Genomic DNA, 115,343 nt, shown 5'->3' with positions numbered 1-115,343 from the left:
GTCCCCGCGTGACCGTTGCGCGATCGCGCTCCCTATCTGCCCCTCGACAGACTCCCGAGTATCCCGCGCACGATGGCGCGGCCGACCGACGAGCCGACAGAGCGCACCACCGACTTGATCGCGGCTTCCGCCACCGTCTGCCGGTTGGACGGGCGCGGTTGAGGCGGGCGTCTGCCGCCGGGTTGCGGCGGCGGAGCATCATTGCCGAAGCCCGGAATGGTCCAGCGTGAACGGCCGGCGTCGGCCTGCTGTGCCTCGGCATCCGCCGCGTCCTTGGCCTTTTTCTGCAGCATCTCGAAAGCCGATTCGCGATCGACACCCTCATCGTACTGACCGATCACCGGGCTTTCCTGGATCAGCTTCCGCCGCTCGGCTGGGGTTATGGGCCCAAGTCGTGACGATGGCGGACGGATCAGCGTGCGCTGGACCATGGACGGGATGCCCTTGGCTTCCAGCACTGAAACCAGCGCTTCGCCGGTGCCCAGTTGCGTGATCACGGTCGCGCAATCGAAATCCGGATTTGGCCGGAACGTCTCGGCCGCGGTCCTTACCGCCTGCTGCTCGCGCGGCGTGTAGGCGCGCAACGCATGCTGGACCCGGTTGCCGAGCTGGGCCAGAACCTTCTCAGGAATATCCAGAGGGTTCTGCGTGACGAAATAGACGCCGACGCCCTTCGAGCGAATCAGACGCACCACCTGCTCGACGCGGTCGATCAGCACCTTCGGCGCGTCGTCGAAAAGCAGATGTGCCTCGTCGAAGAAGAAGACCAGCTTCGGCTTGTCGGGATCGCCCACTTCGGGCAGCTCCTCGAACAGTTCCGACATCAGCCAAAGCAGGAACGTCGCGTAGAGTCGCGGATTCATCATCAGCTTGTCGGCGGCCAGCACGCTGATGGCGCCGCGGCCGTCGCGGGTGGTGCGCATGATGTCGGCGATGCGCAATGCCGGCTCGCCGAAGAAATTCGCCGCCCCCTGCTGTTCCAGCACCAGCAGCGTGCGCTGGATGGCGCCGACCGAGGGTTTCGTCACATTGCCGTAGCGGGCGCTGATCTCTTCGGCGCGCCCGGCGATATTGGCGAGCAGCGCCTGCAGGTCCTTGAGGTCGAGCAGCAGCAGCCCTTCCTCATCGGCGATGCGGAAGGCGATGTTCATGATGCCTTCCTGGGCTTCGGACAGATTCATCAACCGCGACAAGAGCAGCGGGCCCATCTCGGAGATGGTGGCGCGGATGGGGTGGCCCTGTTCGCCGAACAGATCCCAGAAGATGACGGGGAATTCCTGAAAGTCATAGGGGTCGAGCTTGACCTGCTCGGCGCGCTTGACCAGGAAATCTTGCGCCGTGCCGATCATGGCTATACCGGAGAGATCGCCCTTGATGTCGGCGCAGAACACCGGCACGCCGGCATTGGAGAATCCCTCGGCCAATATTTGCAAGGTGACCGTCTTGCCGGTGCCGGTGGCACCGGTCACCAGGCCGTGACGGTTGCCATAGTGCAAAAGCAGGTTTTCGGGACGCTGATAGCTGTCGTCGGGCTTGCGGCTGGCGCCGATGAAAATGGTGTCGTCAGCCATATGTCCGGTCTCCGCAACTGCTGTGTATAAAACCAGCCCTTCGCCCGAAGGTATAGTGGGGGCCTTGCACAGCGACAATGGCGATCGGCGAAAATGGCCTTTTTTGGAGCTTGCGGATTGTGCCCATGTTTGGCAATCGTTCATGCTTCGTGCTCGAAGGCTGGTGTACGCTCGAGGGATCGAATTCGAGTCTTGGAAGCGCATTGCATTGCGGTATCGCACCGGGACCCGTAGACTGAAGTGCTCCAGGCTGATGCGGCCGCATAGTGACGAGGACAGTGGATGAGCGCCGGAGCCTTGACCAGGGATAACGAAGTTCCGAATGCCGACCGGCAGCGATGGCTGGCCCTGGCTGAAAAGGCGCTCGCCGGCGCATCTTTCGAGGAAAAACTGGTCTCGCACACCGATGACGGCATCCGCGTGGAACCGCTTTATGAGCGCGCGGCGGCGGCCGAGCCGATCGTGCGCGCCAACCCCGGATCGCCGTGGATCGTCAGCCAGCGCATCGACGATCCCGACATTGGTCGCGCCAAAGCCCAGGCGCTGGAGGACGTCGCGCAGGGCGCGACGGGATTGTCGCTCGTCTTCGAAGGTGCCCCGAACGCCTTCGGCTACGGCCTGCCGAGAACGGCGCAGGCGCTGGAGACGGTTCTGGACGGCATCCCGTTAAACCGCGTCCAGATCCGGATCGACGCCCACCCATGGAGCCGCCCCATGGCCGACTGGCTGGTGGCGTTCCTTGGCAAGCGCCGCTCCGATCCGGCAAAGCTCAACCTCTCCTTCGGCATCGATCCGGCGGCGATCCTGGCCGGAACCGGCCGGTTGCGCATGTCGATCGAGGCGCTGCAGGAATCCATGCCGCAATCGCTGGCACATTTCTTTTCAATGGGCGTGCCCGGCGTGCTGCTCGAGGCGGATGGGCGGGTGTTCCACAATGCCGGCGCCACGGAGGCGCAGGAGCTTGGCATCATGCTCGCTTCGGCCGTCTCCTATCTCAGGATGTTCGAGAAAGCGCGGCAACCGCTCGTCTACGCAGCGCCCCATATCGGGTTTGCGCTGAGCGCCGACCAGGATCAGTTCCTGTCGATGGCCAAGGTCAGGGCCTTGCGCAGGCTGTGGGCTCGCGTCCAAGAAGCCTGCTCGATCCCGACTTCGACGGCCAATATTCACGCCGAGACGTCGTTTCGGATGATGACGGCATTGGACCCGGAGACCAACATCCTGCGCACGACGATCGCCTGCTTCGCCGCGGCGGCGGGCGGAGCCGATTCGATCGCTATCCTGCCGCACACCGTCGCGCATGGCCTGCCGGCGCCTTTCGCACGCCGCGTGGCCCGTAACGCGCAGTTGATCATGGCCAATGAAAGCCACATCGATCAGGTCGCCGATCCCGCCTGCGGCTCCGGTGGCGTCGAAGCGCTCACTGCTGGCCTCTGCGAAGCGGCTTGGGCCGAGTTGCAGGCGATCGAGGCCGAGGGCGGCGTGCTGTCCAGCCTTCAGGACGGACGCATACAGGAACGTGTTCGCACCGCCGCCGCCCAGCGTGCTGCCGCCTTCCGATCCCGCGAGCGCGCCATCGTCGGCGCCACGCTCTATCCGCAGAAAACCGAGCGCGCGGTCGAGACGCTGGCCGCGGAGCGGCGATCTGCCTTCACGGAAGGCATCGTCATGTGCGAGCCGCTGTTTCCGGTCCGCATCGATCAAGCGATCGGAGCCGCTTCTTGATTCCGGATTTCAGCCAGGTCGGCTGGGCGCCGCCTCGGCGGGCGCCGGTCGAGATCAAGGGCCAGCGGATGACGCCGGAAGGCCTTGCCGTCAAACATCTGTACAATCAGGGCGATCTCAAGGGGCTGCCGCATCTCGACACCTATCCGGGCATGCCGCCCTTCGTGCGCGGACCCTATCCGACCATGTATGTCCAGCAGCCGTGGACGATCCGGCAATATGCCGGTTTCTCGACGGCGGAAGAGTCAAACGCCTTCTACAGGCGCAATCTTGCCGCCGGCCAGAAAGGTCTGTCGGTCGCCTTCGATCTCGCCACGCACCGCGGCTATGACAGCGATCATCCGCGGGTGGCCGGCGATGTCGGAATGGCGGGCGTGGCCATCGATTCCATCCTCGACATGCGCCAGCTCTTCGACGGCATTCCGCTCGGCGAGATGACGGTGTCGATGACCATGAACGGCGCGGTGCTGCCGATCATGGCGCTCTACATCGTGGCGGCCGAGGAACAAGGGGTTGCGCAGAAGGATCTCGCAGGGACCATTCAGAACGACATTCTGAAGGAGTTCATGGTCCGCAACACCTATATCTATCCGCCGAAGCCCTCGATGCGGATCGTGTCGGACATCTTCTCCTACACATCCAGGCACATGCCGAAATTCAACTCGATCTCGATCTCCGGCTACCATATGCAGGAGGCCGGCGCGACGGCGGACCTGGAGCTCGCCTATACGATTGCTGACGGAATCGAATATGCCCGCGCCGGCGTCGCGGCCGGGCTCGACATCGACCGCTTCGCCCCGCGCCTGTCCTTCTTCTGGGCTGTTGGCATGAACTTCTTCATGGAAGTCGCCAAGCTCAGGGCGGCGCGGCTGCTGTGGTCAAGCCTGATGATGAAGAATTTTTCGCCGAAGGACGAGCGTTCGCTGTCCTTGCGCACCCACTGCCAGACTTCTGGCTGGTCGCTGACGGCGCAGGATCCCTACAACAACATCATCCGCACGATGATCGAGGCGATGGCCGCCACACAGGGCCATACACAATCGCTGCACACCAATTCCTTCGACGAGGCCATGGCGCTGCCGACGGATCATTCGGCCCGTATCGCCCGCAACACGCAGCTGATCCTGCAAAAGGAATCCGGCACCACGCGCATCATCGATCCGTGGGGCGGTTCGGCTTATCTCGAGAGGCTGACGCATGATCTGGCAGCGCGTGCGCTTGCCCATATCGAGGAGGTCGAGGCGCTCGGCGGCATGGCCGCGGCCACCGAGAAGGGCATTCCCAAGCTGCGCATCGAAGAGGCGGCCGCCCGCACCCAGGCGCGCATCGATTCAGGCGAGCAGGTGCTGGTCGGCGTCAACGCGCACCGGCCCGGTGCGGATATCGAAGTCGACGTCTTGAAGATCGACAATGCCGAGGTAAGAGCCCGGCAGCTATCGAAGCTGCAGCGGCTGAAGGGCACGCGCGACGTCGCGGTGCTCGAGAATGCGCTCGCAGCGCTCTCCCGCGCGGCCGAGAGCGGCGAGAACCTGCTCGAATTCGCCATCCACGCCGCGCGCGCCAATGCGACGGTCGGGGAGATTTCGCTGGCGCTGGAAAAGGTCTTTGGCCGCCACGTCGCGTCGGTGCAGACGATTTCCGGCGTCTACCGCCAGGCGCTCGGCGACAATCCGGCCGTCGACCGGCTGCAGGAGAAGATCGGCGCGTTCGAAAAGAAGACCGGCGGCAAGCCGCGCATCCTGGTCGCCAAAATGGGACAGGACGGACATGACCGCGGCCAGAAGGTGATCGCCACAGCCTTTGCCGACCTCGGCTTCGACGTCACCGTCGGCGCCATGTTCCAGACGCCGGAGGAGATCGCGAAGCTCGCCCACGAGCAGGATGTGCACATTGTCGGCGCGTCGTCGCTGGCGGCGGGACATCTGACGCTGATCCCGGAACTCAGGGATGCGCTGAAGAGGCTCGGCCACAGCGACATGCTGATCGTTGCCGGCGGCGTGATCCCTCCGCAGGACTATGATGCCGTGCTGCAAGCGGGTGCGGCGGAAATCTTCCCGCCCGGTACCGTGATCCCGCAAGCAGCGGAGCGGCTGATCGACCGGCTGCTGGCGTCCTGAGTTATCGGCAACGAGTGTGTCCGGGCCTTCCTCCCATTCGTAAGTTATAATGTCTGTTGCAACGGTGCGGCGGTCGAGTTATAATTGACCTTGCAACAGGAGCAATCCAGCATGAACACCACCATTCGCAAGATCGGCAATTCCGAAGGTGTGATCCTGCCCAAGGAGCTACTCGACCGCCTGAATCTCAAAGCCGGTGATCAGCTTCAGGTTCTCGAAACAGACAAGGACATCGTCCTCAAACCGGTCGACGATAGTTTCGAGCGGCAGATGGAAGCTGCTCGCAAGGTCATGGACAAGTACAAGGTCGCGCTTCAGAAGCTCGCCGAATGAACTGGGAGTTCCTGTCGCGCCGCGCGGTGGAGGCGATGCATGCCGAACAATTGCGCCGGCATGGCGGCGCACAAGGTTTGCGGGATGAAAATGCACTTGAATCGGCACTGGCCCGGGCCGAGAACAAGGCTAATTACGGCACTCCGTCGATTGCAGATCTTGCAGCAGCCTATGTCTTCGGCATTGCCAGAAATCATGCCTTTGTCGACGGCAACAAACGCACGGCTATTGTCGCCGCCGGCGCCTTCCTGATCGTCAACGGTCAGGTCCTGACGGCGGACAACGGCACGCTTTATGAATTCGTGATGGCTATCGCCGCCGGCGAGATCGATGAAGCGGGTGCAGTCGCGTTCTTTCGCGACCACATCGTGAAGACCGAGGACTGATGTTGGGGTTCAGCCGCCCGCGCTCAGCTTGACGATTTCCCATTCCTTGCCATTGACGGTGGCGACATCGCCGACCTTCTTGCCAAACAAAGCAATCGCCATTGGCGATACATGGGAAATGCTGCCTTTCGATGGATCAGCCTCGTCCTCGCCGACGATCTTCCAGTGCACCTTCTTGCCGTCGTCGGCTTCGAGCGTGGCGCCCATGCCGAAGCGGATGACGTCGCTCCCGGGCTCGGGCACCGAAAGCTCGGCACTTTCGCGCCGCGCGGTCCAATAGCGCAGGTCGCGAGATACCAGTGCGATGCGCTCGCGGTCTCCCCGCCGCTCGGCTTTGGCCAATATGTCGCGCAGATCGGCCAGATTCTCGTCGATCATTGCCAGGCCACGCTCCGTCACCAAGTTGCGGTGTTGACTGATCGGCCGTTCGCCGACGCCTGCGATGGCGTTTTCGCTGTCTTCCTCGCGGGTAAAGGCTCTGCTCATTCCTTGAACTTATGCCCGCCCTCACGACTTCACAAGTCATTGCCCTCGCCGGGGACGCAGGTGCCTGACTGGCACGAATCCTGCCACTAGATGGGCAAAAGCCAGGACCTGTGCCGATGTTGAACAGACGCAAGCTGCTTGTCCGGACAGCCGGTTTTGCCGTGTTCGGGCTTTCGCTGGGCAAGGCAGCCGCCGCGAGCTTGCCCGGCGTCGAGAAAGCCTCGATGCGCGGATCGATCAACGCCACCGAGCTTGGCGTGCAACCCGGCACCTTTGACGATCAGAGCAAGGCTTTCGCCAAGCTGCTGCGCGAGGCCAGCGATCGCGACATGCCGGTTTTCCTGCAGCCCGGCACCTATGTCGTGTCCAACCTGACGCTGCCCGGCCGGGTGCGCCTTACCGGCGTGCCTGGCGCAACGCGCATCGTCTATGGTGGCGACGGCCACCTGTTCATGGCCGAACAAGCCGATCACATCGAGCTCAGCGGCCTGGTCCTCGACGGCTCAAACCGCTCGATGGGCGACTACGCGCAAGGACTGCTCGATCTGCGCCGCGTGGCGCATCTCATCGTCGATAATTGCCAGATAACCGGCAGCGGCAAGAACGGGCTGGCGCTCGAGCACGCGGCGGGCCGGGTCGAGCGCACGGAAATATCCGGAGCGGCGGACGCCGGCATCTATTCGGTCGAGGCCGCAGGGCTGGCGATCACAGGCAACACCGTCTCCGACTGCGCCAATGGCGGCATCCTCGTGCACCGCTGGCAAGCGGCGGAGGACGGCACCATCGTCACCGGCAACCGGGTCGAACGCATCGCGGCGCGCGGCGGCGGCACTGGCCAGAACGGCAATGGCATCAATGCCTTCCGCGCCGCCAACGTGATCGTCTCCGGCAATATTGTTTCGGACTGCGCATTCTCCGCCATCCGCGCCAACAGCGCCAGCAATCTGCAAGTATCGGGCAACACTTGCATGCGTTCCGGCGAAACGGCGGTCTATTCCGAATTCTCGTTCGAGGGCGCCGTTATCAGCAACAACATCGTCGATGGTGCCGCCAACGGCATCTCGATCGTCAATTTCAACGAAGGCGGACGCATGGGTGTTTGCTCGGGCAACATCGTGCGCAACCTGTCGACATCAGGCCCCTACCCCGCCGACCCGCCGGGATTCGGCGTCGGCATCGGCGTCGAGGCCGACACCACCGTGTCCAACAACGTCATCGAGAATGCGCCGCTCTACGGCATGTCGATCGGCTGGGGACCGTATCTGCGCAACGTCGTGGCCACCGGCAACATCATCCGCAAAGCGGGCACCGGCATCGTCGTCAGCGTGGTCGACGGTGCCGGAACCGCCATCATCTCCGACAATGTCATCGACGGCGCACGCAATGGCGCCATTGTCGGGCAGCGCTGGGCCGATCCGGCCACGGGCGATCTCGCCGCGTCAGCCGATACCGGCTTTCCGCATCTGACCGTCGAGCGCAATCACGTCAGTTGAGAAACGTCTGTCTCAGGCCAGTGCCGCCGTCGGCCTGAGCGCACCGACCGTGGCGCCTATCCGGCTTTCGATGGGTGCATTCGCCATTTCGAGCAGCTTCGCCGCCAAAACCTCGTCCGCACGCAGCAGTCGGGCGATGATTGCGGCCACCATGGATTCGGCGGCCCGGCCGGCACCATCATCGCATTTGAGTGCGATGCCGAGGCCAAGCTCGGGAAGCGCCGCGCAATGGACCCCTTCGGCGCCGCCCTTCGCAAATATTCGGCCAGGCGCCGCCTGCATCAGCGCGAGATCGGCGCGGCCTGTGCCGGCGACGAAGAACGGCTCGGCCATGCAAGCCGACAACAATCGCTTTGCCGCCCTGGCGCGCCCGGGCGCGAAGCCCCTGCCGGTCACCATGCGGGCAAAGCCAAGCGCAAAACTCCTGAGCGGCACCGCGTAGGTCGGGATCGAACAGCCATCGGTTGCGCGTTCGTCGGCGCCGTGGCGAGTTCCTGTCACCGCCTGCAAGGCGTCGCGCACCATTTCCTGCAAGGCGTGATCCGCCCTGACATAGCCGTGGGGCTCGATGCCTGAATGGACGCAGGTGCAAAGAAAGCCGGAATGCTTGCCGGAGCAATTGTTGTGCAAGGCGTTCGGGGAACCGCCGGCGCGGGCGAGTGCGATCGTCGCGTCGTGGCTCGACGGCCAATGCGCGCCGCATTCAAGCGCCGACCCGTCCAGCCCGGCCCTGGCGAGCATCGACCGCGCCAGTTCGACGTGGGCCGGTTCGCCCGAATGAGAGGCGCAGGCCAGCGCCAGTTCGCGGTTGCCGAAGCCGTAGGCATCGGCAGCACCGCTTTCGACCAGAGGCAGCGCCTGGATTGCCTTGACCGCGGAGCGCGGAAACACCGGCCTCGATGTGTCGCCGATCTCGAGAACCGGCCTGCCATCGGCGTCGAAAACCGCGACCGCGCCTCGGTGCGCGCTCTCGACGATGGCGCCACGCAGAACTTCGATCAGAACCGGATTTGTCATGTTGCCCCCGCGGATGCGGGTCGCTTTTACCGAATCCGATCGAGAATGGAAACGTAGTTCGCGACCGCCGCGCCGCCCATGTTGAAGATGCCGCCAAGCTTGGCGTTGGGCACCTGGATGCCGCCGGCCTCACCGACGAGCTGCATGGCGCTCAGCACATGCATCGACACGCCGGTGGCGCCGATCGGATGACCCTTCGCCTTCAGGCCGCCGGACGGGTTGACCGGCAGCCGTCCGTCCTTTGCGGTCGTGCCGTCCAGCGCCAGCCTCGCGCCCTCCCCGGGTTTCGCCAGGCCCATGGCTTCATATTCGATCAATTCGGCGATGGTGAAGCAGTCATGCGTCTCGACGAAGGAGAGATCATCAAGCGTCACGCCGGCATTCCTGAGCGCCCGGCTCCAGGCCTGCTCGCAGCCTTCGAAGGTCAGGATGTCGCGCTTCGAGATCGGCAGGAAATCCTGCACGTGCTCGTTGGCGCGGAAGGTGACGGCGCGGCGCATCTTCAGTGCCGTCGCTGTGTCGGTGAGGACGAGAGCGGCGGCACCGTCGGAGACAAGCGAGCAGTCGGTGCGCTTCAGCGGGCCAGCGACGAAGGGGTTCTTCTCGCTCTCCTGGCGGCAGAATTCGTAGCCGAAATCCTTGCGCATCTGCGCATAGGGATTGTCGACGCCGTTCTTGTGATTCTTGGAGGCGATCATGGCAAGCGCATCCGACTGGTCGCCGTAGCGCTGGAAATAGGCTTGTGCGATCTTGCCGAAGACGCCGGCAAAGCCGGCCGGCGTGTCGCCATCCTCGGGCAAATAGGAGGCTTTCAGCAGGTTCCTGCCGATCTCGGGGCCGGGCGTCGTCGTCATCTGCTCGGCGCCGACCACCAGCACGATGCGGGCGGCATTGGCATCGATGGCGCGGATGCCTTGCCGGACAGCGGCCGAACCGGTGGCGCAGGCGTTCTCGACGCGCGTCGCCGGCTTGAAGCGCAGCCGGTCGTCGGCCTGGAGGACAAGGCTGGCGGTGAAATCCTGTGCGGAAAAGCCGGCGTTGAAATGTCCGAGCACAATCTCGTCGACGTCGTCCGGGCCAATGCCGGCATGGTCGAGCGCCTCGGTTGCCACTTTGACGATCAGGCTCTCCAGCGTTTCGCCTTCAAGCTTGCCGAAGCGCGAATGCGCCCAGCCGACGATGCATGCGGTCATGGCAACCTCCATTTGCCGCGGATCCTAACACGTCATATCGCGGCCTGAGTACTTAATATTGTTCAATAGTGAACCATTTTCCAATCTGCGGGATGAGCCAGAGCCGACAATCGGTTGTTGTTCGGGCTGGATTTTTGTTGATTGACCCGTCAATAAAAAATAATCTTCGCCGAAACAATGGGAACGGCATGCCGAAAGTCGGAATGGAGCCACTGCGCCGTAAAGCGCTCATCGACGCGACGATCTCGGCGATCGGCGAGCGCGGCTCGCTCGACGTAACGATGTCTGAGATCGCCGGGCGCGCCGGCGTGTCGTCGGCGCTGGCCCATCACTATTTCGGTGCCAAGGATGAGCTGCTGTTCGCGACGATGCGGCATATCCTGGCCGAACTGACCACGGACATGCGGCGCGCGCTTCAATCCACCGGTTCCCCACGCGAACGCGTCTCCGTGGTGGTGGCCGTCAATTTCTCCGAGATCCAGTTCCGGGCCGAAACGATCGCCGCTTGGCTCGCCTTCTATGTCGAGGCGCAGAAATCGGCTGCGTTGCGCCGGCTGCTCAGGATTTATGCGCGGCGGCTGCATTCGAACCTGATGAGCGGGCTGGCCGGCATCCTGTCCCGAGCAGAGGCCGACCGCGTCGCCGAAGCGACGGCGGCGATGATCGACGGGCTCTACATCCGGCGCGCGCTCAAGGACGGCGTGCCCGATGCCGCGACCGCGATCGCATTGGTCGAAGACTATCTCGAAACGAAACTCAGCGGACGGCAGACGCAGTGACACGCAAGCACCCTAACTTCCTGATCGTCATGGTCGATCAGCTCAACGGAACTTTCTTTCCGGACGGGCCGGCTGACTTCCTGCACGCGCCGCATCTGAAGGCGTTGGCCGCCCGCTCAGCGCGCTTCCGCAACAATTACACCGGCTCGCCGCTCTGTGCGCCGGGCCGTGCCTCGTTCATGAGCGGCCAGTTGCCGTCGCGCACCGGAGTCTATGACAACGCCGCCGAGTTCGCCTCGTCGATCCCGACCTTCGCTCATCATCTGCGCGCCGCCGGCTACCATACTTGCCTGTCGGGCAAGATGCACTTCGTCGGGCCGGACCAGTTGCACGGCTTCGAGGAACGGCTGACCACGGACATCTACCCCGCCGATTTCGGTTGGACGCCGGATTATCGTAAGCCCGGCGAGCGCATCGACTGGTGGTATCACAATCTGGGTTCGGTGACCGGGGCCGGCATTGCGGAAACCACCAACCAGATGGAATATGACGACGAGGTCGTGTTCCTCGCCACGCAGAAGCTCTACCAGCTTTCGCGGGAGCAGGATGATGAGGAGCGCCGGCCCTGGTGCCTGACCGTTTCGCTGTCACATCCGCACGACCCCTATGTCGCGCGCAAGCAGTACTGGGATCTCTACGAAAATTGCCAGGCGCTCGACCTGGAAACCAATTTCATTGCGTATGACGAACAGGATACGCATTCGCAGCGGCTGTATGTCGCCAGCGATTATCCGTCGTTCCAGATCACCCCTGAGCAGGTGCGCCGTTCGCGGCGTGGCTATTTCGCCAATATTTCCTATGTCGACGACAAGCTCGGCGAGCTCCTGGACGTCCTCAAGCGGACGCGCATGCTTGACGACACCACCATCCTGTTCTGCTCCGACCATGGCGACATGCTCGGCGAGCGCGGCCTGTGGTTCAAGATGAGCTTCTTCGAGGGCTCGGCGCGGGTGCCGCTGATGATTGCCGGCAGGGGCGTTGCGGCCGGGCTGATCGAAGCGCCGGTTTCCAATCTCGACGTGACGCCGACGCTTTGCGACCTCGCCGGCATCGACATCGATGCCGTCTCGCCATGGACCGATGGCCAATCGCTGCTGCCTCTGATCGACGGTGAGCGGCGCAGCGCGCCTGTGCTGATGGAATATGCGGCTGAGGGTTCATACGCGCCTCTGGTGGCTATCCGCGAGGGCCGATACAAGTTCGTCCATTGCGAGCTCGATGCGCCGCAACTGTTCGATCTCCAATCCGATCCGCTGGAGCGGGAAAACCTCGCGGCCGATCCGGCCAACGAACCGCTGGTCGCGGCGTTCATGGACAAGGTGCGGGCGCGCTGGGACATGGCCGCTTTCGACGCTGCGGTGCGCGAAAGCCAGGCGCGCCGCTGGGTCGTCTATCGGGCGCTGCGCAACGGCGCCTACTACCCCTGGGATTTCCAGCCGCTGCAGAAAGCGTCCGAGCGCTACATGCGCAACCACATGAACCTCGACACTCTCGAGGAGAGCAAGCGGTATCCTCGAGGCGAATGATGACTACGCTTGTCCCCTCACTCGACCACCTGAAGCAAGCCTATGCGGTCACCGCCAAGGCGACGCAGATCACGCCGCTGCTGGAATCGGCGGCGCTCGCCAGGGAAACCGGCGCCGCTCGCGTCTTCGTCAAGGCGGAATCGCTGCAATGGGCGGGATCGTTCAAGGTTCGGGGCGCCTATTGGCGGCTGAAGCGGCTGTCGCCCGACGAAACCAAGAAGGGCGTCGTCGCTTATTCTTCCGGCAATTTTGCGCAAGGACTGGCGGCTGCGGGCCAGGCGCTCGGCATTCCCGTCACCATCGTCATGCCGATCGACGCGCCGGCCGCCAAGCGCGACGCCACAGCAGGCTACGGCGCGCGCGTGGTGCTTACCGATCACGGCGAGCGCGCGCGTGAGGAAGTCGCCGCCGCCAAGGCGCGCGAGATCGCCGAGACCGAAGGGCTGACATTGCTGCATCCCTTCGACGATCCGGAAATCGTCGCCGGCCAGGCAGGTGCCGGGCTGGAGGCGCTGGAGCAGCTTTCTGCCAAGGGCGCGAAGGCGGACGTGCTGTTCTGCTCGGTCGGCGGCGGCGGCCTGATCGGCGGCGTTTCGCTCGCTTTCCACTACCTGTCGCCGGCCACAGAAATCATCGGCGTCGAGCCCGAAGGTTTCAACGGCATGGGCGCCTCGCTGGCGCATGGCAGCATCGAGACCATGCCGCTCGCCCCGAATTCGATCTGTGACGGGCTGATGTCGCGGCGGCCCGGCGACGCGCCGTTCGCGGCGGTCAGAACCGCCGGCGTTCGCGGCATCACTGTCGACGACGCCTTGGTGCGGCGGGCAATGAAAATCGCCTTCGAGCGGATGAAGCTGGTGCTTGAGCCGTCCGGAGCTGCCTCGCTGGCGGCACTGCTCGGCGGCAAGGTGGATGTGGCCGGCAAGACCGTCCTTGTGGTGGCTACCGGCGGCAATGTCTCGCTCGCCGATTTCATCACGCATATGAACGATGGGCGCATATGAACAATGCTTGAAGCGGATTTCGTCATCATCGGCTCCGGCTCCGCCGGCTCGGCCATGGCCTATCGCCTGTCAGAGGATGGCAAGCACTCGGTCATCGTTATCGAATTCGGCGGCTCCGATATCGGGCCGCTGATCCAGATGCCATCGGCGCTGTCGATCCCGCTCAATATGAGCCTCTACGACTGGGGTTTTGCCAGCGAGCCCGAGCCGCATCTCGGCGGCCGCGTGCTGGCGACGCCGCGCGGCAAGGTGATCGGAGGCTCGTCCTCGATCAACGGCATGGTCTATGTGCGCGGCCACGCCCGCGACTTCGACCACTGGGCCGAACAGGGAGCCGCCGGCTGGGGTTTTGCAGACGTGCTTCCCTATTTCAAGCGCATGGAAGATGCGGATGGCGGCGAGGACGGCTGGCGGGGCCATGGCGGGCCGCTGCACGTGCGACGCGGCACGCGGAAAAATCCGCTCTATGGCGCCTTCGTCGAAGCGGGCCGCCAGGCCGGCTTCGAACTGACCGACGACTATAACGGCTCCAGGCAAGAGGGGTTCGGCCCGATGGAGCAGACCATTTTCGGCGGCCGCCGCTGGTCGGCGGCATCAGCCTATCTGAGGCCGGCGCTCAGGCGCAAAAACGTAAGCCTGGTCAAGGGCTTTGCGCGACGGGTGATCATCGAGAATCAACGCGCCATCGGGGTCGAAATCGAAGCTCGCAAACAGATTCAAGTCGTTAAGGCGCGACGTGAGGTGATCGTCGCGGCATCGTCGATCAATTCGCCGAAAATCCTGATGCTGTCGGGCATCGGGCCTGCGGAACATCTCAGGGAAAACGGCATCGCGGTGGTGGCCGATAGACCCGGCGTCGGCCGCAACCTGCAGGACCATCTGGAACTTTATATCCAGCAGGAATCGACAAAGCCGATCACGCTGAATTCGGTGCTCAACCCGTTTTCCAAGGCGATGATCGGGGCGCAGTGGCTGTTCTTCAAGACCGGCCTTGGCGCCACCAATCATTTCGAGGCGGCGGCCTTCGTGCGCTCGCGCGCCGGGGTCGACTATCCTGATATCCAGTACCACTTCATCCCGGCGGCGGTGCGCTATGACGGCAAGGCGGCGGCGAAGTCGCATGGTTTTCAGGCGCATGTCGGGCCAATGCGCTCGAAATCGCGCGGCTCGGTGACACTGCGCTCGCCGGACCCGAATTCGAAACCGGTGATCCACTTCAACTACATGTCGCATCCAAACGACTGGAGCGAGTTCCGCCACTGCATCAGGCTGACGCGCGAGATTTTCGGCCAGAAGGCCTTCGACGGCTTCCGCGGCCAGGAAATTTCGCCCGGCAGCCACGTGCAATCGGACGACGACCTCGACATCTTCATCAGGGATCACGCCGAAAGCGCCTATCATCCCTGCGGCACCTGCCGGATGGGCCGCGCCGACGAGGTCACGAGCGTCGTCGATCCGGAATGCCGCGTGATCGGCGTCGAGGGCCTGCGGGTAGCCGATTCCTCTATCTTCCCGCGCGTCACCAACGGCAACCTCAACGCGCCGTCGATCATGACTGGCGAGAAGGCTTCCGACCACATTCTCGGCCGCACGCCGCTGGCGCCTTCCAACCAGGAACCATGGATCAATCCCCGCTGGCAGGCGTCCGACAGATAGAGCATGATCGTGCAACCGCACGATCGGCATGCCGCTAAGACGATTTGGAGAAGCCCATGCGCGCCCAGCCAACGGCATCGCACTATGTCAACGGACGCTACATAGACGACGAGCAAGGCGCGCCACTGCCGGTCATCTATCCGGCAACCGGCGAGACCATCGCCCTGCTGCGCTCGGCGACGCCGAACGTGCTGGAACTCGCCATCGAGGCTGCGCGTGCCGCGCAACCGGCTTGGGCGCGGCTGAAGCCGGTGGAGCGCGGCCGCATCCTGCGCCGCGCCGCCGACATCTTGCGCGCCCGCAACGCCGATCTTGCCCGCCTCGAGACGCTCGACACCGGTAAGGCGATTCAGGAAACGCTGGTGGCGGATGCGCCATCGGCCGCGGATTGCCTGGAATATTTCGGCGGCGCGGTTGCAGCTTACAATGGCGAGGCTGTCGATTTGGGCGGGGCCTTCGCCTACACGCGGCGCGAGGCGCTCGGCGTTTGCGTCGGCATAGGCGCCTGGAACTATCCAATCCAGATCGCCGGCTGGAAATCCGCGCCCGCGCTCGCCATGGGCAACGCCATGGTGTTCAAACCATCGGAAAACACGCCATTGTCGGCATTGGCCCTGGCCGAGATCTACAGCGAGGCAGGCCTGCCCGACGGGCTGTTCAACGTCGTGCAAGGCTATGGCGAAGTCGGCGCCAGCCTAGTCAGCCACGATGTCGTGGCCAAGGTGTCGGTGACCGGCTCGGTGCCGACCGGCCGCAAGGTGCTGTCGCTCGCCGGCTCGAAGATGAAGCACGCGACGATGGAACTCGGCGGCAAGTCGCCGCTGATCGTCTTCGACGACGCCGATCTCGAGAATGCCGTCGGCGGCGCCATGCTCGGCAATTTCTATTCGACGGGGCAGATCTGCTCCAACGGCACACGCGTCTTCGTCCAGAAGGGCATCCATGACCGCTTCGTCGACCGGCTCGTCGAGCGAACCAAGAAGATCCGCATCGGCGACCCACTCGATGCCGAAACCCAGATGGGGCCGCTGGTCAGCAAGGCACAGCAGGAGAAGGTCGTCTCCTACATCGCGGCGGGCAAGCAAGAAGGCGCCACGCTCGCCTGCGGCGGCAACGTGCCTTCGCTGCAAGGTTTTGAAGGCGGCTTCTTCGTCGAGCCGACGGTGTTCACCGGGGTGACCGACAGCATGCGTATCGCGCGCGAGGAAATCTTCGGGCCTGTCATGAGCGTACTGAAATTCGACGGCGAGGACGAGGTGGTCGAGCGCGCCAACGACACCGAGTTCGGTCTCGCGGCCGGCGTGTTCACGCGCGACCTGTCGCGCGCCCACCGCGTCATCGCCGAGCTGCAGGCCGGCACGTGCTGGATCAACGCCTACAACCTGACCCCGGTCGAAATCCCCTTCGGCGGTATCAAGCAATCCGGCATCGGGCGAGAAAATTCACTGGCCGCGCTGGCGCTCTATTCGCAGATGAAGGCGGTTTATGTCGAGACCGGGGATGTGGCCAGCCCGTATTGAGCAAAATGTCGTCGGGACAGCGCCTCTTTCTCAGCCGCCCTTCTCGGCAGTCCCATCCAGATACTGCGTCAGCGCGCACACGAGATGATAAAAAATGCTGGCCGGCACATCTGATGCCCGCGAGCGGCCGCGCTCGTCGACGCGGTCGATCCACAGACCCAGCGGCGCCGGGTCGATGTGCCAGCGGAACAGCCGGCCTACGCGTTCCTCGATCTCCGGCTTGAGATCGGGTCCGCCAGAACCGTCCAACGCAATCGCCGCCTTGACCGCTTCGGCCTGTGGCCAACTACGCGAGACCAGGTCCAGCGGCAGACCCTGCCGGGAGACGGCGCCATAGGCAAGGCCTGTGGCGCGGTTGAGGCCATTGGCGATGGCCGAGGCATAGAGTTTCCTGGCGAAGCCACTCAGTTCGGCCTGGCCGCTAAGAGCGGCGAAATCGACAAGCAGCGCGGCCCATTCGAAATGATGGCCGGGCTCGGTCCAGGTACCCTTCTCGCCCGCCACGGGCCTCCAGCCGGCGTCGAAATATTCACCCAGCGTCCAGCTTTCGGGATCGAAGAAGTGGTTGCGGAACAGGTCGATGATGCGTGCCGCGCGGCGCAGATAAGCGCGCTCGCCTGTCGCCTCGTGCCAGGCGAGGAAGGCTTCCAAAAAATGCATGTGCGGATTGGAGCGCCGCTCGCCCTGCCCGTCCGAGGTTTCGAGAAAGCCGGTCATGCGGCTATCCTCGAGATGGGCATCGAGGAAGGCGAAGGTCTCTTCGCCGAGCCGCAGCGCATCCGGATGGCCCGACATGTGGGCATGCGCCAGCGCCAGAAGCACGCAGGAATGATCGTAGGCGTCCTCGACCGGGTCGGCGACCGAACCGTCGATGTCGAGGGTACGCACCCAGCCGCCCCTTGCCGTTCGGCCGCTTCCGGCCATGAAGTCGATGCCGTGGGCGATGAGCCGGTCGGCCGGGCCGTCCCAGCCGCGTTGCTTGGCGACCGCAAAGGCGTAGACCTGGCGGGCCTGCGTGCGCATGCGCTTGGGCTTCATCAGCGGCGTGGCGTCGAAGCCAAGAGCCTCGTGGAATCCGCCATAGCGTTCGTCGACGCCTGATGTCGACCACAGCGGAAGCGTCTCCTGAAACAGCCAGTGATGGACGCGGCGACGCCAAGCGCCGCTTTCGATGACCCGGTCGTGGGCAGGCGTGAAGCGGGTTTCCAACCGGCCGGATTTTTCGAGCTGCTCGACGATCTTCTTGACGTGCTGGCTATGGCTGACCGGGGCGACGAAGGTAGCGTCCGATGTCGAGACGATGGCGACATCTCTCATGCCGATGGCCGACAGCAGCCGGCCATCGCTGCGAATGTAGGAATTCTCGCAATCGATGGCGACGACGTCGCCGGCGATGACATTGCCTTGGCTATCGGCAGGCCCGACATCGAGCAGCGACTGCCAGGAGCCGAGATCGTTCCAGCGAAAGCTGGCCGGCACCATGGCGATGTCCTTTGCCCGCTCCATGATGGCATAGTCGATCGAGACCGAAGGAATGGCGCCGTAGAGGTCCAGCGGCATGTAGAAGCCGGAAAGGTCCGATGTCGCAGCCTTGTAGGCAGCTTCGGTCGCCTGCCAGATCTTCGGCTCGAAAGCTGCGAAAGCATCACGCATGGCGCCGGCGCGAAACAGGAAGATGCCGGTGTTCCAGTGGAAATTGCCGGCTTCGAGATAGGCCTGGGCGGTGGCAAGGTCCGGCTTTTCGACGAAGCGCGAGACATCGAACACGCCTGCTCTTTCGGCGGCGACTTCGATGTAGCCATAGCCGGTCTCCGGCTGTGTCGGCTTGAGGCCGAACACCACCAGCCGCCCGGCGCTGGCAGCGGCGGTGCCCGCCTCGACGCTCTGCCAGAATTGCCGCGCGGTCGAAATCTCGTGATCGGACGGCACCACCAGCACCAGTTCGTCACCGAATTCGGCGAGCGTGCGCAGGCTTGCCAGCGCCACCGCCGCGGCGGTGTTGCGGCCGGTAGGTTCGAACAGCGGCCCACCGCCGGCAAGGTTTATGCCGGCGAGATCGGCATGGACGCGCTCGGCATGGCGTTCGGAAGCGATCATGAAGATGGGCGTATCGCCGCTGGGCCGTGACGCCAGCCGGCGCAAGGTCTTTGCCAGCATCGAGCCGTCGCCCGAAAGGTCGTGGAACTGCTTGGGATTGTCCTCGCGCGACAGCGGCCAGAGCCGCGAGCCGACGCCGCCGCTCATGACGAAACTGACGATGCGCTGGCTCATGATGCCCTTGTCAAAAGATCTGGTTGTAGGCGCCGACTTCCGGACTACGGCGCAGCACGGCGTCGAACGTCTGCCGGCGCCGCTGTGACGATACCGGGCTCTCCACCACCACGACAAGCTCCGGCAATCCGAACCTGTCGAGCCGTGCTTCGCCAACGATCCTGAGGGTCAAGACTGAAAATCTCCGGGCGGCTGGAAACACAAATCGCGCAAACGTTTGCCGAGGGGTGCCCTACCACGGAAGCCTTTAAGCGGCGTTTATTCGAGGCGCTGAAACAGGCTCGCGAAGAAAGCTGGCGAAATGCGACAGAAGTGCTGCCATTGACGCTTGCAGGAACCAGATGCGGCGGCTATAAGCCCGCGTCTGGTCACGGAGTGTAGCGCAGCCTGGTAGCGCACCTCGTTCGGGACGAGGGGGTCGCAGGTTCAAATCCTGCCACTCCGACCAGAAAAACAAATGTACGGCCCGGAGACATAGGTAACAGAATGTACCTAAGACATGGGTGACAACCTCGTGCCGAACGGGTTGTCGATGGTCTGCAAGGTCCTCTGTTCCAAGTCGATATATCCCAGATCATAGTGCATGAAGGAGACGAGCCAAATGCCGTCGTCTACTTCGCTGATGCCGAGCCTTTGGCCGGCGAGCACGGTGGAGATGTTTATCTTCTTCCTGTGCATGCAGATGCGGCCGCAGGCGGTGACGAGAATGTCCTTGTCATGGAAGGGATATTCCAGCCCGGGGAGGCCTTGATAGGCTCTTGAAGAGCCTCTGTAGAGCTCGGCTGGCACCTTCATGCCGATGGCCTCGTGGGGCCTCTCGTCATTGAATTCGCTCATGAAAGCATCGAACCTGGCCTGCTGCTGGAGGGTGTTCATGCCCGGCGGCCGGGTCGTTTCGGCCTTGAGCGTGCGGTGCATGCGCTCATGGCGAGCGTTCTCGTGCGGGTTGCCAGGCCGGATGCGCTCGATGGCGATGCCGAGCCTCAGCCAGAACACCGACAGCCTGGAGAGATTGTAGAGGCCGTTGGGGCTTGCGAAGGGAAGGCTATTGTCGCTTCTAATCGCTTCCGGCAGGCCACGTTCCTTGAAGAGCCGAACGAAAGCCTCGATGATCGGTGACGGTCAGGGGGTAACAGTAGCGGCCGTTGCCGAGCTTGAACTCGCCCTTGAAATCGGCGCACCAGAGATCGTTGGGCTGCATCGCCTGTGACAGTTGCGTGCCCGCGGCCTTGTTCGCCCGGTTCCTCTTGCGGGCCTGGCTCACAAGGCCGTGGCGGTCGAGCACGGCATGAACCGTGCTCTTGGCCGGAATGCGCACGTCGCCGGCCAGTTTCCTGATCAGCAACTCCCTGATCTTCCTGGCGCCCCAGTGCGGCTTCTCTTGCTTGCTCTCCACGATCATCCGCTGGATCTGGGGCGGCAGTTGGTTGGCATAGCGCACCGGCCGCCGAGAGCGGTCCGTCAGGGCCTCAAGACCCTCATCCTTGTAGCGATTGAAGATCTTATAGCCCGTCTTGCGCGAGATGCCGAACTCCCGGCACACATCACTCATGCCTTCTCCGTCGAGAAGGCGAGCTACAGAACGAAGACGTTCCTCCATCACCGAACACTCTCCACGGCATCAACACCTCCGGCCAAAAGCCAAAAGTGTTACCCATGTGTCCGGTACAAAACGTCACCTATGTCTCGGGTCGCTCAAAAGCGCTACGCGTGTTTGTTGTTCCCGCTGCAGCGGCTCGATGTTTGATCGTCGCCTGCTCCAATTCATCGCTTTACGCAATTCCGGCTCCAATTCATCGCTTTACGCAATTCCGGACGGAAAAACCGCTGCGCAGTTTTCCTGGAATTGGTTTAGCTGACGCGTTCTATGAGTTCGATTGCCGCTTTGGTGACGTCGGCGGCGTCAAGCCGTTGAACGCAATAAACGCCCCCTGCATTGCCCACCTTGCAGAGGCCCGGCGCTATGCACTTGCATGGCATCGGAGGCTGCAGCGTACGGTTAGGAACGCCAAGAGGCCCCCAGATGTCAGGTTGGGTCAGACCGAACAGGCCAACGACGGGCGTTTTCATGGCCGCGGCCAGGTGCATGGGTCCGCTTTCGTTGCCCAGGAAGATCAGGGCCTCGCCCAGCAGGGGCAAAAGGGTGGTCAGGGGTGCCTGGCCAACGAGATTCACGATCGGCGATGTTGCCGCATCCAACACCTTGCCTGCGATACCTGCCTCGTCCGGGCCGCCAACGATGACCGCCCGGAGACCCTTTCGACGGTAAATCTCTCCCAGGACCGATGCGAAACGGTCAGGCTGCCAGCAACGGCCTGGGAAACTGGCGCCGGCATGGACGGCGACAAACGACTTCGTTTCCAATTCGTGTCGGGCAAGCAGCTGCTTTGCCTGACGCGAACCGGATTCGGTTGGCTTGAGGGACGGAATAGGATCGGTCACAGGAATGCCAAGGGCAAACAGCGGCGACAGGTACCGATGCAGATAATGCTCGCCGCCATGGCCGTATGTGGCGGCAAAGATGTTGGCGCTTTGGCGCTCCCAGAATTTCAGGGGCTGCTCCGATGGAACATAGCCTACGCGAAAAGGCGCCTTGACGAAGCGCATCACAAGCCGTGATGTCTTGGAGTCGGACAGATCGATGATAAGATCATAATCCGACTTCCTCAGATCGTGCAGGAGCCTGGTCATTCCGGACATGCGCTCGAAAGGGGAGCCGCGCATTTTGCCGCGATCGAGCGAAACCACGCTGTCGGCGATGCCTTGCTCCAGAACGAATTTCGCCAGCGCCGCCTGGCATAGCATGGTGATCGTCGCGTTCGGAAACTCTGCCCGCAGATGCCTGACCAGAACCGAAGTTAGAACAACATCCCCGATAAACTTCGTCTGATTTATGAGTATTGATTGTACGTTGCCAGCCTTCGGCAGCGCCTTTGCCGGCTCTTTTGAATTCTTGATCCAACTTTTCATGGAATGACTATTCCATTTCAGCCAAAAAGAATCCAAAATTTTCGACAAACGATCGATGTAGGCAATAGCCGCGCAATGACAAGCTCGTTCTGTCCGCTGATATAGGATATCGCCTCAGCCATCAACCAACCAGGAATATTTGTCAACGCAGATGGGGCTCGCAGGCTCTCTTTCAAGGGTTCCGCCGAGGTCGAACTCGTGTCCGTCGTGAATGTGAATGACCCCGGTTCGTTTCGGCGTACGCACGCATGCGGACATATCGGAGGGTGGCCATGGTCGCTTACGCTGGAGTAAGGTCGTGGACATGAAATTGCATTCGACCCCCAGCAGGCCGTTCATCCCCGTGCTCCTCCTCGCCCTTGTCGGAGGCTGCGCGTCGACCAGCGGATCGATCGATCCGGCGAATTACGACAAGATGACATGCGCCGAACTGAACAGCGCCATAGGCGAAGCCGCCAAAGGCATCTCGCAGACAGCCATCACGCGGGGCAAGGTCGCCAGCACCAGTGTTCCGAGATGGCTGCTGGGCGGCTCAAGCGTCAAGGCCGCCGTCGCCAATCGCGAAACGACCAGGATCGATCGGCTGAAGCAGCAGCAAGCGGCCATGGCCGCCGCCAGGGCGCGCAAATGCCCAGGGCTGGCGAATTGAGCTGAGGCGCCGCTGCCGGGCTCGCCTCACGCACTCAAACGAAACCGCGTGACATCGATTGCGGCGCTCATCAGCGTCTGCGTGTAGCCGGCCTGCGGATTGCTGAAAATGTCTTCCGTCGGCCCTTCCTCGACGATCTTGCCCTGCTTCATGACGATGATGTAGTCGGCCATAGCGCGCACCACGGCGAGGTCGTGGCTGATAAAGAGGTAAGACAGCTCATGGTCGGCCTGCAGCTTGCGCAGCAACTCCACGATCTGTTTTTGCACCGAGCGGTCGAGGGCGGAGGTCGGCTCGTCCAGCACCACCAGCTTGGGCTTGAGGATCATGGCGCGAGCGATTGCGATGCGCTGGCGCTGGCCGCCTGAGAATTCGTGCGGATAGCGATTGCGCGAGTTGGGATCGAGGCCAACTTCGCGCAGCGCCTCGACGGCGCGCTGGTCGCGCTGCTTGCCCGAGAGGTTCGGTTCATGCACCAGCAGCCCTTCGGTGATGACCTGGCCGATGGTCATGCGCGGCGACAGCGAACCGAACGGATCCTGGAAGACCAGCTGCAATTGGCGCCGCAGCGGCCGCATCGTCTGGCGGTCGGCGGTCGAGATATCGCGGTCGCCGAAGCGGATCACGCCATCGCTCGGCAACAGCCGCAGCAAAGCGCGGCCAAGCGTCGATTTTCCAGAGCCTGATTCGCCGACGATGCCGATCGTCTGATTGCGCCTCAGCCTGATCGAGATGTGGTCGACGGCGCGCAGCATCAGCGGCTCGCCGGCCAGAAAGCCGCCGCCGATACGGAAGGTAACCTCGACGTTTCTGCCTTCGAGCAGGACCGGCGCATTGGCCGGCGGCGGCGCCTTGGTTCCGGTCGGCTCGGCGGCCAGCAGCATCTTGGTGTAGGCATGCTGAGGACTGGCGAAGATGGCTTGCGCGTCCCCCTCCTCCACCACCTCACCGGAGCGCATGACATAGACCCGGTCGGCAAAGCGCCGGACGATGCCGAGATCGTGTGTGATGAAGACGATCGCCATGCCGAGCTTGCGCTGCAGTTCGGCCAGAAGCATGAGGATCTGCGCCTGGATGGTGACGTCGAGCGCCGTCGTCGGTTCGTCGGCAATCAGGATGTCGGGATCGTTTGCCAAAGCCATGGCGATCATGACGCGCTGGCGCTGGCCACCCGACATTTCGTGCGGATAGGATTTCATGCGCCGTTCGGGATCGGGAATATGCACCAGCCTGAGCAGGTTGAGCGCCTCCTCGCGCGCTTGCGCCGCATTCAAGCCCCGATGCCGGCGAATCGGTTCGATCAGCTGGTTGCCGATCGAATAGAGCGGATCGAGCGAGGTCATCGGCTCCTGGAAGATCATGCTGATCTTGCGGCCGCGGACCTTGTTCAACTCGGATTTGCTTAGCGTCAGAAGATTGCGGCCGCGATAATCGACACTGCCGGTGGCTTCTCCATTGGAGGCCAGCAGGCTCATCGCCGCCATCATCGTCTGGCTCTTGCCGGAGCCGGATTCGCCGACCACGGCGACGGTTTCGCCCGCCTTGACGTGGATGTTGATGCCTTTCACCGCCTCGACCGCGCCGTCGAGGGTGCGGAAGCGCACGCGAAGATCCTTTACGCTGAGAATGGTCTCTGCTGCGTCCATCTTAGCGGTCCTTGGGGTCGAGCGCATCGCGCAGGCCGTCGCCGACGAAGTTCAGGGCGAACAAGGTGGAGACCAGGAAGAAGGCAGGGAACAGAAGCAGCCAGTTTGCAGTGCCGATATTCTTGGCGCCGACCGAGATCAGCACGCCCCAGCTGGTCATCGGCTCCTGGATGCCGAGCCCGAGAAACGACAGAAAGCTCTCCAGGATAATGACCTGCGGCACCAGCAGCGTCATGTAGATCACCACCGGCCCGAGCAGGTTGGGAATGACGTGGCGCAAAAGGATGCCGCGCTGGCCGACGCCCATGGCCTCGGCCGCCTGGACATATTCCTGGCGGCGGATGGACAGCGCCTGGCCGCGCACGATGCGGGCCATGTCGAGCCACAGCACGGCGCCGACCGCCAGGAACATCAGCACGAAGTTGCGGCCGAAGAACACCACCAGCATGATGACGAAGAAGATGAAGGGCAGCGAATAAAGCACGTCGACGATGCGCATCATCACCTCGTCGACCCTGCCTCCGGCAAAACCGGCAGTGGCGCCATAGAGCACGCCGATGGCCACGGCCACGACGCCGGCGAGCAGACCGATGGCCAGCGAAACGCGCCCGGCCATCAGCGTCCGCGACAACAGATCGCGGCCGGTGTTGTCGGTGCCGAAAAGAAAATATTGCTGCTTGACCGAGGCGCTCATCGTCGCTTCGAGGCCGTCAGGCGACTTGCTTTCGATCCTGGTGTCGTCGAAGGCATCGGACCGGTCGAGATAGCGGATGTTGCGGTCGTCGATCGCCTTGCTGGAGGTGACGGTGACGAAGACGCGATTGCCTTCCTGGCGCCAGTCCTTGATGTCGACACGCATGCGCTTGATCGCCTCATCGAGCGCGGTCTCGATCATGTCCGGCTTCGGATAGGCCGACAGGCTCGGCGGCGTACGCACGTAATCACCATAGATGGTGGTGTATTGGTGCGGCACGAACCAGGGCCCGAACACGCTGATCACAGCGATCAGGATCAGGTAGTAGAGGCTGAACATGGCGGCGCGGTTGGCCTTGAGGCGCGCCCAGGCATCGCCCCACAGCGAACGGCCGACGACCGGTGCGGCGATCGCGATATCAGTCATAGCGCACCCTCGGATCGACGACGGCATACATGACGTCGACGATCAGGTTGAAGACGATGGTGAAGATGGCGATGACCACCACCGTCCCCATCACCAGCGTGTAGTCGCGGTTGAGCGCGGCATCGACGAAGTAGCGCCCGACGCCGGGAATGGAGAAGATCGTCTCGACGATGATCGAGCCGGTGAGCAGGGCGGCGGCAGCCGGACCGGTGAAGGAGACGATCGGCAGGACGGCGCCGCGCAGCGCGTGCTTGACCACCACCGACCAGTCGGACAGGCCGAGCGCGCGCGCCGTGCGGATGTGATGCGAGCGCAGCGATTCGATCATCGAGCCGCGCATCAGGCGGGCGACGATGGCGATCTGCGGCAGGGCAAGCGTCAGCACGGGACCGATCTTGTTGATAAGCGCGCCATCGCCCCAGCCGCCGATCGGCAATAGCTTCCAGGTCAATCCGAACACGAGCTGGATAATCGGCGCGATGACGAAGGTCGGGATGGTGCTGCCCGCGGTTGCCAGCGCAATCACCGTGTAGTCGCCAAGTTTGTTCTGGTTGAGCGCCGCAATGGTACCGAGCACGCTGCCGAGCAGCAGCGCCAAGATCAGCGCGGAGGCGCCGAGCTGAATGGAAATAGGCAAGCCCTTCGCGAAAAGCTCGGTGACGGTAAAGTCCGGCATATTGTAGCTCGGGCCGAAATTGCCGCGCAGGAGATTGCCGAGATAGTGGACATATTGCAGCCAGAGCGGGTCGGCGAGCCCGAACTGGGCTTCAAGATTGGCCCTGATCTCGGGGCTCAGGCCCCGCTCCTGGTTGAACGGGCCGCCCGGTGCGACGCGCATCAGGAAGAACGCCAAGGTCACGATGACGAATAGCGTTGGAATGGCGGTCAGAAGCCGCCTGAAAATGTAGCGTAGCATCGGCGGTGCCCTGCTTCGGCCAGGGTGATGGGCATCCAACCGGACGCCCGCAGCGCTCTGGCACCTCTCATCTTCGCACCATGGCCTGCGAAAATCGATTTCGACTTTCGGGCCCCATGCGACGACAGCTCGAACCGCCGTCCTGAACGGGCGGCGGGTCGATCAAGGTTTTCAATCCTTGGAGATGAAGCGGGACGGATGCACGTCCATGACGTTGTCGACGAAGCCATGGAGCTTCGGGGAAACGATATCGTGGTAGCTATAGTAGAGAAGCGGGATCTGGCCGACGTCGTCGACGAGGATACGCTCGGCGGCGGCGAGTTCCTTCATGCGCTCTTCCGGCTTGCCGCCGGCGGCGGCCGCCTTGTCCATGGCCGCCTCATATTGCGGGCTGTCATAGACCGAATAGTTGTTGCCGCTGGCCTTGCGCGAGATGCCCAGGAAGGTTTCGGGATCCTTGTAGTCGGCAATCCAGGCGGCGCGCGCAACGTCATAGTCACCCCTCTGCTCGAGGAAGGAGTAGTGGGTCTTGGTGTCGGTGTTGAGCAGCGTGACGTCGACGCCGAGCGGCTTCAGCTGTTCCTGGATGGCGACCGCAGTATTCTTGTGGTTCTCCGAGGTGTTGTATCGGATCTCCATCTTCAGCGGATGCTCCGGCGTGTAACCGAGTTTCTCGAGTATCTTCTTGGCTGCGTCCTCGCGGTCGATCTGCGACATGTCGGCATATTTGGCCATCGCCGGCGTGTAGCCCTCGATGCCCGGAGGGACCATCGAATAGCCTGGCAGCATTGAGTTCTGCCAGACCTTCTCGGCAATGAAATCGCGGTCGATGGCCATCGAGATGGCATTGCGCAGCTCGACATTGTCCCAGGGCTTCTTGTCGGTCTTGATCGCGTAGTAATAGGTGCCGAGATACGGCCCCACCTTGATCTGATCACCGAACTTGGCCTTGAGGTCGGCGAGCTGCTCGGTCGGTAGATCGTCGTAGCTGTCGAGTTCGCCGGCCTCGAAGCGCTTCATCGCCGAGGAGCGATCCTCTGTCGGGATGTAGTTGACGACGTCGATCTTGACGCTTCCGGCATCCCAGAATTTCGGATTCTTGACCAGTTTCATATGATCGTTGGGAACCCACTCGGCCAGCGTATAGGGGCCGTTGGAAACGAGATTGCCCGGCTTGATCCAGTCGGCGCCGAGCTTGTCCATGGACGCCTTGTTGACCGGATAGGTCGCCTGGTGGGTCAGCATTTCGAGGAAATATGGCGTCGGCGCCTTCAGCGTCACTTCAAGGGTGGTCGCGTCGATGGCCTTGACGCCCATGTCCTCGGGCTTGCCCTTCTTGGTGTTGACTTCCTCGGCGTTCTTGACGGGATAAAGCATCGAGGCATATTCGGCGGCCGTCGCCGGGTCTTCGAGGCGGCGGAAAGCGAAGACGAAGTCTTCGGCCGTCACCGGGCTGCCGTCGGACCACTGGCCGTCCTTCCTGAGCTTGAAGGTGTAAACGGTACCGTCATCCGACACCGTCCAGCTCTCGGCGGCGCCGGGGATGACGTTGGCCTTCTCGTCCTGCATCACCAGACCTTGGAACAGGTCGCGCAAGACGTTGGCTTCATAAACCGTCGAGGTCTTATGCGGATCAACCGACTCGGATTCGGCAGCAGTGCCTCTGTTGTAGACGACCTCGGCAAAGGCCGGCGTGTAGAATGTTCCGGCGGCCAGCGCCATGGTTGTGGCGAATGCCGTCGCCTTCAGCATGTTTTTCAGCATGAAGTTTCTCCCTGTCGGCGCTGCCAACGGCGCGCCTTTGCGTGTTGACGCCCCGGGACCGATGTCTGGCCCCTTTGAGCGCGCCGCCGGTTCCCTCCGTCGGCTGGTGGCAGGAGACTAGACAGGCGGCAAGCTCTTTTCAACCGAGTACTGATTGACCCTAAGTCAATAGCCAGGAATCAAAGAAGCCGCGGCTAAATTAGCGTAGCTTTTCAATCATACACACTTCCAGGTTGCGCCTAGAGTTTTCGCTTTTTGCATGCGAACTTTGGCATGCTCGGCGGCATGGTTCAGAACCTCATTCGCCGGATCCAGGGGCGCCGATTCCAGACAGACACTTCGGCAACTTCGGCGGTTGAGTTCGCTCTGCTATCACCGATATTCATCCTTCTCCTGCTCGGAATGGTTGCATACGGTATCTATTTCGGCGCGGCCAATTCAATACAGCAGATCGCGGCGGACGCCGCCCGGACGGCCATCTCGGGGCTGAACCAGACCGAGCGGCAGACGCTCGTGGCCTCGTTTCTCGCCAATAATGCCGGTGGATATCCCTTCGTCGACGCCAGCAAGCTGACTTATCGGGCCAATGACAGCACGGCGGACGGCAATCAGTTCGTGGTGTCGATCCAGTACGATGCCCGAAACCTGCCGATCTGGAATCTCTTTCCGGGCATAGCCATGCCGGGTACAACGATCAAACGCCAATCAACGATCAGGGTCGGGGGCATCTGAATGCTGCTCTGCGCGCACTTGAAGGTCGGCAGGCTTGCACGCCTGATGCTTGGTGACCGGCGAGCGAATTTCACGGTGATGGCGGCGTTGAGCGCGCCGGTCGCGCTGGCGCTGGCAGCGGTGGCGATCGACGAGGCCTCCATTTACACCGAGCGCCGAGAAGCACAGGCGATGGTCGACCTGGCGGCGATCACCGCGGCTTCGAACATCAACAACGTCCAGACCGCGGTCTTGACCACGCTCACCGACAACGGGATGCCAGGTGTCGTCGTTCAGGGCTCGGGTAAAACCATTCCCGCGGCGGTGGGCAAAACCGTCGTGACGGTCACGCGGGGCCGATATGCAGGGGCATCCTCGGTCAATGTGGATCAACGCTTCCAAGCAGGCGTAACCCCTTACAACGCGGTTCATGTGACCCTACGCAAGATCCCCAACCGCTATTTCGCAAGCTCGCTGATCCCAACGCCCATCATTGGCACAGAAGCCACCGCCAGCATGACGCCACAGGCCACTTTCTCGGTCGGATCGAGGTTGCTCAGCGTCAATACCAGCAACAGCCCCATCCTCAACGCGCTTCTCGGCGGCCTCCTAGGCGGCAACATCTCGCTCAGCGTCATGGACTACAACGGATTGATCTCCGCCGATGTCAGCGTGCTTTCCTTCGTCGATGCCCTGGCGGTGCAATTGAACCTGACGGGCGTGACCTATTCGGACGTTCTGGCCTCAAAGGCTACAGTCGGCCAGATCGCCACCGCCATGGCCAATGTTCCCGGGCTCGGCAACACGGCCAAGGTCGCCTTGCAAACCATGGCAAGCAAATCGACCAACACGGTCAAGATTCCGCTCAGCCATCTCATCGACCTCGGCCCCCTCGGCAGACTTGGCCTCGGGCAGAGGCCAGCCGGCCTTGGCGTTGACGCCAGCGCGATGGGAATGCTGATGGCCGCCGCCGAACTGGCAAACGGTTCGAAGCAGATCGACCTCGGTCTCAGCACCGGCATACCGGGGGTGCTGTCGAGCACGCTCGCCATCGCCTTCGGCGAACCGCCGCAATCCTCGCCATGGCTGAAGGTTGGCGAAGTCGGCACCATTGTGCGGACGGCCCAGACCCGTATCAAGCTGGTGGTGAAGATCGGAGCCGGCAACAGCAATGTCGGAGGCGGTATCACCCTGGTGTCGTTCAGTCTGCCTCTGCATGTCGAAGTCGCCTATGCCGAGGCCAAGCTCACCGACATAAGTTGTCCGACAGGCCCCAGCAGCATCAAGGTGACCATCGCCACCCGTCCCGGTATCGTCGAAGGGCATCTCGGCGACAGCAGCAGCGCCGGCTTTGCCGATTTCACCAACAAGGAGACGTTTTCCAACACGGAAATCGCGAGCGTGAAACTTCTGATCATCCCGGTGCTGTCGGTGGTGGGCTCAGCGGCGTTCGACATGGCCAACAACACGCCAACGACGTTGACTTTCAACAAGGCCGATATCGATGCCAAGACGATAAGGACCGCTTACACCCAAAATTTTACCCAGTCGTTGACTACGTCGCTGGTCAGCGATTTGTCGCTGACGGCGAATTTACTCGGTCTGCCGCTGCTGAATCTGAACACGCTGATCGCAACCGTAAGCCCGCCAGTGGTGGCACTTCTGAACAGCGTAACAGCTCCGGTCGACACGTTGCTTACCAATCTGCTCGGAGCTCTTGGCGTGCGTCTCGGTGAAGCCGACGTCCGGGTCACCGGCGCAACGTGCGGACGTGCCGTGCTTGTCCAGTAAGATGGCCGGCACGCGCTGATCTAGGCAAGGTGTCCAAGAAAGCATCCGAGTGTCGGCAGCAAAAGCACGGCTTCTCCGGCGAGCGAGGCATCGCCGCCAAGTTTCGCAACCGCTCCTAAGTCTTGCGGCAGCGGCCAATTGGCCGGTTCCCCGGCGAAATTGAAGGCACAAAGCAGCCTCTCATCGCCATGCTCGCGGACAAAGGCCAGCACGTCGCCTTCGGCGTCGAGAAAGCGGATCGAACCGCCGACCAGCGCCGGATGCCGCTTGCGCAAAGCGAGTGCCGAACGGTAGGCGGAAAGTGCCGATTGCTCATCGCCGCTCTGTACATCGACCGCGCGAGCGCGATGGCTTTCCGGCACCGGCAGCCAGGGTTTACCGGTGGAGAAGCCCGCATTATCGGCGCCGGACTCCCAGACCATGGGCGTGCGGCAGCCATCCCTTCCCTTCACACCGGGCCAGAAGCGGATGCCTACCGGATCGCGCAGGTCCTCATAGGCAAGTTCCGCCTCCGGCAAACCGAGTTCCTCGCCCTGGTAGAGGCAGATCGAGCCACGCAGGCAAGAGAGCAGCATGATCGAGAATTTGGCCACCACGTCAGGATCGCCGCCCGGCCGCGTCCAGCGGCTGACATGACGCATGACGTCATGGTTGGAAAACGCCCAGCAGACCCAGCCATCTACGACAGCGTTTTCGAAAGCCTCGACACAGCCGCGCACATGCGCCGCCGAAAATTGCGGGCCAAGCAGATCGAAGGTGTAGCACATCTGCAGCTTGTCGCCGCCGGAGGTGTAGGCGGCCAGCGTCTGTAGGGAGCGCCCCTCATCACCGATTTCGCCGACGGCGGCGCGATCCCCGTACTCGTCGAGCAGCGCCCGAAAGCGCCGCAGGAACGCTAGATTTTCCGGCTGCGTCTTGTCGAACAGGTGCTCCTGGTAGAGGTAGGTGTTGGTCTCGGTGTTGGTGCCTGCAACGCTCGACGCCAAGGGCGGATTGCTGCGCAGCCAGCGGTCGTGGACGTAGTAGTTGACGGTGTCCAGCCGGAAGCCGTCGACGCCGCGCTCCAACCAGAACCGCACTGTATCCAGGAGCGCGTCCTGGACCTCCGGGTTGTGAAAGTTGAGATCCGGCTGCGAAGCGAGGAAATTGTGCAGATAGTACTGCCGGCGGGTCGCATCCCATTCCCACGAGGGGCCGCCGAAGACCGACAGCCAGTTGTTGGGCACACCACCATCCGGTCTGGCGTCGGCCCACACGTACCAATCGGCCTTTGGATTGTCGCGGCTGGCGCGGCTTTCGACGAACCATTCGTGCCTGTCGGAGGAGTGCGACAGCACCTGGTCGATGATGATTTTCAGGCCAAGCCGGTGCGCTTCGGCAACCAGTGTATCGAAATCCTCCAACGTGCCGAACATCGGATCGACGTCGCAATAATCCGACACGTCGTAGCCCATATCGGCCATCGGCGACTTGAAGAAAGGCGACAGCCAGACGGCATCGGCGCCGAGCGAGGCAATGTGGGCGAGCCTTGATGTGATGCCGGCGAGATCGCCGCTGCCGTCGCCGGTCGTGTCCTGGAAGGAACGCGGGTAGACCTGGTAAATGACGCAACCGCGCCACCAGTCGGCCGCTCGCTCGGCATTGTCGTCAGTCATCACGACCCTTTCCCTGTCTGGGCCCTTCCGTCCTGCGCTCGATCATGAAATTCACGCTGCGGCCCGGCAGCGCGCGAGAAAGATCAACTGCTTGCGCTTCGATGGCGGGATGCCATCGGAATCCGTCTCGCGCGGGCAATGTGAAGATGCATTGGCGGCGATCGCCATTGACCATGACGGCAAGCCGGCCATCCACGCCGCCGAGCAGCATGACGAGGCGATGCCGGGCGGGATCGTTCCACTCCGCCTCGCCGAGCAGCGCCCCCGTCTCGGTGAGCCAGGCGACGTCGGCAGTGTCCGACCCGGCCAGCGGCTGGCCGGTGAGGAAATCTGTATTAGAGAGCGCCGGCACCGCGCGGCGCAAGGCGGCCAGTGCACGCGCGTAGCCTTCCAGCGCCTGGTCACGCCCCTTCCAGTCGAGCCAGGTGATGTTGTTGTCCTGCGCATAAGCGTTGTTATTGCCTTGCTGGCTGCGGCTGAATTCGTCGCCGGCCGTCAGCATGATCGTGCCGCGCGAGGCGAACAGCGTGGCGAGCAGCGCACACTGGTCGCTGAAGCGCGCCTTCGCGATTGCCGCGTCGTCCGTCGCGCCCTCGACGCCGTTGTTCCAGGACAGGTTCTCGTTGTGGCCATCGCGATTTTGCTCACCATTGGCCTCGTTATGCTTCTCCTCATAAGCAACGATGTCGGCCAGCGTCATGCCGTCATGGGCCGCGATGAAATTCACCGTGCGGCTGGCGGGCTGGCCGCCCCTGCCGAAAATATCGGACGAACCGGCAAGTCGTGTCGCCAGCGTACCAACCATGCCGGCATCGCCGCGCCAGAAGCGCCTGGCATCGTCGCGATAACGATCGTTCCATTCCAGGAAGCGGGAGGGGAAGTTGCCGAGCTGATAGCCATCGAGACCGATGTCCCAGGGCTCGGCGATCAACACACGGCCGGCCAACAGCGCATCCTCGCGCATCGCCTCCAGCAACGGCGCTTGCGCTTCGAATGTGCCGTTGACGCGCCCCAGCACCGGTGCCAGGTCGAAACGAAAACCGTCGACGCCGGTATGGCGGACAAAATGGCGAAGCGTGTCGAGCACCATTTCCCGCACCGCCGGGTGATCGCAGGCAATCGTGTTGCCGGTACCGGTGTCATTGACCAGCCTGCCATCCGGCTGATGCCGGTAATAAGCCTGATTGTCTAGGCCGCGCAGCGACAATGTCGGACCGAGCCTGTCACTTTCGCCCGTGTGGTTGAAGACGAGGTCGAGAATGGTGCCGATGCCGGCCGCACGCAGCGCGGCAACGGTAACGCGCAATTCGGCCAGGCCGCCAGGGGCCAGGCGCGGGTCTAGTGCCATGAAGGTGACAGGGTTATAACCCCAGGCGTTGCTCAACCCGAGCGGCGGCAGATGCCGCTCGTCGATCGATGCCGTCACCGGCATCAGCTCGACGGCGGAGACGCCGAGCCTTCGCAGGTGCTCGACGATAGCCGGATGAGCAAGCGCGGCGGTCGTGCCGCGCTGTTTTTCCGGCACATCCGGATGCAGCTTGGTGAAGGCGCGCACCGGCACTTCGTAGATCAGGCCGCCCGGACGGAACAGCGGCGGCGGCACAGGCACAGCCGTGAGCAAGGCTTTCGCCACGGCCTTCGGCATCAGCGGCGCGGTATCGGCACCTTCGTTGCGCCGCGCGGCGAGACGCCAGTGATAGGCATAGGGCCGATCGATCTCGACGGCGTAGGGATCGGTCAGCAGCTTGTCGGGGTCGAACCAAAATCCGCGCTCGGGCGCGTAGTCGCCATCGGCGCGGAAACCGTAGCGGGTGCCCTCGGCAAGGCCGGAGACGAAGAGTGCATGCACCCCCTCTCCTTCCGCTTTCAGCTCCAGCCGGTCGAGTTCGCGGTTTCCCTGTTCGTCGAAGATCGAGACCCAGAGGCGGCGCGCCGACGAGGACCAGGCGGCAAAGCGGATGCCGTCGGGGGTGATGGTGGCGCCTAGTGAGGTCATCGGCGCGTCCTCCACCCTCCCCCTTGTGGGAAGGGTCGCGAACGAAGTGAGCGGGGTGGGGGGTGACGCCGGCAAAGCCCTCTACGAGCACCCCCACCCCGACCCGCTACGCGGATCGACCCTCCCCACAAGGGGGAGGGTGAAGCCACCGCCACGCTCAAGTAATCACGCTCGGCTTGTCGCGGCCGGTATGGCTCCTGATTCCCGCGATGTCATCCGCTGCTGCGATCAGATCGGCGAGCGCCTTCTGCGTATCGAGATCGTGCCTGGCCTTGTCCGGCTCGTAGCGCTCGATGTAGACGCGCAAGGTGGCGCCCGAGGTGCCCGTGCCGGAAAGCCGGAAGACGACGCGCGAGCCGCCTTCGAACAGCACCCTGATGCCTTGATGCTCGCTCACCGAACCGTCGACCGGATCGTGATAGGTGAAGTCGTCGGCATTGGCGATCTTCAGGCCGCGCACGCTGGTGCCCGGCAGCGAGCCAAGCTTTGCGCGCAGTTCATCGACCAGCGCATTGGCGCGCCCGCTCTCGACTTCCTCGTAATCATGGCGCGAATAATAGTTTCGGCCGTAGGTCGCCCAGTGCTCGGTGACGATCTGCTTACAGCTCTCGCCGCGCGCGGCGAGGATGTTGAGCCACAAAAGCACGGCCCACAGGCCGTCCTTCTCGCGCACATGGTTGGAGCCGGTGCCCGCACTTTCCTCGCCGCAGATCGTCGCCATGCCGGCGTCGAGCAAATTGCCGAAGAATTTCCAGCCGGTCGGCGTCTCATACATGCCAATGCCGAGTTTTTCGGCGACGCGGTCGGCGGCCCCACTGGTCGGCATCGAGCGCGCAATGCCCTTCAGGCCTTCCTTGTAGCCCGGCGCCAGGCGGGCGTTGGCGGCGAGCATGGCGACAGAATCCGACGGGGTGACGAAAATGCCCTTGCCGATGATCAAATTGCGGTCGCCGTCACCGTCGGAAGCGGCACCAAAATCCGGGGCGTCCGGTCCCATCATCTCGTCATAGAGATGTTTGGCATGGACCAGGTTCGGATCCGGATGGTGGCCGCCGAAATCCGGCAGCGGCTTGAAGTTGCGGCAGGTGCCGTCGGGCGCGCCAAGCCGGTGTTCGAGGATCTCCTTGGCGTAGGGGCCGGTCACCGCGTGCATGGCGTCGAAGCGCATGCGAAAGCCCGACTTGAACAGTTTGCGCAGCGCGTCGAAATCGAACAGGCTTTCCATCAGCTCGGCATAGTCGACGACCGGATCGATGATCTCGACCGTCATGCCGGCGGCCTTGACCGTGCCGATCGCGTCGATGTCGATCGGATCGATGTCGACGGTCTTGAAGCTGGAGATCGCCTTGGTCCTGGCGAAGATCGCATCGGTCAGCTTTTCCGGCGCCGGGCCGCCATTGCCGGCATTGTACTTGATGCCGAAATCCTCGTGCGGGCCGCCCGGATTGTGGCTGGCCGACAGGATGATGCCGCCGAACGTCTTGTATTTGCGGATGACATGCGAAGCGGCCGGCGTCGACAAGATGCCGCCCTGCCCGACCATCACCTTGCCGAACCCGTTGGCGGCGGCCATGGCGATGGCCTTCTGGATGACCTCGCGATTGTAGAAGCGGCCGTCGCCGCCGATCACCAGGGTCTCGCCCTTGAACCCGTCCAGCGCGTCGAAGATCGACTGGATGAAGTTCTCGGCATAGTGCTCCTGCTGGAATACAGGCACCTTCTTGCGCAGCCCCGAAGTGCCGGGCTTCTGGTCGGAATAGGGTTTGGTGGGAACGGTGCGTATCATGCTTCAAGCAACCCTTTTCGAAAGCAGCAGGCGGTAGAGTTCAACGTATTTGTCAGCGCTTCGGTCCCAGGACAGGTCGGTCTTCATGCCCTGGCGCTGGATGGCCTCGAAGATCGCGGGGCTGGCATGGGCCTCGGCCAGGCGGCGGATGGCATGAAGCAGCGCGCCGCCGTCGCTGGGCGCGAACTGGAACCCGGTCGCCACGCCGGCGGCAATCGCCGCCTCGTTGGCGTCGATGATGGTGTCGGCGAGCCCCCCGGTGCGGGCGACCACCGGCACGCAGCCATAGCGCAGGCCATAAAGCTGCGTCAGTCCACAAGGCTCGAAGCGCGACGGGATGACGATGGCGTCGCAGCCGCCCTGCATGACGTGAGACAGGCCTTCGTCATAGCCCACGACGACGCCTATACGGCCGCGGTGGCGTGCGGCGGCGGCGAGCAGCGCGCCTTCGAGGCCGGCATCGCCCGAACCCAGAATAGCCAGCCGCGCGCCCGTCGCAACGATGCCGTCGACCGCCGTCGCCAATATATCCATGCCCTTCTGCCAAGTCAGGCGGCTGACGACGCAGACGATCGGGCTACCGTCGCGATCGAGGCCGAAACGGCCCTCGACAGCGGCCCTGTTGGGCGCGCGCGCCTTGAGCGAGGCGGCTGTATAGTTCGACACCAGATGCTTGTCGGTCTCCGGGTTCCAGATGGCGGTGTCGATGCCGTTGACGATGCCATAGAGATCGCTGGAGCGCATGTTGATCAGGCCGTCGAGACCCATGCCGAATTCCGGCGAGCGGATTTCCTGCGCATAGGTCGGGCTGACGGTGGTGATTGCCCAGGCAGCCTGCAGGCCGGCCTTGAGGAAGCCGACGCCGCCATAATATTCCACGCCGTCAAGCGCCATCGCCGCCGTCGGCAGTCCGAGTTCGCCGAAGATGCCGGCGCCGAACTGCCCCTGGAAGGCGAGGTTGTGGACAGTCATCATCGACGGCGTGCCGACCGCCTTGCCATAGCGCATATAGGCCAGCGTCATCGCCGACTGCCAGTCATGGGCATGCACGATATCGGGCATGTAACCGGAGATGGCACCGCCGGCGATGTCGGCGCCGGCCTGGCTGAGCGCTGCGAAACGGCGCCAATTGTCCGGCCAATCGGCACCCGCGGCATTGCCATAAGGACCGCCGGGACGATCGAACAGATGCGGCGCATCGAGCACGAAAAGATCGAGCCCGGCAAGCTGGACAGAATGGACCGAAGCCTTGCCGCCCTGCAGCAGCGGATACTTGTAGACAGACTTTTTTTTCTTGAAGGCGTCCATCACCATGGGAAAACCGGGAATAAGCGTGCGCATGGTCACGCCTTTGGCGGCTAGCGCGACGGGCAGCGCGCCGGTCACATCGGCAAGCCCGCCGGTCTTGATCAGCGGAAAGATCTCGGGCGTGACCGACAGAACCTGCATGCGCTTACCGAACCGCTCCTGGTGCATGTAGCCCAAACCGTGCAGCGGTTCTGGGGCAAGGACATGCACAAACCACCCTAAAGTGACAGCTTGTTGATCAACCCGATCGGATTGACAACTTGTTGATCAAACTGATCAGGTTGACAACTTGTTGATCATGTCCTGCGTGATCAGGCAGATGCCCTTTTCCGAAACGCGGAAGCGCTTGGCGTCGAGCACGGGATCCTCACCGACCACCAGCCCTTCCGGTATCCTTACACCGTGGTCGATGACGACGCGCTTCAACGTTGCGTTCCGGCCGACATGGACGTCGGGCAGCATGACGACTTCTTCCAGCGTCGAATAGGAATTGATGCGCGCGCCGGTGAAGATCAGGCTTTTGCGGAGCGTCGCACCCGAGACGATGCAGTCGCCCGATACCAGCGAGGACACGGCCGAACCGCGCCGTCCATCCTCGTCATGCACGAACTTCGCCGGCGGCTTCAACTCGGCATAGGTCCAGATCGGCCAGTCGCGATCGTAGAGGTCGAGTTCGGGCGTCACGTCGGTCAGGTCGATATTGGCTTCCCAATAGGCGTCGACGGTGCCGACATCGCGCCAGTAGGCCTCATTTTCCGCGGTCGAGCGCACGCAGGACTTGGCGAAGCGGTGGGCGATCGCCTTACCGTGCTCGACGATATAGGGGATGATGTCCTTGCCGAAGTCGCGGCTCGAGCCGGGCTCGGCCGCATCGCGGCGCAGCTGCTCCATCAGGAACTTGGTCTTGAACACGTAGATGCCCATCGAGGCCAGGGCAAACTCCGGTTTGTCTGGAATGCCGGGAGGGTCGGCCGGCTTTTCGACGAAGGCGATGATGTTGTCCTTGGCATCGACATGCATGACGCCGAAGCCCGTGGCCTCCATGCGCGGCACTTCGAGGCAGCCGACGGTGACATCGGCGCCGGCGTCGACATGCTGGCGCAGCATCAGCTCGTAGTCCATCTTGTAGATGTGATCGCCGGCGAGGATGACCATGTATTCGGGGCCATAGGCCTCGATGATGTCGATGTTCTGGTAGACCGCGTCGGCCGTGCCTTCATACCACTGGGTTTCCGACACGCGCTGGCTGGCCGGCAGGATATCGAAGCTTTCGTTTCGTTCGGGCCGCAGGAAGTTCCAGCCTCGCTGCAAATGGCGGATCAGCGAATGCGCCTTGTACTGGGTTGCAACCCCAAGGCGGCGGATGCCGGAGTTGAGGGCGTTGGAGAGCGCGAAATCGATGATGCGCGTCTTGCCGCCGAAATAGACTGCCGGCTTGGCGCGCCGGTCGGTCAGTTCCTTGAGGCGGCTGCCGCGCCCGCCGGCCAGCACATAGGCCATGGCGTCGCGGGCCAGCGGCTGGGTTCGTTTCGAGTTTGCCATTTTCTACCCTCCCAAGTTACCCGGTCTCGACATGGCTTGTTCCGCGACCAGTTCAAGCATGATCGTCGACAGCGGCGGCAAGAGCATCGTTGCGGAGATGCCCCCTTCCTCCGCCCGCGCTTCGACGGCGCCGCCATTGCCCTTGCCGGATCCGCCATATTCGGAAGCGTCCGTGTTGATGATCTCGCGCCATGTGCCGGCTTTCGGCAGCGGCACGCGGTAGTTGTCGCGCGGCACCGGCGTGAAATTGGAGATGATCGCGACCGGATTGCCTCCCGGCGCGCTGCGCAGCCAGGCGAAGACGGAATTCTGGCTGTCGTCGACGATCAGCCAGGAAAAGCCCTCCGGCTCGCAGTCGCGGCCGTGCAGGGCCGGTCGCGAGCGGTAGAGATAGTTGAGGTCGCGCACCACCTGCCAGACACCGCGATGCGAGCGGAAATCGAGAAGATTCCAGTCGAGCGCGCGCGCCTCGCTCCATTCGCGGCGCTGCGCGAACTCCTGGCCCATGAACAGCAGCTTCTTGCCGGGGTAGCCCCACATGAAAGCGTAGTAGGCGCGCAATGTCGCGAATTTCTGCCAGTCGTCGCCGGCCATCTTGCCAAGCAGCGTGCCTTTGCCGTGCACGACCTCGTCATGCGAGAGCGGCAGCACGAAATTCTCCGAGAAGGCATAGACCAGGCCGAAGGTAAGGTCGTTGTGGTGGTGTTTGCGGAAGATCGGCTCCCTGGAAAAATACTCCAGCGTGTCGTGCATGAAGCCCATGTTCCACTTGAAGCCGAAGCCCAGCCCGCCTTCATGGACCGGCGCCGAGACCTTCGGCCACGAGGTCGATTCCTCGGCGATGGTCATGACGCCCGGATGGTGGCCGTAGAGCTCCTTGTTCATCTTCTGCAGGAAGCTGACCGCCTCGAGGTTCTCGCGGCCGCCCTTCTCGTTAGGAATCCATTCGCCTGCCTTGCGCGAATAATCGAGGTAGAGCATCGAGGCGACCGCGTCGACGCGCAGGCCGTCGACATGATATTTTTCGGCCCAGAACAGTGCGTTGTTGACCAGGAAAGACACCACTTCGCGGCGACCGAAATTATAGATCGCCGTGTTCCAGTCGGGATGAAAACCCTGGCGCGGATCGGCATGCTCGTAGAGCGCGGTGCCGTCGAAATGGACAAGGCCGTGCTCGTCGACCGGAAAATGCGCCGGCACCCAGTCGAGGATGACGCCGACGCCGGCACGGTGGGCGCCGTCGACAAAGCGGGCAAAGCCGGCCGGGTCGCCAAAGCGCGCCGATGGCGCATAGAGGCCTGTCGTCTGGTAGCCCCAGGAGGGATCATAGGGATGTTCGGAGATCGGCATGAACTCGATGTGGGTGAAGCCGGTCTCGACGACATAGGGGATCAGCCGGTCGGCCAGTTCATCCCATGACAGAAACGTTCCATCGTCGCGAAGCTGCCAGGAGCCGGCATGGACCTCGTAGATGGAGATGGCCTCGCGCCGGGGATCGGCATTGCGCCAGAAACTGCGATGCGCCTCGTCGCCCCATTGATGGGCGGGCGACGCAGCGGTCACCGACGCGGTCGCCGGGCGCAGTTCGGACTTGAAGGCAAACGGATCGGCCTTCAGCGGCAATCTCACGCCATCGGGGCCGATGATCTCGTACTTGTAGGGCCTGCCGGCGCCGATATCGGGGATGAATACCTCCCAGATGCCGGTGTCGCGGCGGTCGCGCATCGAATGGCGGCGGCCGTCCCAGTCGTTGAAATCGCCGACCACCGAGACGCGCCTTGCATTGGGGGCCCAGACGGCGAAATGCACTCCGGTGGCGCCTTCGTGCTCGATGACATGCGCGCCGAGCTTGTCGAACAGCCTCAGATGCGAGCCCTCGGCAATGTAGTAATCGTCCATCGGACCGAGCACCGGGCCAAAAGAATAGGGATCCGTCAACCACCAGTCGCCCCCGGCATTCCTGGCGTGATAGCGCAATGGCTGGCGCTTCTTGATCGACAGCTTGCCTTCGAAAAAGCCGCCATCGTCACGCCTGGACAGTTCACCAGCAATCATGCCGGTCAGCGTATAGGCGGTGACGAACTCCGCATGCGGAACGAAACAGCGGGCAAACAGGTTCTTGCCCACCTCATGGACGCCGAGGACCGCAAACGGATTGCCGTGCGTGCCGGCGACAATCGCCGCGACATCGCTGGCCGGGGCCGATCCGTCCGGCCCGCTTGTCGCAGCGGTCGCGCGCGGTTTCCTCATCGGGCAGTGTCCCTCCCCGGGCACCAAATGTTTGTTTTAAGGTATAAATTCGGCGTTTGAACTCACACCCCGGACTACATCGTTCGTGGCCTCATGCAATCACATCAGGCAGGTACGTTCCAGATGTCTTTCGCGTATTGGCGGATCGTGCGATCGGAAGAGAACCAGCCGACGCGCGCGACGTTGCGGATTGCCCTGGCGTACCAGTCCGGACTGTTGCGCCAGACGGCGTCGACGTCTCGCTGGCAAGTGGCATAGGCGTCGAAATCCGCCGCGACCATGAACCAGTCGCTGTCGTAGAGACCATTGATGAGATCGCGGTAGCGGTTGGGATCATCGGGCGAAAAGACGCCCGATGAAACGGCCGCGAGCGCCTGCGACAGTTCGGGCGATGCCTCGATGACGCCACGCGGATCGTAGCCATTGTTGCGGCGCTCGGCGACCTCCGCCGTGGTCAGGCCGAAGATGAAGATGTTGTCGTCGCCGACGCACTCCTTGATTTCGACATTGGCGCCGTCGAGCGTGCCAATGGTCAGCGCGCCGTTCAGCGCGAACTTCATGTTGCCGGTGCCCGAAGCCTCCATGCCGGCGGTCGATATCTGCTCGGAGAGGTCGGCGGCCGGCATCATGATCTCGGCGAGGCTGACATTGTAGTTCGGCACGAACACCACCTTGAGCAAGCCGCGAACGGCCGGATCGCGGTTGATGACCCTGGCAACGTCGTTGGCCAATTTGATGATCAGCTTGGCATTGTGGTAGCTGGGCGCCGCCTTGCCGCCGAAGAATTTCACGCGCGGCATCCAGTCGCGCTCCGGGTGCGAGCGGATCTGGTCGTAGAGCGCGACCGCCTCGAGGATGTTCAGGAGTTGGCGCTTGTATTCGTGGATGCGCTTGACCTGGATGTCGAACAGCGCCGAGGGATCAAGCCTGATGCCGAGCCGGTCGGCGACGAGATTGGCCAACTTCACCTTGTTCTGCCGCTTCACTCCGGCGAATTTTTCGCGGAAAGCGGTATCGGCGGCAAAGGCATCGAGCCCCTTGATGGCGTCGATGTCATCCAGGAAGCGGTCGCCGATCGCCTCGCGGGCGAGTGCGGTCAGACCTGGGTTGCACTGGATCAGCCAGCGCCGCGGCGTGATGCCGTTGGTCTTGTTGTTGATGCGGTCGGGATAAAGCGTGTGCAGGTCGGCGAACACCGTTTCCTTCATGAGCTCGGTGTGCAGCGCAGAGACCCCATTGATCGAATGCGAGCCGACGAAGGCGAGATTGCCCATGCGCACGCGACGGTCGCCATTCTCCTGGATCAGCGAGATGCGGCTGATCTGCTCGCCGGAGAACTGATTGGTGGCGCGCGCCTCGAGCAGCACCTGCGCATTGATGGCGTAGACGATCTGCATGTGGCGCGGCAAAAGCCGCTCGAACAGCGGCACCGGCCAGCTTTCCAACGCCTCCGGCAGCAGCGTGTGGTTGGTATAGCCGAAGGTGCGTTTGGTGGTGTCCCAGGCCTGGTCGAAATCCATGCCGTGGACGTCCATCAGGAGGCGCATCAGCTCCGGCACGGCGATCGCCGGATGGGTGTCATTGAGGTGGATTGCCGCCTTGTCGGGCAACGACTTCAGGTCGCCATATTGACTGAGATGCCGCTGCACGATGTCCTGCAAAGAGGCGGTGGAGAAAAAATATTCCTGCCGCAGCCTGAGTTCCTGCCCTGCCATGTGGGAATCGGCGGGATAGAGCACGCGCGACAACGCGTCGGCCTTGTTGCTTTCGGCGAGTGCGCCGATGTGGTCGCCAGCATTGAACTTGTCGAGCAGGATCGGATCGACCGGCATGCCCGACCAAAGCCGCAAGGTGTTGACGCGGTTCCCCCGCCAGCCGACGACGGGTGTGTCGTAGGCGACGGCCAGCACATGCTCGGTCGGCTTCCAGACATGGCGTTCCAGCCGGCCATCCCTGGTGGTGACCGATTCCACCGAGCCGCCGAACCCGACCTCGAACGACCGTTCGCGGCGTTCGAACTCCCAGGGATTGCCGTGATCGAGCCAGGTCTCGGGCAATTCCACCTGCCAGCCGTCATGGATCTCCTGGCGGAACATGCCGTTGGCGTAGCGGATACCGTAGCCATGCGCGGGAATATCGACGGTGGCCATGCTTTCCATGAAGCAGGCGGCGAGCCGGCCGAGGCCGCCATTGCCAAGTGCTGCATCCGGCTCAAGCGTGGCGATGAGGTCGAGTTCCACACCCAGCGACGACAACGCCTCGCGCATGTTCTCCATCAGGCCGAGATTGGAGAAGGCGTCACGCATCAGGCGGCCGATGAGGAACTCCAGCGAGAGGTAATAGACGCGCTTTTCCTGCTGGGCGTAGGCCTCTTTCGTCGCCTGCATCCAGCGATCGACGATGCGGTCGCGCACGACCTTGATCGAGGCGGTCAGCCAATCGTACTGGGTGGCGACGGTGGTGTCCTTGCCGACCCTGTATTTGAGGGCCATCAAGACTTCCCTTGCGAGCGTCTTGGGGTCGGGATTTTCAAGCAGTGGCGGGAGGGGGTCGGATGTCATCGTGCGCGTCATGCTGCCTCTCGTGCGGTTGCCACGATCATACCGGCTTTCATCATTCATCCCAGCCCATGCTACCGCATTGCAGCAAACGTTCAATCGATTTAAATAAGCCGGAGGTGACTTACCCAGCGGCAATTTGGCAGTTCAGGCCGCCAGCGCCGATTCCGGCGGCGTCTTTGCCCCGGTCATGAAGGCGACGGCATCGGACATTGTATGTTGTTTGGGATCGATGACGCACAGCCGACGACCCAGCCGATGGATGTGGATGCGGTCTGCCACTTCGAAGACATGCGGCATGTTGTGCGAGATCAGCACGATCGGCAGGCCGCGCTTCTTCACGTCGAGGATGAGTTCCAGCACGCGGCGGCTTTCCTTGACGCCAAGTGCTGCCGTCGGCTCGTCCATGATGACCATCTTGGAGCCGAAAGCGGCGGCGCGCGCCACTGCCACGCCCTGGCGCTGGCCGCCCGACAGCGTCTCCACCGCCTGGCTGATGTTCTGGATGGTCATCAGGCCGAGTTCAGTCAGCTTGTCGCGGGCGCGCTTTTCCATCGCCGGACGGTCGAGCATGCGAAGCCATTGGCCGACAAAGCCGGGCTTGCGTATCTCGCGGCCGAGAAACATGTTATCGGCGATCGACAGCGCCGGCGACAGCGCCAGGTTCTGGTAGACGGTTTCGATGCCGGCTTCGCGGGCCTCCATGGGCGACTTGAAGGCGACCGGTTTGCCCTCAAGCCGGATTTCGCCTTCATCGGGCACCACAGCGCCTGAAATCGCCTTGATGAGCGACGACTTGCCGGCGCCGTTGTCGCCGATAACAGCGAGGATTTCGCCGGGGTAGAGGTCGAAATCGGCATTGTCCAAGGCGGTGACGCGGCCGTAGCGCTTGACCAGTCCGCGAGCGGTGAGGATAGGGTCCTGGGTCATGCCGAAACCTTTCTGATCCATTGATCGACCGCCACGGCGCCGATGATCAGCACGCCGGTGAGCAGCACCTTCCATTGCGGATCGGCGCCCAGCATGTTGAGGCCCATGGAGACGACACCGACGATCATCGCGCCGAACAGCGTGCCGAGGATCGAGCCGCGGCCGCCGAAAAGAGAAATACCGCCGATCACCGTGGCGGTAATCGCCTGCAGATTGTAGTCGGTCACGGCGGCCGACGGCGAGATCGACCCATTGCGACCGATGGAGACCCAGGCGGCGAAAGCGGCGATCAGCCCGGCCAGGGTATAGACCGTCATGAGCACCTTCTTGGTCTGGATACCCGACAGTTTCGCCGCCTCCTGGTCGTCGCCGACAGCGTAGACATGGCGGCCCCATGCCGTGTGATTGAGCACGTACCAAAGGAGCAGCACGAGCGCGACCATCGCAATCACGCCGGCCGTCAGCACAGCGGTGCCGACCTTGAAGCTGAGCGCGAACAGATGCAGCAGCGGCGCCTGAACATCGACGTCGGTGTCGCGGATCGTCTCATTGGCCGAATAAATGAAGTTCGTCGCCATGACGATGTTCCAGGTGCCGAGTGTCACGATGAATGGCGGCAGTTTCATGTAGGCGACAAGCACCCCGTTGAGCAGCCCGCAGGCAGCACCCGCGGCAAGTCCGATCGCTACGGCAAGGACGCTCGGCAGGCCGTAGCTGAGGGCGCAATTGCCCATGATGACGGCCGAAATCACCATGATGACGCCAATCGAAAGGTCGATGCCGGCGGTGAGGATGACCAGGGTCTGGGCGGCACCCAGAATGCCGACGATGGCGATCTGCTGCAGGATCAGCGTCAGCGTGTAGGACGAGAAGAAACGCCCGCCAATGGTGAGGCCGAACACGATGATCGCCAGGACCAGAACGATCAGCGGCACCGCGGCTGGCGTCGAATGCAGAAAATGCTGGATGCGTCTGACCGCCGATTTATGCTCGTCAAACGCGGCAACGCTCGTGTCGCTGCCTGAGAGAACCTTCTCGAATTCCTGAGCTTGAGACATGTTTCCTCCCCGTAGGGTATCAGCCACGCGGCGACACCCGTCCACGCCTTTCCGGTCTCCTGCCGGGATTGTTCGCGGTCACGCGACCATCGTCCACCCGAAGCGGCCGGGGATCAAGTCCGGCCGCTCCGTTTTTCGTTGCCAGTCAGACCGGCATCAGCCCCAGCACTTGGCGAGGCCTTCCTTGGTGTCGATGGACTTCACGCCATTGGCCGGCTTGTCGGTCACCAGATTGACGCCGGTGTCGAAGAAGTTCTTGCCTTCGGTCGGCTTCGGCTTGGTGCCGTCCTTGGCGAAGTTGGCGATGGCCTCGATGCCGAGCGCCGCCATCTGCAGCGGATATTGCTGCGATGTCGCGCCGATGACGCCTTCGGCCACCGACTTCACGCCGGGGCAGCCGCCATCAACGGAGACGATCAGCACCTGGCTTTCCAGGCCGACGGCCTTGAGCGCCTGATAGGCGCCGACCGCGGCCGGCTCGTTGATGGTGTGGATGACATTGATGGTGTTGTCCTTCTGCAGAAGGTTCTCCATCGCCTTGCGGCCGCCCTCCTCATTGCCGTTGGTGACGTCATGGCCGACGATGCGCGCGTCATCCTCGTCGCCGATCTTGTTAGGATCCTTCACGTCGATGCCGTAGCCCATCATGAAGCCCTGGTCGCGCAGCACGTCCACGGTCGGTTGCGAGGGGGTCAGGTCGAGAAAGCCGATCTTGGCGTCCTTGGCCTTGTCGCCGAGCGTCGCGGCGGCCCAGGCGCCGATCAGCTTGCCGGCCTCCAAATTGTCGGTGGCAAAGGTCGCGTCGGCGGCGTCGATCGGATCGAGCGGCGTGTCGAGCGCGATCACCAGCAGGCCGGCGTCACGCGCCTTCTTCACGGTCGGCACGATGCCCTTGGTGTCGGACGCGGTAATGAGGATGCCCTTGGCGCCGTCGGCGATGCAGCTCTCGATCGCCGCGACCTGGCTTTCGCTGTCGCCGTCGATCTTGCCGGCATAAGTCTTGAGGTCGACACCAAGCTCCTTGGCCTTGGCGGTCGCACCCTCCTTCATCTTGACAAAGAAGGGATTGGTGTCGGTCTTGGTGATCAGGCAGGCGCCGACACCGGCCGCGGATGCGGACGAGGCGAATGCCATCAGGCCCAGAGCGGCCGCCGCAAAAACGGTGGACTTCAACAGTTTTGTATTGGTCACGATTTTCCTCCCAGTGGAACATTCCGGATGCCGGCCAACCGGCATCCGTACGGCATCCAAGCAACCTCTCCCGGTGGGGATGCCTGCCTCAAATGACACCAGACCAATCTCTCTGTCAATAATTAAATCACTCTTATTTATTATTGACAGCCTTGCGCCGTTCGCACATTCTGTTCCAAAAGCCTCGAGGGGAAATGACGGGAGGAACAGGGGTGGAGACGGCCACTGCCAGGCATGGTTCGCCCGAGGCGAATGAGAGCCTTATTCACCGTGGTACCAACCAGAGCGGCATGCGGGACCACAATGAGCGGCTGGTGCTGTCGCTGGTGCGCCAGCATGGCAGCCTGGCGAAGTCCGACATCGCCCGCATGACCGGACTGTCGGCGCAAACCGTCTCCGTGATCATGCGCGAGCTCGAGGAGGAAAGCCTGCTGCTGCGGCAGGCGCCGCTGCGCGGCAAGATCGGCCAGCCCTCCATCCCCATGGCGCTCAATCCCGAAGGCGCGTTCTTCATCGGCCTGAAGATCGGCCGCCGCAGCGCCGAACTCGTGCTGATCGATTTCCTCGGCAATGTACGTTCGATGCTGCAGCATTCCTACCGCTACCCTGCCCCGCGCGAGACGGTGGAATTCGTCACATCAGGCATGAAGAAGATGCGTGGCGAGCTTTCGCCCGCGCAGGACAAACGCATAGCGGGACTCGGCATCGCCATGCCGTTCGAGCTCTGGAACTGGGCCGATACCGCCGGCGCGCCGCGCGACGTCATGGACGAATGGCGCCATCGCGATATCCGCGCCGACATCCAGGCGCAATGCGATTTTCCGGTCTATCTGCAGAACGACGCCACTTCGGCCTGCGGCGCGGAACTGGTCTTCGGCCAGGCAGGCGCCCCGCGTGATTTCGTCTATTTCTATATCGGCGCCTTTGCCGGCGGCGGCATCGTCCTCAACGGGCGGCTCTTTGGCGGCCCGACCGGCAACGCCGGCGCGCTGGGCTCCATGCCGGTGCCCGGACCGGAGGGAAAGCCGACCCAATTGATCGACGTGGCTTCGATCGCCATGCTCGAAAAAGCGCTCAATGCACGTGGCGTCGAGGCTTCGCATCTGTGGACGTCGCCCGAGGACTGGGGCGAGATCGGCGCCGAGCTCGACGACTGGATTACAAACGCCTCGCGGGCGCTCGCCTATGCCATCGTCGCGGCATCGTCCGTCATCGACTTCGAGGCGGCGGTGATCGACGGCTGGATGCCGACGCAGGTGCGCCGCAGGCTGGTCGACGCCGTCATCGCAACCATCGACACGGTCGATGCCGAGGGATTGAAACTGCCAAACGTCCGCGAAGGCACCGTCGGTATTCACGCGCGCGCTCTCGGGGGCGCCAGCCTGCCACTATCCGAGCGCTTCCTGATCGGTTCGACCACGATTTCCAGGAGCATCTGAATGCTGATCGGAATTCCGGCGCTGCTCGGTCCGGAGCTTCTGGCGATCCTGCGTGCGATGGGGCATGGCGACGAAATCGCCCTGGTCGATGGAAACTACCCGGCCGAAGAGCAGGCAAAGCGGCTGGTGCGGGCCGACGGCCACCATCTCATTCCGGTGCTGGACGCCATATTGAGCGTGCTGCCCGTCGATGACGTCGTGCCGGAGGCGCTGTTTCGCGCCTCGGCCAAGGGCGACCCCTCGCTCGCCGATCCCGTGCATCATGAAATCGAAGTGCTGTGTGCAAAACGCGCGCCCGGGCGCAAGGTGGTTGCGCTGGCCGGTGCCGACTTCTATGCACGCGTCAGGGCCGCGCACGCCATCGTCGCGACCAGCGAACCCAGGCTCTACGCCAACATCATCATCCGCAAGGGCGTGATCCATCCGCCGGAGACGACAAGACAATGATCCTTTGCTGCGGCGAGGCCCTGATCGATATGCTGCCGCGCACGACGACGGAGGGAGAACGGGCCTTCGCACCCTATGTCGGCGGCGCGGTGTTCAACACCGCCATTGCGCTCGGCCGGCTGGGCGCTCCTGCCAGCTTCTTCTCGGGCCTGTCGTCGGACCTGTTCGGCGGCCAGCTCCGCGAAGCGCTCGGGGCGAGCAAGGTCAGTTCCACCTATGCGCACACTTCGCCCCGGCCGACGACGCTCGCCTTCGTGCGGCTGAACGATGGCCAGGCAACCTACACTTTCTACGACGAGAACACCGCCGGGCGCATGCTGACCGGCGAGGATCTGCCGCAACTTGGTCCGGAGATCGAGGCCATGCTGTTCGGCGCCATCAGCCTTATTTCGGACCCGGCGGGGGCCGCCTACGAGGAATTGATGAAGCGCGAGCATGGTCGTCGCGTCATGATGCTCGACCCCAACATCCGGCCGAACTTCATCCCGGACAAGGCAAAGCATCTGAAGCGTATCCGCGAGATGATGGCGATGGCCGATATCGTGAAACTCTCGGATGAAGATCTTCACTGGTTCGACGAAGCCGGCTCGCACGAGGACGTCGTGCGCAACTGGCTCGACCGCGGACCCAAGCTGATCGTCGTCACCCATGGCAGCGAAGGCGCCGTCGGCTACACCAGGGACCACACGGTCAGCGTAACGCCGCGAAAAGTCGAGGTGGTCGATACGGTCGGCGCCGGTGATACGTTCAATGCCGGCATCCTCGCCTCGCTGCATGAGCAGGGCCGGCTAACGAAAGCGGCGATTTCAGGCCTTTCCGAGGACGCCATCCGTGCGGCCCTGACACTCGGCGCCAAAGCGGCGGCGGTGACGGTATCGCGGGCCGGCGCCAATCCGCCCTGGCGCCATGAGATCGCCTGAGTGGCGCGCCAGAGGAACGGATCCGAATTAACAGGTTCCTTGGAACCTTCGCCGGCGCGCTGTTGATGAGGTAGTAAAGAAAACCCGCCTGTGCGGCGGGTCCTTGGCGCAACTCAGCACCATGGGCAAATATGTAGCATGGTTGCCTTCACCCAGTCAAGAAAAAATTCCTATCTTCGGATAGCTGCCGCACTGCGGACTGGCGTTCTCAGGCCTTGGCTGACCCAAGTTCGGGCCGTGGTAAGGCCCAACATGGATTGAGCCGGCCGATCACTTTATGTTTAGCAGGGTCGACTCTGGGGTTATAAGGCCGTAATTGCGCCGCACGAATCCCGGATTTCCGGCGTCCGGCTGACCGACACCGGAAAATGCGGTAACAGACTGCCACGACCGGGCAATTTGTCGCTCCGCGCGCCCGGCTTTCTCGGCAGGCGCAATTCTGATACCAGCGGGTCGAGGCCAGACCGCCCGGTTAAAATCGTTTGAGGACGACATGCAGTTCATCGATCTTGGCGCACAGCGCGAACGAATCCGCGACCGGCTGAAGGCCGCGATCGACCATGTCGTCGAGGACGGCCGCTATATCCTCGGTCCCCAGGTAGCCGAATTCGAGAAAAAGCTCGCCGCCTATGTCGGCGTCAAGCACGTCGTGGCCTGCGCCAACGGCACCGACGCACTGCTTTTGCCGCTGTTCGCCGCCGGGATCGGCCCGGGCGATGCCGTGTTCGTTCCGAGCTTCACCTTTGCCGCCACGGCGGAAGTGGTGGCGCTGGCCAAGGCCGAGCCGGTTTTCGTCGACGTCGATCCCAAGACCTACAACATCGACATCGCCAGCCTCGAGGCGGCGATCACGATGATCAAGAAAGAAGGCCGGCTGAAGCCCAGGGCGATCATTCCGGTCGACCTCTTCGGCCTTGCCGCCGACTACGATGCCATCATGGCGATCGCCCACCGAGAAGGCCTGATGGTGATCGAGGATGCCGCCCAATCGATGGGCGGTTCGGCGGACGGCAAGATGTGCGGGTCGTTAGGCACGGTCGGCTCGACCAGTTTCTATCCGGCGAAGCCGCTCGGCTGCTACGGCGACGGCGGAGCGATGTTCACCAACGACGACGCCTTGGCCGACAAGCTGCGCTCCTTCGCCTTCCACGGCAAGGGCGAGACGCAATATGACAACATCCGGGTCGGCATCAATTCACGGCTCGACACGCTGCAGGCCGCGATCCTGATCGAAAAGCTCGCCATTCTCGAGGACGAGATGGTTGCCCGGCAAATGGTGGCGAACCGTTACGCCGAAGGGCTTGGCGATGTCGTCACGGCAGCCCGCAACCTGGACGGCAGCCGCTCGGCCTGGGCGCAATACGCCATCGAGACGCCCAAGCGCGACGGGCTGAAGGCTCATCTCGGCGAAAAAGGCATTCCGTCGGTCATCTACTATGTGAAGCCGCTGCACGAGCAGACCGCCTATCGCGACTATCCGAGAACGCCGACCGGCCTTGCCGTATCCGAGCAATTGCCCAAGCGCATCCTGTGCCTGCCGATGCATCCCTATCTCAGCGAAGCCGATCAGGACCGGATCATCGAGACGATCCGCAACTATATCGGATCGAACTCGGCGCAGGCCGCGGCCGAGTAACCAGCCGGCTTCAGGCGGAGCTTGCCCCTGCCCTGCCGCTGGCGATGAAATGCGGATTGGCAAAATCCGCATCGCCGCCCTGGTCTCGCTTGCCATACATCAAGGGCTGTCCATCCAACGTGCGCGTGATGCCGCCCGCGGCGCGCAGCACGGCATCGCCGGCTGCGGTATCCCACTCCATGGTACGACCGAAGCGCGGATAAATGTCTGCCTCGCCATTGGCGACCAGACAGAATTTCAGCGACGAGCCGACAGAGACGATCTCGGCGATGCCTAGGTCACGAATATAGGCTTCGGTTTCGGGCGTGTTGTGGGAGCGGCTCGCAACCACCGCCAGCGGCGTCGCAGCCGCCCTCACCGAAATCGGCCGGCGAGAGACGATGCGGAAGTCGCCATCTATTTCGAGGAATTCCGCCTTGCCCGGCAGCCCGGAAAAGAACCGGCCCGTGCAGGGCGCGAAAACGACGCCGACTTCCGGCACGCCGTGGCGGACAAGCGCGATGTTGACGGTGAAATCGGTGCGGCGATTGACGAATTCCTTGGTGCCGTCCAGCGGATCGATCAGGAAGAAAGCCCCGTCCAGGTCCGGCGGCACGATGCCGGCGGATGCTTCCTCCTCGGCCACGCAGGGAATGTCGGGAAAGGCCGCACGCAATCCGGCCAGAATGATCTTCTCGCTCTCGCGGTCCGCCTCGGTCACCGGCGAGGAATCTGATTTCTGGTCGACCGCGCAGCCGGCGTGGAACACACGCATGACCTCGCGGCCGGCCGCCAAAGCGAGCCCCTCGAAAATTTCGAGCATCGACCTGTCGTCAGATGCCGCCGCCATTGTCGTATTGGTCTTCGGCAATGTCACGCTCGTTCAGCCAGTGTTCCAGGGCATCTACCATCTCCTCGGCCGATTTGCCGAGCGTCTTCAGATGGATTTCCGGTTTTTCCGGCGCTTCGTAAGGCGAGTCGACACCGGTGAAATTCTTGATCTCGCCATTGAGCGCGCGGGCGTAGAGGCCTTTCGGGTCACGCCTGGCGCATTCCTCGAACGGCGTGTCGACGAACACTTCGACGAACTCGCCTTCGGCCATCAATTCGCGGGCCATGCGCCGCTCGGCGCTGAAAGGCGAAATGAAGGAAACGATGACGATCAGCCCTGCATCGGCCATGAGGCGGGCCACTTCGGCGACGCGGCGGATGTTTTCGACGCGGTCGGCGTCGGTAAAGCCGAGATCCCGGTTGAGGCCGTGGCGGACATTGTCGCCGTCGAGAATGTAGGTATGGCGCCCGGAGGCAAACAGCTTCTTCTCGAACAGGTTGGCGATGGTCGATTTGCCCGAGCCCGACAGCCCGGTGAACCAGAACACGGCGGGCCGCTGGTTCTTGATGTCGGCACGTACCCGCTTGCCGACATCGAGCGATTGCCAATGGATGTTCTCGGCACGGCGCAGCGAATGCAGGATCATGCCGGCGCCGACCGTGGCGTTGCTGATGCGGTCGATCAGGATGAACGCGCCGGTTGTACGGTTCTCGGCGAAGGTGTCGAAAGCGATCGGCGTGCGCGTCGAGATGTTGCAGATGCCCACTTCGTTCATCTCGAGCGACTTGGCAGCTTCACGGGCAAAGTCATTGACATTGACCCGATATTTCAAATCGGTGACGGTAGCGCTGGTCTGGTCGGTCTCGGTGCGCAGGATATAGGAGCGGCCCGGCAGCAGCGCATGTTCGTCGAACCAGACGATGTTGGCGGCGAACTGGTCGGCGACCTGCGGGCGTGCCGCAGGCGCCACCAGCATGTTGCCCCGGGAAATCTCGACCTCGTCATCGAGGACAAGCGTGATGGCCTGGCCGGCAACCGCCTGGGCGAGGTCGCCACCCTGCGCGACGATGCGCCTGACGCGGGAGGATTTGCCCGATTTGGCGACGACGACCTCGTCGCCTTGCGAGATCGCGCCCGAGGCGATCGTTCCGGCGAAGCCGCGAAAATCGAGATTGGGGCGGTTGACGTACTGCACCGGAAAACGGAACGGCAGCTCGGCCGCGGCCTCGTCGACCGAAACGGTTTCGAGATGTTCGATCAGCGTCGGGCCGGAATACCATTCCATCCTGTCGGAGCGGCCGGTGACGTTGTCGCCGTAGCGCGCCGACATCGGGATCGGCACGATGGTCTCAAAGCCGAGATCGCGCGAAAACTGCTGATAGTCCTGCGTGATCCGGTCGAAGACCGCCTTATCGAAATCGACGAGATCGATCTTGTTGACGGCCAGCACGATATGGCGGATGCCGAGCAGCGAGGCGATGATCGAGTGGCGCCTGGTCTGGCGCAGCACGCCTTGCCGCGCATCGATCAGCACGATTGCCAGGTCGGCGGTGGACGCGCCGGTCGCCATGTTACGCGTGTACTGCTCGTGGCCGGGCGTGTCGGCGACAATGAATTTGCGCTTTGGCGTGGCGAAGAAGCGATAGGCGACGTCGATGGTGATGCCTTGCTCGCGCTCGGCTTCGAGACCGTCGACCAGCAGTGCGAAATCGATGTCGTCGCCGGTCGTGCCGTGCTTGCGCGAATCGCGTTCGAGCGCGGCAAGCTGGTCCTCGAAAATCTGCTTGGTGTCGGAGAGCAGACGGCCGATCAGCGTCGACTTGCCATCGTCGACGGAGCCGCAGGTGAGGAAGCGCAGCAGCGACTTCTTCTCCTGCGCCGCCAGATAATCGCGGACGCCGTCGGTAGGTGCGAGGCTCTTTGCCATGATGTGGCGCATGGTCAGAAATACCCCTCGCGCTTCTTCTTTTCCATCGAGCCGGCTTCGTCCCGGTCGATCAGGCGGCCCTGCCGTTCGGAGGTGCGCGCGGTCAGCATCTCGCCGACGATAGCTTCCAGCGTGTCTGCTTCCGATTCGATGGCGCCGGTCAGCGGGTAGCAGCCGAGCGTGCGGAAGCGCACCAGCCGATTCTCGATCGCCTCACCGGGGCGCAATTTCATGCGATCGTCGTCCTTGAGGATGAGCATGCCATCGCGTTCCACGACCGGCCGCTGCTTGGCGAAATAGAGCGGCACGATCGGGATGTTCTCCTGCAGGATGTACTGCCAGATGTCGAGCTCGGTCCAGTTGGACAGCGGAAAGACGCGGATCGATTCACCCGTGGCGATGCGGGTGTTGAAGATCTTCCACATTTCGGGACGCTGGTTCTTCGGATCCCAGACATGCTGGGCGTTGCGGAAGGAAAAGATGCGCTCCTTGGCGCGCGATTTTTCCTCGTCGCGGCGGGCGCCGCCAAAGGCGGCATCGAAACCGTATTTGTCGAGCGCCTGGCGCAGCGCCACGGTCTTCATCACATGGGTGTGCGTGTTCGAGCCATGATCGAAGGGATTGATGTTGTCGCGCACGCCATCCTGGTTGACGTGAACCAGGAGATCGAAACCGAGTTTTTGCGCCATCTGATCGCGAAAGGCGATCATCTCGCGAAATTTCCAGGTTGTGTCGACATGAAGGAACGGAAAGGGCGGCTTGGCGGGATAGAATGCCTTCATCGCCAGGTGCATCAGCACGGACGAATCCTTGCCTACGGAATAGAGCATGACCGGCTTGGCGAAGGCGGCCGCGACTTCACGGAATATGTGGATTGACTCGGCCTCAAGCCGCTGCAGGTGCGTAAGCGCTGTTGTCATGGCCTGTCTAGCGTTCTCTCGTGCCTTCCGACAGAAGACCTGGCATCAAATCATCGGGCTTCCCGCCCGGTTCAAGCTTGCTTCTGGACAATGTTATTCTTGCGGGCGTTCTAGCAGATCGCCGCTGCCCAGAACAATGCAAGACGCGCCTGGCAAGGAGTGGTTCGGGAATGAATTTTCCATCCATGCGTCAAAATGCGGAAATTCCTGCTTGTCACGCCGGCGGCTGAGAAAATGCGGGGGAAAAAATTGCTTGATGAAAAGCACGCAGTCTTCGCCGCGCCCAAATCCGATCGTCTGCCAGCGACTACCGATTTTCGTTGGCAATCGGCCTTGATGCACTTTCAGAAAAAGACCCAAGCCGCTATACCGGCCCCTGAAAGCGGGCAGATGCACGATGCGACACGGGCAATTTCGGCAGGGCTATGTTCGCCGCCGTCAGACAATCCGCCGTGTGAAGCGTCCGAGAATGGTGAGCCGCCCTTGAGCCAGCTTTCATCGATAAGACGGCAGTTCTCGCCCGCGCGGATCAATATCTATTTTTCCATCGCTTGCTTCTTTTTTCCACCGGTCCTGGGGTCTGTGGTGAGCTTCGTGTTCAACGGCGGCGGCCTGTGGTCGGTTCTTTTGATCGCCTCGAAAAAGAGGCGCTTCAACATCGACCGGGCGATGATGGCGCTCACGATCGCGATCTATGCCTATTGCGCGGCAAATCTCCTGGCTTCGCTCGCCAATAACGCAATTGTCAGGGATGCGCCGCATCTGATCCCGCTCGTCACCTTCCTGTTTTTCCCCCTCTCCTATTCAACCTGGAGCATTACGCAGAAAACAACCCTTGTCCGGATCATAATCCTCAGCAGCATGGCCGCCTGTTTCGTCGCGCTGCTGTTGGCGATCATCCAGCAATATTGGATCGGGATGAGGGCGGAGGGCGGAGCGGGAAATGCGATCGTGTTCGCCACGGTCGTCTGCCTTGCAGTGATGGCCTGCGTGGCCGGTGCCCTGTCGGGCATCGAAAGGCACAAGAGTGCGCTGATCTGCGCAGCGCTCGGCGGAACGATCGCCATCATCTATTCCGGCACGCGTATCATCTGGCTGGCGCTGCTGATTTCCGGCATTGCCGTGCTGTTGATCAACCAGCATTGGCTGAAAGGGAAGAATGCCGTCCGTCTGCTGCTTCTGCTGGCGGCGATCGGCGTCGCGGTCGCCGTTATCGGCTTCCATACGATATCCGACAGATTTGATTTTCTGCGCTCTGATTGGGACGCGCTTGGGGCGCACGGCAATTCCGACACCTCGCTTGGAATACGTGTTGCCCTCTGGGACATCGGCCTGAAGGCATTCCGCGACATGCCCTTGTTCGGACACGGAGTGGGCGCCAACCAGCTCTTGATCAGGCAGGGCTTCCAAGACCTGTTCGCGAAAACGGCAGGTTTCAATCATTTCCACAATGGCTTCCTGACGGCATTGGTACAGGCGGGCATCCTGGGCGCCGTGACTTTGGCGGCGATCTTTGTCGTCGCCGGCAGAAACGCCGCCCTGGTCCTGCGCAACAGCGCCGACCCGATCGAGCGCTTTGGCGCCACCATGGTCGTCGTCATGGTGATCACCTACCTGACGGCTGGGATGACAGGCATCCTGATCGGCCAAGACATCCTGGATTCGGTGTTCATGGTCTTCCTGGTATCCGGGACCTATCTTGCGTCGGGACGTCAGGCCCCGTTGCCGGAAGAGATGCCGCTTCCGCCAGTCACGCAATAGCGGCTCCGGGCAAGGCAATGAAGGTCTTGGTCACAGGCGCATCGGGCTTCATCGGACGCCTTGTCGTGCAAAGGCTTTGCGAGGCAGGGGTGGAGGTTCGCCTCGCCTCGCGCTACCCAGAAAGGCTCGCTTCGGGCAGCGACATCGTTGGCTTGCCGCGTTTCGATGCGCCGGCCAAGGACTTCCTTGCCGTCACCCGTGACGTCACGGACGTCGTTCACTGCGCCGGCTTGAACAATGATCAAGGCGAGGCCACCGAAGCCGACTACCGAGCAGCCAACGCGGAACTGAGCGCGCGGCTGGCGCATGCGGCCGCCATGCAGGCAAGCGGACGTTTCATCCAACTGTCATCGGTCCGGGCCGTGATCGGCGCCCGCGTCAGCGCAACGATCGACGAGCATACGGTCCCCGATCCGCAATGCGCCTACGGGTGCTCGAAACGCGAGGGCGAGATCAGGGTCCTGGACGCCTATGCATCGCACGGCCGCGCCGACGCCGCCGTGCTGCGCCTGCCTGCCGCCTACGCAAGCGGCATGAAGGGCAATCTGGCAATGCTGATGCGCCTGGCCGATACAAGCCTGCCGCTGCCGACGGGTGTACTGACGGGAACCCGCTCGCTGGTGTCGGCCGACGCAGCCGCGCAAGCCGTGCGGCATTTGTTGGCTCATCCGGGGCCGCTCAGCCCTGCCTATATAGCCAGCGACGTGCCTCCGGTGTCGGTGGCAGCCGTCGTAAGCGCCTTCCGTAAGGGACTTGGGCGGCCGGTGCGCCTGGCTGCCGTACCGGCCAGCCTGATGCGGATGGCCGCGGTGGCGCTAGGCAAGCGGGCGTTTTGGGAAAGCATGACGGCGACACAGATATGCGACCCTTCCCTGCTCGTCTCGCAGGGCTGGCTGCCGGAAACAGCGACGCTTGATCGTCTAAGCGAAATCGCGGCGCGCAGCAGGCAAGCTCAACCTGGATAAATCGTCGCGATCAGGATGCGAAGATCAAGGCCGATCGAGGCGACCTTGAGATAGTCGGCATCGGTTTCGGCCAATAGGGCCGGGTCCGACATGTCGATGCCCTTGACCTGAGCCAGGCCGGTGATGCCGGGAAGCGCCGATGAAACGCCCAGCCGTCGGCGGCACTCGATCAGCTCGGTTTGCGTCGGCAGACAGGGACGCGGTCCGACCAAGCTCATCTCGCCCTTCAGAACATTCCAGAACTGCGGCAGCTCATCGAGCTTGAACTTCCGCAGGGTCTTTCCGGCCGGCGTCACGGCATTCGCCGGCGCCTCGTGCGAAGGCAAGGATGGCGTGCCGACATACATCGTGCGCAATTTGTGACAGCGAAAGAGCACGCCATCGCGGCCAACCCGCGTTTGAGAAAAGATGGCCGGACCGGGCGACGATATACGAACAGCCAGGACAGCGAGCGCCAGGACGGGTGAAGTGACCAGGAGCAGCAGCGCCGCGCCGGCAAGATCGAAGATTTGCTTGGCTGTCTTCATGAACCGCCGATAGTGCTCGTTGCCAAAACCAAAGACGAAAATACGAATCCGCTCGACGTAGCATGAGGCTATCGCTCGACCAAGCTCGACCCCTCGCCTGCTCGGGTGCGCCCGCAGAGGAATGCCAGCCAGCGCCCCAGGGTCCCGAAGGTCCGCCGATAAATGCCGCTCTTGCGCAGACTGCTCAAGCGCCGAAGAAGGCCAGGGTCTTTTGAAGCATCAGTTCGCCTGCCCGGCCGCTTTCGGGATCACGGCCTCGGGCACGTCCCCTCTTACCTTCTTGGTATGGTCAAGACCCGCAAGCACCGCGAGCGAGGATGCCTTGTCCTGGCTCTTCACGGATTGCTGCAGGGCCGCAAGCGCCGCCTGGACATCGGACCATTCCGCGACATCGGTGCTCAGGCCAAAAATCTTGGAAATGCCGAGTTCGACCAGCTCCTCATCCTCACCATGCAACGTTTCATGGAGTTTTTCACCCGGCCGGATTCCGGTGAAGCGAATGGGGATGTCCGTGTATGGGCTTTTTCCGGACATGCGGATCATCGTCTCGGCAACTTCGAGGATCGGCACCGGTTTGCCCATGTCGAGCATGTAGACGGCGTAGTCGTCGCCGGCTTTCCGCGAGGCGGCATCGGCCGCGGACATGATGACGAGGTCGACGGCTTCGGCCACGGTCATGAAATAGCGCGTCATGCGCCGGTCGGTTATGGTGACCGGACCTCCGGCCTCGATCTGCGCCTGGAATATGGTTGCGACCGAGCCATTGCTGCCAAAGACATTGCCGAACCGAACGGCTATGAACTTGGTGGCGGGGCGCCGTGCGCCGGGCTCGCCGGCGGGCGTTTCATGCAAGGCGCTGACGATCTGTTCGGCCGCCCGCTTCGTCAGGCCCAGCACGGATGTCGGGTCCACGGCCTTGTCGCTCGAAACAAGCACGAATTGCTTGACGCCGCATTTGGCGGCAACCTCGGCACAGACAAGCGTTCCGAAGACATTGGTCTGGATGGCCGAATCCCAGTTTTCCTCGAGCAAAGGCACATGCTTCAGTGCCGCGGCGTGGAAAACGATGTCCGGCTTGAACTCGGTGACGACACGCGTCATCTGGCGCCGGTCGGCGACATCGACAATGCGGACCTTGAGGCGGTCGTGGTCCTTCTCTTCGACATATTGGCTCAACTGGAAAATGCCGAACTCGGAATTATCGGCAACCAGCACCGCCTCCGCGCCCAGTTCCAGTGACCTCTTGACCAGGGTGCGGCCGATGGAACCGGCGCCGCCGGTGACCAGGACGCGCTTGCCGCCGACGAAGGCCCCGATGCGTTCGATGTCGGACGGAACCGTGGGGCGGCGCAGGATCGTTTCCATCTCGACCTCGTCGAGAACGAGCTTTCCCTCCTGGCCGAGCTGCGAAAGCCCCGAGAACTGCACCACCGCTATGTCGCCTTGCCGGGCAACACGGACGAGCTCCGAATACTCCTCGATCTCATGTTCGGCGCCGCTGCCGAAAATCAGCAGGTCCAGGCTTGTCGTACCCTTGGCGTATTCTTCCAGCACCTCGATCAGGCGGGGGCGGGTGGCCACGACGGGAACGCCCTGGATCCGAGTGCCCTGCGGAACACCGTGCTCAATCGCCATAATCCCTGCAATTGAATACTCTACAGGCTGCGTCGTGCGCGTGAAACGGATGATTACGTCGGCCTCGCTCAGCTTGCCGACAAACACCGCTCTCTTGGTCGAAGCCTTGCCGCGACTCAGAATGCGCCAGCTCGCGCCGTCGCGAAAGAACCGGTAGAAAATCCGGGGCGCCGAGATGATCGTGAAAGAAACCAGGAAGAAGACGATGAACTGGCGCTCATTGAGGCCCGCCACCGGCTGAAAGGAACGAACAAAAAGCGAAACACAGTAAAGGACGATGGTCAGTATTGCGCAGCCCTTCAGGATGTTGAAGAAATCCGGCGTCGAGGCGAAGCGCCACACAGTATTGTAGAGGCCGCAATATCTGAATAACAGATGACTAAGAATAATGATGCTCGCCCAGCAAGCGAAACCCGCTGGAGAGAACGCTTCGAACGACAGCCTCGACTGCGATAAAGTCAGGCTAAGCGCCACCGCCACTAAAACCATGGCGATGTCTTGAATCATGATGATGGCGCGACGCATTGTGGGCCGGAGTCCGGGTACAGCTTCTACATAGGATTTCATCGGACGGTACTGAACTCCAGGCGCGAAGACTTCAATACTAAAGTGGCTCTAGAGCGAATACCATCCGTCACCGGCGGCTTCTTTTTAGTACCAAATCTTCGGCCCCCGCCGCGTGTATCGCATAGCGTGGACTTGAAATCATCGCCAGAGATTTTTTCATAGGTTGGCGGGTGAAGAGAAAGTCCGTTTGATCAAGATCTTGCACATCAACTGCAAAGAGCCCTAGAGTCCGACAGCAACTCAGGATAGAGAGAGGGGTCGGCCGGAGAGGTCAATCCTTGACTACTCTTTGCCCTGGTGCGGTCTGCTCTCGACCTATGGCCTATGGTTCCGCAGATATCAAGCGGTTCGAGAATGCCGGCAGCGCGATCGTGAGGCCATCGCTCGGTCCTTGACGCCAGACGGCTCTCACCCTGTCGACGCGGCTGGGAATGCAGTGTGGATAGCTGGAAGGAAAGGTGAACCGCCCGAAGCGATTTTGCGGTTGACAGCCAAGTCTGCTGCAATATGACGGTCTTCCCTTTACCAGCCAAAGCGAAGTGATGAAGTTTGGATCAAGTGGCCTGCGAGGGTTGGCTTCAGAATTAGTCGGGAAACCCAGCGGCCTTTATACGGAGGCTTTCGCTTGGCGTCTCGTTGCCGATGGGGTCCGATCGAAGGCCAAGGTGTTCGTTGGTCGCGACTTGCGCGATAGCAGTCCGACGATCGCCGCCAACTGCATGGCTGCCTTGGCGGCAAGTGGGTTTCAACCGATCGATTGCGGTGCCATTCCAACGCCAGCCTTGGCGTTGTATGCCGGGCAGCATGACGCAGCGGCGCTCATGGTTACGGGTTCGCACATCCCTGCGGACCGCAATGGCATCAAGTTCTATAGCCCGCGGGGCGAGATCACCAAGGCCGATGAAGCCGCTATGGCACACTATGCTGCCGAACGGCTAGACGCCTATTGCCCCCCGCCGCCAATAGGTACGGCTTTGCCGGGGCATCACGACAATGCGATCGCCGCCTATCGCGCGCGCGCTGATGACATCTTGGAGCCAGGGTCCCTTTCGGGCCTGAGGCTCGGCGTCTATCAGCACAGTTCGGTCGCGGCGGATCTTCTGGTGGAGGTTCTCCGATCCTTTGGCGCAGATGTGACACCTGTCGGGAAATCGGAGACCTTCGTACCCGTCGATACCGAAGCCGTTGACGAAACCACAATTGCAAAGTTCAAGGGTTGGGCGCGAGAATTCCACCTCGACGCCATCGTGTCGACCGATGCCGATGCTGATCGGCCACTGATTGCCGACGAGAATGGTGACCTGTTTCGCGGCGACCTGATCGGCCTCGCCACGGCTCTGTTCCTGCGGGCTGACATCGTGGTGACGCCCGTGACTTCCAATTCAGGTATTTCGAAAGCCTTCGGTTTTACGGTTCTGAGAACGAAGGTCGGATCTCCTTTCGTCGTCGAAGCCATGGAAGCCTCACACCACCCCGGGAAAATCGTTGTGGGCTTTGAAGCCAATGGTGGCGTTCTCTTGGGGTCGGACTGTTCGCTACACGGCAAGACATTGACGGCATTGCCGACACGGGATTCACTGCTCCCCATCCTGGCTGTCCTCGGGATGGTCGCATCGACAAGAAAATCGCTGTCAGGTCTGCGCGCGTTGTGGAATCTTCCGGCCTGTGCAAGCGAACGCCTTGAGAATTTTCCAGTGGAGAGTTCGCGCAGCTTGATGCGTCGGCTCGCGGATCGGCCTGCACTGCAGCGGTTTCTGGCCCCGTTCGGGACTGTTGCTGAAGTTGACGAGACCGACGGCCTAAGGACACAAATGCTGACTGGCGAGATCATCCATCTGCGGCCGTCCGGCAACGCGCCTGAACTTCGCTGTTATTCGGAGGCAGCAGACCCAGGCAGAGCGAGAGCGATTGTGGCGCTGACGCTCGACAGGGCGCAGGCGATCGCATCCACAAACGAAGCAGAGGTCATTTAATGAAAGTGGTTCCCGTCATCATCAGCGGTGGAGCCGGATCGCGACTATGGCCTGCCTCAAGGCAATCGCACCCCAAGCCTTTTCTTAAAGTGGCGGACGGGCATTCGCTTATTCAGCACACAGTGCTGCGCGCCGCGTCGATTGAGGGCGTGGTGGAACTCGTGGCTGTAACGTCCGGGGACCACCTTTTCCTCACGAAGGACGACTTCGACGAACTGGATTCGGTTGTGTTGCCGCGTACGTTTCTGCTCGAGCCGGAAGGCCGGGATACTGCCGCTGCCGTGGCGGCAGCCACTGTCCATGCCAAGGCAACGCAGGGCCCTGATGCGATTCTATGCGTCTTCCCGGCCGATCACATGATTGGCAACCTGCCTGCGTTTCTAGACGTTATGGGCCGCGCCATCGAATATGCAAAACTGGGGCGGATTGCCACACTGGGCATCAGCCCAACCAGGCCGGACACGGCGTTCGGCTATATCGAAGCCGATGGTGAGAAAGTCGTCCGTTTCGTTGAAAAACCGGATCTCGACACAGCCAAAGCCTATGTCGAATCCAAACGCTTCTTCTGGAACGCGGGGATTTTCTGCTTCAGCGCGCAACGAATGCTCGACGAGATGGCTTTGCATTGCCCCGAAGTGATCCAGGCGGTTTCCGACAGTTATGAGAACGGCCGATTCAGTCAAGGCGAAGGCTTTGCCAAAATCGAACTCGCGCCCGAGCATTTTGGCTCCGCTCCGCGTATCTCTCTCGATCACGCGGTTATGGAGAAGGCGAACAATCTTGCCGTGATTCCTTGCGACATGGATTGGAACGACATCGGATCTTGGAACGCCATGGCCGATTTGATCGCTCCTGACGAAAGCGGCAACAGGCTGCGCGGCGATGTTCACATGGTCGACACCACCGGCAGCTATGTAAGTTCCGACAAGCGCGTCATCGGCACGGTCGGGGTCAGCGATCTGGTGATCGTCGATTCTCCCGACGCATTGCTTGTCGCCTCCCGAGATCGGGTTCAGGACGTCAAGAAGTTATTCGAGGGCCTCAAGGCTTCCGGGCATGAGGCGCATTTGGTCCACAGCACCGTACATAGGCCGTGGGGCACCTATACGGTTCTGGAGGAAGGCGAGCGCTTCAAAATCAAACGCATCGAGGTGAAACCCGGTAGACGTTTGAGTTTGCAGATGCACTACCATCGCTCCGAGCACTGGGTCGTGGTCAGCGGCTCCGCGAAAATAGTCAATGGCGACCAGGAGCTGTTCCTGGCGACAAACGAGTCAACCTACATCCCCTGCGGTCATAAACACAGGCTGGAAAACCCGGGCCGGATTGACCTGGTGATCATTGAAGTGCAAAGCGGCGATTATCTCGGCGAGGACGATATCGTGCGTTTTGACGACGTATACGGCCGCGCCTGACAATCCATTGGCTCACGGTGCTGGGCGACCAATCACCGGATAAACCGAGAACATCGATGAAAAAGACAGCTTTGATTACCGGCATCACCGGGCAGGACGGCGCCTATCTGGCGGAGCTTCTGCTTGCCAAAGGGTATGAGGTTCACGGACTTGCACGGCGTTCAAGCACTGCCGATGTGAACACCACGCGCCTGAAGTGGCTCGGCATCGAGAAAGACGTTCGGATCGTGGACGGAAACCTCACGGATTTGTCCGGTCTGGTTAGAACTATGCGCGATGTGAAGCCGGATGAAGTCTACAATCTTGCGGCCCAATCTTTCGTCAAGTCATCGTGGCAGCAGCCGATCCTGACAGGCAACGTCACCGGCATAGGCGTGACCAATGTTCTTGAGGCAATCCGCCTGGAATCGCCGGAGGCCCGTTTCTATCAGGCATCATCCTCGGAAATGTACGGCCTTATCCAGGAGCCGATGCAATCGGAAACCACACCTTTCTACCCCCGTTCCCCTTATGCGGTGGCGAAGCTCTATGGTCACTGGATTACGGTCAATTATCGCGAAAGTTTCGGCCTGCATGCCTCAAGCGGCATCCTGTTCAATCATGAATCTCCGCTTCGCGGCATCGAGTTCGTCACCCGCAAAGTCACGGATGCGGTCGCGCGCATCAAGAAAGGCATGGCAAAGGAATTGCGTCTCGGCAACATCGACGCCAAGCGTGACTGGGGTCATTCCAAGGACTATGTCCGCGCCATGTGGCTGATGGTACAGCAGGACCAGCCGGACGATTACGTGGTTGCGACAGGCAGGACGACAACTGTGCGCGACATGTGTCGAATCGCATTCGAGCATGTTGGGCTCAAGATGGATGACCATCTTGTGATCGATCCCGACCTATTCAGACCGGCCGAAGTCGAAATTCTGCTCGGAAATCCCGCCAAGGCAAAGCAGAAGCTGGGATGGGAGGCGACGACCTCGCTGGAAGCAATGATCTGCGAAATGGTGGACGCGGACCTCGACCGCCTTACCAACCCGCCGAGCCGCGGGTAATCGGAAAGCCCTCTTTGCCAACATGATCGGCACGTTGACGCATCGCATCCTGATAACCGGGGCCAGTGGGTTCGTCGGCACGACACTCTTGCAGTTGCTGGAGCGGGAGCACGGTTCCTGCGAGGTTTTTGCTTTTGGTCACGGCGAAGGGCAAAACCCGATCGATCTGCTGGACCAGGACGCGGTCGACACGGCCGTCCAGAAGGTACAGCCCACCGCGCTTATCCATCTGGCAGCGGTCGCCGCCCCTTCCGATGCACGCAATGCGCCGCGACATGCCTGGAATGTCAATGTTACAGGCACGATGAATCTTGCCGATTCCGTGATGCGCCACGCGCCACAGGCACGGTTCGTTTACGTTGGCAGCTCGGAAGCGTACGGCGCTTCCTTCCAAAGCGCCCGCGGTCCCGTGACGGAGAGTGCCCCGCTTCGGCCAATGACGATCTATGGCGCTACCAAGGCAGCAGCAGATCTGATGATCGCTCAAATGGCCTATGACGGCCTGCGCGCCATCCGCTTTCGCCCGTTCAACCATACCGGCCCGGGCCAGTCCGATGCCTACGTTGTCTCCGCCTTCGCACGCCAAATTGCAGAGATCGTATCGGGCAAGAACAAGCCGGTCATTCATGTCGGCAATCTTGAAGCCGAGCGCGACTTCCTCGATGTTCGCGACGTGGTGCGCGCCTATGCGAGCGCCGCGACGATGGATTTGGATGACGGACCGGACCATGTCTACAACATCGCATCCGGGCAGCCCCGAAGAATCCACGACATATTGGATATGCTTGTCGCACAGGCAGGCATCGATATCGAAGTGCGCGCTGATCCGGAAAAATTCCGCCCAAACGATATCCCCTCGGCTTGGGGTGATGCGTCAAAAGCACGCGCCAGGCTGAAGTGGAGTCCTCTAGTGCCATTCGAGCAGACACTCAGCGACGTTTTGGGGTATTGGCACCGGATATGTAGCGCGCGTTGACTACGAGACGCGCGCAAAGGATTGATCACATGTTCCGAAGCCTATGGCAGTACCGCCATTTCATCATGTCCTCCATCAGAGGCGACCTAAAAGGGCGTTTCGTGCGGTCGCGCCTGGGCGGCCTGTGGTTCATCCTTCACCCGCTTGCGCAGGCAGTCATCTTCTCGATCGTTCTTTCGGAAGTCCTCAAGGCACGGCTTCCGGACACAGATAGTCCCGCCGCCTACCCGATCTATCTCCTGTCGGGCATGGCCGCATGGACGCTGTTCAGCGAGATTCTCATGCGCAGCATGACCGTCTTCATCGAGCAGGCGCCCGTGATGAAGAAGATTGCCTTTCCGCGTTTGTGCCTTCCCGTGATCGTCGGGGGCACGGCGCTGATCAATCACCTGCTGCTGCTCATCGCGCTCTTTATCATCTTCATTTTCCTCGGGCATATTCCGGGCCGCGCTTTGGTCTTGCTGCCGATTGGGATCATCTTGATTGCGGCGATCGGCTTCGGCCTTGGCGTGATCCTCGGCGTAATGAACGTGTTCATTCGAGATGTCGCGCAGGTCATGACAATCGTGCTTCAGCTATGGTACTGGCTGACGCCGATCGTCTATCCGGCTAACGTCTTGCCGGAGAGGTACAGTTTCGTGTTGAATATCAACCCGGTCGCGCCCTTGGTGGCGCTTTACCAGGATGCGCTGTTGTTCAACCGCTGGCCGAGTCCGGAAAGCCTGATCATACCGGCAGTCCTGGGTCTGGTGAGCGTGACTTTTGCGATGGTCTTCTTTCGGCGTGCAAGCCCCGAACTCATCGACGTGCTGTGACCATGACCATGCTTTCCGTCAGCCATCTGTCGAAGCGCTATGCGAATTATGCGAGCAACCTCGAAAGGTTCGCGGGCTGGTTCGGTGCGCCGGTCAAGCCAACGGAGGAATTCTGGCCGGTCAGGGACATCTCGTTTTCGCTTGCGGCCGGAGAGGCGCTTGGCCTCATCGGGCAGAACGGCGCCGGCAAGAGCACGCTTCTGAAATTGATCACCGGCACGGTGCGCCCGACCGAAGGCGTGGCGCATGTCGGCGGCCGCGTCAGCGCCATTCTGGAACTCGGGCTCGGCTTCAATCCCGAATTCACCGGACGGCAGAACGCTTTCCATGCTGGCGGGCTGATGGGTCTCTCGCAGGCACGGTTGACCGAGCTCATGCCTCACATCGAGGACTTCGCCGAGATAGGCGAGTTCTTCGACCAGCCGCTTCGAACCTATTCGAGCGGCATGCAGGCGCGCCTGGCCTTTGCGCTAGCCACTGCGGAGCGACCGGAGGTGCTGATCGTCGACGAAGTGCTTTCGGTTGGCGACAGCTATTTCCAGCACAAGAGCTTCGACCGGATACGCAGCTTCAGGGCGGCAGGCACCTCGATTATTCTGGTCACCCACAATCTAGACGATGTGAGACCATTATGCGACCGGGTCATTCTGCTGGATAAGGGGCATGTGCTGAAGGACGGGCCGCCTGACGAGGTGATCGATTATTACAATGCCCTGATAGCGACTAAAGAGAACGAAAAGCTGACCGTGGAGCAGCGCCGCGAAAAAGGCCAATGGCTGTACACCCGAAGCGGCAATAAGGCGGCGACGGTTGAGTCGATAGAATTGACCGACAGCGACAGCGGAGCCCCGGTCAAGAGTGCGCTTTCCGGGCAGAGCCTGACAATCCGAGCCAGTATTGTTGCGAAAGAGGCAATCCCGGAGCTAGTTGTGGGTTTCATGCTTAGAGACCGTGCTGGTCACGTTGTTTGGGGAACCAACACCTGGCATACGAAGCAGGCACTTTCGAACCTGGAGGCTGGAGACAAGGTCGAGTGTCGCCTGCGCCTTTCCTGCGCTCTCGGTCCGGGCTCATATGGTCTTTCGGTTTCTCTTCACACCGGAGGCGTTCACGTCGACAGCAATTTCGACTGGATAGAAAACGTTGAGGTTTTCGAAGTCGTCAATTCCAGTCACCCTTTCTTTATCGGAACGAGCCGTCTCGACCATACGTTCGAAATCATCCGATGAAAAAGAGCTTTGATGAACTGTACAAGACCTTCGAAGACCGGTTCCGCGGGCCGCGGGAACTCGTCAAGGAACGGCAGAAAATCTATCTGCCTCTACTGACTCAGCTAACTGCAAGAGAGGATGCGCCGAATCTAGCGATCGATCTTGGCTGCGGACGCGGCGAATGGCTGGAGATCCTCACGGAGGCGGGCCTGACTGCCGTGGGTGTGGATTTCAACGAAAGCATGGCGCAGGGAGCCGTCGATCGTGGACTGAGAATCGAGCCTCAGGACGCAATCGAATATCTTCGAGGGCAAGCGGACGACAGCGTGGCTATCATTTCGGCCTTCCACATGGTCGAGCATGTTTCGACCGATTATTTAATCGAGTTGCTGGATGAGTGCCTGAGAGTGTTGACTGATGATGGCGTGCTTATTCTGGAAACGCCTAATCCGGAGAATATCTCGGTCGCTACACATACTTTCCATCTCGACCCGACCCACAAGAGCCCACTGCCCCCGAGCCTGCTCGAATTTCTTGTGGAGCAGGCCGGCTTCTCAGAAACCGCGATTCTGCGGCTGAATGGTGCGCCCATGATCGAAGCGGGGCCGATGGAGAGCAGCGTTCACCTCATGTTCGAAGTGGCGCGCGACTATTCCTGTCTCGCAAGAAAGCGTGATGGACCAGCGGCAGGAGAACTCAAGTCACTTGCGGCGTTTGTGAAAACTGCGTCACAGCAAATGCCCGCCGATGTAGAACAAATAAAAGGTTGGTTGCATTCCGCTGACGACGAGATCGCCAGGAACTCGGAAGCAGTCAAGGGAATGATGTCCTCCACCACGGATCAGCTTCAGCAATTGACCGAAAGCCTCGCCTCCCAATCGGAGTTAATGAGAGCAGGACAGACTGCGCTCACCGACACGCTAGCTTCCCTCGGTAGGTCCCTAGCCGAGCGGGATGCCGAAGTCGCCCGCCTCCGACGGCACATGGCCGAGCGGGATGCAGAAATCGCTAGGCTGAATAAGAGCGTAGCGAGGCGCGGTCTGACGTGGATTCTTGGGCGGCTCCATTCCGAGGCAGCAGGCTTAAAGCGGGCGGCGGTCAGCAGTGCGAAGCACCTGTTTCGGCCATTTGCTACGCAAGCGATGCGGTTTGTCCTGAAGCATCCGCGTTTGCGCACCCGCACTATCGATTGGCTGAGGGCCAACCCGGCACTGCTTGCCCATGCGCGTCTATTCGCGGCATCTCGCGGACTCACCGGAGCGCCCATAACCGCTCCACCGCCAGGATCATCCTCCGCCGAATTGATGGGGATCGACCCGTCGTTGCGTGGACTGTCGGCACACGGGCGCCGAATTCATGCCCAATTGAAGCGCGCGATTGGTATGAAACGACAGAGTTTATGATGCGCGTCATCATCGATATGCAGGGCGCGCAGGCGACCAATGCGAAGCGCGGCATCGGTCGTTATGTTATGGCTTTCGTTGAGGGAGTAGTTCGCAATCGCGGCGAGCACGAGATCGTTCTTGCCCTGAACGGCACCTTCCCAGATTCCGCTGCGGATATTCGTACGCATTTTTCCGGCCTATTGCCAGCGGCCAACATCCGAACTTGGGTAGCACCCGCGTCAGTCGCAGGCCTACATCCGGAATATACCGGACGGCGCAAAGCGGCCGAGCTTTTGCGCGAAGCCTTTCTCGCCTCGCTCGAACCAGATGTCATCGTGGTGTCCAGCCTATTTGAAGGCTGTGTGGACGATGCTGTGACAAGTATCGGACTGCTTCCCAACTCGGCCCCTGTGGCGACCATTCTGTTCGATCTGATCCCGCTCCTCAACCGCGATCCTTATCTCGCCAACCCGGCCGTTGCTTCGTGGTACGAATCAAAACTCGATCATTTGCGCCGCTCGAATCTGCTTCTCGCCATCTCAAAGTCCTCGCGACGGGAAGCAATTCAGTGGCTCAATTTTTCCGACGAAGAAGCTGTCTCTATTTCAGCCGCGGTGGACAATAACTTCCGGCCGATGCAGATCGAAGCGGCGCAGGAGTATACCTTGCGCAGCAAATATAGGCTCACGCGTCCGTTCGTAATGTATACTGGCGGTATAGATCATCGCAAGAATATACCCGCTCTGATCCGAGCCTTCGGCAAACTTCCAAGAAAGCTAAGAAAGAGCCACCAGCTCGCCATCGTCTGCTCCGTCGAAGAGAGCACCCGGGCTGAACTGCAGGAAATGGCAAGACTAGCGGGAGTGCCCGACGACGGCCTCGTGCTCACCGGTTTCATCCCCGAGAACGACCTCGTCGCGCTTTATAATCTGTGCGCGCTCTTCGTTTTCCCTTCGTGGCATGAAGGTTTCGGCCTCCCCCTTCTCGAGGCCATGAAATGCGGCGCGCCTGTGATCGGGGCGAATAGATCGAGCGTGCCGGAGGTGATAGGCTTCGAACGGGCGCTGTTCGATCCGTTCTCTGTGCCAGATATGGCAGCCCGTATGGAGGAAGCGCTGAGCGATGCCGACTTCCGATCGGCGCTCGTCAGCAACGCCATTGATCGCGCAGAGCTTTTTTCATGGGATGCCACTTCGTGTACCGCTCTGAATTCCCTGGAAAAGCTTCATGTCACGCGCAGCCTCTCAGCCCAATTGCCAGCAACGCCGCGGGGTCGACCAAGGCTGGCCTACCTGTCGCCGCTGCCGCCTAGCCGCAGCGGAATCGCGGATTACAGCGCAGAATTGTTGCCGGAACTTGCACGCCACTACGAAATCGATGTCATCGTTGACCAGCCTCACGTCGATGATCCATGGGTGAACGCGAACAGCCGCGTCTACACAAGTGCATGGTTCGCTGAAAACGCCCACCGTTATGCCCGCGTTCTGTACCACTTTGGCAACTCCCCATTTCATGGAGAAATGTTTGGTTTGTTGAAGCAAATCCCCGGTGTGGTAGTCCTACATGATTTTTTTCTGAGTGGAATTCAATCTCATCTTGAGTTTTCCGGCGGTGTACCCGGAGCATGGAGCCGCAGCCTTTATGAAAGTCACGGTTTCGAGGCGGTGAGACACCGCTTTCACGTGAACGACACGGCTGAGACCGCCTGGAGGTATCCCTGCAATTTCGAACTGATCCGCGACTCTCTTGGGATCATTGCTCATTCCCATTATTCCAGGCAGTTGGCGCTCGAACACTATGGCGAAGAGGCAGCGCGCCGATGGTCCTATGTTCCCTTGCTTCGCGCACCTGTGGATCTGCCGAGTCGCAGCGCTGCGCGAAAGCGGCTATCGATCCCACCCGACGAGTTCGTCACCTGTAGTTTCGGCATGTTGACGGCGACCAAGCTGGGTGATCAGTTGCTTACCGCTTGGGCTGCGTCCCGGCTCGGCCGCATGAAAAATAGCAGGCTGGTCTTCGTCGGAGAGTCGCCGCCGAACGAATTCGACGCATCCTTGCGAGCGGCAATTCGGGGCAGCGGGGCGGGACGACGTGTCTCGATCACAGGTTGGACGAATCGGGAAACTTATAGGGACTATCTTGCCGCTGCGGACATGGCCGTCCAGTTGCGCGGCAATTCGCGGGGTGAGACTTCGGCCGCTATTCTCGACTGCTTGGCTGCGGGCCTGCCGACGATCGTAAATGCTAACGGCTCAGCGGCTGAACTCGACGATCGCGCGGTTCGCAAAGTGAAGGATCGGTTCGGCCAAATCGAGTTGAGCGAGGCCCTAGATGGCCTCAGTGAGAGTACAGACGAAAGGGAGCGCCTCGGACGACAAGGTCGAGCCTATCTGCTTGCCAATCACACCCCGCGTCTCTGTGCCGACCGATATGCTGAAGCAATTGAAAAATGCTATCATAAAAATCATGCTGGGGTTGGCGGGCTGATTGATGCGTTGGCGCAGCATGACGGCTACGGTCTTGAGCCGACCGAACTGGCCGCGGATATCTCCATGAGTATAGCCGTCACACGCGAGCGGGCCTCTCTTTTCATCGATATCACCTACCTGCGGACTTTCGACCTACGCACCGGCATCCAGCGAGTAGTTCGGTCTGTCTTAAACGAATGGTTTGCGCATCCGAATAGGGACTTTCGCATCGAGCCGGTCTTTTTGAGCGGTGGCCAGTTTTTCCATGCGAAGCGCTACACTGCGCAATTCGTTGGCGGGGATGAGAACGCCTTCGAGGACGAACCCGTTACTTTCTGCGCCGGCGACATTTTCCTGGGGCTGGATCTTAATCCTGATACCCGTTCGACAGAAGCTGCACCGGCATTCCACCAAATGCGTTTGTTCGGCGTTAAAATCGTGTTTCTGATCTATGATATTCTCCCGGTTCTACACCCTGAGTGGTGGCCGGCAGGCGGAAGCGACACCCATCGAGCGTGGCTCGTAAACTCATTGGTCGTCGCCGATCAGTTAGTCACGATATCGAAGGCTGTGACCGACGACGTTGAAGAATTCTTCGCCGCGGAGTTCCCGCCCGGTAGCAAAAAACCTGAAATCGGCCATTTCCATTTAGGTGCCGATATCGGCCGGTCCAATCCGACCAGAGGCTTGCCCGACAGTGCCATCGGCATCCTTGATGCTATTGCGAGCACCCCAACCTTTCTGATGGTCGGCACCATTGAGCCGCGCAAGGGCTATGGTCAGGTTCTCGACGCCTTTGATATTTTGTGGGGCAAGGGAGTATCTGTGAACCTGGCGATTATCGGCAACCAGGGATGGATGACCGAGGTAGTAGCCGACCGAATGCGGCTCCATCCTGAAAATGGTAAACGCCTATTCTGGCTTAATAGTGTAAGTGACGAATATCTGGAACGCCTTTATGCCGCCTCGGCCTGTCTTGTCGCCGCTTCCGAGGGCGAAGGTTTCGGCCTGCCGCTGATCGAGGCGGCGCAGCACAAGCTACCGATCATCGCCCGCGACATTTCGGTATTCCGGGAGGTCGCCGGCGACCACGCTTACTATTTCGTAGGATCGGCCGGTGCGGATCTGGCTGACTCTATTTGCGAGTGGCTGACGCTCTTCAAATCGGGGCAACATCCCCGATCTGACAATATGCCCTGGCTAACCTGGGCTCAGAGCGCGAGGCAGTTGCTCGACCTTATTCTTGAGGACAGGGGGGCTTCCGGCCGAAGCGGAGCCGTCGCTCTCAAAGCGAATTGAACAAGCCCAACCATTCCGCAATTAACAGGTTTTTCGAAAAAGAAGAGTTCGGCAGCGAGTACCTAGCAGCATTGATGATTAGTGGCCTACTGCCATGTCATTGCTCTGACTGGTCTTTCATGCCATCTGGTGACAATCCCAAAGTAAAGTGATCAAAGAGCGCATGTCGAACAGCCTGAGAACCTTTCTGGCGGGAGTTGTCCTTCTTCCGCTGGTCCTTGCCGCGAATGGAGCGATTCCGGGCTATATGAGCCCTACTACATTGCAGCTGTTCTGGCTTATAGGTTTTTCGAAGTCTTTCGCAAACTACGGGTCTCTGTACGCGCATAATTTTGGAATTCCGCAGCCGGCAGCTATATCCTTTGGGCTGTCCGCGGCGCTTCCCGCGGCAGTGTTGTTGAAAATCGGGATATCTGCAGTTAACGCCTATGCAGCGGTGTTCGCCATGTGGCTTGCGACCGCCTTTGCAGGGGCATTCTGGTTTGCGAGATCAGTCGGGGCTGGACGACCGGCATCGCTATTCAGCGCCTTGTTATGGTGCACGTTTCCGGTTGTCTGGCAGCACAATGGCTACTCCGCAGTAGCGCTTGGGATTGCGCTACTGCCGTTCTATTATCTCACGGCCATGAAGGTTTCGATTGATCGCCTCTCTGTATGGTCGTGTCTTGGCTTTGTTGTTGCTACCTTTGTGGCCGTGTTTATGGACGGCTATACGTTCATGATGTTTGCCTCCGGCACTGCTTTGATGTTTGGCTGCGCGCTGATCAGACGCCGTCGCGATCTAAGGACAGATCTTCTCTACCGCGCCTTCATCATCGCTCTTGCATTTGCTGCATCCTACGCCGCTTACGCCTTCTATGTGGGAATTTCAGACTTCGGCGCGCAACCTATTGATTTTTTCCGAGGGTGGGGCGCGAGCCTCGAATTCTTCTTTGTACCAACATCGAACGTGTTGGCGATCCCGGACCTGCTTGGTCTTAGCATTGCGCGGCCGGAGCATGACTATTTCGGAGATGCGTCGACGTTCATTTCGACATTCTGCGCCGGGATCGTAATCGTAGCACTTTACGGCGCGCTCACGCTCAGAGACAAAAGATTCCCTCTATTGATCTTCGGTCTATTTGCGATCGTCGGTTTCTATATGGCGCTTGGGCCGACAGTGAAATTTCTGACCTACCGCCCTGACGGCGCCAGCCAATTAATGCCTGCTTCATATGGATGGGTCGAAAGCGGAAATGCATGGATTTCTCAATATCTGCCTGGCTTCAGGACCATGCGAGCCAGTTATCGCTGGACCGCACTCGGGATGTTCGGGTGCTGGGCTATCTTCGTGCTGACTCTGGCAAGCGGCAAGTTATCGATGGATGCCAGAGCAGCTCTGATCGTGGTTCTGCTGGTCCTCAACATACCTAGCCCCACACCGCTGCATGGATACCGACGCTTTCGAGACATAGTCAACGAGATGACTACTGAGGTGGCATCGTGGAAACCGCACTTTCATAGGGGCGAGACGGTCGCATTTCTGCCTTACGGCAATGACTTTCTCGTCAATTACGTCGCAAGTGAGCTGGACATCCGAACCTATAACGTAGGGGGAGACAAGAACCTCATGTCCGCCATGAGCAACTGGCCCGACGAGATGATCGGCTTTGAACAGGGAAAAGTGGCGCCTGAGTTCGCGATGAAGGTGAAGGCGTTTCTTGAGAGCGGCAAGGCCGATGCCGTCGTTCTCCCATATATTAATCTGCTGTCGTCGGCTCACGACTGGCCGGCCCCGAATGAGCGTGAACAAGAACTCTCCCCCATCGCCAAAGCTCTCGATGCCGAGGATCGGTATGATGCGGACCTTATGAAGCACTACGCCGTTATCCGGCTCGCTCACGGTCTCGATCCGGCGGGCACCTTATCTGTCTGGAACACGGTACCGCCAATAGATCTGGACAAACCAGTGAGCTTCGTGAGCGGGGAAATCGGCAGCAACTATCTCGTTGAACGCAGCTGGTACCCGCCCGAACCGGCCGGAACATGGTCTCGCGTTAAGCAAGCATCAATCCTGGTCGACATGACCGACATTCCGGACGGAGCGCGGTTGAGCGTTACATTTTCGGTTTTCGCGCCCGGAGATACCTGCACCGAAGTCGAAATCAGTAGTGGAACCACAGTGATGTTAAGTCACAATTACTGCAACGTCTCTGGTCGGATTTCCGTCGAACTTCCACGAGCGGGTTTGGCGAAGAATGGGCAGTTGGATTTCCGCGTTGACCAGTTGCGTTCTCCTGCATCTTACGGGAGTCCCGATACTCGAACGCTCGGCGTTCTTCTTCAATCCCTGTCGGTGGTCAAATAAGGCATGCAATCGTCGTGTGCAAATCCTTGTTCTAATTAGCAGCTCAGATGGAGGATGCGTTCCGCCAACCCTGGACGCCGTCGACTGAAATTCGTGGGCGCCCGTCGACCAATCCGATGATTGCGGGACGCTCAATTTCGAGCTTCCAGCCTTCATTAAGAAAGGTGCTCATGATTCGCCCTTCGATCTGGCGGGAGTGCGTGCCGATGACGATGTAGCGAACGAATTTATTGAGGTCGCTGATCGCCGCTTCGACGAAATCTGCCTCGCCGCCCTGAATATCGATATGCAGGAGATCGACCGGCTCGCCGCTGACGATATCGGCCAGCGGGAAGGCATCAAGTCTTTGATATTGCCCTGATGCCGAAGCTTCCTTGATCTGTGCTGCCGTCGCATTCAGGATCGGTTCCGAGCCCCAGGATGCGCCGGCATTCTCGACGACCGGAAAGAGCGCTTCTCCTTTTTCAGGCGCTGCGACACCATGGATGATCCGAAATTCGTCTTCCGAAAAGTCGTTGGCCGCCATTGCCTCCTGGGCATAGGCGACATGCTCGCTATCTCCTTCGATGCCAATCAGTTCGACTGTGAGTCCCTTGTTGCGTGCGGCAGCGCCTGTGTTGTTCAACCAGCATCCCCAACCGCACCCCAACTCCACAACGCGGAAGCGTTCCGAGGCCAAGTCAACGGCCCTGAGTGCTGCGGCCCATTCAGCTATGTCTGCATGCCAGTTGGCGGGGATAGGTATCGGCTCGATGGTTCCCGCCTTGCCATCGAGAATGCCCGGGAAAAACCGAGGTGAAACTTTGACGCCGAGAAAGTTTGTAACGTAGGACGGGTGGGGCTGCAGATCGCTCCGCGCGTGTCTATTCATGGTGCCTATAGCATCGAAACTGCAGTTATAGTGGAAGAATACGCTGCCCGGTCCCGGCTCCTTGGACGCTCGCAACTGCTGGTTTTCCCGGAGCAGGCTATCACGTTGCGCCGAAAGATCGGCACGATCCTGCCATAGCCTCCTGATCTGCGGTATTTTGAGCGCAGCGGCCTTAAGCATTGTTATCGTCTCCTGAGATTGCTCAAACGTCTAGCACAGCGAAAAACTAACCGTCTGTCTTTTGTTTCGCCGCAATAGAGCACGTCGATAGGAATCGCTGGCGCTTTCCCTTTTGGGGCTTCAGCCTTGCTCATTGGTTATCTCACACAGTCGACCGGCGATCAGTCCGCCAACAAAAAATAGAAGATCGCCCAGAACAGTGATCATTCGTCCGATCACCACAGCCAGAAGAATGACCGAGCTGGGGCTGAGCCCGTCGAGCAGAAAGAGCAGAACAGCTTCCCTAACGCCGATACCTGCCGGCGCGCCTGGAGTTAAAAGCCCCGCAAGCCAAGCAATTACATATGCACCGGCTATCGCCGGATAGAGGCTAAGGTCGCTCGAGCCACCGGCAAGACTGTAGGCGGCAACGAAGATTGCGCCAGAAACAGCAAGATAAGAGGCGTAGAACGCCGCTGACTTCGCGAGAATCGGTCCGAATAACCATCTTGTCAGCAGGAGAAGTGCTGCGGCAAGAATCAAAAATAGGGGTAGGCTAGTGGCCAAACCAATATCTAGAAACACGAATGGTGACACGAGGGGCACAAACAAAATCGTAGACGCTGCGATGACCAGCAATTCCAAAACGGACGACTTTGCAAGCGGGGCGTTACTGATACCGGCGGCGACCCCCAATGCCTGTCTGCCGACAAGTTGGAAAACATTTCCTGGAACGTATTTCGCCAGTTGTGAAGTGGCGTAAGCCCACACCGCCCAACGAAATGGTCGATCCACACCAACATAAACAAGAATTTCCCGCCAGCCGGAAGCAAGTAGAATACTCGAAATTCCTGATATAAGTGAGAGAGATATTAGAAATACTATATCCAGCGTGTCAAAGTTTCGGAAACTTATTTCACTACCATACAATATTATCTTATTAAAAACGAAAAGCAGAGCCAGGAACGCCAAGAAGAACCCAAGCGCTTTAATATTATCTCTAACAAACCTGTCTATTGTTTTATAGATCATCATGCGTGAACGAGAAAACCTGATTCGCTCCAAAAAGAAAGCGTCGGTAGGTAACCATCTTTAAACCTACCGAGCGTCCAGCATCCGACAGCTTCTTTTTATCCAACAGGTCTTCATGCTCTTCGTTCGCACTTCGACTGAAAACACCGATTCGAGAACCTACCCAATGGACCCAATCCATTGAGGGATGAGGCGTCGTACAGACAATTCGTGCCGCTGGGGCACGCACTAGGTTCGACTTCAAAGTCGCCAAGAAAGTGCGAGGATCCTTTACGTGCTCGATTACCGCCAAAGCAGCAATGGTGTCGAACACCTCCACGGCCAGATGTTCCGCCTGGACAAATTTATGCGAAGGATATTTCTTTCTAGCAGCCGCGATCGATACCGGATCCAGGTCGATCCCTACATAGTTCCGGCTGTCAACAAGCTCCGCCAACGCACCATTGCCACAACCGACGTCCAATACGCGGCCTTTTATGTATTCTCTAACAGCGACAATTCGCTGCCGCTTCAAGAATGGGGAAAGCACTCCCTCGGTCGCTTGGTCAGCCAATTTCTATACCTTGGATGTTTTTCACAATGCAAAAAGGTACCGGTTCAGCCCGAACCCTGCATAAGGACGGACTGGCACTATCATTTTGCCTTCCTAGAGCGGCAATGAAGCATCGTCCAGGGCAATGGCGACAGAACCTCAACCACCTCGAAGAACCGCGACACGAGCGAGATGAAGCCACGCTGCGACCAGTGCTGCAGATGGCCCGGTGTGTTTCCCAGGGCAGATACGTATTTTCCGCGCGCCAGGTTGAGTGCACGCCAAAGCGGCTCCCGAGGCACGCTGAGTATCAGGTCCGATCTTGCAATGCGCTGCAGTGCCTGCAAAGCCTTTTGCGGCTCCTCGAGGTGCTCCATCACCTCGCAACACACGATAAGATCGGCGCCATCTTGTTCGGGCATCACCTCGTAGATGCTGCGTACCTCAAAACGCTCGGGATCCATACCGCGCCCGCGGGCTTCTTCCTTTGCCATTCCGATAACCTGCGTGGAGAAATCGGTACCCCGCGCATCGATGGCCTGGTCAAGCCAGCGCATGACCCAATAGCCCTCTCCACATCCGACCTCGTGGATGGTGGTGGGGCTGACCTTTGCCACCAGGCCGGACAGGGCACCGTCGAATCCTGCGACCATCCGACGTGCGATCAGGTTCCGCGTGCCGTATTTGTCATAGGTGTTGCCTATGACGATGCCGTCCTCTGCCTGTCCGCCAGCTACCTTCATCCGTTCAGCCTGCTTTCCTGCCGCTTTGGGCGCAGCCGCGCGATCTCTCCTGGCGTGGCGCGCTGCGTATAGCGGATGTCTTCGAGAAGCTTGCGGTTGGCCGCTATCACATCGGCCAGAAAGGCGACCAGAAGTGCCTGGAAGCCCATCGACATGAGCGCACCCGCCAGGATCACCGACTGTATGTGGCCGCTACCTCCGTCAAACAGAAAGAAATAAAGAAAACGCAGGCCGATCAGAAAACCAACGCCGAAAAGAATGGCCGCGACCGTGCCGAAGAACCGGGCCGGCTGGTAGATAACGAAAATACGGATGATCGTGAAAATCGAGCGCTTCAGATAAGACGGAATGCTCTTCACCAGCCTCGACGGCCGCAGGTCGCCGTTGACGCGGACCGGCACCGAAACCACGCGCATATTCTTGCGACCGGCCTGAATGATGGTTTCCAGCGTGTAGGTGTAGTTGTTGAACACGGCAAGACGCTGGGCCGCGTTTCGCGAGATGGCGCGAAATCCGCTTGGGGCGTCCTGGACATCGGTGCCGCTGCTGACGCGAACCACCCAGCTGCCAATCTTCTGCAGAAGCTTCTTGACCGGCGAGAAATGCTCTATCTCCGATATCGGTCGGGAGCCGATGACCATATCCGCACGCCCTTGGAGAACCGGCCGGGTCAGCGCCGGCAGGTCGGCCGCGTTATACTGATTGTCGGCATCGGTGTTGACGATGACATCCGCGCCCCGCGCGAGGCAGGCCTCAATGCCAGTCATGAAAGCATAGGCGAGACCGCGATTGCTGGTATGACGCACAATGTGGTCGACGCCGTTTTCCTCGGCAACCCTCACCGTCTCGTCGCTGCTTCCATCGTCGATGATCAACCATTCGACGCAGTCAAAACCAGCAACGGTCCGCGGCAGATCATTCAGCGCTATCGCGAGCGTTTCCGCCTCGTTATAGCAAGGGATCTGGATAATCAGCTTTGGCAGCGGCGTACTCTCGAATTGGGACCCTGATACGCATGCATCTACCATTCTCAGACTGAGGCGCAAGCGGTTTTCCCCCGGCGGAAACTTCATCCACTATTGAGCAACGGAGTCGGCGAAATGTGTATTGGCGTTTTTTCCTAATGAGTTGTCGCCTGGTCGCTCCTGGAAGCGTTGTCTCTGCTATCACCGCAAAAATGTCCGGAATCCTTTGCCCAATTCGCTGCTCAATTCGCTTCCGGAGAGAAGATTGAGAATCGGGATCGATGGCAGGAATTTAGGATCGGCCTCCGACGGAATTGGGCGGTTCGTCCACAATGCCGTGAAAGCGCTGACGGCCCTCGGCGCTGATGTCTTTCTGTACGCACCGGGCAAGATCAATGCAGACTACGATATTCCGCATGGCGTTTCCGTGCGGACCGCCAACTTCAAGGGTTCTGTTGCCCGAACCTACTGGGGACAGGCCGTGGTGCCCTCCTGGGCCGCGCGTGACAAAGTGGAGATCTTCTGGGGCCCATCGCACCGCCTGCCCTTCCTGCTCGACCGCGAGATCGGGCGGGTGGTCACCATCCACGACCTCGTCTGGTTGTACGCTGCGCAGACCATGCGAACCCGGACCTGGATGGGTGACCGCCTGCTGATGAAGCCCGCGTTGAAGACCGCTGATGTCGTGGTCGCGGATTCGATGGCCACCGCCACTGCCGTGACGAACGAATTCCCCTGGCTGAGATCGCCGGTCAGGACAGTTGCCCCCGGTACGGTGGCATTGCCGCCGCACGGTGATGTTGGGAGCCTGGAACCGCTCGGCATCGTCAAGCCCTATGCGCTTTTTGTCGGTACAATCGAGCCACGCAAAAACCTCAGCAATCTGATAAAAGCCTACGGTCTGTTGCCGGCCACTGTCCAATCCGGCTGCGATCTGGTCGTGGTCGGCGCGAAGGGCTGGAAACAAACGGGCTTGGCCGACCAGGTCCGCAGTAGCGGCCTCGGGACAAACATCAAATTTACCGGTTTCGTCGACGACGCGACGCTCGCCACGATCTATGCGAATTGCCTGTTTCTCGTGATGCCATCGCTTTATGAGGGGTTTGGTTTTCCGATCGTCGAGGCCCAATCTTTCGGCAAGCCAGTGCTGACGTCGAACACCTCGTCAATGCCCGAAGTCGCGGGGAACAATGCCGTGCTCGTCGATCCGAAGAATCCCGCGGCAATTGCTGATGCATTTCACCGGCTCTGTGTCGATGCGAAATTTCGAGACGGGATCGCTGCGGACGCGAAGAAAAATGCCGCGCGTTTCACCTGGGAGAATTACGCCAAGGGTATGCTTCAGATTTTTGAACTGGCCATCGAGCGAAGACGGAAGACCAATCTTTGAAAGTGCTGCATTTCTTCAAGACATACTGGCCCGATACTTTTGGCGGGGTGGAGCGGACGATACATGCCATCGCTCAAAGCACCGCCAGCCGCGGCATCGAAACCGAAGTGCTCTCGTTGAGCCGTGCTCCGAACGAGAACACGCAGCATCTCGACGGGCACATGGCCCGAAAAGCCAGGCTGGATTTCGAACTGGCGTCGACCGGGTTTTCGTTCGAGGTCTTTCGGAAGTTCGGAGCGCTCGCCAGGAAAGCCGACCTCATACATTACCATTTCCCATGGCCACTCATGGACATGGTGCATTTTCAATCCCGTCATGGCAAACCGACCGTCGTCACCTACCATTCCGACATCGTCAAACAGAGGCTTTTGCTGCCTCTTTATCGGCCGCTGATGCTGCGCTTCCTCAGGGATGTGGACGCTATCGTCGCGACATCTCCGGACTATTTGAAATCGAGCCCCGTTCTCAGAGCCTTGGAGGGCAAATCGGCGATCATCCCAATCGGCATAAATGAAACCGATTATCCCACGCCGACCGAAGCCGACCACAGATGGTGCCAAGCGGCAGTGACGGAGCCTTTCGTCCTCTTCGTCGGCGTCTTGCGCTATTACAAGGGGCTGGACGTGCTGATTCAGGCGGCCGACAAAGTCAGGTGCCAGATCGTTATTGCCGGATCAGGGCCTATCGAAGAGCGCCTGAAGCTTCAGGCCAAGACGTTGCGTCGCAACAATGTGATTTTCCTCGGCGAGGTGGCCGAGCGGCACAAGATGGCGCTCCTCCACAACTGCCTGGGGTTCGTTTTTCCGTCAAACCAGAGGTCGGAGGCCTACGGGCTTTCTCTCGTTGAGGCTGCGATGTGCGGCAAACCGATGATCTCTTGCGAGATCGGAACGGGAACAAGTTACGTGAACAAAGCCGGCGAGACCGGGTTGGTCGTACCGCCTTCCGATCCAGCACGCCTTGCCGAAGCCATCAACCAGGTCGTCGATTCGCCGGTCGAGGCAGTGAACTGGGGGCGAGCTGCTCGCGATCGCTACGTTCGCCTCTTTACAGCGGACAGGATGGGAAAAGCATACGCCGAGCTCTATCACCAACTCGATAACCGCCGACGCTGAAATACGGCTTCGCGCTGTGGCAGCCGGTGAATCCCCGCCGGTTGCTGGTTGTTGATGCAGTCAAAGCCCGTCAGGTCACCTGCTCAGGAGACGACGGACCACCTCCCGCGCCGACTTCCGCAGTACCGGCGCACTCCATCCAAACACGGAGGCAAACTTCGCGCTCGACAGCCGGGAATTGTCGGGGCGGCGCGCCTTGGTCGGATAGTCCGTCGCAGCAATATCGCGTACCCGCGCGGAGGGGCCACCGAGCCCACCGCTTATGTCCAGGATATGGCGGGCGAAGCCGCTCCAGTTGGTCTCGCCCGTGCCGGCCAGATGATAGATGCCCCACGCGGCGAAATCCTCGTTGCGGTGCAGCCGTGCTGCCGCATGCAGGATCGCGTCAGCGATATCAAGCGCGGAAGTGGGATTTCCCCATTGGTCGGCCACAACCGGTATCTCGTCGCGGTCGCCGGCCAGCCTCAGCATGGTTTTGGCGAAATTCTTGCCGAACGGGCTGTAGAGCCACGCCGTGCGCAAGATCAGGTGGCGCGGATTGGCTGATGCCACCGCCTGTTCGCCGGCAAGCTTGGAGGCGCCGTAGACGCCAATCGGCGCGGTCGCGTCGGTTTCCAAATAGGGACCGTTCTTGGTGCCGTCGAAGACATAGTCGGTCGACAGATGGATGACCGGCACGCCGAGCCGAGCCGCCGCCTGCGCCACCTCGCCGGCGCCGGCGGCGTTCACCGCAAAGGCGAGCTCAGGTTCGTCCTCGGCCTGGTCCACCGCCGTGTAGGCGGCGGCCGACACGACGATATCGGGCTTAGCGGCGGTGATGGCCTCGATCACAGTCCCGCGCCGCGCGAGGTCGAGTTGCGGCCGGCCGATGGCGATGACCTTGACGTCTTCGCGCCCAGCCTCCAGAAGGCTTGCCGCAACCTGGCCCTCGCGTCCGGTGACAACGAGCCTCACACCGCCTCCTTGCGCGCTTCGCCCAGTCTTTCGCCGGCATAGCGCTGTTCGCGGATCGGTCCCCACCACCATTTGTTGTCCAGGTACCAGTCGACCGTCCTTGCCAGGCCGCTGTCGAAATTCTCCCTCGGCGCCCAGCCGAGGTCGCGGCCGATCTTGGAGGCGTCGATGGCGTAGCGGCGATCATGGCCGGGACGGTCGGTGACGAAAGAGATCAGGTTACGATGGCTTTTGCCGCCGGCCCGGGGGCGCCTGGCGTCGAGCAGATCGCAGATCGTCTCGACGACGCCCAGATTGGTGCGTTCCGAATTGCCGCCGACATTGTAGCTCTCGCCCGGCTGCCCCTTGGTGGCGATCAGTTCCAGCGCGCGCGCATGGTCCTCGACGAACAGCCAGTCACGCACATTGGCGCCGGCTCCGTAGACCGGCAGCGGCTTCTCGTCGAGCGCGTTGAGGATGACCAGCGGAATCAGCTTTTCGGGAAAATGGTAAGGCCCGTAATTGTTCGAACAATTGGACAGCACAACCGGCAGGCCATAGGTCTCGTGCCAGGCGCGCACCAGGTGGTCGGAGGCCGCCTTGGAGGCGGAATAGGGCGAGGACGGCGCGTAAGGCGTCTCTTCCACGAACATGCCGCCATCGAAGGGCAGGTCGCCGAACACCTCGTCGGTCGAGACGTGATGGAAGCGGAAACGGCCCTTCCTGTCGTCGGAAAGGCCGCGCCAGTATTCCAGCGCTGCATTGAGGATCCGGTAGGTGCCGACGATGTTGGTCTCGATGAAGGCGCCCGGCCCATCGATCGAGCGGTCGACATGGCTCTCGGCGGCGAGGTTCATGACGACGTCGATATCGCCGCGGCGCAATATGTCGAGCACCGCCCTCTCGTCGCAGATGTCGGCGTGGGCGAAGCTGTAATTTCGTGCATTTTCGATCGGCCGCAGCGAGGCCAGGTTGCCCGCATAGGTCAGCTTGTCGAGATTGGTCACCCGGTAGGCCGGGTTGGCGCACAGATGCCGGCACACCGCCGAACCGATGAAGCCGGCCCCGCCCGTCACCAGAAAGTTCATGCCGCTATCCCCGTGCATCTGGCAATGTTCATCAGGCAAACACCTCGGCGGCGGCGAGCAGCGGCGCCTTGAGGTCCTTGTCAGAAAGCTGGAAGCCGCCAGCCGGCGGCGGCCATTCGATACCGATGGCCGGATCGTCGAAACGGATCGAGCGGTCGTGTTCGGGCGAATAGGTGTCGGTCACCTTGTACAGCACCTCGGTATGGGGCACGAGCGTCATGAAGCCGTGGGCGAAGCCCTTGGGCACCAGGATTTGGTTGCCCTTCTCGGCCGAGACCTCGAGGGCAACCCATTTTCCGAATGTCGGCGAGGAGCGGCGGATATCGACCGCGACATCCAGGACGCTGCCTCTGACAACGCGCAGCAGCTTGTCCTGGGCACGTGGCGGCAACTGATAGTGCAGCCCCCTGAGGACACCGGCCGCGGCGGAATAGGAGTGATTGTCCTGGACGAAGGCGAGTTCGAGGCCGGCCTCGGCGAAGCGTGCGGCGTTCCAGGTTTCGGTGAAGTAGCCACGGGCATCGCCGTGCCGCTTCGGAATGATTTCGAGCAGACCTTCGATGCCAAGGGGTCTCACCTCCAGCATCTAGTCCTCCGACAACTCGACCACGCGACGGCGCAGATAAGCGGCATATTCATTTTTTCCCAAGCGGGTTGCCCGCTGCAACACTTCATCGGCCCTCAGCCAGCCCTGTTCGAAGGCGATTTCCTCCGGACAGGCGACCTTGATGCCCTGGCGACGTTCGATTGTACGCACGAACGAAGAAGCATCGTCCAGGCTATCGTGAGTGCCGGTATCGAGCCAGGCATAACCGCGCCCCAACCGATGCACCTGCAACTGGCCACGCTCGAGATAGGCATTGTTGACCGCCGTGATTTCGAGCTCGCCTCGAGCCGAGGGCCGAATCCTTGAGGCGATGTCGACAACCTCGTTGTCGTAGAAATAAAGGCCGGTGACGGCCCAGTTGGATTTCGGCTTCTGCGGTTTTTCCTCAATCGTGAGCGCGGTTCCAGTGATCTTGTCGAAGGACACCACGCCATAGCGCTCCGGATCCTCGACATGGTAGGCGAACACCGAAGCGCCGCTTTCGCGCGATGCCGCGGTGCGGCAAAGCTTGGACAATCCGTCGCCAAAATAGATGTTGTCGCCCAGTATCATCGAAACGCTGTCCGCGCCGATGAAATCGCGGCCGATAATGAACGCTTCCGCAAGCCCGTTGGGCTGCGGCTGCTCGGCGTAGGACAACTCAAGCCCGAATTCCGATCCATCGCCCAACAGCTCGCGGAAAACCGGCAGGTCCCGCGGCGTGGATATGACCAGAATCTCTCGAATCCCCGCAAGCATCAAAACGCTCAGCGGGTAATAGATCATCGGTTTGTCGTATACTGGGAGGATTTGCTTGGAGACCGCCAACGTTAGCGGATAAAGGCGCGTTCCACTGCCTCCAGCAAGGATAATTCCTTTCAAGAAACTCTCCTTGACATGCCTAAGTCCCCTCCCCTGACACAAGCCGCCCGTGCTTAGGTTTCATGCCGTGGCTTGTCAATCTGGTGCCCGAAGAAGGGGCCGAGCGAGTGTCCCCGGCCCCCGCCAACCGCCCTTGCCTTGCCGGGCCCGAGGTCCTGGCCGGGACAAGCAGATTGTCTTCATCGTCATGGCCTATCTCGCCCATCTCGCGCCTTTGGTTCAGCCGCTCGGCAAAACCCTTGTGAAAGACGATCGCATTCAAATAGGCAAACGTCATCGCGAGTGCTGCGGTTCGCAAGGGATAGTCGACAAGAGAGTGAACGAGCAAAAACGACACCGACAGAAATGCAGCCTTCTGTAACGGCTCCCGGCGAATCCGGACCGACGAGGCGAAAAGCAATATGGCATACACAATCATTAACAAAACGACCGGTATGCCGCCCTCAAGTGCCAATTCGAGGTAGTCATTGTGGGCATGATTTACATAAGTTCTGAAAATCATTCCGGCTTTTTCGTATATCTGATAGACCTTCGGAAAGCTGCCGAAACCAACGCCAGTCACCCAGTTCTCTTTCATTCCTTCGATCGTGGTGCGAGCAAACTCTGCCCTGCCGAAAGCCGGATCGACCACTTTCGCATCGATCTTCGCCCATGCACCGATCGTGTAGACGGAAAGCCCGATGAAAACCGCAAGAATGCCATATCCGCCCGCCCTTGAGCGAGCGGACAGGAAGACAACTGATATCGCGGTGATCACCAGTCCGATCAGAATGCCGGCGCGCGAGCCGGCTGCCAGAAGAAGCAGCAAGAGCATCGTCAGCCCAAGCGATCCGGACAGAAAATGTCCACGGAACAAGCCATAATAGACCACGAATGGGATGGAGACGAAGAGCAAGGCCGAAAAGTGATTTTGATTGGCAAACAGGCCCGCATTGATCGTAAACGGCAGCAATCCTTCTATGGCGACTGTGTCGGAGAGCGAATACTGGATCGCCGCGGCCAGGCCATTGCAGATGACGCCCATGAAAAAGAAGGGAACAAGGCCGTAGACCTCCTCGGTGCGCAGGCGGGTGACGCCGAGGAAAAATGCCGCGGCGGCGGCGAAATACAACATGCACTCGATCGTGCGCCCGACGCCGACGCTGACGAAGCGCGATTGCGTTTCACCATCCAGCCAGGGTCTGACAAGCAGCACCTCGGGCCGCAAGCCGTCCAGCAAGGCCCCGGGCAGCGGAACGATCTGGAAGCAGAACACGGCTAGGCCGAGAGCAATCAGCCACAAGATCGCCCGGGGAATTGTTTGTCCGCTGGGCCGCAACAAGATGGCCGCGGCCGAGAGAATCGCCGCGATCTCGATCAGCGTTTCGGTGTAGAGGCCGCTCGCGGTGCCGCCGCCAATCAGCAGGGACAGGAAAAGAACCGACCCAAGCAGGTATTTGTCCCACTGCCCGGGCTGCCGTGACCGTGCTCTCACGACGACACCCTCTCGATGCTCAATCTGTGCATGACCAGCGTGCCGACGTATCGAAACCGCCAGCTCTCGGCAATTGCGGCTGTTTCCAGCCTCAGCAACTGTATCGGACACGCAGCCGGTCCGACGGTGAAATCCAGGCTCAGGCTTCGCCGGTTGAATGTACCTTCCGGTATGTTGAAGCGCGCTACCTCGCTTGACGGGTCCGCGCATCTGACGGACCAGAACAGCTGCTTTGGCAGTTTGAGATTTGTCGCGGACACGGTCATGGACATCCGGTAAGAACCGGGGGGCAATTCGACATATTGCTGAAGCGCAGCGTTCTTGACCGGCGTGTTTAGAAATCGAACCGTCGCCCCGCTGTCGCTTTCACTTTCACCCGCGCCCTGCGATCCGGCAAAGGTGATCTCCAGCCCAGATCGGTCGTGTATCACCCAGTCGAACGGCTTGCCGCTGAAGAGCGGCTCGAAGCCGCCATTGAAGATATAGCCACCCAGCTTCCGCTCCCGATCGGACAGGCTGAAAAGAAACAGCCGATAGGCCGGGCCATAGTCCTTCTGCTTGATGTAACCGGTGATAACGGCGGACAATTCGCTGGATGTCGGCGGCGCACCCGTGCGCCCGAGATCGAGCAGCAGCTGGTTTGCAGGTCCCAGGCTTTGCGGGTTCTGGCCAAGGGCGAGAAAAAGCTTACCACGCCACGGCGCCTCTGCCTCCAGGGCTGCCAGCACGGCCTGGTAGCCGTCGGAATTGGAAAGGATGGCAGGCCACCCTGGGGCGATGGCCGAAAACTGGTCTGGCCACCGGCGCAGCAAGGTGTCGATCTCGCCCACGGCCCTCGCCAGATCGCCTGCCGCGATCGAGCGATCGATGGACCTCTGCAGCGCATGGATTTCAGTCTTGGACAGTTTTCGCGCCTGGTCGAAAAGTTCGAAAGCCTGGGCCTGTTCGCCTTGCCGATATCTGATCTCGCCGATCAGGCTGTAGAGACGGGCGTCCGCGACATTGAAGCGAAGCGCATTCTTGGCCTTGGCGGCCAACGCGCCGAGATCGGCGCTCGTTTCGTTCAGCTCGCCGGCAATTTCGTCTATCAAGGCATCTGCGTTCAGCGGGTCCAGTGCCAGAGACACACTCGGCGTTCCCTCCTCAAGGAGCCGACTTAGTCCGATCGACGAAGCCATCAACACCAGAACGGAGGCGACGAACCAAACGCTTGAACGCAGGAGATTTTGCATGAGCGGGCTGGCCTGCTCCGTCATCGACTTTGCCCTCAATCTTCGGCGTGCCCGCGCCATGTTCGTAATATTGGTAGTTCATGTATTTATAGGCGTAGTTGTAGTCGAACTTGTTCACCGCGAATTTCGACATTGCCGCCCCGATCACGTTCGCTCCGGCTGCGCGCAGGCGTTTCAGCGCCGTCTTGGCCGCCTTGCGCGTCACCTGGTTCGTGGAAATGACCACTAGCGTGCCCTCGGCAAGCCGGCTGAGAATGGGCGCATCGGACAGGCCGACGATCGGCGGAGCGTCGACGATGACGAGATCGAAGCGCTTGCCGAGATTGGTGACGATCAGCGCCATCTTCGGCGATGAAAGCAGATCCGCAGGGTTGGGCGGGATCGTTCCTGACGTCAGCACGGTCACGTTGGGATATTTGGTCGTCCTGAATATGCCCGCCACATCTTCCTTACGCACCGTATTCGTCAGGAGATTGCTCAACCCGATCGCGTTGTCGAGACCGAACAGCCGATGAAGATTCGGTTTGCGCAGATCGCCGTCGATAAGCAAGACCTTCGCACCGAGGGCGGCGAAATCCTGGCCGAGCTTGAACGAGGTCGTCGACTTGCCTTCGGAAGGCTCGGAGCTGGTCACCAGCAGCGAACGCGGCGCGCCCTCCGCGCCGGAGAATTGCAGCGACGTTCGCAGCGAACGATAAGCTTCCGATAGCCCGGACTTCTGGTCGGCGATGCTGGCCGTCAGTTCGCGGTCATCGACGAGCGGCAGGATGCCGAGCATGGCCAGCCCCATCTCCCTTTCGACCTGCTCGGGATTGGTGAAGGTGTTGTTCAGCAACTCGATGATGTAGATGATCGATGCAGTGAGAGCCATGAACAGCGCTAGCGCGATCGCCAGATTGATGATCAGGCGCGGAGAATAGGGACTTACGGGCAGGGTCGCGAAATCGACAATGGCTGCGCTTTGCGTCTTGAGCTCGGAGCTGACGCCTACTTCATTCAGCTTGGTGATGAGACTGTCATATTGCGACCGGTTGGAATCGACCTCGCGCTTGAGGATGGTGTATTTTATATTCTTGTCATTGAAGACAACCTGCTGCTTTTCCATCTCGGCGAGCTTGGATTTGAGGTCGGCTTCCTTATTCTGCGCTTCCTGGTACTTCAGGCGCAGCGAATCGGTTATCGCCAGGACGCCGTTATTATAAAGCCGCGTCAGCTCCTTGATCTGCGACTGGAGCTGCTGCATCTCCGGAAAGCCTGGCTTCAGGATGCTCAGTTTCTGCTGGTATTGGCTCTTGAGGTCAGCGAGTTTTTCGCTGAGCTTTTGCAAGCCATCACTCTCCAGGACCGGCGACAGGCTGGAGCCCCGCCCTTTGTCTATCTGGTCCACGACACGACCGGCATCAAGACGATCCTGGATAGCGGTGGCGAGCGCTGTGTTCAGCGCCTCGATGTTCGATCCGATCAGCGATTTGTCGTCGCCGGTGACGGTGATGCCGGCATCCTTCGCATAGGCGACCAGTTCCTCCTCAGACTTCTGCAGCTTCTGCTTGACCTGCAGGACCTGTTCCTGGATGAACTGTCTCGCCAGATCCGACGTCTCGCTGGTCTGGTCGAGACGTTGATCGATAAAGCTCTGCGCGACCTGGTTGGCGACGTCACTTGCGTATCTGGGCTTCTGGTCGACGAAGGTGATCGACAGCAAGCTGGTGTTGGTCACAAGGTTGACCGTCAGATCCTTCAGAACGCGCTTGATCGCCATTGCCTCTCGCTCTTCGGGGGTCTTTTCCTGGATCGAAGGCGATTTGGAAATTCCAAATGCACGGTAGAAGATGTTGCTGAGCGAGAAGCTCGGGGTTGGGAACAGGAAATCCGGTTTTTCGGAGAGCCCCAGCTGAAACACGACGCGCTGGGCCAGCGCCCGGCTCTTCAGTTTCTCGCGAGCAGTCAGAAACGCGCGTAAGTCGCTGTTTTCGGAAACCACTTCGATGTCCTGAAAAACCTTTGCCGAAGGGACCAGGACTTCCAGCTGCGTCGTTGCCTGATATTTCGGCGTCTGCATCATTGTCACTATGATACCGGCAACTAGGCCAGCCACCGCCATCATGACGATCAGCCAGCGATATTGCACGACATAGAAAAGCAGCTTGAGCGGATTGAATCTCTCGTCGTGAGCGGCATAGTCTCGACCGTAAGGACTATAATTCTGCGCCCCGTCATAATAGAGGTCCGCGGATAAAGCCTGGCCATGTCGAGGACCGGCGATTTGGGACTGCCTGTTGCGATCGAGCATGCGCGAGGTGATCCTGGTTGTCCGTACCCTGGCCGGCCAGGCCTCCCTTACGGAATGACCGCAATTCGGGCCGCGCTCGACGCGAGGCCCAGGGCATCCTTCAAATTGTTCATTGCGATTTTCGACTTCGAAGCGAAAACCACGACCACGTCGCCGCCATAGATACGCGGGTTGCGATTCTTGCCGGCGCGGATTTCCTCGACATTGTAGTTTGCGACCAGCTTGTTTTGACCGACATTGCGGTAGACGAAGACCTTGCCGGCATCGCCGATGGCGTTGAAGCCTCCGGCAAGGGCGATCGCATCCAGCAAGGAGGCGCTGCTGGACACCGGATAGATGCCGGCCCTGTTGACCTCGCCGTCGACCGTGATGCGCTGGCCTATCGATTCCTTGACGAAAATCGTCACATCCGGCGATTGCAGATATTTTGCGCCATAGGCGGTCTCGATATCCTTTTCGAGCTGGCGGACCGTCTTGCCGGCCGCTGTCATCGTCCCGATAAGCGGAAGGGAAATCTGGCCGCCGGCATCCACCTGAACCGTCCTGTTCAGGTTGTCGACCTGGAATACGCTGACTTCGAGTACATCGTTGGCAGACAGCGGCTGCTCGCTGCCGTTTTGTGTATTCTGCGGTGCCGGCAGATCCGTCACCATCCGTAGCGCGCCGCCCCCGGCAAGCGCCGTTGAGGACGATGTCGGCTGCAGCGCATCGACAGAGCTCGTGGACGATGATGAACTGCTCGCGCAAGCAGAGAGGGCGAGCAATACAAGCAGTGCCGGCATTCCCGCGCCAGTTCCCTCAAGATCGAGAATGCCCATCACAGAGCCCCACTTTTGAACAGCTTGGGCAGTCCATCGAAATGGCCCGCACAGCTGGCCCGGCTTTTTTCCGATGGCGTGAGCAACTGGTTCTGCACTATCGCGCCCGAGCTTGCGCAAACCGGCGAGACCAGACCTTGGCTAGCGGCTGACTGCGTCGTCGTCATCCTGTAGTCCAATAGCCAGTGCGGCGCCGCCACCAACCGCGCCGGCGCCCAACAGCACCGGCAAAATGCCAGGTCCGGAATTGGCAGGTCCGATGGCAGCCTGCTGCGCATCAAGCGAGACGCACATACCGTCTTGCACTGGATCGATGCTGACGGTCGCGTTGGCCGGAACATCAAGCGCGCAATTGGCGCCGATGGCCAAGGAAGCCGATGCTTGCGGCCCGGTCATGATGCGCGCGCCTGGATAGATCGGCGCTCCCGCGTCCACCCCGGCGTAACCGCCGGCCTGCGACATCTGCACATCACCCTGGACTTGGGTGAACTGGCCGACAATGCCAGACACGGGCGCAGCGGCCAGACACGAACATGCCTGTGCCGACTGGGCAACAGCATCGGACGCTGCAAACAAGGCACCTCCCCCGGCGAGCGCGACAAAAGCGAAAACAATCCCAACCCGATGACGCCCGGTCATTTCTACCCCCCTTTCGAATCAACGACCCGCCCCCGGAACGAATCGCTTACGCACCCCTTCGATCAACAACACTCAAAGAACTCACCAGCACTCATGGTGGTCCGCCCCTCAGCGACTGACCGCTTTGTCGTCATCCTGCGTCGCCGCCAACACACCGCTGGTGACAAGCGCACCGGCGAAAATCCCTTCGGGCAGGCCAAACCCACTTGTGCCACCGGACGGCTGGATGGCCGCCGTCCGTTCTGAACCCACGAGTTTCAGACAGATGTTGCCGCCCACGCGTGAAACATCCAGACTGGAATTCGCCGGTACATTCATGTTGCAGCCGCCAACAAGTACGGATGCCGAACCCTTGGTACCGACTACCACCCGACTGCCAAGGCCGAGAGTGCTCCCCGCCTTTGCAGGACCATAGCCGACCGACTGCGAGACCATCACGTCGCCATCGGCGGAACGAATGGATCCAATCGCACTCGCCGGGCCGCGATAGGCGGCAGCGCAGCTGCAGGATACGTCCTGGGCGAAAGATGAAACCGAAGTGAAACCGCTCGCGGCAACCAACGCGCTCACTGCGGTTCTAATGATGACATTCATCCGTTTCGCCTTTCCTTCAAATCATCCCGGATATGCCAGATCAAAAGGTGGTGACATCAGCGCCTAACATTTTTTTGCCACAATTCCAACCCGTGTCGCACGATGCGGAGAAGTTTGACCTGAACAACGCGCCATTTTAGCAATTACGTATAAATAATCCCGAGCTGTCGGCGATGGATGTCTGGCCCTCCAAAGAGAAATTACGGTTCCCTTTTCATCCTGATTACACCGAGCCCAACTTGATCAAAGCCGAGCCCCCTCGAAAGCCGAGTCCCGATCTGCAATGCAGCAAGACAAGCTTAGCGCCTGCTTGAATGCCTGATCTCCTCGGCTCGAACTTCAACCGCGTTCAACTACACGCCGGCCGGTTCATCGCCTGGCGAGGCATTGAGCTTCCCTATCTGCGTCATGTAGCACTCTATGACGATCCGTTCCGAAAACTGCCGCTCCACTTTGCTTCGGCTCTCCATGCCCATCCTGTTCCTGGATGCGGCGTCCATCGTTGCGAATTCGAGCATCTTGCTTGCCAGGTCGCCTGCGTCTTTCACCTTGCACAGCAGGCCGTTGACGCCGTGGTCCACCACCTCCCTGCAGCCGGGCACATCTGACGCGATCAGCGGCTTGCCCATCGCGGCTGCTTCCAGCAGCGAGCGCGGCGTTCCTTCCCTGTAGGAGGGCAAGACGACGCAATCGGCCGCGTCCAGGAAGGGACGGACGTCGTCGGTGGTTCCGAGATACTCGACCAGGCCTTCGCCTGCCCATCGCTCGACCTGCGCACGGCTGACCGCTGTGCGGTTCTCGACATCGAGGAATCCAAGAAGCTGGAAGTGCGCGCCAGGCATGTTGCGGCGCATCTGACGAGCTGCCTCGACGAACTCGCCCACGCCCTTGTCCCAGAGAAGCCTGGCCACCAGCAGAAAGACGATCGCGCCGGACGATTGGCTTTGGCGGGGCGCCGGAGAGAAGCGAATAAGGTCGACCCCGGAGCCCGGCAACAGCGCGGTCAGTTCCTTGCGGACCAGGCGCTCGCTGACGAACAGCATCCTGTCGTCGTCATTCTGAAAGAAGACTATTTTCGAACGGGCCAGCGCCAGCCGGTACAGGACCTTGGCAATTTTCTGGAGAAGGCCGCCACGGACGAAAACCGTGCCGAGCCCTGAAACATTGTTTATGACCGGGATGCCATTGAGGTTTGCCGCCAGCGATCCGAACACGTTGGGCTTGATGGTGAAGCCGACAAACGCCAGCGGCCTCTCGCGGCGCAGCAGGCGCCAGTAGCGCCACAGAAGCACCATGTCGCGAAACGGCGAGGTGCCGGAATTATCCATCTCGATTTCGACATACCGGCAGCCCATCGGCGGGATCAGGCGCGAATACTCGTCCCTGGGCGCCGCAACCACCACTTCATAGCCCCGCCCTTGCAGCGCCTCGATGAGGCCTTTGCGGAAATTGACGACATTCCAGGACGTGTTGATGGAGATGATTATCTTTCTTCCGATCCCAAGCATCGTCCCCGCCTCCCCCAATGCCGTTTCGCTCACTGTCTTGTATGCAGTCGTGCCCTGCCCGGCCCAAAGGTCTCGAACAGCCGCAAGATCTCGTCGTCACTGGCGAGCGATGAGATGCGGGCGAAGCAGGCGTCCCTTGCAGGCCCCAGATCCTGTGGCCGAGCGATCAGCCTCGCGACCGCGCGTGCGATGTCTTGCGGATCGTCGGGGTTGAAATCGAAAGCGGCCCCCTCGGGCATGTAGTACCTCGTGCCGCTGTCTCGCGACATCAGCACGGCACATCCCGCCCAGGCCGCCTCGATGGGAGACACCGCCGCGGGTTCAGCCCGCGAGGGCAGTATCAAGAGATCATGAACGGAGAAGACCGAGATCATGTCGTCATGCGCAATGTTGTTTTGAAACCGAAGCCTGTCCGCCACGCCAAGCGCCTGAGCCTCGCGCCGCAAGGCCTGACAGAAAGCCGTGTCGGCGTTCGTTGCCTCCTCGCCGCAGAATGTCAGGGAGAAGGGCATGGATGAAATCGCGGACAACGCCCTCAGAAGCAAACTGTGCCCCTTGCGCTCCCGGTATTTTGCCACCATCAGGATTCGAGGCGGCCACTGCAATGGCCTGCTTTCCAGGCCTTCAGTCCGGGCCGGCTCGAAAGGGCTCCCGAATGGCAGGGACATGGCATCGCCGAGCTTGGCCGGGCCAAGATTTGGCGAAAGCCGTGAGGTGAAATGCGGGATGCCTAGGCCATGAAAGACGGCTCTTCGAACCCATGTGCCACTCCATGCGCTGGGCTTGGCGTCCTCCTGGTCGTAGATGACCAGCCTGCGCCCTTGCAGAATTGAACAGAGTGCCGCGACCCTGCAAAACCATCGCGTCACTCCGCGGATGATCACCACGTCGGGGTCTTCGGCCTGCAAACGCCTCCAGTAGGAAAAGACGCCGGGAAAGGAAAAAGGCGAATTCGGAATGTTGCTCGAGCGCCGACGCATGATCATCCGCGACAGCGCGGATGGAGCCATCACGTTGGGAGAAACAAGAGCGTGATTCTCGGTGACGCTCGTTTCGACTACGTCGACCGCAACATGGTGCCCCGCCGAAGTCAGAATGCGAACCCAGGGTGCCGCATTGGTGTGGTATCTTGGCAGGCAAAACAGGTATCTCAAAACATCAGCCTTCAGATATCTTCCGCCGGGCGGATCCGCTTTTTCAACAATAGATGCGAAACCACCATCATCGCTGCATAAACCGCCGCCGATACCAGCAAGCCGGCCCAGGCGATGCCTGAAATTCCGATCCATCCGGACAAAGCCAGGCAAAGCGGAACATAGATGGCGATCGCCAGCGCCGTGATTTTCAAAAGCGGCTTCGTCCCGGCCAGGACCTGGATCAACGGATTGAGATGCATTCCAGCCAGGCCGAAGCATTCTGAAGCGAACAGAATGGCAAAGAGCAGCGAAGCTTCGGCGTAGGCCGAACCGCCAGCCAGAAGGACGATGGGGTTTTGCAGCAACACCCCCCCAACCGCCATGCCGGCGGCGGCGCATGCCGAAACCACGGTGATGCGGGCGTTCAAGCGGTATAGACGAGAAGAAGGCTCTTGCTTCGACAGTTTCGCGATTTCGGGAAAGATGACCTGGTTCAAGGGACCGGTCAGCCGGGAAACCATCGTCGCCAGGCGCGATGCGAGCGAATAAGAGCCCGCGGCGACCTCTCCCAGCAGGCCCGCGACAAGGAACAATGCGAGATGCCGCCTGGCGCTCACAAGCGTCGAGAGCAGACTGGTCCCCGTGGCCATGGCAAGAAACGCCCAGAAGAAACGGCGTTTGGACCGGGAGCGAAGCGGGTTGAGCAGTTCGATGTGCTCCTGCCTGGTATAGAGCAGCATGCGAACGAACAGCGTCAGGTTGTAGAATGCGCCGACCGCTGCCAGCACGATTACATAAGCCGGCAATGAGGCATCGAGGATCCAAAGGACGAGAGAGGCAACCACCACGGCAACCCCTTGCATGAGTTGATTGCCGGCAATGACGTCGTACCGGCCGTTCAGCCGAAGCACACCTTTCGGCGTACCCGAAAGACTCGCCAACAAGGTGAGGCTGTAGATAATCGCCAGAAGGCGATTATCCCGCGACACGCCAACAGCTTCTCCAAACAGCAAGATCCCGCCTATCGCCAGGACCGTGGCGAGAAGGGCGGCTGAAACATCGAGGGCAATTCCGCAAGATGCCGCCGGTCCCAGACGCAAAGGCGACCTCGCGCACAGCCTGATCACTAGCTGCCAGCTCTCGAACGTGCATAGGCCGGAAACGAACGCCACATAGGCCTGAATTACGGCGAGTGTGCCAAAATTCCCCGGACCCAGCGACCGTGCGTTGAGCGCCAGTGCAAGGATGGAGCACAACGCGGCCACTCCGCTTGCGGACGTCGTAAACGTAACGTCGCGGGCAACCCGCCGCGCGCGCATCCATCCGGAAGGCTTGGCGACCGCCGTCACGTCCTCAGCCATTGTCTCGGCGCAAGGCCCGCCCCCTGCGGCATCACCTCGGCTGGGGCCGGTGGAAAACACTTGCGGTGCACATAAACCAAGCCAAAAATGAAAAGCGCAACGAGAACGGCTCGCTTGGCGGAGATGAAGGCGCCAAGCAGCTCCTTGCGCTGGATGTAGAATGTGAGATGGACGATGGCCACGATCAGCCCGGCCTTGAGCGTCGCGCTGCGCACATTGCGGATTATCGCCTCGACGGCAACACACACGAGCGACAGAATGACAACGAGCAGCGGAAATCCGGCATACCCGAAATTGGCAAAGAACTCCGCCCAGATGTTTGCAGCGACGCCACCACTGTAACCCGGAAATAGGAACGGCTGAACCTGCTCGTTGTAGGTGCATCCGTCCTTGCCAAAGACCGTATCCGAGAACGGAAACAGAGAAAGAGGCACCAGCCAAAGATTCGAGCACGGCAAGGTGTAGTCATATTTCACGACCAGATCCAGGTGAGCCAATGTCACGAACTGCTCCAGCCCCACGAGAGCGGAATCGGACAATTGGTCGAATTGTATTTTCTGACCTACAAGTTCAAAATTTCCCGCTTTTATTGCTGCATATACTGCCTTGTACACTGCAAGAAAAAAGAATGCGCCAATTCCTCCAATTATGTATCTTTTCCTGATCAAAAGCAGGGAAATGTTCCTGTACCTTATGTACAAACAAGCTAAAATCGCGATGGCAACCGAAGAGCGATGCCCGATATAGAGCGTAAGCATCAGTCCCAGGCAGCTCAAGATGATGACCAGCCTGGATTTCTTCCACCCCGACAGGGCTCCGAACACCATGCCGATGATGCAGCTGTTGTAAAATACATACTGGATCCGCCCGGTAGATGACAAAACATCGGCCTTTGAGGCCGAAAAAAGTGCCGGATTTGCTATCGAAATCCCACCGAACACCACCAGCATTACAATTATTACGATCGACTCTCCCCGAACGTCGCCTTCGACTTCGAAATCTTGACGCCTTGGCATGAAGACCAGCATCGCGGCAGCAATGCAAGAAAGAGAAAGCGCAATGGCATATCCAGTGCCCGCGTGATATATGAAATCATACTTCCTTCTGCTGACATCAACATACTGAAATCCCCCGGTGACGAATGGCACAAAGTAGACCAAGCTCGACAAAAGCAACAACATTTGCGGCGTGAGCGCAAATGGCGAAACAAAATAATCTCGTTTGAGGTGCTTCACTTTCGTTCCATCGCCATCTGAATATTCGAATTGTTCTCACCCCTTAGCGGCCCAGGGACGATTTCTCCCACAGCAAGCCATACGAGTGCGCCATCCGCTCAAGCGAGAAATCCGCAGCGATGCGGTCGCGACATGCTTGCCGCCTGCTCGCCCAAGACCGGGTATCCTGAATTTCCGAAGCCATAATCTCGATGGAACGCGATAACGCGTCAGGGTTCCGCGGCGGAACGATCAATCCCGTGTTGCCGACAAGCATCGCGATGTCCCCGACGTCCGTCCCCACGCATGGCGTGCCGCATGCCATCGCCTCGGCAACCACGTTCGGAAAGGCTTCGCTGCTGGAGGCCAGCACATGAATGTCGAATGCATTCATCAAACCGGCAATGTCGTCGCTCGGCCCGAGAAGCTTCACCTTGTGGCGAACATCATAGCGCTCCAACAGCACGACAAGCGCAGTGTTTTCAGCCGTCATACCCGGGCCGGCAAGAACACATTTGAAGGGAAGGCTCTTGTGCATCGACAGCCTGGACAGGGCAGCGAAGAGATTCTGGTGGTCCTTGTCGGGATGCCAGCGAGCGACGTTTCCGATAACGAACTGGCCATCACCTATCGACCAATCCCGACGGAGCCGCGCGCGCGCCCGGTCGTCCGGCTCGAACACGGCCAGATCGTAGCCATTCGGTATGATCGTCCAGTTCGAGCTCGAATATCCTGCATGGATGTGGCACCGCGATGCATTTTGCGAGCAACTGACAATCCGAGCCGGGATGATACCGGATATGAGAGCGCATATCCTGTCCACTGTCCTGGTCGTAAAGGAGGCCGCCCGCGGATCCAGTCCGCAATTGTGCATCCCCCAAAGAACCGGGCTGATGCCGCCAAGCCGCGCCAGGACGCCTCCGACGAGGTTGGCGTGATACATCCAGCACTGAACCACGTCCGGCCGATAGGTCGAGAACACGCGCCTGAGCGAGGCGAGCCCCTTGAGACTCAACCTTCCCTTTGGCATCGCCAGGCAGGCGAGCGGTATTTTGGCCGCGCGAAGCAACGGGCCATATTTTCCGTCACCCGAAAGCGAGACGACAAAATGGGAATGGCTGCGCTCGGCCGTGCACAGGCGGTATAGCGCTGCCTCGGCGCCGCCGTTCTCAAGTCCGGTGATGACGTGCAGGATCTTAATACGACCGCTCCTTCCCCACGGCGTTCGTGGGATCGACACCCATCGCGAGCAGGTAGGCGTCGGCCACCTTTTCGACACTGAAATCCCGCGCCCGACGCCTGACGTCTGGAGGATCAGCTTCATCAAGGGCGGCCATCACTTCTGCCGCAAAACCCTGGGCATCTCCGACCGCGGCGAGACGCCCCCACTTGCCGTCCTCGAGTATCTCGGCCGGACCGCTTTCGCAGTTGGTGCTCACCACGTTGGTCCCGCAAGCCATTGCTTCGATGATCGTGTTTGGAAATCCCTCCCTGCGGGAGGATTGAAGAAACAACGCTGCCCGCCGCATCCACGGATACGGATTCTTCGAAAAGCCGACCAGAGCGACCGAAGAATTCAGCTCGAGTTCGTCGATCAGGGTTTGAAGCGATCCCCGCAGCGGTCCTTCCCCGACAATGGCCAATTTGACGGGTCTCTTCCTCGCAATCCGCGCGAAGCTGCTTATGAGCGTGGCATGGTCCTTTGCGAAATCAAGCCGCCCAACGGCCACCAACAAAACCCTGCCATCCTCGACCGCGAAAGGATGATCGAGCGGTTCATCCGCCTGCTCTTCAACATGTTTGATGTCCAGGGGATTGTAGATCGTTTTGACGGAATTCCGGTCGACCCCGATGCTCTGGATCAGGTCTTCCGCGACGCCATGCGATACAGTGATGATCGTGTCGGCACGACCATAGGTCAGCCGCATGAGGAATGGCAGGAACTTCTCACGAACCAGCTTCGTATCGGCGACGGTCCTGGAAAGATTGCTCCTTTCCGATATCACGATCGGTGTCCGGCGCAGCGAGAGCATGGACGAGACGATGCCCACGATATTGGCATGGGGTAACGCCGTCAGCATCACTCGCGGCTGCTCCCGCCTCAAATACCGGATCAAAGCCAATACGGAAAACAGCAACCGCGAGGCCCGGAGGTCCTGTATCCTTATCGTCTTCGGAACCAAAGCGAGATACTCGCCCGTCGCACACCCAAGCACCAGATCGATCGGCAAGCCGCGCCGGCCAAATTCGCTGGCCAGGGTGAGCATTGCCCGCTCGGTGCCGCCAGCACGAAGAGAGGGAATGAAGATAGCAATCCGAGCGTCTGGGCTGCTTGGTGATCTCTTGTCTTGGCGCGTGCACGTCACTCGGTTCGCCACCTTTCCTGGCCGGTCACGGCGAAAGCTTTTTTGCTTGCGCCTGACCGTGCGCGATGAGCGATGCTCCACCCGGATACCGGGGAGACAGCCGTCGCACTCGGGTCCACGAAAGCGGAGAATATCTTCGGGTGATCAATGTCTTCGCCGAAAGACATAGGCGTAGGTTTCAGCCGCATCCTTCCCGATGAGAAGAGCCGAGAGACCTAGCCAGAGGCGCCAGACAAGGAAGGCCGGCACGAAAGCATAGAAGTATGAACTCCTCCAGAACAGATGACGCTGGACAAGCTCCAGGCCATTTTGCGCTGCGATCCTTTCCACCTCGCTCGGCAGGCATCTGTCATAGAAGGCTGGGAAGCCGTCGTGCCCCCTGCCCTTGTCCGGATAGACCGCAAACAGCAGGCGACGCTTGATCGCCTCGGGCAAGACCCGATTGAGCCTGGCGAAAACGGCGTTGCGTGAAGGCGAGAAAATGGCGACCGTGCCGCCCGGCCTTACGCAGCTGGCAATGCCGCGAAATGCGCCTTCGCCGTCGCGGACGTGCTCCAGAGTGGCCTGGCATATGACCAGATCGGCATCTCCCTTCCCCCTGAACGAAGTAAGGTCCGCCTCGATCCGCTCGTCATAGATCTCGCCCGGAGCCTTCGACAGTTCCTTGGCATCGCGGTCCACTCCGACGACAACCAGCCCCAGACGACGCTTCTCGGCTAGGCTTACAAGCGGCCTTGCTCCTCCGCCCAGATCATAGACCAGTGCGTTAGGTGTAAAGAGCACCGGTGCGATTTCCGCAGCAAAGGCGTGGTTGCCATCCACGCGCAGCCGTAGCGGCAAGGCTCGGTCCAGACACTCTGAGACCGCCACGTTCGTGCGAACAAAACCCCGCAGCAAAGACGCTATCCCGTCATCGATTTCGTGGACAAGACGTGACCTCCCCCTACCTCCGCTCAAAATAGGCCTGGTACCATTCGACGAACCGCCCGACGCCCTCCGTCACGGACGTGCCGGGACGATAGCCGACCGCCGCCTGCAGCGCCGAAGTATCGGCGAAAGTGTCAGGCACGTCGCCGGCCTGCAGCGGCAAGAGCTCCACGATGGCCTTGCGGCCAAGCGCGTTTTCAAGCGCCTCGACATAGGCGGTCAGCTTCACCGGGTTGTTGTTGCCGATGTTGAAAATGCGCCAAGGCGCGCTGCTCGTCGCAGGATCCGGATGACCGGAATCCCAGGCGGGGTTAGCCGCGGCGGGGCTGTCGCTGGTGCGGATCACGCCTTCGGCGATGTCTTCGACGTAGGTGAAGTCGCGTGTGTGGTTGCCGTTGTTGAACAGCTTGATCGGCTCGCCGGCCAGGATGTTCCTGGTGAACAGGAACAGCGCCATGTCGGGACGCCCCCAAGGGCCGTACACTGTGAAGAAACGCAAGCCCGTGGTCGGCAGCCCGAATAGGTGGCTGTAGCTGTGCGCCATCAGCTCGTTGGCGCGCTTGGTTGCGGCGTAGAACTGCAGCGGATGGTCGGCCGGGCGATGCTCGGAAAACGGCATGTCGGTATTGGCGCCATAGACGCTCGACGTGCTGGCATAGGTCAGGTGGCCGACACGGCTGTTGCGGCAGGCCTCCAGCATGTTGGCGTAGGCGATAATGTTGCTCTCGACATAGGCGTGCGGGTTTTCAAGGCTGTAGCGGACGCCGGCCTGGGCGGCGAGATGGATCACCCTGTCGAAGGCGTGATCGGCAAAGCAGCCGTCCACCACGTTTCGCTCTGCGAGATTACCGTGGATGAAATGGTAGCCCGCATTGGTGTTGCGGCTTGCTTCGGCCAGAAGCCGCAGCCGCGCCTGCTTGATCTGCGGATCATAGTAGTCGTTGATGCTGTCTATGCCGACGACCTCGTCGCCGCGTTCGAGCAGCCGCCTGGCGACGTGATAGCCTATGAAGCCGGCAGCGCCGGTGACCAGAACCTTCATCAGAACCGCCCGTCCGTAACATCCCTGGGGAACAGACCCTTGATGTCGTAGACGACGCTAGGGTCCTTGCAAAGCGCCCGAAGACCGGCAACGCCCAGGGTGTGAAACTGCCCGTGCCCCACGGCGACGACAACGCCATCGTAACGCGCGGCGGGCATCTCTTTAAAGCTCGTTACGCCAAAGGCGCGCGCGCATTCCTGCGCATCGACCCAAGGATCCCAGATATCGATGCCGGCATTGTACTGCCTCAGCTGCGCGACAATGTCGGCGACCTTGGAGTTTCTCAAGTCCGGACAGTTTTCCTTGAAGGCCGCGCCCATGACCAGAATCCGGCTGCCAACGACAGGTATGCCCTTGCGCATCATAAGGCGGGCCGTCTGGTCCGCTGCATGCCGGCCCATGCCGTCGTTGATGCGGCGACCGGCAAGAATCACCTCGGGATGATAGCCGAGTTCTTGAGCCTTGTGGGTCAGATAATAGGGATCGACGCCTATGCAGTGGCCGCCGACGAGACCAGGGCTGAAGCGCAGGAAATTCCATTTGGTGCCGGCCGCTTCCAGCACCTCCGACGTGTCGATGCCCAGTTTGCCGAAGATCAGCGACAATTCGTTCATCAAGGCGATATTGAGATCGCGTTGCGTGTTCTCGATGACCTTGGCTGCCTCGGCGACCGCGATGCTCGAGGCACGGTGCGTGCCGGCGGGAACGATCGAGGCATAGAGCGCGTCGATAGCGTCCGCCACCTCCGGCGTGGAGCCGCTGGTGACCTTGACGATCGTCTGCAGCCGGTGCTCGCGGTCGCCGGGGTTGATGCGCTCAGGACTGTAGCCCAGGAAGAAGTCTTCGTTGTAGCGCAGACCGGAATGTTTCTCGATCAGCGGCGCACACACCTCTTGCGTACAGCCGGGATAGACGGTCGATTCAAAGATTACCACCGCACCGGGGGAGATCACCTCGCCGACCGTGGCGGACGCCATGACAAGGGGCTTCAGGTCCGGCCGGTTGGCCCTGTCGATCGGAGTGGGGACAGTGACGATGAAAACTCCGCAATCCCGCAGATCGACCTTGTCGCTGGTGAACCGCAGCCGCGTGGCGGCGTCGATTTCATCTCTGCTGGCCTCAAGCGTGTGATCCTCGCCACACCTCAGCGCATCCACACGCGATTGGCTGATGTCGAAGCCGACGACGTCCCTGATCGCTCCGAGGGCCACCGCCAGCGGCAAACCCACATAGCCAAGCCCGATGACAGCTATTTTCCTGGAGCCGAGGTCCATTTGCTTCCTATCCGGCAAACCTTAATCAGCCACGGCCTCCGCTATCGCGCACCATGGCCGGTAATCATCGTCTTTATGGTTCTGAGGGTGATGAGAACATCAAGCCAAGGCGAGAAGTTCTTTATGTAGTAAAAATCGTAGTGTAATTTCTCCATCACATCGTCGACCGCCGCGACATGCCCCTGGTTTACTTGCGCCCACCCGCTCACACCTGGCCTGACGATGTGCCGGTAGCGATAGAACGGCAATTCCGCCTCATACCAGTGCGACAGGACGACAGCCTCGGGCCGTGGCCCGATCCAACTCATTTCGCCGCGCAGGATGTTGATGGCCTGCGGCAGCTCGTCGATCCTGAACTTGCGTAAAAAACGCCCTATCCGGGTGATGCGATCGTCGTCACGTTTCGTAATCGCCTTGTCCTTGTCGCTGCCAATGCCGGCTTGCTGCCTCATCGAGCGAAACTTGTAGACCGTGTAGATCCGGCCCCTGTAGCCAATGCGGGGCTGGCGAAACAGCACCGGGCCCTCCGAGTCCAGCCGGATCAGCAGCGCGATCAGCACCACGAAAGGTGAAAGAGCCACGACCATGACAAGCGCGGAGATCCAGTCGATTGCCTGCTTGATCTTGAGATAGGCCTGGTTCGGATTGAGCGAGCCGAGCGTGTTTTCCGACAGGTGTTCGATCTCGACGCGGCCGGTCAGCGACTCGCTGACCTGCTTGACGTGGTAGACCGGCGTGCCCGAAAGAGCCCGGTCCGCGATGTATCGTTCCCATTCGGCGTCAAGGTCGGCCCGCAGATCGACAACCACGCCATTCGCCCGTTCGATGACGGTGCCAGGCGAAGTGATCCAGAACCAGTGCACTCCTGGCAGTGTCCTTAGGCGCTCTACGTCCCCGCCGGGAATGACGACCAGCCGGTACGGTTCGAGATGCCGCGTTATGAGGCTCAGGCCAAAATACCAGAGCGTGGACTGGGTGAAGCTGGCAGCCGCCTGAAACCGGCTGTACTCGAAACGAAAAAAGAAAATAGTCAGGAAAACAAGCCCGTAGGACAGCACAAACGTCGGCAGGATGTAGCTGGCAGCGGCCACGCCGGGGAAATTCCCGATACGCCGATAGGCAAGGAAGCCTGCCACATGCGCAATGACCGCGGCAGCGACGGTTACCTGGAGATTGGCGACGTAGACCGCATCGGGTTTGAAGGCGATCCGGATGAGGGCCGGCGCCACGATCGCGAACGTCAGTCCGCCAATAAGTTGAAAGCGAATTCTGAACAGGAAGTGCCGGCTTCCGACAAGAGTTGATGTTGCGACATTCAACTTCTTCCCCCCTCGAAGCTGCCATGTCCGCGATTGCCATGGCAATAATGCGCTTGGCTTGGCCGTTCCTTCGCAAAGCGAAATCGGGCCTGTCGCTACTGGCTGTTCGACTCAGTCGAAGATCAAGAGCTACGACACTGTAACGATACCAGCAAGTATCTATTTACACTGTAGCAATCGGCAGGATTTTTTATCAATCGCGTCGCTGAATGCGGTTTAAAAGCTATCGCTAATAGATAGGCTTACTGCCGGCCGTCGAGAATGTCTGGACGCATGAAGGTAAATGGATGTTCGTATCACTGGTGACTGGCTGACTGCTTGGGCACGACCTGCCAGTCACATCTGTCCGACCCGGACCAATGACCAGGTACTTCCCCGGAACCTCGTTTAAATTCAGGAGCGCTTCAGCAGCGACCAGACGGCTGGCACCAGGCTTGCGGCCAGAGCAACCTTGATCAGATCACCGACGATGAACGGCACGACGCCGAACTGCCAGGATTTTTCCGGACCGATGAGCATCGCCAGCCAGGCAAAGCCCATGGCCATCATGACGAACTCGGCAACCAGCATCGCGTTGAAAAGCTTGATCGGATGGCGATCCCAGCCGCGATCGGCGGCCCAGCCGGCGATCGCCGCCATGACCACGAAGCCGGCGAGATAGCCGCCGGTCGAGCCGAGCATGTAGGCAATGCCGATTCCCTTTTCCGGCGTGCTCTGGAAGACCGGGAAGCCCATCGCGCCCTCGGCCATATAGAGCAGCAGGGTGGCGACGCCGAGCCGCAGGCCGAAAGCGGCCCCGATCAGCAGGACGGCGAGCGTCTGCATCGAAATATCGACGGGCCCCAGAACCACCTTGGTCTTGGCCGACAGGGTCAGGAGCAATGTCCCGGCTATCGCCAGGAAGAACTGCGTTGCCAGCCGCGCCGCGCCATCTTGCGGCAGAGCCAGAGAAACAAGCGGGCGCATCGTCGTTGCAGTTGCCATGGTCTTCCCCATCCGAGTGCCGCCATCCGATGATCGCGGTCTTGCGTTTTCCTATATTGGCTTGCGTGCTATGCGGCAATCGGTTTTGCCATTCCCGCAACAGGCATCGACACCGCCATGGCCCTCGAATTCGATACCAGCTTCGATCCCTGCTACGGCGGGGGCGTCAGCGTCGCGCCCGACGTGCAGCGCGTCACGGCCCGAAATCCAAGTCCCTTCACCTTTCACGGCACCAACAGCTACATCGTCGGACGCGATACGCTGGCAGTGATCGATCCGGGGCCGGATGACGAAGCTCACCTTCGCACCTTGCTCGACGTCATCGCCGGCAGGCCGGTCAGCCACATCTTCGTCAGCCACACGCATCGCGACCATTCACCGCTGGCGGCACGGCTGAAGCAGGAGACCGGAGCCCAGGTGATGGCGGAAGGGCCGCACCGGCCGGCAAGGCCATTGCATATTGGCGAGATCAACGCGCTCGATGCCAGCGCCGATACCGCTTTCGTTCCCGATCTCGCGCTGCCGGACGGCGCGCTGGTCGCCAGCGACGGCTGGGCAATCCGCACGGTCCTGACCCCCGGCCATACCGCCAACCACGCGGCATTCGCGCTGGAGGGCACCGGCATCCTGTTTTCGGCCGACCACGTCATGGCGTGGGCGACCTCCATCGTCGCGCCGCCGGACGGGGCGATGGCGGACTACATGGCCTCGCTGGACCGGCTGATCGAACGCGGTGACCGCCTGCTGCTGCCCGGCCACGGCGGGCCGGTGACGGCACCGCGAGGCTTCATGCGCGGATTGAAGACCCATCGCAAAATGCGCGAACGGGCCATATTGGAGCGGATCCGCGCGGGCGACCGCACGATCGCAGACATGGTCAAGGCGATCTACAGGGATACCGACCCGCGGCTGCATGGCGCCGCCGGGTTGTCGGTGCTTGCCCATCTGGAGGATCTGGTGGCGCGCGGCCTGGTCGCGACAGACGCCGCGCCGGCCATAGACGGCATTTTTAGGCCAGCCCCTTAGGCCCGAGCATCTATTCGGCCGGAGCCGCGCCGACCTGGCCGGCGACTTCCTGGTCCAACTCCGCCAGAAAGTCGGTGATGCGCGCAGCGTTGTCGCCGAGGTCGTAGCGGCCGTAGCGGGAAGCCGACCGCATGTCGACGAGAACCGTATCCCCGTCGTCCGTGATGCGAATTGCCACGTCTGCGGGGAGGCCCAACACGAAGCTCCTGGCGACAGCGGTAATCGTCACGTCGCTTTGCCCGGCGAGTTCGGGATAGGGTCCGGTAAGATCCCAATTGCGGCGGTCGAGCACGGTTTCAACGGCAGTGACGACGGTCTCGAACGGCAGGTCGTAGCTGCGCGCGGTGACAAGCGGATAGCTGTCGGTCTGCAACCGCTGCTCGCCGGGCGTCGGCGGCGAGAGCACGTTCATGTCCTTCGTGCGACCGGTGACGTCGAGTGCCGGCGGTTCGTCGAAATCGGTCGAAATATCCCTGAGCGGCGGAAAGATTGTCGCCCAATAGGCGGCGATGCCATAGGGGGTCAGCACCAGCACTGCCAGCAAGACGCCGACCGTGATGTCGCGGCCGCCATAGTCGCCAAAATTCCACACCCTCGAGAAGGCAAATCCGGCGAACAGCAGCGCCAGCGCCGCCAACAGCGCGACGATAGCCAACACCCACAGGAACACCGGCGTTTCAACGAGGTTGAAATAATGGCCGACGAACACGGTCAGCAAAAGCACCGCCGAAAAAGCAGCGGTGCGCCGCGACCATCCGGCAGCCTTCGACGTTTGCCGTTCCGAAATGCTGACCATGTTTCTCTGCGTCATCCCAAGCCGAAGAAGACTTAGCGCATGGCCACCAAAATCGGAATCGATTTTCGAGGAAGATCGTGCGCCAGTTGGAAATGCTATCGTGCCCTGCCGGAAAGGTGCACGTCGCTGCACTGTCCTTTTACGACCGCATCAGGCCGAGACACGCAATATCCCGTCAATCCGTCGGCAAGCGATAGTCGCTGAATTGCTGGCGCAAGGTGATCTTCTGGATCTTGCCGGTGGCGGTGTGCGGAATTTCGCCGACGAAAGCGACGTCGTCGGGTATCCACCATTTGGCCACCTTACCGTCGAGAAAACCAAGGATATCGGTTTTGGTCGGTTCCTTCCCCGGCTTGCGGACAACCACCAGCAAAGGCCGCTCGCCCCATTTCGAATGAGGGACGCCAATGGCGGCTGCCTCGGCGACATCGGGATGGCCGACGGCCAGATTCTCCAGGTCGATGGTCGAAATCCATTCGCCGCCGGACTTGATGACGTCCTTGGCGCGATCGGTGATCTGCATATAGCCGCCAGCGTCGATGTGGGCGACATCCCCGGTATCGAACCAGCCGTCCTCGTCGAACTGCTCCGAGCCGGCGCCGCCGTAGTAGGCGCTGGCCACCGCGGGGCCGCGCACCTTCAGCCGCCCGAATGTCTTGCCGTCCCAAGGCAGCGCGTTGCCGTCGTCGTCCGTCACCTTCATCTCGACGCCGAAGGGCGGGTAACCCTGCTTGCCCTGGACATCGAGCCGGGCGTCACCCTGAAGGCTTTCATAGTCCGGCTTCAGCGTACACAGTGTGCCGAGCGGCGACATTTCGGTCATGCCCCAGGCGTGGACGACCTGGACATCGTAATTGTCCTGGAATTTCTTGGTGATGATGCGTGGGCATGACGAGCCGCCGATGACGACCTTGTTGAGGTAGGGCAGCTTCCTGCCGGTCTCCTCCAGATATTGCAGCAGCATCATCCACACGGTCGGCACGGCGGCACTGAAGGTTACTTTCTCGGTGTCGAGCAATTCATAAATGGAGGCGCCGTCCATCTTGCAGCCCGGCATGACAAGCTTGGCGCCGATCATCGGTGCGCTCTGGCCAAGGCCCCAGGCATTGGCGTGGAACATCGGAACCACCGGCAGGATCGTGTCGCGCGAAGACAGGCCCATCGCGTCGGGCATGGCGGCGATCATGGCGTGCAGGACATTCGAGCGGTGACTGTAGACGACGCCCTTTGGATCGCCAGTGGTTCCAGACGTATAGCACATGCCGGCGGCGGTGCCTTCGTCGAAGCTTTTCCAGGCGAAATCGCCATCGGCCTCGTCGAGCCATTCCTCGTAGGCAACGACGTTGGGCAGCATGGTCTGCGGCAGATGCGCCCTGTCGGTCAGCACGATCACCTGTTTCAGGGACTTGACCGCGCCGGCGATCTTCTCGAGCAAAGGGAGGAAAGTCAGGTCGACAAAGACCGCCTTGTCTTCGGCATGGTTCATGATCCAGACGATCTGCTCGGGAAACAGCCGCGGGTTGAGCGTATGATAGATCGCGCCGATGCCCATGATGCCATACCAGGCCTCGATGTGGCGCGCCGTGTTCCAGGCCAGCGTCGCAATGCGGTCGCCCAGCCGATAGCCGTCACGCTCCAGGCGCTGGGAGACCTTCAGGGCGCGACGGTGGATGCTGGCGTAGGTTGTGCGCACGATCGGACCTTCGATCGAGCGCGATACGATCTCTCGCGCGCCATGCTGCCGCTCTGCGTTGTCGATAAGCTTATGGCAAAGAAGCGGCCATTCCTGCATCAGCCCCAGCATTCGTTCCTCCCTTACGCTCCTCGCTTTTGTTGCCATTGTGAAGCGAACCGGTGGATTGTCCAGCCACCGCCGGTGGCGAACGAAATCCGAATGCCGGTCGCGCAGGCAAGCGATCGAGTCGTGTCTTTTCTTGGAGGTCCGAATGCCTGGCGCTCATGTCATAGGACCGGCGGCCTTGAAATCCATTATATCAGAGAAGTCTAAATTACTCGACCGAGAGGAGAATCCGCCACAATCCGGCCATCGTCGGCATTAAGTTTCGTTAATGGGCAAAGGGGTGCGATTGGCGACTGAAAGAGGTTCGCATGGACACGCAGCTCGACGATAAGGCACTGGAAAGCACGCTTGCCGAAAGCCTGGGCGATCTGGTGCCGGACACAAAGACTGTTTCCGAAGATGAATTTGTTGAAGTTGTCGGCGGTGCGCTCGAAGCGGTGGGCGGCACGCTGCTGTTCAAGATGTGCGTTCAGAGCGAAGGGGAAGGCGAGCACGTCGCCGCGGCGTCCGTGGGCGATGGCGGCAATCGTCAATTCCTGCTGCTCACCTTGCCGACCGGCGGCGGCCACTTGAAAGTCGAGACCGCATCCAGGAGCAGCAATCCCGTGGCCGGTATCGCGGCCGCCTATGCCGGCCTGATGGACGCGTTCAGAACCGCCGCCTGAGCCTCGCCGGACAAGGTCTTCGCTAAAAATGCCGTCGGTAGCGCCTACGGCTGGAGACCGATTGCGGAATTGCCGGCGACAGTCGCCCTTGCGCAAACCACCTCGTCGACACACTTAAAGTTGAGACGAGGAGAAACAGCATGGACAAGATCGCCAACCCGGCACCCGGCTTCCAGCGCAATCCCGATAAGGTCATCACCGTCGAACCGTATAAGGGCACCGTCACCGTGCGTGCAGGCGACACTGTTATCGCCTCCTCGACGAACGCCAAGGTGCTGACGGAAGCGCCCTATCCGGCCGCCTTTTACATCCCGTTCGCAGACATCGATTTCAACAAGCTGAGCGGCACGCAATCCTCCACCCATTGTCCCTACAAGGGCGACGCAAGCTACTGGAGCGTGCTGCCTGCCGGCGAGGCAGGCAAGGATGCGATGTGGGCCTATGAGCAGCCTTTCGACGAAATGGCTGAAATCCGCAACCACGGCGCGTTCTACGCAAGCAAGGTCAGCATCGAAGCCAAGCCAGGCTGAACGGACGAACGAGGAGGCCGGACCTGCCGTCCTGCCGGTCAGTCGGTGGTGCCGTTATTGCCGAAGCCTTCGGCATCGTCGAGCCGCACGAAGGTCAGACCCTTCTGCTTGAGCGCCAGCAGGCCCTGCACGACGCCCTCCCCGGCGGCATGGGTCGGCTGGTTGATATGGGCGATGATGACGTCGCCGTCCTTGGCAGCTCCTATGCGCCTTGTGGTTTCCCTGGCGCCGAGCAGTGATCCGCCATCGCCATTGATCGAGAAGCCGGCGATCTTGAAGCCCAGCTTGCGGATCATGGCGATCGCCGACGGACTATACTCCGCGGTCGCGCCACGAAACCATTTCGGCGCCGGCTCGCCAGTCCCGGCCAAGGCGACGGCGCCCGACTCGACCTCGGCCAGAACCGCTTCCGGACTGCCGGCGCTGCGTATGCCATAGATCTTCTGCGGCGTGTCGACGGCCGGGATGTGACGGCCGCCGTGGTTTTCCAGTTCGAACAGGTCGGGATGCGCCCGCATGATCTCGACGGCGGCGGCGTTCCGCTTCAGCCAGATGCCGGTGACAAAGATGGTCGCAGGTATCCTGTTTTCCACCAGCGCCGAGAGGATGCGGTTGTCGGTCCGTCCGCCACAGGCATCGAGGGTCAAGGCAACGCGCCCGGCTCCGCCTGTATCGCGCTTGATGTGCAGGATCGGTTCGATCAGGGATGCGGCATGGCCGCTGGACACCACGGCCAAAGACATGACGACAATGCAGAGATTTTTTTGCAGCAGGCGCATCAAATCCAATTCCAATCGGGCGTTTAACGCAGGCATCCCAAGACCCGCATGAAGGCGAAAATCGAGAGCTGGATAGCAGAAAAGCACCAGACGCGACAATCTCACCGTCTTGCGGCAGTTCCTCGTTCCGATCGGCGGCAAGCGCTCAGCCGCGGCCCGCCTTTGCCACCTGAACGGCCGCCTGCGCGGCCGCCAACCTGGCGATCGGCACGCGATAGGGCGAACAGGACACATAGTCCAGTCCGACCTCCTCGCAGAAGCGGATCGAGGCCGGATCGCCGCCATGCTCACCACAAATGCCGAGCTTGATCCCTGGCCGCGTCGCCCTGCCCTTCTCGGCGGCCATGCGCACCAGTTCGCCGACGCCATGGATGTCCAGCGATACGAACGGATCCTGTTCGATGATGCCTTTCTGGCGATAGGTCTCCAGGAACGAGGCCGCGTCGTCGCGCGAGATGCCGAATGTCGTCTGGGTCAGGTCGTTGGTGCCGAAAGAGAAGAACTCGGCCGATTCAGCGATGACATGGGCGCGGATCGCCGCGCGGGGGAGCTCGATCATGGTTCCAGTCAGGTAGTCGATCTTGACGCCGCTTTCGTCCATGACGCTCTTGGCCACCGCATCGATGCGCGCCTTGACATAGTCGAGTTCCTTCACAAGCCCGACCAGCGGCACCATGATCTCGGGGACCACCAGCGCGCCGGCCTTGCGGCCAGCCTCGACGGCGGCTTCGAAAATGGCGCGCGCCTGCATCTCGGCGATCTCGGGATAGGACACCGCAAGCCGGCAGCCGCGATGGCCGAGCATCGGGTTGAATTCGTGCAGCGCCTCGGTGCGCTGCCTGAGCTTGTCCGGCGCAACATTCATCGCCGCCGCGACTTCGGCTATCTCGGCCTCGGTCTTGGGCAGGAATTCGTGCAACGGCGGATCGAGCAGGCGGATGGTCACCGGCAGGCCGGCCATGATCTCGAACAGCTCCAGGAAATCCGCTCGCTGCATCGGCAGCAACTTGGCAAGCGCGGCGCGCCGGTCCTTTTCGGTGTCGGCCAGGATCATCTCGCGCATGGCGATAATGCGGGCGCCATCGAAGAACATGTGTTCGGTGCGGCACAAGCCGATGCCTTCGGCACCGAAGGAGCGCGCCATGCGCGCGTCGAGCGGGGTTTCGGCATTGGTGCGCACCTTCATGCGCCGCACCGCGTCCGCCCATTCCATGATCGCGGCGAAATCGCCGGAAAGCTCAGGCTGGAGCATCGCCACTGCGCCCTTGAGCACCTGCCCGTTGCCGCCGTCGATGGTGATGATGTCGCCCTTGCGGAAGGTCTGCCCCATCGACATCAGCGTAGCTGCCTTATAGTCGACGCGCAGCGAACCGGCGCCCGAAACGCACGGCTTGCCCATGCCGCGCGCCACGACCGCGGCATGGCTGGTCATGCCGCCGCGCGTGGTCAGGATGCCCTCCGCCGCATGCATGCCGTGGATGTCCTCGGGACTGGTCTCGACACGCACCAGGATAGCCTTGCGTCCTTGTGTCTTGAGATCTTCGGCGTCCGCGGAGGAAAAGACGATTTCGCCGGTGGCGGCGCCTGGAGACGCTGGCAGGCCGACGCCGATGACGTCGCGCGCGGCCTTTGGATCGATGGTGGGGTGCAGAAGCTGGTCGAGCGAGGCGGGATCGATGCGGGCGACCGCCTCCTCTTTCGAGATCAGGCCGTCCCTGGCCATCTCGACGGCAATCTTCAGCGCCGCCTTGGCGGTGCGCTTGCCGGACCTCGTCTGCAACATCCACAATTTGCCGCGCTCGATGGTGAATTCGAGGTCCTGCATGTCGCGGTAGTGCTTTTCCAGCCTGTCCGAGATGGTGACGAAGGACTGGAAGGCGTCCGGCATCAGTTTCTGCAATGACGGCTTGTCGGAGCCGGCGGCGATGCGAGCCGCCTCGGTGATGTTCTGCGGCGTGCGGATACCGGCGACGACGTCCTCACCCTGCGCATTCACCAGGAACTCGCCATAGAGCTGCTTTTCGCCGGTCGACGGATTGCGAGTGAAGGCGACCCCGGTGGCCGAAGTTTCACCCATGTTGCCGAACACCATGGCCTGGACGTTGACCGCCGTGCCCCAGCTTTCGGGAATATCGTGCAGGCGCCTGTAAGTGATGGCGCGGTTGTTCATCCAACTCGAGAACACGGCACCGATCGCGCCCCAGAGCTGTTCGTGCGGATCCTGCGGGAACGGCTTTCCGAGCTCCTCTTCGACCTTGGCCTTGTAGAGCGCGATGACGCCTTGCCACTCGATGGCCGTCAGTTCCGTGTCGAGTTCATGGCCGAGGCTGGCCTTCTGATCCTCGAGGATCTCCTCGAACACCTCGTGGTCGAGCCCCATGACGACATCGGAATACATCTGGATGAAGCGCCGGTAGCTGTCATAGGCAAAGCGCGCATCGCCGGAATCGGCGGCCAGCGCCTCGACGGTTTCGTCGTTGAGGCCGAGATTGAGCACGGTGTCCATCATGCCAGGCATCGAGGCGCGGGCGCCGGAGCGCACCGACACAAGCAGCAGTTTCGACGGATCGCCGAAACGGCGGCCGGTGAGCCGGCCGATATGGTCCAGCGCCACGGCGACGTCCGCTTCAAGCCCTGCCGGATAGGCGCGGCCGTTGGCATAGTAGGCGTTGCAGACCTCCGACGTGATGGTGAAGCCCGGCGGCACCGGCAGGCCAAGGCTACACATCTCGGCCAGATTGGCACCCTTGCCGCCCAACAGATTCTTGTCGCCAGCCCGGCCTTCGGCCGCGCCGTCGCCAAAGGTGAAAACCCACTTGGTCATGCTTTGCTCTCCGGTTGCAGGAGATTGGAAAGATTGACGAAACGGAAAGTCCCGCCATATCCCGACTTTGGACGGATATGATGCTGCAATGCGAAAGGCAAGGCGTCGCCAAAGCCGTTTGGCCGCTACAATCGATTAAGCAAAAGCTGCGGCAAAAGGACTTGCCAGTGCAACAGCCCAGGACTAGAACATACAGGGAACGAAGAGGTGCATCATGAAGCTCACCGGGAAACTCGACTATCTGGAAATGCCGGCAACCGGCGCGACGCTGGACAGTGTGAAAGCCTTCTACAGCGCCGCCTTCGCCTGGTCATTCACCGACTATGGACCGACCTATTCGGCCTTTAGCGAGGGGCTGGACGGCGGTTTCCAGGCCGACAGCGGCGACGCCACCGCCAAGCCGTTGCCGGTGCTCTACTCCCAGGATCTGGAAGAGACGCTGGCAGCCGTCGAGAATGCCGGCGGCACGATCATCAAACCGATCTTTTCGTTTCCGGGCGGCAGGCGGTTCCACTTTGCCGACCCGGCTGGAAACGAGATGGCGGTGTGGGGAGAATAGGCGGCACGACCGGCGCATGAGACGACCGTCGCCAACGGAGTCGTGGATCAGCAGGAAAGTCGCAATCTCCAGGCATGTCGGTAGCTAATCAAGTTGTCCGGTTTGGTAGCACATGATCTGTCCGCTTCTGTTTTGGCGTCGAAGCGGTTCACGCGGCTTGCCTGATGGGGCAAGTGTCTTCGATTGCGGCGCCGTCAGAGCTGTAGCGAGCAATGCGGCGCGGCCCGTGAAAGATCGCCAGGGTTCCATCCGGGTAGTGCCTGACCTTGACGGTGGCTTTGACGAAGTGATGCCGGATCGGGCTCTGCGGCAGCTGCAATCGCAGCCGCGCGAAGGCGACCGTGTTGTCGCGGGCAACGACGCGCTCCTCCTCGATGCACAGGATCTGGGCCAGTTGTTGCGGGTCTGCGGCGACAAAGGCGCTGTCCTCGACCGCGGCCGGCCTGGCGAAGCGGGCATTGTGAGCTGGTAGGTAGGTCTG

The 115,343-nt window shown here is 60.9% G+C and carries 91 protein-coding genes, 1 tRNA gene and 1 pseudogene; 35 read left to right on the top strand and 58 right to left on the bottom strand.

Translation table 11 applies throughout. The features are described from left to right. Positions 1 to 32: 32 nt before the first annotated feature. On the bottom strand, positions 33 to 1,571 hold the full coding sequence (locus tag FJ953_RS13060) for a helicase HerA-like C-terminal domain-containing protein (RefSeq protein WP_140555863.1): 1,539 nt from the start codon (positions 1,569 to 1,571) through the stop codon (positions 33 to 35). 282 nt (positions 1,572 to 1,853) lie between these two features. Between FJ953_RS13060 and FJ953_RS13055 the strand changes: the two genes are divergently transcribed. The 4 genes from FJ953_RS13055 (at position 1,854) to FJ953_RS13040 (ending at position 6,132) form a co-directional block, all read left to right on the top strand. After that, positions 1,854 to 3,296, top strand: a complete 1,443-nt coding sequence (locus FJ953_RS13055; RefSeq protein ID WP_140624502.1) for a methylmalonyl-CoA mutase subunit beta — start codon at positions 1,854 to 1,856, stop codon at positions 3,294 to 3,296. Continuing rightward, complete coding sequence (gene scpA / locus FJ953_RS13050; protein WP_140555866.1) at positions 3,293 to 5,413, top strand: methylmalonyl-CoA mutase; 2,121 nt, start codon at positions 3,293 to 3,295, stop codon at positions 5,411 to 5,413. The genes FJ953_RS13055 and scpA overlap by 4 nt, the downstream gene beginning before the upstream one ends. A gap of 111 nt (positions 5,414 to 5,524) precedes the next feature. Further along, positions 5,525 to 5,746 (top strand): AbrB/MazE/SpoVT family DNA-binding domain-containing protein, encoded by a 222-nt coding sequence (locus FJ953_RS13045; protein ID WP_140494768.1) that lies wholly within the window; start codon positions 5,525 to 5,527, stop codon positions 5,744 to 5,746. Beyond that, positions 5,743 to 6,132, top strand: coding sequence for a type II toxin-antitoxin system death-on-curing family toxin (locus tag FJ953_RS13040; RefSeq protein ID WP_140517949.1), 390 nt, complete (start codon positions 5,743 to 5,745; stop codon positions 6,130 to 6,132). The genes FJ953_RS13045 and FJ953_RS13040 overlap by 4 nt, the downstream gene beginning before the upstream one ends. Before the next feature lie 9 nt (positions 6,133 to 6,141). Here the strand turns inward: FJ953_RS13040 and greA are convergent, their stop codons facing one another. After that, a complete protein-coding gene (gene greA / locus FJ953_RS13035) occupies positions 6,142 to 6,618 on the bottom strand; it encodes a transcription elongation factor GreA (RefSeq protein WP_140494772.1) in 477 nt (158 codons plus the stop codon). Positions 6,619 to 6,734: 116 nt separating this feature from the next. Between greA and FJ953_RS13030 the strand changes: the two genes are divergently transcribed. Beyond that, on the top strand, positions 6,735 to 8,111 hold the full coding sequence (locus FJ953_RS13030) for a TIGR03808 family TAT-translocated repetitive protein (RefSeq protein WP_140517948.1): 1,377 nt from the start codon (positions 6,735 to 6,737) through the stop codon (positions 8,109 to 8,111). A 12-nt stretch (positions 8,112 to 8,123) separates the two neighbouring features. On the opposite strand, the gene FJ953_RS13025 is transcribed toward FJ953_RS13030, so the two are convergent. Further along, on the bottom strand, positions 8,124 to 9,128 hold the full coding sequence (locus FJ953_RS13025; protein WP_140624501.1) for an asparaginase: 1,005 nt from the start codon (positions 9,126 to 9,128) through the stop codon (positions 8,124 to 8,126). Between the two features lie 26 nt (positions 9,129 to 9,154). Then, positions 9,155 to 10,321 (bottom strand): acetyl-CoA acetyltransferase, encoded by a 1,167-nt coding sequence (locus tag FJ953_RS13020; protein ID WP_140624500.1) that lies wholly within the window; start codon positions 10,319 to 10,321, stop codon positions 9,155 to 9,157. Between the two features lie 188 nt (positions 10,322 to 10,509). Here FJ953_RS13020 and betI point away from each other — a divergent pair, with 188 nt between their 5' ends. Genes betI through betB form a run of 5 tightly spaced genes read left to right on the top strand, consistent with a single transcriptional unit; the run spans position 10,510 to position 16,806 of the window. Next, positions 10,510 to 11,100 (top strand): transcriptional regulator BetI, encoded by a 591-nt coding sequence (gene betI / locus FJ953_RS13015; RefSeq protein ID WP_140624499.1) that lies wholly within the window; start codon positions 10,510 to 10,512, stop codon positions 11,098 to 11,100. Then, positions 11,097 to 12,626, top strand: coding sequence for a choline-sulfatase (gene betC / locus FJ953_RS13010; protein WP_140624498.1), 1,530 nt, complete (start codon positions 11,097 to 11,099; stop codon positions 12,624 to 12,626). The genes betI and betC overlap by 4 nt, the downstream gene beginning before the upstream one ends. Continuing rightward, positions 12,623 to 13,630: a threonine/serine dehydratase gene (locus FJ953_RS13005; protein ID WP_140624497.1), complete on the top strand. Its 1,008-nt coding sequence runs from the start codon at positions 12,623 to 12,625 to the stop codon at positions 13,628 to 13,630. Before betC ends, FJ953_RS13005 begins: the two co-directional genes overlap by 4 nt. A 3-nt stretch (positions 13,631 to 13,633) precedes the next feature. Continuing rightward, complete coding sequence (gene betA, locus FJ953_RS13000) at positions 13,634 to 15,286, top strand: choline dehydrogenase (RefSeq protein ID WP_140580827.1); 1,653 nt, start codon at positions 13,634 to 13,636, stop codon at positions 15,284 to 15,286. Positions 15,287 to 15,342: 56 nt separating this feature from the next. Beyond that, complete coding sequence (gene betB / locus FJ953_RS12995) at positions 15,343 to 16,806, top strand: betaine-aldehyde dehydrogenase (RefSeq protein WP_140624496.1); 1,464 nt, start codon at positions 15,343 to 15,345, stop codon at positions 16,804 to 16,806. Between the two features lie 30 nt (positions 16,807 to 16,836). Here the strand turns inward: betB and FJ953_RS12990 are convergent, their stop codons facing one another. Together FJ953_RS12990 and FJ953_RS30435 are read right to left on the bottom strand one after the other, a co-directional pair. After that, positions 16,837 to 19,077, bottom strand: a complete 2,241-nt coding sequence (locus FJ953_RS12990; RefSeq protein WP_140494790.1) for an AGE family epimerase/isomerase — start codon at positions 19,075 to 19,077, stop codon at positions 16,837 to 16,839. 10 nt (positions 19,078 to 19,087) lie between these two features. Next, positions 19,088 to 19,249: a hypothetical protein gene (locus tag FJ953_RS30435; RefSeq protein WP_181170896.1), complete on the bottom strand. Its 162-nt coding sequence runs from the start codon at positions 19,247 to 19,249 to the stop codon at positions 19,088 to 19,090. A gap of 199 nt (positions 19,250 to 19,448) precedes the next feature. Between FJ953_RS30435 and FJ953_RS12985 the strand changes: the two genes are divergently transcribed. Further along, positions 19,449 to 19,525: transfer RNA gene (locus FJ953_RS12985), tRNA-Pro, on the top strand. Positions 19,526 to 19,569: 44 nt separating this feature from the next. Here the strand turns inward: FJ953_RS12985 and FJ953_RS31165 are convergent. Both FJ953_RS31165 and FJ953_RS12975 read right to left on the bottom strand, forming a co-directional pair. Then, a pseudogene (locus FJ953_RS31165) lies at positions 19,570 to 20,699 on the bottom strand (helix-turn-helix domain-containing protein). 229 nt (positions 20,700 to 20,928) lie between these two features. Beyond that, positions 20,929 to 22,047, bottom strand: coding sequence for a glycosyltransferase family 9 protein (locus FJ953_RS12975; RefSeq protein WP_140520751.1), 1,119 nt, complete (start codon positions 22,045 to 22,047; stop codon positions 20,929 to 20,931). 304 nt (positions 22,048 to 22,351) lie between these two features. Here FJ953_RS12975 and FJ953_RS12970 point away from each other — a divergent pair, with 304 nt between their 5' ends. Next, the gene (locus tag FJ953_RS12970) at positions 22,352 to 22,696 is read left to right on the top strand and encodes a hypothetical protein (RefSeq protein WP_140514927.1); all 345 of its coding nucleotides are present in this window, start codon (positions 22,352 to 22,354) and stop codon (positions 22,694 to 22,696) included. A 26-nt stretch (positions 22,697 to 22,722) separates the two neighbouring features. Here the strand turns inward: FJ953_RS12970 and FJ953_RS12965 are convergent, their stop codons facing one another. The 4 genes from FJ953_RS12965 to FJ953_RS12950 all read right to left on the bottom strand — a co-directional run bounded on the left by FJ953_RS12965 (position 22,723) and on the right by FJ953_RS12950 (position 28,142). After that, the gene (locus FJ953_RS12965) at positions 22,723 to 24,342 is read right to left on the bottom strand and encodes an ABC transporter ATP-binding protein (RefSeq protein ID WP_140520752.1); all 1,620 of its coding nucleotides are present in this window, start codon (positions 24,340 to 24,342) and stop codon (positions 22,723 to 22,725) included. A gap of 1 nt (position 24,343) precedes the next feature. Continuing rightward, positions 24,344 to 25,462 (bottom strand): ABC transporter permease subunit, encoded by a 1,119-nt coding sequence (locus FJ953_RS12960; RefSeq protein ID WP_140555874.1) that lies wholly within the window; start codon positions 25,460 to 25,462, stop codon positions 24,344 to 24,346. After that, positions 25,455 to 26,378 (bottom strand): ABC transporter permease subunit, encoded by a 924-nt coding sequence (locus tag FJ953_RS12955; RefSeq protein WP_140494801.1) that lies wholly within the window; start codon positions 26,376 to 26,378, stop codon positions 25,455 to 25,457. Before FJ953_RS12955 ends, FJ953_RS12960 begins: the two co-directional genes overlap by 8 nt. 171 nt (positions 26,379 to 26,549) lie before the next feature. Continuing rightward, positions 26,550 to 28,142 (bottom strand): peptide ABC transporter substrate-binding protein, encoded by a 1,593-nt coding sequence (locus FJ953_RS12950; RefSeq protein ID WP_140494803.1) that lies wholly within the window; start codon positions 28,140 to 28,142, stop codon positions 26,550 to 26,552. 285 nt (positions 28,143 to 28,427) lie between these two features. On the opposite strand from FJ953_RS12950, the gene FJ953_RS12945 reads away from it, so the two are divergent. Both FJ953_RS12945 and FJ953_RS12940 read left to right on the top strand, forming a co-directional pair. Then, positions 28,428 to 28,874: a TadE/TadG family type IV pilus assembly protein gene (locus tag FJ953_RS12945; protein WP_140495051.1), complete on the top strand. Its 447-nt coding sequence runs from the start codon at positions 28,428 to 28,430 to the stop codon at positions 28,872 to 28,874. Then, a complete protein-coding gene (locus FJ953_RS12940) occupies positions 28,875 to 30,644 on the top strand; it encodes a TadG family pilus assembly protein (RefSeq protein ID WP_140624495.1) in 1,770 nt (589 codons plus the stop codon). 20 nt (positions 30,645 to 30,664) lie between these two features. Here the strand turns inward: FJ953_RS12940 and FJ953_RS12935 are convergent, their stop codons facing one another. The 10 genes from FJ953_RS12935 to FJ953_RS12890 all read right to left on the bottom strand — a co-directional run bounded on the left by FJ953_RS12935 (position 30,665) and on the right by FJ953_RS12890 (position 46,900). Continuing rightward, a complete protein-coding gene (locus tag FJ953_RS12935; protein WP_140624494.1) occupies positions 30,665 to 32,299 on the bottom strand; it encodes an alpha-glucosidase family protein in 1,635 nt (544 codons plus the stop codon). Then, a complete protein-coding gene (glgX, locus tag FJ953_RS12930) occupies positions 32,292 to 34,295 on the bottom strand; it encodes a glycogen debranching protein GlgX (RefSeq protein ID WP_140624493.1) in 2,004 nt (667 codons plus the stop codon). Before glgX ends, FJ953_RS12935 begins: the two co-directional genes overlap by 8 nt. A 157-nt stretch (positions 34,296 to 34,452) precedes the next feature. Beyond that, entirely contained in the window at positions 34,453 to 36,081 is a 1,629-nt protein-coding gene (locus FJ953_RS12925) for an alpha-D-glucose phosphate-specific phosphoglucomutase (RefSeq protein WP_140514918.1), read from the bottom strand. A 3-nt stretch (positions 36,082 to 36,084) separates the two neighbouring features. Continuing rightward, on the bottom strand, positions 36,085 to 37,530 hold the full coding sequence (glgA, locus tag FJ953_RS12920) for a glycogen synthase GlgA (protein WP_140494814.1): 1,446 nt from the start codon (positions 37,528 to 37,530) through the stop codon (positions 36,085 to 36,087). Between the two features lie 135 nt (positions 37,531 to 37,665). Then, positions 37,666 to 38,931 carry a glucose-1-phosphate adenylyltransferase gene (glgC, locus tag FJ953_RS12915; RefSeq protein WP_140494816.1) on the bottom strand — a complete coding sequence of 422 codons (1,266 nt, stop codon included), beginning with the start codon at positions 38,929 to 38,931 and terminating at the stop codon, positions 37,666 to 37,668. 3 nt (positions 38,932 to 38,934) lie between these two features. Beyond that, on the bottom strand, positions 38,935 to 41,181 hold the full coding sequence (glgB, locus tag FJ953_RS12910) for a 1,4-alpha-glucan branching protein GlgB (protein WP_140564227.1): 2,247 nt from the start codon (positions 41,179 to 41,181) through the stop codon (positions 38,935 to 38,937). Positions 41,182 to 41,285: 104 nt separating this feature from the next. Then, on the bottom strand, positions 41,286 to 43,754 hold the full coding sequence (locus tag FJ953_RS12905) for a glycogen/starch/alpha-glucan phosphorylase (RefSeq protein ID WP_140624492.1): 2,469 nt from the start codon (positions 43,752 to 43,754) through the stop codon (positions 41,286 to 41,288). Between the two features lie 132 nt (positions 43,755 to 43,886). Beyond that, positions 43,887 to 44,669, bottom strand: a complete 783-nt coding sequence (locus FJ953_RS12900) for an ATP-binding cassette domain-containing protein (RefSeq protein ID WP_140624757.1) — start codon at positions 44,667 to 44,669, stop codon at positions 43,887 to 43,889. After that, complete coding sequence (locus FJ953_RS12895; RefSeq protein ID WP_140624491.1) at positions 44,666 to 45,727, bottom strand: ABC transporter permease; 1,062 nt, start codon at positions 45,725 to 45,727, stop codon at positions 44,666 to 44,668. Before FJ953_RS12895 ends, FJ953_RS12900 begins: the two co-directional genes overlap by 4 nt. A 156-nt stretch (positions 45,728 to 45,883) precedes the next feature. After that, the gene (locus FJ953_RS12890) at positions 45,884 to 46,900 is read right to left on the bottom strand and encodes a sugar ABC transporter substrate-binding protein (RefSeq protein WP_181165177.1); all 1,017 of its coding nucleotides are present in this window, start codon (positions 46,898 to 46,900) and stop codon (positions 45,884 to 45,886) included. A 230-nt stretch (positions 46,901 to 47,130) separates the two neighbouring features. On the opposite strand from FJ953_RS12890, the gene FJ953_RS12885 reads away from it, so the two are divergent. The 4 genes from FJ953_RS12885 to FJ953_RS12870 all read left to right on the top strand — a co-directional run bounded on the left by FJ953_RS12885 (position 47,131) and on the right by FJ953_RS12870 (position 51,360). After that, entirely contained in the window at positions 47,131 to 48,357 is a 1,227-nt protein-coding gene (locus tag FJ953_RS12885; protein ID WP_140520761.1) for an ROK family protein, read from the top strand. After that, positions 48,358 to 48,804: an RbsD/FucU domain-containing protein gene (locus FJ953_RS12880; protein ID WP_140514913.1), complete on the top strand. Its 447-nt coding sequence runs from the start codon at positions 48,358 to 48,360 to the stop codon at positions 48,802 to 48,804. Beyond that, on the top strand, positions 48,801 to 49,724 hold the full coding sequence (locus tag FJ953_RS12875; protein WP_140494831.1) for a carbohydrate kinase: 924 nt from the start codon (positions 48,801 to 48,803) through the stop codon (positions 49,722 to 49,724). The genes FJ953_RS12880 and FJ953_RS12875 overlap by 4 nt, the downstream gene beginning before the upstream one ends. Positions 49,725 to 50,217: 493 nt before the next feature. Beyond that, positions 50,218 to 51,360, top strand: a complete 1,143-nt coding sequence (locus FJ953_RS12870; protein ID WP_140624490.1) for a DegT/DnrJ/EryC1/StrS aminotransferase family protein — start codon at positions 50,218 to 50,220, stop codon at positions 51,358 to 51,360. A 10-nt stretch (positions 51,361 to 51,370) separates the two neighbouring features. On the opposite strand, the gene cysQ is transcribed toward FJ953_RS12870, so the two are convergent. From cysQ to cysD, 3 genes are read right to left on the bottom strand one after another with little or no spacing between them, the layout of a single operon-like run. Then, positions 51,371 to 52,162, bottom strand: coding sequence for a 3'(2'),5'-bisphosphate nucleotidase CysQ (gene cysQ / locus FJ953_RS12865; RefSeq protein WP_181165144.1), 792 nt, complete (start codon positions 52,160 to 52,162; stop codon positions 51,371 to 51,373). Positions 52,163 to 52,172: 10 nt separating this feature from the next. Further along, on the bottom strand, positions 52,173 to 54,110 hold the full coding sequence (gene cysN / locus FJ953_RS12860; protein WP_181172223.1) for a sulfate adenylyltransferase subunit CysN: 1,938 nt from the start codon (positions 54,108 to 54,110) through the stop codon (positions 52,173 to 52,175). Between the two features lie 2 nt (positions 54,111 to 54,112). After that, positions 54,113 to 55,018 (bottom strand): sulfate adenylyltransferase subunit CysD, encoded by a 906-nt coding sequence (gene cysD, locus FJ953_RS12855; RefSeq protein WP_140494839.1) that lies wholly within the window; start codon positions 55,016 to 55,018, stop codon positions 54,113 to 54,115. Positions 55,019 to 55,501: 483 nt separating this feature from the next. Between cysD and FJ953_RS12850 the strand changes: the two genes are divergently transcribed. Beyond that, entirely contained in the window at positions 55,502 to 56,779 is a 1,278-nt protein-coding gene (locus tag FJ953_RS12850; RefSeq protein ID WP_140520960.1) for an O-antigen ligase, read from the top strand. Between the two features lie 17 nt (positions 56,780 to 56,796). Continuing rightward, the gene (locus FJ953_RS12845; protein ID WP_140520765.1) at positions 56,797 to 57,744 is read left to right on the top strand and encodes an NAD-dependent epimerase/dehydratase family protein; all 948 of its coding nucleotides are present in this window, start codon (positions 56,797 to 56,799) and stop codon (positions 57,742 to 57,744) included. On the opposite strand, the gene FJ953_RS12840 is transcribed toward FJ953_RS12845, so the two are convergent. After that, complete coding sequence (locus FJ953_RS12840; protein WP_140520766.1) at positions 57,732 to 58,271, bottom strand: sugar transferase; 540 nt, start codon at positions 58,269 to 58,271, stop codon at positions 57,732 to 57,734. The two genes, FJ953_RS12845 and FJ953_RS12840, sit on opposite strands and share 13 nt — an antisense overlap. 219 nt (positions 58,272 to 58,490) lie before the next feature. After that, the gene (locus FJ953_RS12835; RefSeq protein WP_181165146.1) at positions 58,491 to 60,473 is read right to left on the bottom strand and encodes a nucleoside-diphosphate sugar epimerase/dehydratase; all 1,983 of its coding nucleotides are present in this window, start codon (positions 60,471 to 60,473) and stop codon (positions 58,491 to 58,493) included. Positions 60,474 to 61,015: 542 nt separating this feature from the next. Between FJ953_RS12835 and FJ953_RS12830 the strand changes: the two genes are divergently transcribed. The 9 genes from FJ953_RS12830 (at position 61,016) to FJ953_RS12790 (ending at position 75,408) form a co-directional block, all read left to right on the top strand. Next, entirely contained in the window at positions 61,016 to 62,446 is a 1,431-nt protein-coding gene (locus FJ953_RS12830; RefSeq protein WP_140624489.1) for a phosphomannomutase, read from the top strand. Then, positions 62,446 to 63,861, top strand: a complete 1,416-nt coding sequence (locus FJ953_RS12825; protein ID WP_140559409.1) for a mannose-1-phosphate guanylyltransferase/mannose-6-phosphate isomerase — start codon at positions 62,446 to 62,448, stop codon at positions 63,859 to 63,861. Before FJ953_RS12830 ends, FJ953_RS12825 begins: the two co-directional genes overlap by 1 nt. Positions 63,862 to 63,917: 56 nt before the next feature. Beyond that, positions 63,918 to 64,907, top strand: coding sequence for a GDP-mannose 4,6-dehydratase (gene gmd, locus FJ953_RS12820; RefSeq protein WP_140624488.1), 990 nt, complete (start codon positions 63,918 to 63,920; stop codon positions 64,905 to 64,907). 34 nt (positions 64,908 to 64,941) lie between these two features. After that, positions 64,942 to 65,883, top strand: a complete 942-nt coding sequence (locus tag FJ953_RS12815) for a GDP-mannose 4,6-dehydratase (RefSeq protein WP_246674798.1) — start codon at positions 64,942 to 64,944, stop codon at positions 65,881 to 65,883. A gap of 29 nt (positions 65,884 to 65,912) precedes the next feature. After that, positions 65,913 to 66,698: an ABC transporter permease gene (locus tag FJ953_RS12810; RefSeq protein WP_140559406.1), complete on the top strand. Its 786-nt coding sequence runs from the start codon at positions 65,913 to 65,915 to the stop codon at positions 66,696 to 66,698. Positions 66,699 to 66,700: 2 nt separating this feature from the next. After that, on the top strand, positions 66,701 to 67,927 hold the full coding sequence (locus tag FJ953_RS12805; protein WP_140559405.1) for an ABC transporter ATP-binding protein: 1,227 nt from the start codon (positions 66,701 to 66,703) through the stop codon (positions 67,925 to 67,927). Further along, positions 67,924 to 69,312, top strand: coding sequence for a methyltransferase domain-containing protein (locus FJ953_RS12800; protein ID WP_140559404.1), 1,389 nt, complete (start codon positions 67,924 to 67,926; stop codon positions 69,310 to 69,312). The genes FJ953_RS12805 and FJ953_RS12800 overlap by 4 nt, the downstream gene beginning before the upstream one ends. After that, complete coding sequence (locus FJ953_RS12795; protein ID WP_210242378.1) at positions 69,309 to 73,061, top strand: glycosyltransferase; 3,753 nt, start codon at positions 69,309 to 69,311, stop codon at positions 73,059 to 73,061. The genes FJ953_RS12800 and FJ953_RS12795 overlap by 4 nt, the downstream gene beginning before the upstream one ends. 163 nt (positions 73,062 to 73,224) lie before the next feature. Continuing rightward, positions 73,225 to 75,408, top strand: a complete 2,184-nt coding sequence (locus tag FJ953_RS12790; protein WP_140624485.1) for a hypothetical protein — start codon at positions 73,225 to 73,227, stop codon at positions 75,406 to 75,408. A 43-nt stretch (positions 75,409 to 75,451) separates the two neighbouring features. On the opposite strand, the gene FJ953_RS12785 is transcribed toward FJ953_RS12790, so the two are convergent. The 5 genes from FJ953_RS12785 to FJ953_RS12765 form a co-directional block, all read right to left on the bottom strand. Continuing rightward, positions 75,452 to 76,459, bottom strand: a complete 1,008-nt coding sequence (locus FJ953_RS12785) for an FkbM family methyltransferase (RefSeq protein ID WP_140624484.1) — start codon at positions 76,457 to 76,459, stop codon at positions 75,452 to 75,454. A 120-nt stretch (positions 76,460 to 76,579) separates the two neighbouring features. Next, positions 76,580 to 77,473 (bottom strand): hypothetical protein, encoded by an 894-nt coding sequence (locus FJ953_RS12780; RefSeq protein ID WP_140624483.1) that lies wholly within the window; start codon positions 77,471 to 77,473, stop codon positions 76,580 to 76,582. Further along, positions 77,460 to 78,023, bottom strand: coding sequence for a class I SAM-dependent methyltransferase (locus FJ953_RS12775; protein ID WP_140559400.1), 564 nt, complete (start codon positions 78,021 to 78,023; stop codon positions 77,460 to 77,462). The genes FJ953_RS12780 and FJ953_RS12775 overlap by 14 nt, the downstream gene beginning before the upstream one ends. A gap of 80 nt (positions 78,024 to 78,103) precedes the next feature. Next, the gene (locus FJ953_RS12770) at positions 78,104 to 78,745 is read right to left on the bottom strand and encodes a class I SAM-dependent methyltransferase (protein WP_140559399.1); all 642 of its coding nucleotides are present in this window, start codon (positions 78,743 to 78,745) and stop codon (positions 78,104 to 78,106) included. Continuing rightward, positions 78,742 to 79,773: a glycosyltransferase family 2 protein gene (locus FJ953_RS12765; RefSeq protein ID WP_140559486.1), complete on the bottom strand. Its 1,032-nt coding sequence runs from the start codon at positions 79,771 to 79,773 to the stop codon at positions 78,742 to 78,744. The genes FJ953_RS12770 and FJ953_RS12765 overlap by 4 nt, the downstream gene beginning before the upstream one ends. Before the next feature lie 202 nt (positions 79,774 to 79,975). Here FJ953_RS12765 and FJ953_RS12760 point away from each other — a divergent pair, with 202 nt between their 5' ends. Beyond that, the gene (locus FJ953_RS12760; RefSeq protein ID WP_140624482.1) at positions 79,976 to 81,100 is read left to right on the top strand and encodes a glycosyltransferase family 1 protein; all 1,125 of its coding nucleotides are present in this window, start codon (positions 79,976 to 79,978) and stop codon (positions 81,098 to 81,100) included. Next, complete coding sequence (locus FJ953_RS12755; RefSeq protein ID WP_140624481.1) at positions 81,097 to 82,215, top strand: glycosyltransferase; 1,119 nt, start codon at positions 81,097 to 81,099, stop codon at positions 82,213 to 82,215. The genes FJ953_RS12760 and FJ953_RS12755 overlap by 4 nt, the downstream gene beginning before the upstream one ends. A gap of 75 nt (positions 82,216 to 82,290) precedes the next feature. On the opposite strand, the gene rfbD is transcribed toward FJ953_RS12755, so the two are convergent. From rfbD to FJ953_RS12655, 21 genes are all read right to left on the bottom strand, one after another. Continuing rightward, complete coding sequence (gene rfbD, locus FJ953_RS12750) at positions 82,291 to 83,169, bottom strand: dTDP-4-dehydrorhamnose reductase (protein WP_140624480.1); 879 nt, start codon at positions 83,167 to 83,169, stop codon at positions 82,291 to 82,293. Further along, positions 83,166 to 84,236 (bottom strand): dTDP-glucose 4,6-dehydratase, encoded by a 1,071-nt coding sequence (rfbB, locus tag FJ953_RS12745; protein ID WP_140624479.1) that lies wholly within the window; start codon positions 84,234 to 84,236, stop codon positions 83,166 to 83,168. The genes rfbD and rfbB overlap by 4 nt, the downstream gene beginning before the upstream one ends. Before the next feature lie 31 nt (positions 84,237 to 84,267). Beyond that, positions 84,268 to 84,822, bottom strand: a complete 555-nt coding sequence (rfbC, locus tag FJ953_RS12740) for a dTDP-4-dehydrorhamnose 3,5-epimerase (protein WP_140624478.1) — start codon at positions 84,820 to 84,822, stop codon at positions 84,268 to 84,270. Continuing rightward, the gene (rfbA, locus tag FJ953_RS12735) at positions 84,823 to 85,704 is read right to left on the bottom strand and encodes a glucose-1-phosphate thymidylyltransferase RfbA (protein ID WP_140624477.1); all 882 of its coding nucleotides are present in this window, start codon (positions 85,702 to 85,704) and stop codon (positions 84,823 to 84,825) included. Between the two features lie 19 nt (positions 85,705 to 85,723). Beyond that, positions 85,724 to 87,178 (bottom strand): O-antigen ligase family protein, encoded by a 1,455-nt coding sequence (locus tag FJ953_RS12730; RefSeq protein ID WP_140624476.1) that lies wholly within the window; start codon positions 87,176 to 87,178, stop codon positions 85,724 to 85,726. Next, entirely contained in the window at positions 87,175 to 88,434 is a 1,260-nt protein-coding gene (locus tag FJ953_RS12725; RefSeq protein ID WP_181168502.1) for a hypothetical protein, read from the bottom strand. The genes FJ953_RS12730 and FJ953_RS12725 overlap by 4 nt, the downstream gene beginning before the upstream one ends. Further along, positions 88,322 to 90,700 carry a polysaccharide biosynthesis tyrosine autokinase gene (locus FJ953_RS12720; protein WP_140624475.1) on the bottom strand — a complete coding sequence of 793 codons (2,379 nt, stop codon included), beginning with the start codon at positions 90,698 to 90,700 and terminating at the stop codon, positions 88,322 to 88,324. The genes FJ953_RS12725 and FJ953_RS12720 overlap by 113 nt, the downstream gene beginning before the upstream one ends. 47 nt (positions 90,701 to 90,747) lie before the next feature. Beyond that, positions 90,748 to 91,638: a polysaccharide biosynthesis/export family protein gene (locus FJ953_RS12715; protein ID WP_224680325.1), complete on the bottom strand. Its 891-nt coding sequence runs from the start codon at positions 91,636 to 91,638 to the stop codon at positions 90,748 to 90,750. Positions 91,639 to 91,659: 21 nt separating this feature from the next. After that, positions 91,660 to 92,028, bottom strand: coding sequence for a hypothetical protein (locus tag FJ953_RS12710; RefSeq protein ID WP_140624474.1), 369 nt, complete (start codon positions 92,026 to 92,028; stop codon positions 91,660 to 91,662). Positions 92,029 to 92,265: 237 nt separating this feature from the next. Further along, positions 92,266 to 92,751, bottom strand: coding sequence for a hypothetical protein (locus FJ953_RS12705; RefSeq protein WP_140494880.1), 486 nt, complete (start codon positions 92,749 to 92,751; stop codon positions 92,266 to 92,268). A gap of 353 nt (positions 92,752 to 93,104) precedes the next feature. Continuing rightward, the gene (locus FJ953_RS12700; protein WP_140624473.1) at positions 93,105 to 94,259 is read right to left on the bottom strand and encodes a glycosyltransferase family 4 protein; all 1,155 of its coding nucleotides are present in this window, start codon (positions 94,257 to 94,259) and stop codon (positions 93,105 to 93,107) included. Between the two features lie 29 nt (positions 94,260 to 94,288). Further along, positions 94,289 to 94,927 (bottom strand): glycosyltransferase family 4 protein, encoded by a 639-nt coding sequence (locus FJ953_RS30845; protein WP_263486128.1) that lies wholly within the window; start codon positions 94,925 to 94,927, stop codon positions 94,289 to 94,291. Between the two features lie 497 nt (positions 94,928 to 95,424). Next, the gene (locus FJ953_RS12690) at positions 95,425 to 96,756 is read right to left on the bottom strand and encodes a lipopolysaccharide biosynthesis protein (protein ID WP_181171575.1); all 1,332 of its coding nucleotides are present in this window, start codon (positions 96,754 to 96,756) and stop codon (positions 95,425 to 95,427) included. Beyond that, on the bottom strand, positions 96,741 to 97,991 hold the full coding sequence (locus tag FJ953_RS30430) for a hypothetical protein (protein WP_181171574.1): 1,251 nt from the start codon (positions 97,989 to 97,991) through the stop codon (positions 96,741 to 96,743). The genes FJ953_RS12690 and FJ953_RS30430 overlap by 16 nt, the downstream gene beginning before the upstream one ends. A 43-nt stretch (positions 97,992 to 98,034) precedes the next feature. Further along, positions 98,035 to 99,285, bottom strand: a complete 1,251-nt coding sequence (locus FJ953_RS30840; RefSeq protein ID WP_246674818.1) for a glycosyltransferase — start codon at positions 99,283 to 99,285, stop codon at positions 98,035 to 98,037. After that, on the bottom strand, positions 99,167 to 100,336 hold the full coding sequence (locus tag FJ953_RS12680; RefSeq protein ID WP_281405120.1) for a glycosyltransferase: 1,170 nt from the start codon (positions 100,334 to 100,336) through the stop codon (positions 99,167 to 99,169). Before FJ953_RS12680 ends, FJ953_RS30840 begins: the two co-directional genes overlap by 119 nt. 144 nt (positions 100,337 to 100,480) lie before the next feature. Continuing rightward, positions 100,481 to 101,176, bottom strand: coding sequence for a methyltransferase domain-containing protein (locus FJ953_RS12675; protein WP_181168414.1), 696 nt, complete (start codon positions 101,174 to 101,176; stop codon positions 100,481 to 100,483). Positions 101,177 to 101,279: 103 nt separating this feature from the next. Beyond that, on the bottom strand, positions 101,280 to 102,305 hold the full coding sequence (locus FJ953_RS12670; protein WP_140514855.1) for an NAD-dependent epimerase: 1,026 nt from the start codon (positions 102,303 to 102,305) through the stop codon (positions 101,280 to 101,282). After that, positions 102,305 to 103,579 carry a nucleotide sugar dehydrogenase gene (locus FJ953_RS12665; protein WP_140624468.1) on the bottom strand — a complete coding sequence of 425 codons (1,275 nt, stop codon included), beginning with the start codon at positions 103,577 to 103,579 and terminating at the stop codon, positions 102,305 to 102,307. Before FJ953_RS12665 ends, FJ953_RS12670 begins: the two co-directional genes overlap by 1 nt. 41 nt (positions 103,580 to 103,620) lie before the next feature. Continuing rightward, positions 103,621 to 104,898 carry a sugar transferase gene (locus tag FJ953_RS12660; protein ID WP_140624467.1) on the bottom strand — a complete coding sequence of 426 codons (1,278 nt, stop codon included), beginning with the start codon at positions 104,896 to 104,898 and terminating at the stop codon, positions 103,621 to 103,623. 393 nt (positions 104,899 to 105,291) lie between these two features. After that, entirely contained in the window at positions 105,292 to 105,882 is a 591-nt protein-coding gene (locus FJ953_RS12655) for a biotin transporter BioY (RefSeq protein WP_140520792.1), read from the bottom strand. 117 nt (positions 105,883 to 105,999) lie between these two features. Here FJ953_RS12655 and FJ953_RS12650 point away from each other — a divergent pair, with 117 nt between their 5' ends. Further along, entirely contained in the window at positions 106,000 to 106,908 is a 909-nt protein-coding gene (locus tag FJ953_RS12650; RefSeq protein ID WP_140520793.1) for an MBL fold metallo-hydrolase, read from the top strand. A gap of 10 nt (positions 106,909 to 106,918) precedes the next feature. Here FJ953_RS12650 and FJ953_RS12645 read toward each other — a convergent pair whose 3' ends face one another. Next, positions 106,919 to 107,704, bottom strand: a complete 786-nt coding sequence (locus FJ953_RS12645) for a DUF1499 domain-containing protein (RefSeq protein WP_140494907.1) — start codon at positions 107,702 to 107,704, stop codon at positions 106,919 to 106,921. A 175-nt stretch (positions 107,705 to 107,879) separates the two neighbouring features. Beyond that, on the bottom strand, positions 107,880 to 109,508 hold the full coding sequence (locus FJ953_RS12640) for a fatty-acid--CoA ligase (protein WP_140624466.1): 1,629 nt from the start codon (positions 109,506 to 109,508) through the stop codon (positions 107,880 to 107,882). 305 nt (positions 109,509 to 109,813) lie between these two features. Between FJ953_RS12640 and FJ953_RS12635 the strand changes: the two genes are divergently transcribed. After that, positions 109,814 to 110,170: a hypothetical protein gene (locus tag FJ953_RS12635; protein WP_140551013.1), complete on the top strand. Its 357-nt coding sequence runs from the start codon at positions 109,814 to 109,816 to the stop codon at positions 110,168 to 110,170. Positions 110,171 to 110,310: 140 nt separating this feature from the next. Beyond that, positions 110,311 to 110,700 carry a DUF427 domain-containing protein gene (locus tag FJ953_RS12630; protein ID WP_140520795.1) on the top strand — a complete coding sequence of 130 codons (390 nt, stop codon included), beginning with the start codon at positions 110,311 to 110,313 and terminating at the stop codon, positions 110,698 to 110,700. Between the two features lie 38 nt (positions 110,701 to 110,738). Here the strand turns inward: FJ953_RS12630 and FJ953_RS12625 are convergent, their stop codons facing one another. Beyond that, complete coding sequence (locus FJ953_RS12625; protein WP_140520796.1) at positions 110,739 to 111,479, bottom strand: polysaccharide deacetylase family protein; 741 nt, start codon at positions 111,477 to 111,479, stop codon at positions 110,739 to 110,741. A 145-nt stretch (positions 111,480 to 111,624) separates the two neighbouring features. Next, the gene (gene ppdK / locus FJ953_RS12620) at positions 111,625 to 114,303 is read right to left on the bottom strand and encodes a pyruvate, phosphate dikinase (RefSeq protein WP_140520797.1); all 2,679 of its coding nucleotides are present in this window, start codon (positions 114,301 to 114,303) and stop codon (positions 111,625 to 111,627) included. Positions 114,304 to 114,517: 214 nt separating this feature from the next. On the opposite strand from ppdK, the gene FJ953_RS12615 reads away from it, so the two are divergent. Beyond that, positions 114,518 to 114,862, top strand: a complete 345-nt coding sequence (locus FJ953_RS12615; protein WP_140624465.1) for a VOC family protein — start codon at positions 114,518 to 114,520, stop codon at positions 114,860 to 114,862. Positions 114,863 to 115,010: 148 nt separating this feature from the next. Here FJ953_RS12615 and FJ953_RS12610 read toward each other — a convergent pair. Beyond that, on the bottom strand, positions 115,011 to 115,343 hold a 333-nt coding region (locus FJ953_RS12610; RefSeq protein ID WP_210242377.1), incomplete at its 5' end, for a hypothetical protein.

The organism is Mesorhizobium sp. B2-3-6, from assembly GCF_006442305.1.
Lineage (GTDB): Bacteria > Pseudomonadota > Alphaproteobacteria > Rhizobiales > Rhizobiaceae > Mesorhizobium.
The sequence above is the reverse complement of the archived record's forward strand: the minus strand, read 5'-3'. Positions and strand labels throughout refer to the sequence as shown.

Excerpts from the sequence above, each read along its gene's own strand:
- FJ953_RS13060 (WP_140555863.1), bottom strand. The coding sequence starts at position 1,571 with ATGGCTGACGACACCATTTTCATCGGCGCCAGCCGCAAGCCCGACGAC.
- FJ953_RS13055 (WP_140624502.1), top strand. The coding sequence starts at position 1,854 with ATGAGCGCCGGAGCCTTGACCAGGGATAACGAAGTTCCGAATGCCGAC.
- FJ953_RS13045 (WP_140494768.1), top strand. The coding sequence starts at position 5,525 with ATGAACACCACCATTCGCAAGATCGGCAATTCCGAAGGTGTGATCCTG.
- FJ953_RS13040 (WP_140517949.1), top strand. The coding sequence starts at position 5,743 with ATGAACTGGGAGTTCCTGTCGCGCCGCGCGGTGGAGGCGATGCATGCC.
- greA (WP_140494772.1), bottom strand. The coding sequence starts at position 6,618 with ATGAGCAGAGCCTTTACCCGCGAGGAAGACAGCGAAAACGCCATCGCA.
- FJ953_RS13030 (WP_140517948.1), top strand. The coding sequence starts at position 6,735 with ATGTTGAACAGACGCAAGCTGCTTGTCCGGACAGCCGGTTTTGCCGTG.
- FJ953_RS13025 (WP_140624501.1), bottom strand. The coding sequence starts at position 9,128 with ATGACAAATCCGGTTCTGATCGAAGTTCTGCGTGGCGCCATCGTCGAG.
- FJ953_RS13020 (WP_140624500.1), bottom strand. The coding sequence starts at position 10,321 with ATGACCGCATGCATCGTCGGCTGGGCGCATTCGCGCTTCGGCAAGCTT.
- betI (WP_140624499.1), top strand. The coding sequence starts at position 10,510 with ATGCCGAAAGTCGGAATGGAGCCACTGCGCCGTAAAGCGCTCATCGAC.
- FJ953_RS13005 (WP_140624497.1), top strand. The coding sequence starts at position 12,623 with ATGATGACTACGCTTGTCCCCTCACTCGACCACCTGAAGCAAGCCTAT.
- betA (WP_140580827.1), top strand. The coding sequence starts at position 13,634 with ATGCTTGAAGCGGATTTCGTCATCATCGGCTCCGGCTCCGCCGGCTCG.
- betB (WP_140624496.1), top strand. The coding sequence starts at position 15,343 with ATGCGCGCCCAGCCAACGGCATCGCACTATGTCAACGGACGCTACATA.
- FJ953_RS12990 (WP_140494790.1), bottom strand. The coding sequence starts at position 19,077 with ATGAGCCAGCGCATCGTCAGTTTCGTCATGAGCGGCGGCGTCGGCTCG.
- FJ953_RS12975 (WP_140520751.1), bottom strand. The coding sequence starts at position 22,047 with ATGAAAAGTTGGATCAAGAATTCAAAAGAGCCGGCAAAGGCGCTGCCG.
- FJ953_RS12970 (WP_140514927.1), top strand. The coding sequence starts at position 22,352 with ATGAAATTGCATTCGACCCCCAGCAGGCCGTTCATCCCCGTGCTCCTC.
- FJ953_RS12965 (WP_140520752.1), bottom strand. The coding sequence starts at position 24,342 with ATGGACGCAGCAGAGACCATTCTCAGCGTAAAGGATCTTCGCGTGCGC.
- FJ953_RS12960 (WP_140555874.1), bottom strand. The coding sequence starts at position 25,462 with ATGACTGATATCGCGATCGCCGCACCGGTCGTCGGCCGTTCGCTGTGG.
- FJ953_RS12955 (WP_140494801.1), bottom strand. The coding sequence starts at position 26,378 with ATGCTACGCTACATTTTCAGGCGGCTTCTGACCGCCATTCCAACGCTA.
- FJ953_RS12950 (WP_140494803.1), bottom strand. The coding sequence starts at position 28,142 with ATGCTGAAAAACATGCTGAAGGCGACGGCATTCGCCACAACCATGGCG.
- FJ953_RS12945 (WP_140495051.1), top strand. The coding sequence starts at position 28,428 with ATGGTTCAGAACCTCATTCGCCGGATCCAGGGGCGCCGATTCCAGACA.
- FJ953_RS12940 (WP_140624495.1), top strand. The coding sequence starts at position 28,875 with ATGCTGCTCTGCGCGCACTTGAAGGTCGGCAGGCTTGCACGCCTGATG.
- FJ953_RS12935 (WP_140624494.1), bottom strand. The coding sequence starts at position 32,299 with ATGACTGACGACAATGCCGAGCGAGCGGCCGACTGGTGGCGCGGTTGC.
- glgX (WP_140624493.1), bottom strand. The coding sequence starts at position 34,295 with ATGACCTCACTAGGCGCCACCATCACCCCCGACGGCATCCGCTTTGCC.
- FJ953_RS12925 (WP_140514918.1), bottom strand. The coding sequence starts at position 36,081 with ATGATACGCACCGTTCCCACCAAACCCTATTCCGACCAGAAGCCCGGC.
- glgA (WP_140494814.1), bottom strand. The coding sequence starts at position 37,530 with ATGCAGGTTCTGTCGGTCACGCCCGAGATCTTTCCGCTGATCAAGACC.
- glgC (WP_140494816.1), bottom strand. The coding sequence starts at position 38,931 with ATGGCAAACTCGAAACGAACCCAGCCGCTGGCCCGCGACGCCATGGCC.
- glgB (WP_140564227.1), bottom strand. The coding sequence starts at position 41,181 with ATGAGGAAACCGCGCGCGACCGCTGCGACAAGCGGGCCGGACGGATCG.
- FJ953_RS12905 (WP_140624492.1), bottom strand. The coding sequence starts at position 43,754 with ATGACGCGCACGATGACATCCGACCCCCTCCCGCCACTGCTTGAAAAT.
- FJ953_RS12900 (WP_140624757.1), bottom strand. The coding sequence starts at position 44,669 with ATGACCCAGGACCCTATCCTCACCGCTCGCGGACTGGTCAAGCGCTAC.
- FJ953_RS12895 (WP_140624491.1), bottom strand. The coding sequence starts at position 45,727 with ATGTCTCAAGCTCAGGAATTCGAGAAGGTTCTCTCAGGCAGCGACACG.
- FJ953_RS12880 (WP_140514913.1), top strand. The coding sequence starts at position 48,358 with ATGCTGATCGGAATTCCGGCGCTGCTCGGTCCGGAGCTTCTGGCGATC.
- FJ953_RS12875 (WP_140494831.1), top strand. The coding sequence starts at position 48,801 with ATGATCCTTTGCTGCGGCGAGGCCCTGATCGATATGCTGCCGCGCACG.
- FJ953_RS12870 (WP_140624490.1), top strand. The coding sequence starts at position 50,218 with ATGCAGTTCATCGATCTTGGCGCACAGCGCGAACGAATCCGCGACCGG.
- cysQ (WP_181165144.1), bottom strand. The coding sequence starts at position 52,162 with ATGCTCGAAATTTTCGAGGGGCTCGCTTTGGCGGCCGGCCGCGAGGTC.
- cysN (WP_181172223.1), bottom strand. The coding sequence starts at position 54,110 with ATGCGCCACATCATGGCAAAGAGCCTCGCACCTACCGACGGCGTCCGC.
- cysD (WP_140494839.1), bottom strand. The coding sequence starts at position 55,018 with ATGACAACAGCGCTTACGCACCTGCAGCGGCTTGAGGCCGAGTCAATC.
- FJ953_RS12845 (WP_140520765.1), top strand. The coding sequence starts at position 56,797 with ATGAAGGTCTTGGTCACAGGCGCATCGGGCTTCATCGGACGCCTTGTC.
- FJ953_RS12840 (WP_140520766.1), bottom strand. The coding sequence starts at position 58,271 with ATGAAGACAGCCAAGCAAATCTTCGATCTTGCCGGCGCGGCGCTGCTG.
- FJ953_RS12835 (WP_181165146.1), bottom strand. The coding sequence starts at position 60,473 with ATGAAATCCTATGTAGAAGCTGTACCCGGACTCCGGCCCACAATGCGT.
- FJ953_RS12830 (WP_140624489.1), top strand. The coding sequence starts at position 61,016 with ATGAAGTTTGGATCAAGTGGCCTGCGAGGGTTGGCTTCAGAATTAGTC.
- FJ953_RS12825 (WP_140559409.1), top strand. The coding sequence starts at position 62,446 with ATGAAAGTGGTTCCCGTCATCATCAGCGGTGGAGCCGGATCGCGACTA.
- gmd (WP_140624488.1), top strand. The coding sequence starts at position 63,918 with ATGAAAAAGACAGCTTTGATTACCGGCATCACCGGGCAGGACGGCGCC.
- FJ953_RS12810 (WP_140559406.1), top strand. The coding sequence starts at position 65,913 with ATGTTCCGAAGCCTATGGCAGTACCGCCATTTCATCATGTCCTCCATC.
- FJ953_RS12805 (WP_140559405.1), top strand. The coding sequence starts at position 66,701 with ATGACCATGCTTTCCGTCAGCCATCTGTCGAAGCGCTATGCGAATTAT.
- FJ953_RS12800 (WP_140559404.1), top strand. The coding sequence starts at position 67,924 with ATGAAAAAGAGCTTTGATGAACTGTACAAGACCTTCGAAGACCGGTTC.
- FJ953_RS12795 (WP_210242378.1), top strand. The coding sequence starts at position 69,309 with ATGATGCGCGTCATCATCGATATGCAGGGCGCGCAGGCGACCAATGCG.
- FJ953_RS12790 (WP_140624485.1), top strand. The coding sequence starts at position 73,225 with ATGTCGAACAGCCTGAGAACCTTTCTGGCGGGAGTTGTCCTTCTTCCG.
- FJ953_RS12785 (WP_140624484.1), bottom strand. The coding sequence starts at position 76,459 with ATGCTTAAGGCCGCTGCGCTCAAAATACCGCAGATCAGGAGGCTATGG.
- FJ953_RS12780 (WP_140624483.1), bottom strand. The coding sequence starts at position 77,473 with ATGATGATCTATAAAACAATAGACAGGTTTGTTAGAGATAATATTAAA.
- FJ953_RS12770 (WP_140559399.1), bottom strand. The coding sequence starts at position 78,745 with ATGAAGGTAGCTGGCGGACAGGCAGAGGACGGCATCGTCATAGGCAAC.
- FJ953_RS12765 (WP_140559486.1), bottom strand. The coding sequence starts at position 79,773 with ATGGTAGATGCATGCGTATCAGGGTCCCAATTCGAGAGTACGCCGCTG.
- rfbB (WP_140624479.1), bottom strand. The coding sequence starts at position 84,236 with ATGAACTTTCTGGTGACGGGCGGGGCCGGCTTCATCGGTTCGGCGGTG.
- rfbC (WP_140624478.1), bottom strand. The coding sequence starts at position 84,822 with ATGCTGGAGGTGAGACCCCTTGGCATCGAAGGTCTGCTCGAAATCATT.
- FJ953_RS12725 (WP_181168502.1), bottom strand. The coding sequence starts at position 88,434 with ATGACGGAGCAGGCCAGCCCGCTCATGCAAAATCTCCTGCGTTCAAGC.
- FJ953_RS12720 (WP_140624475.1), bottom strand. The coding sequence starts at position 90,700 with ATGCTCGATCGCAACAGGCAGTCCCAAATCGCCGGTCCTCGACATGGC.
- FJ953_RS12705 (WP_140494880.1), bottom strand. The coding sequence starts at position 92,751 with ATGAATGTCATCATTAGAACCGCAGTGAGCGCGTTGGTTGCCGCGAGC.
- FJ953_RS12700 (WP_140624473.1), bottom strand. The coding sequence starts at position 94,259 with ATGCTTGGGATCGGAAGAAAGATAATCATCTCCATCAACACGTCCTGG.
- FJ953_RS30845 (WP_263486128.1), bottom strand. The coding sequence starts at position 94,927 with ATGTCCCTGCCATTCGGGAGCCCTTTCGAGCCGGCCCGGACTGAAGGC.
- FJ953_RS12690 (WP_181171575.1), bottom strand. The coding sequence starts at position 96,756 with ATGGCTGAGGACGTGACGGCGGTCGCCAAGCCTTCCGGATGGATGCGC.
- FJ953_RS12670 (WP_140514855.1), bottom strand. The coding sequence starts at position 102,305 with ATGAAGGTTCTGGTCACCGGCGCTGCCGGCTTCATAGGCTATCACGTC.
- FJ953_RS12665 (WP_140624468.1), bottom strand. The coding sequence starts at position 103,579 with ATGGACCTCGGCTCCAGGAAAATAGCTGTCATCGGGCTTGGCTATGTG.
- FJ953_RS12655 (WP_140520792.1), bottom strand. The coding sequence starts at position 105,882 with ATGGCAACTGCAACGACGATGCGCCCGCTTGTTTCTCTGGCTCTGCCG.
- FJ953_RS12650 (WP_140520793.1), top strand. The coding sequence starts at position 106,000 with ATGGCCCTCGAATTCGATACCAGCTTCGATCCCTGCTACGGCGGGGGC.
- FJ953_RS12645 (WP_140494907.1), bottom strand. The coding sequence starts at position 107,704 with ATGGTCAGCATTTCGGAACGGCAAACGTCGAAGGCTGCCGGATGGTCG.
- FJ953_RS12640 (WP_140624466.1), bottom strand. The coding sequence starts at position 109,508 with ATGCTGGGGCTGATGCAGGAATGGCCGCTTCTTTGCCATAAGCTTATC.
- FJ953_RS12635 (WP_140551013.1), top strand. The coding sequence starts at position 109,814 with ATGGACACGCAGCTCGACGATAAGGCACTGGAAAGCACGCTTGCCGAA.
- FJ953_RS12630 (WP_140520795.1), top strand. The coding sequence starts at position 110,311 with ATGGACAAGATCGCCAACCCGGCACCCGGCTTCCAGCGCAATCCCGAT.
- FJ953_RS12625 (WP_140520796.1), bottom strand. The coding sequence starts at position 111,479 with ATGCGCCTGCTGCAAAAAAATCTCTGCATTGTCGTCATGTCTTTGGCC.
- ppdK (WP_140520797.1), bottom strand. The coding sequence starts at position 114,303 with ATGACCAAGTGGGTTTTCACCTTTGGCGACGGCGCGGCCGAAGGCCGG.
- FJ953_RS12615 (WP_140624465.1), top strand. The coding sequence starts at position 114,518 with ATGAAGCTCACCGGGAAACTCGACTATCTGGAAATGCCGGCAACCGGC.